We start from the raw sequence: 112,735 nt of genomic DNA, 5'->3' as shown, positions 1-112,735 counted from the left end.
TCACGTCACCCACGCCGCTGGTCACCAGCATCTGCTTGAAACCACCGCCGGCGCCGATGATCAGGATGATCGCGGCAGTGGGTGCCAGGCTGGCGTCGAGCAGCTTGAGGATCTGCTTGGAGTGGATGCCCTGGCGATGGCCAAAGGTGTACAGCGACAACAGCAAGGCCAGGAGCAAAGCACTGATCGGGTGGCCGATCATGTCCATCCAGTTGCGCACCGCATTGCCTTCGGCAAAGGCGATGTCAGCAAAGGTTTTGAGCAACATCAGGAACACCGGCAGCAGCACGGTAATCAGGGTGATGCTGAAGCTCGGCAGGTTTTTCGAGTCGGTCTCGCGGGCCAGTTGGTCCACCAACTCCTGGGACGGATTGCCCGGGATATGCTTGGCAATGAACGTACCGAAGATCGGCCCGGCAATGATGGCGGTCGGCAAGGCGACGATCAGACCGTAGAGAATGGTCTTGCCAATGTCTGCGCCAAACACACCAATGGCCAGCAACGGCCCCGGGTGCGGCGGCACCAGGCCGTGGACCGCCGACAGGCCGGCGAGCAGCGGGATGCCGATCTTGATCAGCGACACGCCAGTGCGGCGCGCGACGATAAACACCAGCGGGATCAGCAGCACAAAGCCAATCTCGAAGAACAGCGGAATGCCCACCAGGAAGGCGGCGAACATCATCGCCCACTGCACCTTGTCCTTGCCAAAGGCACGGATCAGGGTTTGTGCGATCTGATCGGCACCGCCGGATTCGGCCATCATCTTACCGAGCATCGTACCCAGCGCCAGGATAATCCCGACAAACCCGAGCACACCGCCGAAGCCGTCCTGGAACGCCTTGATGATCTTTTCCACGGGCATGCCCGAGGTCAGGCCGAGAAAGCCTGCGGCGATGATCAGCGCAATAAACGGGTGAACCTTGAACCGGGTGATCAACACGATCAACCCGATGATGGTGACTACTGCATCGAGCAGCAGGTAGGACTCGTGGGACATTCCAAACATGGGGTCTCTCCTGTTTGTTGTTGTTATTAAAGCGGGTGTTGAGTTTTGTGCCGTCGGACAGCGCTATCTTTCGGGCAAAAAATCATCGGGAAGGCTCAAAGCCATGGGTCAGCCACCAGGCATGGGTCTGCTCGGCCAAGGCCTCGATGCTGTCTTCACTGGCATTGAGGGCCAGGGTCAGCGGTTCGCCGATGGGCGATTCGAGGGTGGCGAACTGGCTGTCGATCAGGCTGGCCGGCATGAAATGGCCAGGGCGATGGGACACGCGGTCGGCGGCCACCTCACGGGTCAGTTCCAGGAAGACAAACCCCAGGCCCGGCGCGGCTTCGCGCAGGTGATCGCGGTATTTTTTCTTCAGCGCCGAACAGGTCAGCACGGGATGCTCGCCGGCCTTGAGCGCACGACGCAGCTCATCGCAGAGGATATCGAGCCAGCCGGCACGGTCGTCGTCGTTGAGAGGATGGCCAGCACTCATCTTTTCGATGTTGGCGGCCGGGTGAAAGCTGTCGCCTTCAATGGCGGTGGCGCCGTTCAACAGGCACAGGGCCTCGCTGACACTGGACTTGCCACAGCCGGAAACACCCATGATGACCAGGGCAGTAACAGGTTGACTCATGAAACACCTCAGGACGCAGACAGCGCTACCTTTGCACGCCTTAAGGCTAGTGCAAAAACAGGCTTTTCCCGCGCCTAATTGTCATTTTTATGGAGTGACGCGTGCATCCGCTCCAACCGTTTGAGCAAGGATCAGGCAACCCTGTGCGCAAGTATTTGCAGGCCTTTGGAGACAGCGCTACCTTAGTGCCTCGATTTTTGTTTGGCAAGCCGCCTGATGACCTCCAAGAACGATAAAAATACCCGCACGACGGGTCGCCCTACCTTGAACGAAGTTGCCCGCCTGGCGGGCGTCAGTCCGATCACGGCCTCCCGGGCCTTGCGCGGCATCAGCACCGTGGCCCCCGACCTGGTGGAAAAGGTGCAGAAAGCCGCCGCCGAGCTGAGCTACGTGGTCAACCCTGCCGCCCGCGCCCTGGCCTCTGCACAGAGCCAGTCGGTAGTGGTGCTGGTGCCCTCACTGTCCAACTTGCTGTTTATTGAAACCCTGGAAGCCATTCATCAGGTTTTGCGGCCCAAGGGCTTCGAAGTGTTGATCGGCAACACTCACTATTCCCGGGACGAAGAAGAAAACCTGTTGCGCAACTACATGGCCTATCAGCCGCGGGGCTTGCTGCTGACCGGCTTTGACCGCACCGAAAGCGCCCGGCGCCTGGTGGAGTCGAGCAATGTGCCGTGCGTGTACATGATGGATCTGGACCCGGCGGCCGGCCTCAATTGTGTCGGGTTCTCGCAGACCAGTGCCGGCGAAACTGCTGCCGCGCACCTGATCTCCCGGGGGCGCAAGCGCCTGGCCTATGTGGGTGCACAACTGGACCAGCGCACCTTGTTGCGCGGTGAAGGTTTCCGTCGCGGGCTGCAACAGGCTGGGCTGTATGACCCGGCGCTGGAGTTACTGACACCGCGCCCTTCTTCAGTCGGCCTGGGTGGCGAGTTGTTCCTGCAACTGCTGGCCAGTCATCCGGATGTGGACGCGATCTTCTTCGGCAACGACGACCTGGCCCATGGCGCCTTGCTCGAAGCCTTGCGCCATGGGATCAAGGTTCCGCAGCAAGTGGCGGTCCTGGGCTTCAACGACCTGCCCGCCTCCAGCTTCATGGTGCCGCGCCTGAGCAGCATCAGCACCCCGCGCGAAGCCATTGGCCGACGCGCGGCGGAACATTTGCTGACGGTGATGGCAGGCAACAAGATCGCCAGGCCGGTGGTGGATATGGGGTTTGAGTTGAAGGTGCGCGAGAGTACCTAGGCCGATCAACTGAAGGGATTCAAGCCCGCTCCCACACTTAACCCTATCGCTGTCCTTGCGCGTCCCTGCTAAATTGCCCAACTCACATTTTGCCAGGGAAGCACCATGGGACACGCGCTGAAGATCTTGGGTCGCACTTCGTCCATCAACGTACGAAAAGTCCTGTGGACCTGCCAGGAACTAGGCATCGCCTACGACCGGGAAGACTGGGGCATCGGCTTCACCCCCACCCAATCACCCGAGTTCCTGGCCTTGAACCCCAACGCCCAGGTGCCAGTAATCGTCGACGACAACGGCGTACTGTGGGAGTCCAACACCATCTGCCGCTATCTGGTGGGCCTGCACCGACGCCACGACCTGCTGCCAGCCGAGCCTTGGCCTCGGGCCAAAGTTGAGCAATGGATGGACTGGCAAGCCACCGAACTCAACCCATCCTGGGGCTATGCCTTCCACGCCCTGGTGCGCAAGAATCCGGACTTCCAGGACCCGCAGCGCATTGCCGCCGGCGTGCGCGGCTGGAACGACAAGATGGGATTGCTGGAGCAACGGTTGATCGACACCGGCGCCTATGTGGCCGGTGACGACTTCACACTCGCAGACATCCTGATTGGCCTGTCGGTACACCGCTGGCGGATGACGCCCATGGAGCGCCCTTCCTACCCGGCTGTCGATGCGTACTACGCGCGACTCAGCCAGCGCCCTGGTTTCAAGGCGTTTGCCCTCGACGGTCACAACTAAGGATTACCCGATGAAAGGATTCAACGTACTGCTCACCGGTGCCTGCGGCAGAATCGGCAAGACGTTTTTCGAAGCCTCGAAAGAGCGCTACCGCTTTACCCTCACCGACCGCGTCGAACCGGACTTCGCCCTCGGCGACCATCGTTTCGTACAGGCCGACTTGAGCGACAAAACGACCTTGGCAGCGTTGCTCGCCGGCATCGATGTGATCGTGCACCTGTCGGGCATCCCCCATGCCAGCGCCACCTTCGACGAACTGCTACCCAACAATATCCTCGCCACTACTTATCTGTTCGAAGCTGCCGTGGCTGCCAACGTAAAGCGCCTGGTCTTTGCCAGCAGTGCCCAGACCATCGAAGGCTACCCGGTGGACCGGCAAATCACCCCAGGCATGCCGGTGCTGCCGGCCAACCTGTATGGCGTGAGCAAATGCTACGGTGAAGCACTGTGCGGGTACTACGCGGCAAAAACCCCGCTCTCCACCATCGCCTTGCGTATTGGCGCCTTTGAGTTTGCGCAAACCCATGACCTGAACAACGCTCGCGACCTCAGCGCCTGGCTCAGCCCTCGGGATGCCGTCCAGTTGTTGCAGCGTTCGGTGGAAACCCCGGGGGTCAAGCACCTGGTCGCCCATGGCATTTCCAATAACCGCTTCAAGCGCCTGGATTTGAGCGAGACCACGCGGGTCCTGGGTTATGAACCGCAGGATGATGCCTTCCAAACATTCGATATTCCCATTACCTACTGAAGGCAATGTCCGCCGACGGCAACTATTGGCCGCCAGCCGCACATCGCTTGCCTCGACAAAGCCCTGACAACCAGTGATTGCGGGGCTTTAGCTCCCGGCACAGTAATTGCTAAACCCTGTGGACCGTTCAACACCACAGGTACCCGATCATGTTGGTCAATACCCAAGTCTCTTCCGTGATCCAACAGTCCAAGCGCCCCGATCTGGACCCGGCCAACGCCGCCGCCAGTGCGCTGTACAGCGGCGTCATGCAAAACGTGCAGAACGCCGCAGCCGCGACCCAGTTGCAGACCACGCAAAAGGCCACCGACACCACGGCCAGCAATGTGGATGCCGCTTTTGCCAAGACCCGCCTGCAACTGCAAGCAACGCCGCCGGCCAGCGCTACACCGAAAACCGAAGCCAATACCCAGGCGCGCGCCGACTTCAACGACTACATGAGCAAGACGCCGGCCGAGCGCATTCGCGATCAGATCCTCAAGGAAAAGGGCCTGACCGAAGAAGATGTGAAAGCGATGCCTATCGAACAGCAGAATGCCATTGCCCAGGAAGTCACTGATCGCCTGAAGATGCAGGCCGCGCAGCAGTATGCCGAGAAGACTGCCGACCCGCAGATCAAGGCCGTGAAAGACACCCTGGCGGCCATCTGACACAACACAACGCCCCTTGTAGGAGCGAGCTTGCTCGCGAAAAGCCTCAACGATAACGCGGGGTATCTGGTTCCCCGTGGCGGCCTCAGGTTTTTCGCGAGCAAGCTCGCTCCTACAAAGAGGCACTATTGCAGTTGTAGGGTGGAGTTGAACTGGCCAATGGCATCGACCACATGCCGCGAGCCTTCCTGGATCTCCAGGATCACCTGCCCCGCTTCATTGGCCAACTCCACTCCCAACCCGGTGCGGCTCAGGCTCGACTGCATGCTCGACACCGCACTCAACGACAAGTCGTGGTTCTTGCGCACCACCTCGACAATCTCCAGCGTCGCCTGGCTGGTGCGTGCCGCCAGGCTGCGTACCTCGTCCGCCACCACGGCAAAGCCCCGGCCATGCTCACCCGCACGCGCAGCTTCAATGGCCGCGTTCAGCGCCAGCAGGTTGGTTTGATCGGCAATCCCGCGAATGGTCTGGACGATGGTGCCGATGATGTCCGACTGCTTGCTCACCGCGTCGATGCTCACCGCCGCTTGATTGAGGTCGCGGGAAATTTCTTCGATGATCTGCACCGTCTGTTGCACCACCTCCGAGCCCTTGCGGGCACAGGCGTCGTTCTGCACCGAGGTGGCGTGGGCCGAATCGGCAGCAGTACGCAACGTGGTGACCTGGTCGGTGATATCACTGGCGAACTTCACCACTTTGTACAGACGCCCGCTGGCATCGAAGATAGGGTTGTAGGAGGCTTCCAGAAACAGCGTCTGACCATGCTTGTTGCGCCGCTCAAAACGATGGGAGTGGAATTCACCCCGGTTAAGTGACGCCCAGAACGCTTTGTAAGCCGGTGATTCCACCTCGGCGCGATGGCAGAACATGCTGTGGTGCTGGCCAACGATTTCGCCGAGGGAATACTGCACCGTCTTCAGGAAGTTCTGGTTGGCATTGAGGATCTGCCCCTGGGGCGTGAACTCGATGACCGCCATGGAGCGGCCAATGGCATCGATCAGGCTTTGGTTTTCATGTTCGTGGTGAACCCGTTCGGAAATATCCGACGCCACCTTGATCACGCTCTGCACCTGTTTATCCGGGCCATACACCGGCATGTAGCTGGCCTCCAGCCACACTTCCTGGCCACTTTTGGTCAAGCGCATGAACGTGCCACTGATGGACTCGCCCTGAGCCAGGTCCCGCCACAATTTGGCGTAGGCATCGCTACGGTAATAGGCCTCTTCACAGAAGATTCGGTGGTGTTTGCCACGTACTTCCTCGGCGCTATAGCCCATGGTCCTACAAAAGTTTTCGTTGGCATCCAGTACCACGCCGTCGCGATCGAACTCAATCATCGCCATGGAACGACTGATGGCCGCGAGCTTAGCCTGGGCCTGGGTCAGCGCGCAGGAAAAACGCTCGATCTCCAGCAGGTCGGATTTGTGGTGGAGGTTAAACATGATCGGATCACCTTCAGCGCTGTCTTTGAATGACGGTTAGTTCTTGGATTTGACCCAGTACAACTTTCCACAAAACAGGCAAACGCATCCGTCCAGAGACAGGACAAGTGTCAGGCGATAGATAAATGATGGCTAATCGGAGAGTCCATGAGGCAACACTCGTTTCAAGGCATCCTTTTCTTGATGACCCCGTCTGGGGCCCGCTTTAACCGACACACGTAAATCCATTTAACCTGAAGCTCCTTTTTCCCGGCGCTTTGACATACGCACTTATCCATTCACAGCTTGTATAGTGCTCATCAACCACTATGCAAACAGCCACCCAAAACGCTTCATATGGCAAGCGACATAAAGGGTTATGGGTGAGCATAGACAGGGCTTGGCGCTATGCAAGGCCATTAATCAGCCAGCATTGATAAACAGGTGTTGGAGGGGATGTGCAGGGGCAGGATGTATCGATGCCGCTGTAGGAGCGAGCTTGCTCGCGAAAAGCTTGAGAGCGCCGCGCTTTACCTGCAAACACGCGTTTTCGTTAGCGCTCTTCGCGAGCAAGCTCGCTCCTACAGTGAAGTCCTCAGTGACCAAACAGACCTGTCTCGGTCTTCTTGGCTTTTTTGTCCGCGCGTTTTTCATCGGCGGTCTTTGCCGGTTTTTTCTTCGCGGCTTTCTTTGAATCCATACCTTTGGCCATGATGCATGCTCCACTAACAGAGGAAGTAACAAGGGGTATAACACCTATTGCCCAACAGAAGGCGCTTTGCCCGACTTATAATCCCCGCCCCTTGATCACGCCTGTCAAACCACCATGCCCGAGTTGCACTTTGATCGACTGGCAGAGCCCCTGTGGCCGCTGCTGAACAAGTTCTACCGTAGCCACAACTCTTCGATGAAAGCCCTCAAGGGCGGCCAATTGTGGGTGGCGCGCAACAGCGAGATCGTCGCCGGGCTGTGCCTGAGCCCCGTGGTCGGCGGCCAGTGGTTGACTGGGCTGTTTGTCGATCCGGCCTTACGCGGGCAAGGGCTGGCGACGCGGCTGATCGCACACGCGATCGCACCCGCCGAAGGGACGGTGTGGCTGTTGTGCCACCCGGATCTGGAAGGGTTTTATACAGCCCAGGGCTTCAGCCAGCAGACCGTGTTGCCGCAGTCGCTGGCCGAGCGCCTGGTGCGCTATAAACGCAACAAACCGATGATTGCCATGGGCGTGTGCCGCCAGGGTTAATCGTCAGCGGCAGGGTCCATGTCCGGGAACATCACCTCGATAAACCCGAACTTGCTGAAATCAGTGATCCGCGACGGGTACAACCGACCGATCAGGTGGTCGCATTCATGCTGCACCACCCGCGCATGGAAACCGTCGGCAATCCGCACAATCGGCTCGCCCTTGGGGTCAAACCCCTCGTAGCGAATCTGCTGGTAACGATCCACCGCACCACGCAGCCCTGGCACCGACAGGCAGCCTTCATAGCCCTCCTCCAACACCGGACTCAGCGGGGTAATCAGCGGGTTGATCAGGATGGTCTGGGGCACCGCCGGGGCATCCGGGTAGCGCTCGCTGCTCTCGAAGCCGAAAATCACCAACTGCAGGTCGACACCGACCTGCGGCGCGGCCAGGCCGACACCGCCCACGTGTTCCATGGTCTGGAACATATCGTCGATCAGTTGCCACAACTCGGGGCTGTCGAACATTTCCGGTGGCACCGGTGGCGCGATGCGCAGCAGGCGCTCGTCGCCCATTTTCAGGATTTCACGAATCATCGGTCAGGTTTCATCAGTGGTGGGCTTGGGAAGCGAATGGTCCCGGCCGAGGCCCGAGACATGCTGTTTTTCATCGTGGTGGTGTTCGCCAAAGTCCTTTTCCCCCGGATCCTTGCCTTCGGCGGACATATGCTCGATCACCGCGTTCATCTCCGCCCCCAGCAGCAGGACGGCGGCAGAAATGTAAAAGTACAGCAGCAGGACGATAATCGCGCCGATGCTGCCATACATGGCGTTGTAGTCGGCGAAGGTCTTGACGTAATAGCCAAAGCCCAGCGATGCAACGATCCAGACCACTACCGCCAGCACCGAGCCTGGCGTGATAAAGCGAAATTTCTGCTTCACGTCCGGCATCACGTAGTACATCAAGGCCACGGCAAACATCAGCAGGATCACGATCAAGGGCCAGCGCAGGATAGTCCACAGGGTGACCACGAATTCCTGCATACCAATCTGCCCAGCCAGCCACTCCATCACTTGCGGCCCCAGGACCATCAGCGCGGCGGCGGCCAGCAACATCCCGGCGATGCCCACGGTGTAGAAAATCGACAGCGGGAAGCGTTTCCAGATCGGCCGGCCTTCCACCACATCGTAGGCGGCGTTCATTGCACTCATCATCAGGCGCACACCTGCTGAGGCGGTCCACAGCGCGATGACGATACCCACCGACAACAGCCCGCCCTTGGATTGTTGTAACTGGTCGATCACCGGGTTGACCTGCTCAAGAGCCTGGGGCGGCAACACCAGTTCCGATTGCAGGCGCAACCAACTGAAGAAATCCGGCAGATGCAGGAAACCGATCAGGGCAATCAGGAACAGCAGGAAGGGGAACAGCGAAAACAGCATCTGGTAGGCCAGTGCCGAAGCGTAGGTAGACATCTCGTCATCGACGAACTCTTTGACGGTGCGCATCAGCACGCGGTGCAGCGGCAGGCCTTTTAATACCGGAAAAATCATAGCGTCTCCTTTCGCCGCAAAAGGTTGAGGTCGTGGGCGACTCAGGGGCCGTTTTCTACATCAAGGTAGCCTATTTGGCGACCTTGAAACAATTTCGAAACGTTAGTCAGCAGATGTGACATAAAAACGGCCATCCGTGGATGACCGTTATGCTACGTGTTGGCCGTCGGGTTAATCAGGCTTTGTCGACCGTATTCTTTACCGCGTCCTTGACCTTGCCAACCGCTTGCTGGGCTTCGCCCTTCTTCTCTTGAATCTTGCCTTCGGCCTCAAGCTTGGTGTTGTCTGTGGCTTTGCCGATGCCTTGCTTGATATTGCCGATAGCTTCGTTCGCTAAACCTTTTGCCTTATCCGCTGTGCTGCCCATGGTATTTCTCCGTAAGAACAATCAAGGGTTTGGGTCATTACGTAAGGGTTGACCCTGGGCCTTTGCGCAGAGTTTCAATTATTTGCGTAAGGCATTTCATCACCCAATACAGGTTTGGCTTTATGTTTTGCGGCCAACCCCCGAGAATGCCCGGCAGATTCAGGCTCAATCGCTGAATAACAGATCCCGTAGGAAGGTTATGAAACTCAATAAATCACAGGCCATCGCCCGCAGAAACCTGGAACTGGGCGGTGCCGTGCTCGGTGTCAACAACTGCCATTTCACCGACCTGGACCGCAAGCGCAATATCTGGTGGTTCGACCTGCCAGTGGCGCGCATTGCCATCGGCCAATACGAGTGGATTCACTTGTTGATGCACAACGCCGAGACCGACCAGTTGCTGCACCTGAAAGTACCGACCGCGTTCCTGCGTGAAAAGCTTGAAGGGTTGGTGGTGCGCAATGCGGGCAAGCGCAAGCCGGAGATTACCCTGGAGCTGAGCGCGGACAAAGATTCGTTCCTCAAGGATGTGCGCCCGGCGGGTGCTGGCGTGAACTTCGCGCAGTTCGCCCTGTAAACATTTGGATTGCACTCCAATCAGCACCCAATAAAAAGCCCCGCATTTGCGGGGCTTTTTGTTTACTTCTTCAGGCCCAGCTTCTTCAGCTCTTCGTCACGCAGCTCACGACGCAGGATCTTGCCCACGTTGGTGGTCGGCAGCGCTTCGCGGAATTCAACAGCCTTTGGCACTTTGTAGCCGGTGACATTGGCGCGCATATGCTCCATCACCTGCTCCTTGGTCAGGGTTGCGCCCGGCTTGACCACGATGAACAGCTTGATGTGCTCGCCCGACTTCTCGTCCGGCACACCAATGGCCGCGCATTGCAGCACGCCTGGCAGGCCCGCCAGCACGTCTTCCAGCTCGTTGGGGTAGACGTTGAAGCCCGAGACCAGAATCATGTCCTTCTTGCGGTCGACGATGCGCATGTAGCCGTCTGGCTGGATGATCGCGATGTCACCGGTCTTCAACCAGCCTTCGCTGTCGAGGATCTCGGTCGTGGCATCTTCGCGCTGCCAGTAGCCTTTCATCACTTGCGGGCCCTTGACGCACAGCTCGCCGATTTCGCCCAGGGGCAACTCGACACCTTCGTCGGAGATGACTTTGCACAGGGTCGAGGGCACCGGAATGCCGATGGTGCCGATCTGGATATGCTGGATCGGGTTGACCGTGGCCACCGGGCTGGTTTCGGTCATGCCGTAACCTTCACAGATGTTGCAGCCGGTCACGGCCTTCCAACGCTCGGCCGCCGCCAGTTGCAGGGCCATGCCGCCCGACAGGGTGACCTTGAGCGCCGAGAAATCCAGCTTGCGGAAGCCTTCGTTGTTGCACAGGGCTACGAACAGGGTGTTCAGGCCGACAAAGCCGCTGAACTTCCACTTCGACAACTCCTTGACCATCGCCGGCAGGTCGCGCGGGTTGCTGATCAGGATGTTGTGGTTGCCGATCAGCATCATCGCCATGCAATGAAAGGTGAAGGCATAGATGTGGTAGAGCGGCAGCGGTGTGATCAGGATCTCGCAGCCTTCGTTGAGGTTGGAGCCCATCAGCGCCTTGCACTGCAGCATGTTGGCCACCAGGTTGCGATGGGTCAGCATCGCGCCCTTGGCCACGCCGGTGGTGCCGCCGGTGTATTGCAGCACGGCCACGTCTTCGCTGGCGGGGCTGACTTCATTGACCGGCTGGCCATGGCCCTTGGCCAGGACGTCGTTGAACTTGATCGCCTGGGGCAAGTGATAGGCCGGGACCATTTTTTTCACGTACTTGATGACGCTGTTGATCAGCAGACGCTTGAGCGGCGGCAACAGGTCAGCCACTTCGGTGACGATCACGTACTTGACGGCAGTCTTGGGTACGACTTTTTCTGCCAGGTGCGCCATGTTGGCCAGGCAGATCAGGGCTTTGGCCCCGGAGTCGTTGAACTGGTGTTCCATTTCCCGCGCGGTGTACAGCGGGTTGGTATTGACCACGATCAGGCCGGCACGGATAGCCCCGAACACGGCGACCGGGTATTGCAGGAGGTTGGGTAATTGCACGGCGATTCGATCACCGGGCTGCAAGTCGGTATGCTGTTGCAGGTACGCGGCAAAGGCACCGGACAATTCGTACAACTCACCGTAGGTGATTGTCTTGCCCAGGTTGCTGAAAGCCGGTTTGTCGGCGAAGCGCTGGCAGGACTGTTTCAGTACCGCCTGAATATTTTGATACTCGTCTGGATTGATGTCTGCAGCAATCCCGGCGGGGTACTTATCCTTCCAAAAGTCTTCGATCATGGAAGCCCACTCCTCAGCGACGCGAATTCATTCACCGCATTTGATGCGATTATTATTTGTGTGTGTTTTTTTAGGTGATTCTGGCTGTTTCAAGCAGGCCGAGAGGTCACAAAGCGCGCCGAGAGTAGCAGCTTTGCAAAGGGCCGCCTAGAGCCAAAAGAGGGCCCTACAGTCATAAACATGACTCAAGAATATGCAGTAGTCATTTTTAGAGCAAAAATTCTATACCCCCTGAAACAGCTCTATTTTGCGGGTGTACACCGTAAATGTGGGAGCGGGCTTGCTCGCGAATGCGGTGTGTCAGGCAATACATCTGGCACTGATACACCACTATCGCGAGTAAGCCCGCTCCCACAATTTTCAAGCGCATTTCAGGTCAGGCGATGTCGCGCAGCTCCCGGCGCAGGATCTTGCCTACCGGCGTCATCGGCAACGAGTCCCGCAACACAATGTGCTTGGGCACCTTGTAGCCGGTGAAGTTGGCCTTGCAGTAGGTCTTCAGTTCCTCAAGGCTGACGCCCTGGGCGCGCGCCACGACGAACAGCTTCACCGCTTCGCCAGTACGCTCGTCCGGCACGCCGATCACCGCGCAGCTGGCCACGCTCGGATGGGCCATCACCACGTCTTCGATCTCGTTGGGGTACACATTGAAGCCCGAGACGATGATCAAGTCCTTCTTGCGGTCGACAATGCGCACAAATCCATCCGGGTCGATCACCGCAATGTCGCCGGTCTTGAGCCAGCCTTCGGCGTCCAGGGTCTCGGCAGTGGCCGCCGGTTGCTGCCAATAGCCCTTCATGACCTGCGGGCCCTTGATACACAACTCGCCGCGCTCGCCCAACGGCAACTCCACGCCGGCGTCATCGATGACTTTCATCGCCGTACCCGGCACCGGAATACCCACCGTGCCCAGGCGTGATTTATCGCCGTACGGGTTGGTGCTGGCCACCGGCGACGTTTCCGTCAGGCCGTAGCCTTCGCCGATGGAACAACCGGTGATCTGCTTCCAGCGCTCGGCAGTGGCCTTGACCAGGGCTGTGCCGCCAGAGTTGGTGATTTTCAGGTGGGAGAAATCCAGGGTCTTGAAATCCGGGTGTTCCATCAGCGCGACAAACAGCGTGTTGAGCCCCAGCAGCCCGGTAAAACGCCACTTTTTCAACTCCTTGATAAAGCCGCCGATGTCCCGTGGGTTGGTGATCAGCACGTTGTGGTTGCCGGTGACCATCATGCACATGCAGTTCGCGGTGAAGGCATAGATGTGGTACAGCGGCAGCGGCGCGACCATCACCTCCTGCCCTTCCTTGACCAGCGGATGCCCGTCTTCGCGTAGCTGTGACATGCACGCCCGCACCTGCTGCATATTCGCCACCAGGTTGCCGTGGGTCAGCATCGCGCCCTTGGCCAGGCCAGTGGTGCCACCGGTGTATTGCAACACCGCGATGTCATCCAGGGTTACCGGATGGCGGGTCACGGCCAGGCCTGCGCCCATGCGCAAGGCACGCTTGAACGAAACCGCCCGGGGCAGGCTGTACGCTGGGACCATCTTCTTCACCTTGTCGACCACGGTGTTGATCAGCCAGCCTTTGGCAGCGGGCATGAAATCGCCCATTTTCGCTTCGATCAGGTATTCGATCTCGGTATCGGCCGTCACTTCCTGGACCCTGGAACCGAACAGGTTGAGGTAGACCAGGGCACGAATGCCCGCGTCCTTGAACTGATGACGCATTTCCCGCGGGGTGTACAAAGGGTTGGTGTTGACCACGACCAACCCGGCGCGCAAGGCGCCGAATACGGCAATCGGGTAATGCAGGACGTTGGGCATCTGCACCGCAATACGATCGCCCGGCTTGAGGTCGGTGTGGTGTTGCAGGTAGCCGGCGAACGCCGCGCTCTGGCGCGCAAGATCCGCGTAGGTCAGGGTGATCCCCATGTTGCTGAATGCCGGACGGTCGGCAAAGGCCTTGCAGGAACGCTCGAAGACTTCGATCACTGACTTGTACGCCGACAGGTCAAGCTCGTTGGGAACGCCTGCTGCGCGTTTGTCATTCCAGAAATCAGGTTGCATTATTCTTGTCCTCTACCTGAGTGTGCCCGACCGCATTCCAAATGCTGATGGGAAGCGGAGCTTCGGGGACGTTAGCAGTTATGGCCAAACAGGCAAATACACAAAAACGTGTCATTGATTGTATGAATCTTGCCCCTGAGGCCAGGGCTGATCAGACGCCACCCCACGGATGAGCTATACACTGCAACGACCCTGAGCAAAGGAAGCGCCATGAACCACACCACTTTCTGGCTGAGCGCGAACGATCGCAGCCGCCTGTACGTCAACCAGTGGCTACCGGACGAGCCACCCAAGGCGTTGATCATGCTGGCCCATGGCATGGCCGAGCACAGCGGCCGCTATGCACGCCTGGCCCAGGCCCTGTGTGATACCGGCTACGGCGTATATGCCCTGGACCTGCGCGGCCATGGCCGTACCGCCGATGAAGGCACCCTGGGGCTGTTTGCCGAGCGCGATGGCTGGAGCAAAGTGGTGGGCGACCTGGCCGCGCTCAACCAGCACATCGGCCAGCAGGCACCTGGCGTGCCGATCATTTTGCTCGGCCACAGCATGGGCAGTTACATCGCCCAGGCTTATCTGCTGCATCACAGCGCCAGCCTGCACGGGGCGATTCTCAGTGGCTCGAATTTCCAGCCGGTGGCCCTGTACCGCGCCGCCCGCCTGATCGCCCGGGCCGAGCGGCTGCGCCAGGGCCTGCGGGGGCGCAGTGCGCTGATCGAGTTCCTGTCGTTTGGCTCGTTCAACAAGGCCTTCAAACCCAACCGTACGGCATTCGACTGGCTGAGCCGCGACCCGGACGAAGTGGACAAGTACATCAACGACCCCCTGTGCGGCTTTCGTTGCACCAACCAACTGTGGGTCGACCTGCTCGGTGGCTTGCAGCAAATCAGCAAAGCGTCCAATCTCAAACAGATTGATCCGGGCCTGCCAATCCTGGTGATGGGTGGCGAATGTGATCCGGTCAGTGAGGGCAAGCGTCTCACCAGCCTGGCCAATGCCCTGCGCGATGCCGGCTGCCAGAACCTGCAGTTGAATATCTACCCGCAAGCGCGCCACGAACTCTTCAATGAAACCAACCGCGACGCGGTCACCGCCGATGTACTGGCGTGGATAGCCCAGGCCGTGAACCACCGCCGACCAGTGCGCTGCGAATGAACAGAAATATATTTTCGTTTAAAATCAACGAATTAAGATTATCGATTAGCCACAGGATGCACGATTAGATGACCCAGGTTACCAACACGCCTTACGAAGCCCTCGAAGTCGGCCAGAAAGCCACCTACAGCAAAACCGTGGAAGAGCGCGATATCCAACTGTTCGCAGCCATGTCCGGCGACCATAACCCGGTTCACCTGGATGCCGAATTCGCCAAAGCGACCATGTTCAAAGAGCGTATCGCCCATGGCATGTTCAGCGGCGCCTTGATCAGCGCGGCAGTCGCCTGTGAGCTGCCTGGGCCGGGCACCATCTATATCGGCCAGCAGATGAGCTTCCAGAAACCAGTGAAAATCGGCGACACTCTGACCGTACGTCTGGAAATTCTCGAAAAACTGCCCAAGTTCCGCGTGCGGATTGCCACCCAGGTGTTCAACCAGCGCGATGAGTTGGTGGTGGATGGCGAAGCGGAGATCCTGGCGCCACGCAAGCAACAGGTGGTGACCTTGACCGAGTTGCCGGCCATCAGCATCGGCTGATTAAACACCGCTATCTCAGGCCATGTGAAAAACAAATGTGGGAGCGGGCTTGCCCGCGATAGCGGTGGATCAGTCAATCAAGATGTCGACTGACACACCGTCATCGCGAGCAAGCCCACTCCCACATTTGGTTACTGCGGCGCGGCTCAGGACTGGGCGCGAGCCTGGTTACGCAGGGCTTTCACCTGGTCATGGTTGCGCTGCGCACCATGGTACTGACGCTCAACCAGGTCACGAATGCCTACCAGGTTGTGCTTGTTGATCTTCTCGATGGCTTCTTTGTAAGCCTTCAATGCGTGGTCTTCACCGCGCTCGGCCTCGTTAAGCACCGCTTCTTCATCCTTGCCAGTCACCAGCGACTTCACGTCGACCCAGCCACGGTGCAATGCACCGGCCACGCTGCCAGACTCTTGCGGGTCACCACCCAAGGCACGCACGGCCGCCTGCAGTTCGGCAGCCGCCGAGGCGCAGTCAGCTGAACGCTTGGTGAACAGCGCCTTGAGCTCTGGATGCTTGATATCTTCTGCGCAGGTCTTGAAGCCTTCCTGGCCGTCTTTACTGGTCTCGATCAGGTCATTGAGTACAGAGATCGATTCTTTGTTGATATCAGTCATTTTTCAATTCCTTCACGGGTTTAGAAATGTATTGAGGTCGCTGCAGCGCCCGTGCCAGGTCTTTAATAAAGATTTAATCTTTATTTTTCAGAAAGTTATAAATAACCCAAAAATCTGTATCCGCTTTATTTGCATGATCTGTCATTTGGCCTTCATGCAGATTGCCTGTATTTTCCAAGGCTTCTTCCTGAGTGTCTGAAGCCCGCATGAACCCTGAAAAACTCGAACTGCTGATCACCCGCGAAATGCCGTTCGGCAAATACAAGGGCCGGATCATTGCCGACCTGCCCGGCCCTTACCTGAACTGGTTTGCCCGTGAAGGTTTCCCCCACGGCGAGTTGGGCGGCCTGCTGGCATTGATGCAGGAAATCGACCACAACGGCCTGTCCGAACTGCTGGAACCGCTGCGCGCCAAACACGGAAAACCCGCCCCGCGCCACTAATCGAGCCCGACCATGCCCAACACCCGCGACGAAGCCTATTGGCAGGCCATTGCCCAGCGCTATGAGCTGGAGCCCGGCCCCATCAACCTGGAAAACGGTTACTTCGGGCGTATGAGCCGGGCCGTGCTGGCGCAGTATCAGGAGCACGTTGCGTTTATCAATCGCAGCAACTCTGTGCATGTACGCCAGCGCTTCGAGCAAGGGGAGAATGAGCAGATTCGCAGGCAACTGGCCGAACTCATCCACACGGATCCTGAAGCCGTTGCCTTCACCCGCAATGCCACCGAAGCCTTGCAATCGCTGATCCGCAACTACAACCGCCTGCAACCGGGTGATCAGGTGCTGATCAGCGACCTGGAGTACGATACAGTCAAAGGCGCCATGCGCTGGCTCGCCGGCTACCGGGGTGTAGAGGTGATCGAAGTGTCCCACGCCCACCCGGCCAGTTTCGACAGCCTGGTGCAGACCTATCGCGACACCTTCAGCCGCTACCCACGCCTGAAACTGATGGCGCTGACCTATGTCACCCACCGTACCGGCCTGGTGATGCCGGTCGAGGCCATCGCCCAGGCTGCACAGGAACATGGCGTCGATGTGATCCTCGATGGCGCCCATGCGCTTGGCCAGATCGACTTCGACCTGGCGCAGCTAGGCATTTCGTTCGCCGGTTTTAACCTGCACAAGTGGATCGGTGCGCCGCTGACCCTGGGCTTTCTCTATATTGCCCCGCAGCGTCTGGCGGATATTGATCCGGATATGGGCGAGTTTCATTACCCGGCCACCGACGTCCGTGCTCGCACGCCCTACAGCACACCGAACTTTCCGGCGCTGATGACCTTGCCGCTGGTGTTCGAAGAACATCGGGCCCTGGGTGGTGCGTCGGCCAAGGGCGCACGGGTCAAGTACCTGCGGGATCTGTGGGTCAGCCAGGTACGGCCAGTGCCGGGGGTCGAGGTGCTGACGTCGGATGATCCACGGCTGTATTGCGCGATTACGGCGTTCAAGTTCAGCGGGCGTGACCAGCAGGTGATGGCGGATCGATTGCTCGATGAGTACAACCTGTTTACCACCCTGCGCAGTGGGGCGGCGTTTGGTACCTGCATACGGGTGACGCCGGGGTTGGTGACCTCGGCGGCGGACATTGGCGTGCTGGTCAACGCGATTACCAAACTGAACACCGATTAAAATGTGGGAGCGGGCTTGCTCGCGAATGGGGTGTGTCATTCAACACATTCAGTGACTGTTACCGCGCATTCGCGAGCAAGCCCGCTCCCACAGTTCGATTGCCGTGATTTCAAGGTTTTCTACAGGCAAAAAAAAGCGGCGCACCGACCAAGTGCACCGCAAAAATGCCGTGAAGCACAGCAACAACGATTCGGTAAATCCAATCAGTCCAGCAGTGCCAGCGCCTGGGCGGTGACTTCCTGGATGCGGGCCCAGTCGCCGTTCTTGATCCACTCCGGATCAAGCATCCAGCTACCGCCCACGCACATCACGTTTTTCAACGCCATGTAGTGTTTGATGTTGGCCGGGCCAACGCCACCAGTCGGGCAGAATTTCACTTCGCCAAACGGGCCGCCCAGGGCCTTGATCGCCGCTACACCGCCGCTGACTTCCGCCGGGAACAGCTTGAAGCGGCGATAACCCAGGCCATAGCCTTCCATGATGCCGGAAGCATTGCTGATGCCGGGCAGCAGCGGGATCGGGCTGTCGACACTGGCTTGGAGCAGGTCGCGGGTAATGCCTGGGGTGACGATAAATTGCGAGCCCGCCGCTTCGGCAGCCGCCAGCATCGTGCGATCGAGCACCGTGCCCGCACCGGTGACCAACTCCGGGCGCTGCTCACGCAGGACCTGGATGGCCTTGAGACCGAACTGCGAACGCAGGGTCACTTCCAGCGCGGTCAGGCCACCTGCCGCGAGGGCATCGGCCAGGGGCAGAATGTCCTGTTCGCGGGCAATGGTGATCACCGGCAGGATCCGCGCCTTGGCACAGAGGCTGTCGATCAGGGCAACTTTATCCGCCATGGACACGGTCGGGTGAGGGCTTTTCATAGCGGCTGATCCTTGGCTCATGGGCACCAGTAAATCTCTAGAGTGGGTTGCAAAAACGCGCGAATCGGCATGCCGGCGACATCGTCACTGGCCAGCGCTTCGCTCAGGGTGTTGAGTTTCGAATCGCCGGAAATCGACAATACGGTGTAGTTGGCCGTGGCCAGCAGGGCGCGACTCATGGTCAGGCGCTGACGGGGCACGCTGGGCGCCAGCATCGGCCAGCAACGGCGGGTGCCATCCGGCTTCAGCGCTTCGGCCAGGTTCGGGCTGTTGGGGAACAGCGAGGCGGTATGCCCGTCATCGCCCATGCCCAGCACCAGCACATCGATCGCCGGCAGTTCAGCCAGCAGGCGATCGGCCTGTTCGGCAGCCGCGTCCAGGTTCGCGGCGGCACTGTAGAGGCTCAAAAACCGGGCCTTGGCCGCCGGGCCTTGCAGCAGATATTTCTTCAACAGGCCAGCGTTGCTGTCGGCATGCTCCACCGGCACCCAGCGCTCGTCGGCCAGGGTGATGGTGACCTTGGACCAGTCCAGGCCCTGTCGTGCCAGGTTCTGGAAAAACGCCACCGGGCTACGGCCACCGGACACCACCAGCGTCGCCTCGCCACGGGCACTGATGGCCGCGCGCAGTTGTTCGGCCACGTCATTGGCCAAACCTTCGGCCAGCAGTACCGGCGTGCGGTACTCATGGGGTGTTACGCCCTGCGGCAGTTTCAAATCAGATATCGCCATACCACGACCTCCCATCCCGCGTGATCAGTGCAATGGAGCTCATCGGCCCCCAGGAACCCGCCGCGTACGGCTTGGGTGCATCACCGGACTTCTTCCACCCGGCGATCAACTGGTCACACCATTTCCACGCGGCTTCGATTTCATCTTTACGGACAAACAGGTTCTGATTGCCGCGCATCACTTCCAACAGCAACCGCTCGTAGGCATCGGGAATCCGCGCGCTACGGTAGGTGTCGGAAAAATTCAGTTGCAGTGGCCCGCTGCGCAGTTGCATGCCTTTATCCAGGCCCTGCTCCTTGGTCATCACGCGCAAGGAAATGCCTTCGTCCGGCTGCAGGCGGATGATCAATTTGTTACTGATCTGCAGGCGCTGCTCGGGGGCGAAGATATAGTGGGACGGTTCCTTGAAGTGGATCACGATCTGCGACAGTTTTTGCGGCATACGCTTGCCGGTGCGCAGGTAGAACGGCACCCCGGCCCAACGCCAGTTGCGGATATCGGCACGCAAGGCAACAAACGTCTCGGTATCGCTCTGGGTATTGGAGTTCTCTTCTTCCAGGTAACCCGGCACCGGCTTGCCAGCGCTGTAGCCGGCGATGTACTGGCCGCGCACCACTTGGGTCGTCAGGCCTTCCGGGCTGATCGGCGCCAGGGCCTTGAGCACCTTGACCTTCTCGTCGCGGATGCTGTCGGCGGACAGGTCGGCCGGCGGGTCCATGGCGATCAGGCACAGCAGCTGCAGCAGGTGATTCTGGATCATGTCGCGCAGTTGCCCGGCCTTGTCGAAATAGCCCCAGCGCCCCTCGATACCGACCTGCTCGGCCACGGTGATTTCCACGTGGGAGATGTAGTTCTGGTTCCACTGGGTTTCAAACAGGCTGTTGGCAAAACGCAGGGCGATCAGGTTCTGGACGGTCTCTTTGCCCAGGTAGTGGTCGATGCGGTAGGTGCGGTTTTCCGGGAAAAACTGCGCGACGGCGTCGTTGACCTTGCGCGAGGACTCCAGGTCAGAGCCGATGGGTTTTTCCAGGACGACCCGGGTATTTTCCGCCAGACCGACCTTGGACAGGTTCTCGCAGATCGCGCCATACACCGCCGCCGGGGTGGCGAAGTAGGCAATCAGGCGTTGTTCGGTACCGGCCTTGTCTGCCAGGGCCACGTAGTCATCGGCCTTCATGAAGTCGACGTGTACATAGGACAGGCGCGCCAGGAAGCGCGCGGCCACGGCTTCGTCCAGCTCCTGGCCGACGTATTTGCGCAGTTCGTGCTCGATGTGGTCCAGGTGCTGCTGCTCGGAACCGGCCTCACGGGCCAGGCCCAGGATGCGCGTGTCGGCGTGCAGGAGCCCGGCGCCATCGAGTTGATAGAGGGCAGGAAATAACTTGCGCAGCGCCAGATCACCCAAGGCGCCAAACAGGGCAAAGGTGCAGGGTTCTACGGTTATCGAAGGCATGATGTTTGTTCTTTTATCAAGTTAAGCTACAAATACCTTTTTTCAAGGCATCACTCAAGGGAAAATGTAGTAATAACCACAACATTTTACCGAAATACGCATTGCGAGTGGTGGTGTTCAACTACCCTCAGTAGGATAGGCCACCGCCAAGGGTCGCTCTGCGACCCATTACAGGCCCTTATTTGCATCGTCGCCCGAAGGAAAGACTGAATGGACCGCGTGCGAAATCTTCTGGAACAGATCCGGAACCGCCTCGAAGAATTGAACAAGGCCGAGAAAAAAGTCGCCGAGGTCATCCTGCTCAATCCGCAGCAGGCGACCCGCTTCTCGATCGCTGCCCTCGCCCAAGCCGCCTCGGTCAGTGAACCGACGGTCAACCGCTTTTGCCGCTCGTTCGGTGTCAGTGGCTACCCTGAACTGAAATTGCAATTGGCGCAAAGCCTGGCCAGTGGCGCCGCCTATGTCAGCCGCGCCGTGGAAGCCGATGATAACCCCGAGGCCTACACCCAGAAGATCTTTGGCAGCGCCATCGCCTCCTTGGACAGCGCCTGCCAGGCCCTGGACCCAAACCTGATCAGCAAGGCCGTGGACCTGTTGATCCAGGCGCGGCAGATCCACTTTTTCGGCCTGGGCGCCTCGGCACCGGTGGCCATGGATGCCCTGCACAAGTTTTTCCGCTTCAACCTGTCGGTCACAGCCCATGCCGATGTGCTGATGCAGCGGATGATTGCCTCGGTGGCGCATACCGGCGAGCTGTTTGTGATCATTTCCTACACCGGCCGTACCCGCGAGCTGGTGGAAGTGGCGCGCATCGCCCGGGAAAACGGCGCCTCGGTGCTGGGCGTGACCGCAGAGAATTCGCCCCTGGCCAAGGCCAGTACGGTCAGCCTGAATATTCCGTTGCCGGAAGACACCGACATCTATATGCCGATGACCTCGCGGATCATTCAGTTGACGGTGCTGGATGTGCTGGCCACTGGCATGACCTTGCGCCGCGGCGTAGATTTCCAGCCGCATTTGCGCAAGATCAAGGAGAGCTTGAATGACAGCCGGTATCCGGTGGGGGATGAGTTCAACTAAAGCTGGAATCTCCTCCAGCAGGGCCGGCCCTATCGCGAGCAAGTCCGCCCCCACATTCGAATGTGTTCACAAATCAAAAATGTGGGAGCGGGTTTGCTCGCGAAGAGGGCATCAGCAGCACCACTAAACCCCAGCCCGGGCCTGCAAACTCAAATGCGCCCTCTCCCCCGGCGCCAGGCTGGCCCCGGCCATCGCCGACTCCACACACACAAACCCCGACGCCTCGTTAAAGCTCACCCCCAGCAGCGGCCGGCTGCCCGGATGCCAGACCACGGTGTTGGCACTGTCGCCGGTATCGATGCACAACTCGCGCTGCCACGCATGGTCCTTGATCTGCAGTTCGCCCTCATGCTGGAACACCCGCTGGCAGCCGCCATCGACGCGCAACTCACCTTCCTGCTGGCAGGCCTGACGGCTCAACTGGTCGTAACCCTGCGCCCCGTCTAGCCCAGACAGCGCTATCTCATCAACGTGACCAATACGCCAGTAAGCGTGCAAAGCGTGGCTCAATTGGCACGGCAGCTCATCCTGATGCTCGGTGCTCAGGCGCAGTTCCAGGCTTTCGCCCAGGTGCGCGTGCAGGTCGACCTGCCAGTCGCACAGTTGCAGTTGCCAGTGCAGGCGCACGCCGTCGTCATCGCTGCTGCTGTCGAGCAGTTTCCAGTCGATCAGGCGCGCCCAACCGTGGGACGGCCAGGCATTTTCGCTGGGATGACGGCCATACCACGGCCAGCACACCGGCACGCCACCACGAATCGCCCCGACTTGCGGCCACTTGGCCGCGCACCACAGCCAGGGTTTCTGGCCTGCGGGCTGGAAATGCAGCAACTGTGCGCCCTGGCGACTGAACACCGCCTGGCACAACGGGTGGTCGATCACCAACACGTCGCGCATCTGAAAGCGCTCCCAGGCAAACACCGGTTGCTCGCGCAGGGATTTGAAAAAGCGTTGCAGCGGTTGCTCATGCATGTGCCACAGTCCTGATAATCATGTCGCGCAAATGTGTACATACCTGTAGGAGCGAGCTGGCTCGCGAAGGTTTTCAACGATGACGCAGGCATCCAGAATGAACGTGGTGCCCTTGAATTTTTCGCGAGCAATCTCGCTCCTACAGCAAAAAAAAGCGGATAGCCATGGCTACCCGCAAATGCGCACAGAGAGAAGGAGCTTATCGCAACCGCGTTAGAACACCGACTGAATTTTCAGGCCGGCCACCAGCGCGTTATCGACTTTATCCACGCCGCCCGGTTGGACAACGTATTGCAGGTTGGGACGCACGGTCAGCCAGTTGGTGACGTGGAAGCCGTAGTTGATTTCGAAGTTGTACTCGGTTTCGCGCAGAGGCGAGAACCGCGCATTGTCGTAGTCACTCACACCGTTGGAAATGTTGCGCAGCTCGGCGTTTTTCTTCACATCTTCGTTGACGTGCAGACGTGCGGCGCCAATCCCTACGTCATCTTTTGGACGCGCGTCGAATGGGCCTTTGTACACCAGCATGATCGACTGGTAGTTATCGACGGTGTTGGTTTCTTTGTCGTGGAACGTGGCGTTGGCCGCGATATTCAGACCACGAGACGCGTCGCCGTTATGGGTGGTGAGTTGCTGTTGCGCAACGAACCAGTAGCCTTTCTTGCTGCTGCGGGTGCGGTAGTCAGCGCCAGTGGTGGCGGCATCGTTACCGTTGACGTCCTCACGCACATCAGGTGCATCCGCGGCGCTCTTGTAGTAACCCACACGGTATTCGCCCGGCAGGTTATTGACCTTCGGCGACCAGACCAACTCCACCGGGATCACGGTGCCTTTGGTGCCACTGCCGCTGAGTTTGAAGCCGTTGCCGTGCTCCAGCTGCGATGGGTTCTGGTTGTACGCACCGATCTGCGCATACAGCTCAGGGGTGATGTGGTACTTCACGCGGATAGCGGCCTGGCTGACCGGCCAGTTGTACCAGGTGTTGACGTAGTTACCGACCTGGGAGCCGCAGAACGACAGGTTCTGGAACTCGCACGGGAAGGTGTTGAAGTCTTCGCCTTCACCGAAGTAACCGAGCTTCACGTCCAGTTTTTTGTCGAACATCTGGTGCTGGATCCAGAACTGGGTCAGACGCACCATGTGGCCACGGCCATACACTTCTTGCGACGAACTCAAGGTGCCGGCACGCGGATCGCCAATACGGTCATTGGAGATGTTGCGGCCATTACGGCTGGTCATCTGGATCTTGGCCTGGGTGTTGTCCCAGCCCCAGAGTTTTTGCAGGTCCAGCGCGACCCCAAGTCCGAACTGGTCAGCGTAACGCCCGGTTTTGTCATCGTTGTAGCCGCCGCGCGCGTTGTAGCCTGCCTCCCCAACGTAGTCAGCCTTGATGTCGATACCTTGCTCGATCAGCTTGGTACGCTCACCGCCCCAATCGCCGGTCATCCACTTGGAGTCGGCACTGAAGGCATCGTCCGCCATCGCATTGGCAGACAAGACCAGGGCTGCTGCCGCTGACAGTTGGCAGATCAGCCGGGTGTTGTTGTGTTGCTTTTTCATCCCTACATCCTCGTCTTTATTGTTATTAACTGTTTTTATCTAACGCGGTTTACATCTATTTTTATCTGAAACATGCATCCCTGTAGGAGCGAGCTTGCTCGCGAAGATCGTTAACCCTGACGCGGGCATCTTGGATGAACGCGGCGCTCTCACGTTTTTCGCGAGCAAGCTCGCTCCTACAGTTATTGATCTTCAGCGGCCCTTGAATTGGGTGACGTTGTCGGCGTGTTGCAGCGGTTGCGAGGCGGCAGTGCCCAGGCGCTCGCCGGTCTTGGCGTCAAACAGCAGCACCTTGGCCGGATCGAACTGCAAGGTCAGGCTCTCGCCCACTTGCGGTGCCACATCCGGCGCCAGGCGGCAGCAGACCTTGGTGTCATTGAGCTGGACGAACACCAGGGTGTCCGGGCCGGTGGGCTCAGTGACCTGGACCTCGGCACGAATGCTCGGCAAACCATTGCCTTCACCGGCGGCCAAAACAATCTGTTCCGGGCGCAGGCCGAGGATCACGTCACGCTCTTCAAGACCCGCATCGCTCATGCCCAGCGGCAACTCGCAACGCGCCTGGCCGCTGTCGAGCAGGGCCAGCAGGCGGCCTTCCTTGCGCTGCAAACGCAGGGGAATGAAGTTCATCGGCGGCGAGCCAATGAAGCTGGCGACAAACAGGTTGGCCGGATCGTTGTAGATCTCTTTCGGCGTGCCGAATTGCTGGATGATGCCGTCCTTCATCACCGCCACTTTGTCGCCCAGGGTCATGGCTTCGATCTGGTCGTGGGTCACGTAGACCGTGGTGGTTTTCAGGCGCTGGTGCATCAGTTTCATTTCGGTGCGCATCTCGACGCGCAGCTTGGCATCGAGGTTGGACAGCGGTTCGTCGAACAAGTAGATCTTCGGCCGCCGCGCCAAGGCCCGGCCCATGGCCACCCGCTGCTGCTGGCCGCCCGAGAGCTGGCCTGGCTTGCGATTGAGCAGGTGCTCGATCTGCAGCAGCTTGGCCACCCGCGCCACTTCCTCATCGATGGCCGGCTGGCTCATCTTGCGGATTTTCAGGCCGAATTCGATGTTCTCGCGCACGCTCATGGTCGGGTACAGCGCGTAGGACTGGAACACCATGGCGATGTCCCGGTCCTTAGGGCTCATGCCGCTGACGTCCTGGTCACCGATCATGATCGCGCCGCCGCTGATGTTTTCCAGGCCGGCGATGCAGTTCATCAGGGTGGATTTACCGCAGCCCGAGGGCCCGACGAGGATCAGGAATTCGCCGTCCTTGATCGACAGTTCAATGTTCTTCAGAGTGTCCGGCAGGCCGGCACCATAGGTCTTGTTTACGTTGCGAAGTTCGAGCGTAGCCATGATTACCCCTTGACCGCGCCGGCCGTGAGACCGCGCACGAAATACTTGCCTGCGACCACATAGACCAGCAGGGTCGGCAGCCCGGCGATCATCGCCGCCGCCATATCAACGTTATATTCCTTGGCCCCGGTGCTGGTGTTGACCAGATTGTTCAGCGCCACCGTGATCGGCTGCGAATCACCACTGGAGAACACCACGCCAAACAGGAAGTCGTTCCAGATCTGGGTGAACTGCCAAATCAGGCAGACCATGATGATCGGGGTCGACATCGGCAGAATGATCCGACGGAAAATGGTGAAAAATCCTGCGCCATCCAGGCGTGCCGCCTTGACCAGCGCATCCGGAATGCTCACGTAGTAGTTACGGAAGAACAGCGTGGTGAACGCCAGGCCGTAGACCACATGCACAAACACCAGGCCGGTGGTGGTGCTGGCCAGGCCCATCTTGCCGAGGGTGAACGAGGCTGGCAGCAAGACGGTCTGGAACGGCAGGAAGCAGCCGAACAGCAACAGGCCGAAGAACAACTGCGAGCCACGGAAACGCCACATCGCCAGCACATAGCCGTTCAATGCACCGATGGTGGTGGAGATCAGTACTGCCGGGACGGTGATCAGGAACGAGTTCCAGAAGTAACCGTTCACCGTGGCCCAGGCCTTGACCCAGCCGATACCGGTAATCACCGTCGGCCAGCTCAGCAGGTTGCCGGTGCTGATGTCTTCCGGGGTCTTGAAACTGGTCAGCAGCATGACCACCAGCGGCACCAGGTACAGCACCACGGCCAGGATCAACACCGCATGGATCGCGACACGGCTGAAGCTGATGGAAGGTTTGGCGAGACTAGTCATGGCGCTTGGTCCTCAGCTCGGAGTACAGGTAAGGCACAATGATCGCGAGGATCGCACCGAGCATCAGGATCGCACTGGCCGATCCCATGCCCATCTGGCCACGACTGAAGGTGAAGGAGTACATGAACATCGCCGGCAGGTCGGACGAATAACCTGGGCCACCGGCCGTCATAGCAGCCACCAGGTCGAAGCTCTTGATCGCGATGTGCGCGAGGATCATCACCGCACTGAAGAACACCGGACGCAGGCTGGGTAGCACCACGCTCCAGTAGATGCGCGGCAGGCTCGCACCGTCGATCTGCGCGGCACGGATGATCGATTGGTCAACCCCACGCAAGCCGGCGAGGAACATTGCCATGATAAAGCCCGAGGCTTGCCATACCGCCGCAATCACCAGGCAATACACCACGCGGTCCGGGTCGATCAGCCAGTCCAGGCGAAAGCCTTCCCAGCCCCAGTCGCGCAGCAGTTTGTCCAGGCCCATGCCGGGGTTGAGCAGCCATTTCCAGGCGGTACCGGTGACGATCATCGAGAGCGCCATCGGGTACAGGTAAATAGTGCGAATGAAACCTTCGCGACGGATGCGCTGGTCGAGAAATACCGCCAGCAGCACGCCGATCACCAGGGTGATGCCGATAAACATGCCGCCAAACAGCGCCAGGTTTTTGCTCGCCACCCACCAGCGATCGTTGTCGAACAAACGCGCATATTGCGCCAGGCCTACCCATTTATAGGTCGGCAGGAACGTCGAGTTAGTGAACGACAGCACGAACGTCCACAGGATGTAGCCATAGAAGCCCACCAGAACGATGAACATGCTCGGCGCCAGCACCAGTTTAGGGAGCCAGCGCTGCAATGCATCGAACGGCGAGGCCTTGCTGAACACAGCAACAGAACTCATGGGAAAATCCAGGGCAAGGAATAAGGGACTAGTGGGGGCCGGCTTTAGGTGGGAGCTGGCTTGCCTGCGATGGCATCACCTGGGTGTCATTGATACACCGAGGCGCCTGCATCGCGGGCAAGCCCGCTCCCACACTCAAGCCCAGCCTTCCAAGGGTTACTTGGCAGACTTGACCGCTGCGCCAAGCTTCTTGGCAGTGTCGGCCGGGTCGGCTTTCGGGTCGTTGATGAAGTTGGTCACCACATCAAAGAACGCACCCTGTACCGCCAGAGTGGTCGCCATGTTGTGCGCCATGCTTGGCTGCAAGCCACCGGACTTGGCATCCGCCAGGAAGTCCTTGGCAGCGGTCTGGGCACAGGCGTCGAAACCGTACTTGCCCATATCTCTGAGCATGTCGTTGCGCACCGGGATCGAGCCTTTGTTGATGCTGAAGACCTTCTGGAAGTTCTCGCCCAGCACCACTTTGGCAATGTCCTGCTGACCGGCCGAGGTGCCGGCATCTTTCTGCTTGAACACCGCCAGGGAGTCGATGTTGTAGGTGAAGGCCTTTTCGGTGCCAGGGAAGGCTACGCACTCGTAATCCTTGCCGGCGACTTTGTTGGCCGCTGTCCACTCGCTCTTGGCCCAGTCACCCATGATCTGCATGCCGGCCTTGCCGTTGATGACCTTGGCGGCTTCCAGGTTCCAGTCCTGGCCCTTGCCGTCGGCATCCATATAGGTCGCGACTTTCTTCAGTTCAGTCAGCGACTTGACCATGTCCGGGCCGGTCAGGGCTGCGTTGTCGAGGTCGACCAGGGCTTTCTTGTAGCCATCGACACCCATGACCGACAGCACCACGGCTTCGAACACCGTGCTGTCCTGCCAAGGCTGGCCACCGTGGGCGAGCGGGATGAAGCCTGCGGCCTTGAGCTTGTCGCCGGCGGCGTAGAATTCTTCGAGGGTCGTAGGGTTTTTGGTGATGCCGGCTTTCTTGAAGACTTGCGGGTTGATCCACAGCCAGTTGACGCGGTGGATATTCACCGGCACGGCCACGTAATCGCCTTCGTATTTCACGGTATCGGAGACTTTTTTGTCGAGCAGGCCATCCCACTTCTCGGCCTTGGCCACGTCCTTGAGGACGTCGGTATCGAGCAGCCCGGTGGACGCCCATTCCTGGATGTCCGGGCCCTTGATCTGGGCAACGCCTGGCGGGTTGCCGGCGACCGCGCGGCTTTTCAGCACGGTCATGGCGGTGGCGCCGCCGCCACCTGCAACAGCCCCGTCTTTCCAGGTGAAGCCGTCTTTCTCAACTTGGGCCTTCAGGACATCCACCGCCGCCTTCTCACCGCCCGAGGTCCACCAATGCACAACTTCAACCGTCCCTTTCGAGTCGGCGGCAAAAGCACTGAGGGGAAACAACGAGGCAATGGAAATAGCAACGGCGAGGCGATTAATCGCGTTCATCTGAGTACCTTTTTCTTGTTGTTATGCATGCAAGTCTGGAGCTTGCGCTGCATAGGATTCTAAACAGGGTTTTTTGCCAGGCACGTAACAAAGGGACGGGCAAATGTCACCACTTGGTGACATAACGACCGGCCCCCAGCGCACTGGCCATGCTTGGCGATAACGGCAGCCCAGGCAGCAACACCGCCTGCCAGGCATGGTACAGGTCCGGCTTGCCGCCCCAGATCTTGCTGGCGGGCATGTTTTGCGGATCGAGTTCGTGATGCCAACTGCCATGGACACGGTCGATAAACCGGGTTTCACAGAACTCCCAGAACCGCCGGTACCAAACCTCGTAATGCCACTCGCCCGTGCGTTTGAGCAACGCCTGGGCAGCCGCGCTGGCTTCGGCGTGGGTCCAATGCAGGCGCTCGCGCACCACCGGGCGAGAGTGCCAGTCCAGGGTGTAGACCAGGCCCGGGGCACCGTCCACCGACCAGCCATGTTCGCAGGCGCTGGCGAACAGGCCTTTGGCAGCGTCCAGCAGCCAGCCGGGCGTGACCAGCCCCGCCTGCTGGCGCGCAGCTTCAAGGTGCAGCACCAGGCGCGCCCATTCGAACCCATGGCCGGGGGTGATGCCGTAGGGGCGAAAGCCATCGGCCGGGTTGTCTTCGTTGTAACGGTGCAGGGGCTGCCAGTAGCGGTCGAAATGTTCGATCACCATAAATTCATTGGCGCCAGCGTGCTGGTGGATCACTCGCTCAACGATGCGCAACGCCCGGCCCAGCCAGAGGTTATCGCCGGTCACGTCAGCCAGGGCAAGGAAGGTTTCGGTGGCGTGCATGTTGCTGTTGGCGCCGCGATAGGCTTCCTCGCCGCTCCAGTCCTGGGCGAAGGATTCGAGCATGGCGCCCTCCTCCTCGCACCAGAAATGCTGGTTGATGATGTGGATGGCATCCGCCAGCAAGGCTTGCGCTCCGGGAGCATCGGCCACCACCGCAGAACTGGCGGCCAGGGCGACAAAGGCGTGCAGGTAGGCGGCCTTGCCCGTATTGCCATCTGCTGCACCGGAAACGGCAAACCAGCCGCCATGCACGGCATCACGCAACGGGCCGCCGAGGCTGGCAACCCCGTGTTCCACAAGCTCGGCATACCCCGGCAGCCCCTGGGCGTGGGCCATGGCGAAGCTGTGGGTCATTCGGGCGGTGTTCATGGTTTCGGCACGGGCATCGATGGGCAGGCGGCCCTGGTCGTCAAGGTTGCCGAAGCCGTCAGGCAGCCGGGAAGCCTTGGCAAACGCCAGTAGGCGCTGGCCTTCGGCGGCAAGCCAGGCGTGATGGGCTGGTGCGTTCAGCCAACTGCTGGCAGGCAGTGGTTGGATGGTCATGGGTCGCCCTTTTTGTTTTTGTGGGATGACCGCAGTCTAAACAAGGGCCGAGAAGGGACATGTAACGAAAGGGATGGGAAATGTCACCGAACAGTGACATTTGTAGGCGCCGGCAAGCCGGCACCTACAATAATGAGGGGGTTATTGGCCCAGGGGCGTGAACTTGACCGGTGCGCTCATTTCCCGTTGCAGGTTCTGCATCTGGGTCTGCAAGGTGGTGATGTTGCGGGTGGTCTGGATGCGGAACACGTCAAACTCTTTATTCGACGGCCCTTCGGTGGCCGCACGATTGTCCAGTTCGCTCTTGATCACCAACAGGTCCTGTTCCAGGCGGGCAATGGCCGTGGCCGGATTACCCTGCTTCTTCAAGGCCGCCACATCCGTGGTCAGGTCCTTGACTTCGGCATTCAACTTGCCAGCTTCAACCTGTGCAGCCTTGAGGGCCGTCAGTTCGCTCGCCAGGGTTTGCACCTGGGCCTGCAACTGGGTATTGGCGGTGGTCAGTTCCGTGGTGCTGGCACTCATCTGCGCCAGGCGCTGGTCCAGGTCAGTGGCCTGGCCCGCCACGCCCAACTGCTGCTTGCCCTGTTCCAGCAATTGGCTTTCCAACTGCTTGATTTGCAGCTTCAGCGCTTCACTGCCGGTATTGACGCTGGCTTCGCTGGCCACCACCTTGCCGGAAATATCCTGCAAACGGCCAGCGGCCTCTTCGCTGATGCGTGCAAAGCTCTCCTGGGTCGCCACCAGTTGCTGCCCCATCAGGGAAATCTGCTGGAAGCTCCACCACGCCAGGCCTGCAAAGGCGAACAACAACGCGCCGACCAGGGCCCACAACGGCCCGGTACTGGCGCTCTTGACCTTGACCACTGGGGCCGGGCGCGAACGCATGGACGTGGCAGCAGTTGGCACAAAATCATCGTCGTCGCCAACGTCGGCACGCAGGCTCGGCACATTGTCGAAGTCGTCTTTAGTATCGTTACGCATGAATCAACCTTGAAATAACCCCACAAAAAAAACAAGCGGCGCGAGTATAAACCCCTGACTCGTCACCTTGGTCGAGCCGCAACCGAAAAATCGGTTCCCGGTGTTGCCGGTTCTACCTGGACCCCGGTTCCTGGACTTTCCACCAGTGACAAAACTCATCGAGGGCAGTCCACAGGCTGACCTTGGGCTGATAGTCGAGGTAGTGCCGCGCACGGCTGATATCGAGGCTGAAATCCTTGTTCATCACCTGCATCCCCAGGCGTGACAGGGAGGGCTCCGGGCGCCCCGGCCACATCGCGCAAAAGGCTTCATTGAGCGCCGCGACGCTGTAGGACAAACCGTAGGAGCGGTAACGGGTGACCTGGGGCATTTCCATCTGACGCATCACATAGTTGACCACGTCCCACACCGGCACCGGCGCACCATTACTGATGTTGTAGGCTTTGCCCAGCGCCGAACCCGTGGCCAGCAGGCTGCTGAGCAGGGCCTCGTTGAGGTTGTGCACGCTGGTGAAGTCGACCTTGTTCAGGCCGTCGCCGACGATGGCCAGGCGGTTCTTGCGCTGCATTTTCAACAGGCGCGGGAAGATGCTCATATCACCGGCACCGGTGACAAAGCGCGGGCGCAGGGCCAGCACTTCAAGACCGAATTCCTGGGCGCCAAAGACTTTTTGCTCGGCCAGGTACTTGGTGGCCGCATAGGGGTGTTTGAAGCGCTTGGGCACTTGCTCTTCAGTCAGCCCCAGGTGATCGCGGCCATCAAAATAGATCGATGGCGACGACAGGTGCACCAGGCGCCCGACCCGTTGTTTCAGGCAGGCTTCGACCACGTTTTCAGTGACCTGCACATTGCCCTGATAGAAATCCTGATAACGCCCCCACACTCCCACGGCGCCGGCACAATGGACCACAGCCTCGACATCGCGGCACAGGTCGCGTACCAGATCCGCATCATTCAAATCACCCTGGATAAACTCGGCGCCGCGCCGTACCAGGTGCTCGACACCTTCGGCCCGTCGCCCGTTGACCCGCACGTCCAGGCCCTGCTCCAAGGCAAAACGCGCAAAACGTCCGCCAATGAAGCCGCTTGCGCCGGTGACCAGAATTTTCATGTGTTACTCCGTGCTCTTTCATTTTTCATCGCCGTTGCGTTGACGCCGACAGTCACTCCAACGGCACCAACAATTGACCAGTCGCCCGTGCCAGATGCTCGGTCAACAAGCCAAGCAATTGCCCACCACTGCGCCAATGATGCCAGTACAACGGCACATCGATGGGTTTATCTGGCAGTAGCTCCACCAGCACGCCTCGCTGCAACTGGTCACGCACCTGCAACTCCGGCACCAGCCCCCAGCCCAGGCCGGCCTCGGTCAGGCGGATAAAGCCTTCGGAGGACGGGCATAAATGGTGCTCGAAACCGCCGTCCACGCCCAGCGATGCCAGGTAGCGATGTTGCAAAAAATCATCCGGGCCAAACACCAGCGCCGGGGTGCGTGCCAATTGCTCCGCTCGCACTCCGCCGGGAAAGTGCCGGGCGATAAACGCCGGGCTGGCCAGCGCCCGATAGCGCATGGCTCCCAACAGCAGGCTGCGGGCACCGGCCACCGGGCGCTCGCTGGCGCAGACGCAGGCCGCCACTTCGCCGGCGCGCATGCGTTTAAGGCCGACGGTCTGGTCCTCCACCACCAGGTCCAGCAACACATGCTGCTCGGCGCAAAAGTCGCCCACCGCCTGGGCCCACCAGGTCGCCAGGCTGTCGGCGTTGAGGGCTATGCGCAGGCGCTCGGGCATACCCTCTTCATCCAGCGCCGGCACCTGGCTTTGCAGGTCGCGCTCCAGCAGGCGCACCTGCTGCACATGGTTGAGCAGGCGCCGGCCGATTTCCGTGGGCGTTGGCGGGCTCGCCCGCACCAGTACCGGCTGGCCGATGCGCGCTTCAAGCAATTTGATGCGCTGGGAGATCGCCGATTGCGACACCCCGAGTACCTGGGCGCCGCGCTCGAAACCGGCCTGTTCCACCACCGCCGCCAGGGCAGAAAGCAATTTATAGTCGAACATCAGTTTTCCTAATGAGCGATGAGCAATATTTGTTTTTCTTATACAGCGCCAGACCGGAGAATGACCAGCATCCCGTGTCTATCTTCTTTCAAGGATCTCCCAATGGCTGGCGAAACCGCCCTGGCAACCCTGCTGCGCAGCATGAGCCCACAACTCAACGCGGGCGACTATGTGTTCTGCACCCTGGCCGACAACCGCCTGCCCGACTGCGAGGTGATCGGCAGCTTTCGCGAACAGGAAGGGTTGACGGTGATTGTCGAGCGCCAACAGGCCGAGCAGGCCGGCCTCGCCTTCGAGTACGTGGCGGCGTGGATTACCTTGAATGTGCATTCGGCCCTGGAAGCCGTCGGCTTGACCGCCGCCTTCGCCAGCGCCCTGGGGCGTGCCGGGATCAGTTGCAATGTGATCGCCGGCTTTTACCACGATCACCTGTTTGTCGGCCGCGACGATGCCGAGCGGGCGATGGCTGTGTTGCAACAACTGGCAGCGAACGCGGAGTAAACCCTATGTGGCAAAGCTATGTGAACGGCCTGCTGGTCGCCTTGGGGCTGATCATGGCCATCGGTACACAAAACGCGTTTGTATTGGCGCAGAGCCTGCGTCGCGAGCATCACCTGCCGGTGGCAGCCTTGTGCGTGGTATGTGATGCACTGCTGGTGGCCGCCGGGGTGTTTGGCCTGGCGACGGTCCTGGCGCATAACCCGTTGTTGCTGGCCGTTGCACGCTGGGGCGGTGCGGCGTTCCTGCTGTGGTACGGCGCCCTGGCCCTGCGCCGCGCCTGTTCTAAACAAAGCCTGGGCCAAGGCGAAGGCCACAAGGTGCGCTCATTACGCGCGGTGATGCTCAGTGCCCTGGCCGTGACCTTGCTCAACCCGCACGTGTACCTGGACACCGTTTTGCTGATCGGCTCCCTCGGCGCCCAGCAAACCGAACCGGGCGCCTATGTGGCAGGCGCCGCCAGCGCTTCGTTCCTGTGGTTTTCCGCCCTGGCCCTCGGCGCCGCATGGCTGGCCCCGTGGTTGGCGCGCCCGGCAACCTGGCGCCTGCTGGACCTGCTGGTGGCGGTGATGATGTTCAGCGTGGCCTATCAATTGATCAGCACCTGAGGATTATTCCAAAACGCTCTGGAACCTCTATTCCACACAGTTGTTGCGTGGTTTTGCCGCACCCCCGGTGCTATGATCCAGACCCTGCGCCGCAAAGAGTACAAACTCCCCGGCGCTTGTTTGGCCGCCCGTGATCGGCCTTGCGCTCACCGCAACTGACCTGATTAGGAGAATTATCATGGCTTTCGAATTGCCGCCGCTGCCGTACGCACACGATGCCCTGCAGCCGCACATCTCCAAGGAAACCCTGGAGTTCCACCACGACAAGCACCACAACACCTATGTCGTGAACCTGAACAACCTGGTGCCTGGCACCGAGTTCGAAGGCAAAACCCTGGAAGAGATCGTCAAGTCCTCTTCGGGTGGCATCTTCAACAACGCCGCCCAGGTCTGGAACCACACCTTCTACTGGAACTGCCTGGCGCCAAACGCCGGCGGCCAACCCACTGGCGCACTGGCCGAGGCGATCAACACCGCGTTCGGTTCGTTCGACAAGTTCAAGGAAGAGTTCACCAAGACATCCGTCGGCACCTTCGGTTCCGGTTGGGGCTGGCTGGTGAAAAAGGCTGACGGCTCCCTGGCCCTGGCCAGCACCATCGGCGCCGGCAACCCGCTGACCAGCGGCGACACCCCGCTGCTGACCTGCGACGTCTGGGAACACGCCTACTACATTGACTACCGCAACGTGCGTCCAAAGTATGTGGAAGCGTTCTGGAACCTGGTCAACTGGAAGTTCGTTGCCGAGCAGTTCGAAGGCAAGACCTTCACTGCGTAAGTGACACTGACAGTACAAAAAGCCCGGCGATTGCCGGGCTTTTTTGTAGGCGCTAAAGACGGAAAAGTGGAACTCAATGACGGGAAGTTGCCACCTATGCAGTGAGAGGAATATCCCTCTCATACCATTCTGGAGAACTTACAATCATGGGCGGAATAGGCGAAGCAGTAGGCGGTATGATCGGTGGAGCAATGAAAGGGATCATGGATGCGATGGGTGGCGGGTCCAAGAGCCAGGGCCAAGGCCAGGGTGAAGATCAACCGGACCTGTCTGCAATGCTGGCGCAGGCTGGAGACAATAACCCCGCGAAAATCGGCGGTGAATAAGTAACGCCACGCGCCTCCCCACGCTCCTTCCCAGAGGCCTGGAACACGCGCCCTACGGTGCAACAAGCCAAGCGGCGTAAGAGGAGGCGGATGTAACACGCCTCCTGTTCTACCAAAGGTTCAGCGCAATAACCGCCGTAACCCCTTCCATGCGGCGCCCACCTCTATGTAGCGCCTGTCAAAAGCTCTCCTGCCAAAGTCCAAAGCACCTTGCGCTTCAATGTTCCTTTGACTGCCACCACGGGATTGCCAATACTCATGGCATATTGAGGCTACCCGCAAGGAACAAGGAATGACCCTTTGAAGCTGGAACTCAAAAACAGCTTGTCAGTGAAGTTGCTCCGGGTGGTGCTGTTGTCGGCACTGATAGTGGGCGTTGCACTGAGCGTGGCGCAGATCGTCTTTGATGCCTACAAGACGCGCCAGGCTGTGGCAGGCGATGCCCAGCGCATCCTCGACATGTTTCGCGATCCCTCGACCCAGGCCGTCTACAGCCTGGACCGTGAGATGGGCATGCAGGTGATAGAAGGCCTGTTCCAGGATGATGCGGTGCGCATGGCCTCCATTGGCCATCCCAACGAGCCCATGCTCGCCGAAAAGAGCCGGGACCTGCAGCACTCCCCCAGCCGCTGGCTGACGGACGTGATTCTTGGCCAGGAACGCACCTTCAGCATCCCACTGGTGGGGCGCGGGCCTTACAGTGAGTATTACGGTGACCTGAGCATCACCCTCGACACCGCCACCTATGGCCAGGGTTTTATCGTCAATTCGGTGATCATCTTCATCTCCGGGGTGCTACGCGCCCTGGCCATGGGGCTGGTGCTGTACCTGGTCTATCACTGGCTGCTGACCAAGCCACTGTCGCGGATCATCGGCCACCTGAGCTCGATCAACCCCGACCGGCCCAGCGAGCACAAGATCCCGCAGCTCAAGGGCCACGAAAAGAATGAACTGGGGCTGTGGATCAACACCGCCAACCAGTTGCTGGCGTCGATCGAGCGCAATACCCACCTGCGTCACGAGGCGGAAAACAGCCTGCAACGCATGGCCCAGTACGACTTTCTCACCGGCCTGCCCAACCGCCAGAAACTGCAAGAACAGTTGGACAAGATCCTGATCGACGCCGGGCGCCGGCAACGCCGGGTCGCCGTGTTATGCGTGGGGCTGGATGACTTCAAGAGCGTCAACGAGCAGTACACCTACCAGGCCGGCGACCAATTGCTGCTAGCCCTGGCCGACCGCCTGCGGGCCCACAGTGGTCGGCTCGGCGCCCTCGCCCGCCTGGGTGGCGACCAGTTTGCCCTGGTGCAGGCCGATATCGAGCAACCCTACGAAGCCGCCGAACTGGCACAAAGCATCCTCGATGACCTGGAAGCCGAATTCGCCCTCGATCACGAACAGATCCGCCTGCGCGCCACCATCGGTATCACCTTGTTCCCCGAGGACGGTGACAGCACCGAAAAGCTGCTGCAAAAGGCCGAGCAGACCATGACCCTGGCCAAGAGCCGCTCGCGCAATCGCTACCAGTTCTATATCGCCAGTGTCGACAGCGAGATGCGTCGCCGCCGCGAACTGGAGAAAGACTTGCGCGAGGCCTTGGGCCGCGACCAGTTTCACTTGGTGTACCAACCGCAGATCAGCTATGTCGATCATCGCGTGGTCGGCGTCGAGGCGCTGATTCGCTGGCAGCACCCGGAACACGGCCTGGTGCCACCCGACCTGTTTATCCCACTGGCGGAACAGAACGGCACTATCATTGCCATTGGCGAATGGGTGCTGGACCAGGCCTGCCGGCAACTGCGCGAATGGCATGACCTGGGGTTCACCGAGCTGCGCATGGCGGTCAACCTGTCCACGGTGCAACTGCACCACGCCGAGCTGCCACGGGTGGTCAATAATCTGCTGCAGATCTATCGCCTGCCCCCGCGCAGCCTGGAGCTGGAAGTCACCGAAACCGGCCTGATGGACGACATCAGCACCGCCGCCCAACACTTGCTGAGCCTGCGCCGCTCCGGTGCGCTGATTGCCATCGACGACTTCGGCACCGGCTATTCCTCCCTCAGTTACCTGAAAAGCCTGCCCCTGGACAAAATCAAGATCGACAAGAGCTTCGTCCAGGACCTGCTGGATGACGACGACGATGCCACCATCGTGCGGGCGATCATCCAACTGGGCAAAAGCCTGGGCATGCAGGTCATCGCCGAAGGCGTGGAAACTCCCGAGCAGGAAGCCTACGTCATCAACGAAGGCTGCCACGAAGGCCAGGGCTATCACTACAGCAAGCCCCTGCCGGCCCGGGAATTGGTGGCCTACCTCAAGCAAGCCGAGCGCAATAACGCCGCTATCCTGTAAAGCCATGATGGCCACCCGAGGCACCGCCTTGGGTGGCTGGCAGTGGAATGTTAATTTTTTACTGCGTTAACTCTTTACAGAAAATGCAAATCTTTCGCATTATGTCGCAGTTTTGCGCGCCGCACTGCGCCCCCGATCAACTCCCGAAGCAGGATGTTCGCCATGATTCGTATGCCCCTGGCCACCGCCAGTCTGCTGGCCATCGCCATTTCTCTCGCCGGTTGCGGCGAGGGTAAAGACAAGGCCGCCGCTCCTCAGGCGCCTACGCCTGCTGCCAGCACTACCGCTCCAGCGGCTGCCGCTACCGCCGGCCAGGTTGACGAGGCTGCCGCCAAGGCGGTCGTCGCGCACTACGCAGACATCGTGTTCGCGGTGTACAGCGACTCCGAATCCACTGCAAAAACCCTGCAGACCGCGATCGACACCTTCCTCGCCAACCCCAACGACGAGACCCTGAAGGCCGCCCGCACCGCCTGGATCGCCGCGCGCGTTCCGTACCTGCAGAGCGAAGTGTTCCGTTTCGGCAACACCATCATTGATGATTGGGAAGGTCAGGTGAACGCCTGGCCGCTGGACGAAGGCTTGATCGACTATGTCGACAAATCCTACGAACACGCCCTCGGCAACCCGGGCGCCACCGCCAACATCATTGCCAACACCGAGATCCAGGTCGGCGAAGACAAGATCGACGTCAAGGAAATCACCCCGGAGAAACTCGCCAGCCTCAATGAACTGGGCGGCTCCGAAGCCAACGTCGCCACCGGCTACCACGCCATCGAATTCCTACTGTGGGGCCAGGACCTGAACGGCACCGGCCCTGGCGCCGGCAACCGTCCTGCGTCGGACTACCTGCAAGGCGACGGCGCCACCGGCGGTCATAACGAGCGTCGCCGCACTTACCTGCGCGCCGTGACCCAACTGCTGGTCAGCGACCTCGAAGAAATGGTCGGCAACTGGAAGCCCAACGTCGAAGACAACTACCGCGCCACCCTGGAAGCAGAACCTGGCACCGACGGCCTGCGCAAGATGCTGTTCGGCATGGGCAGCCTGTCCCTGGGTGAACTGGCGGGCGAGCGCATGAAGGTGTCCCTGGAGGCCAATTCGCCGGAAGACGAGCACGACTGCTTCAGCGACAACACCCACAACTCGCAGTTCTACGATGCCAAGGGCATCCGTAACGTTTACCTGGGCGAATACACCCGCACCGATGGCACCAAGCTGACCGGCGCCAGCCTGTCGTCGCTGGTGGCTAAGGTTGACCCGGCCGCCGATGAAGCCCTCAAGGCTGACCTGGCGGCTACCGAAGCGAAGATCCAGGTCATGGTTGACCACGCCAACAAGGGTGAGCACTACGACCAGTTGATCGCCGCCGGCAATACCGCAGGCAACCAGATCGTGCGCGACGCCATCGCCGCCCTGGTCAAGCAGACCGGCTCCATCGAACAGGCTGCCGGCAAGCTGGGGATCGGCGACCTGAACCCGGACAACGCTGATCACGAGTTCTGATCCGCGCTGTTTGAATGAGGCGACCTTCGGGTCGCCTTTTTTATGCCTGGCTATTACCACAAGCCTGCTCCCACATTAAGCCCAGTCCTACATGGGATCGGCGCAGGCTTTGCAGCCCCCGGTTTACAAGCCCTGCACCGTAGGTAGAATGGCGCCTCCAACTGTCACCCGAGCGCAATTCATGGCAATGCCGACCCTGCGGATCATTGGTTTCATCATCGGCATCTTCCTGATTACCCTCGCGGTCGCCATGGTCGTGCCCATGGCCACCCTGGTGTTTTTCGAGCGCACCAGCGACCTGCCGTCCTTTCTCTGGGCCAGCATGATCACCTTTATCGCAGGCCTGGCCCTGGTGATTCCCGGGCGCCCGGAGCAGGTCCAACTACGCCCCCGGGACATGTACCTGCTGACCGTCAGCAGTTGGGTGGTGGTATGTATCTTTGCCGCGCTGCCGTTTTTGCTGACCCAGCACATCAGCTATACCGACTCGTTCTTTGAAAGCATGTCTGGCATCACCGCCACTGGCGCCACCGTGCTCAGTGGCCTGGACACCATGTCGCCGGGGATCCTGATGTGGCGCTCGATGCTGCACTGGCTCGGCGGCATCGGTTTTATCGGCATGGCGGTAGCGATCCTGCCGCTGCTGCGCATCGGTGGCATGCGCCTGTTCCAGACCGAATCCTCGGACCGCTCCGAAAAAGTCATGCCCCGCTCGCATATGGTGGCGCGGCTGATCGTGGCGGCCTATGTCGGTATCACCATCCTCGGCAGCCTGGGGTTCTGGTGGGCCGGCATGGGCCTGTTCGACGCGATCAACCACGCGATGTCGGCCATTTCCACGGGCGGCTTCTCCACCTCCGATGAGTCCCTGGCCCACTGGAAACAACCGGCGGTGCACTGGGTGGCGGTGGTGGTGATGATCCTGGGCAGCCTGCCGTTTGCCTTGTATGTCGCCACGTTGCGCGGCAACCGCAAGGCACTGATCAGGGACCAACAGGTGCAGGGCCTGCTCGCAATGCTACTGGTGACCTGGATCGTGCTCGGCACCTGGTACTGGTGGACCACCGACCTGCATTGGCTGGACGCCTTGCGCCATGTGGCGCTGAACGTCACGTCCGTGGTCACCACCACCGGCTTCGCCCTCGGCGACTACAGCCTGTGGGGCAATTTCTCACTGATGCTGTTCTTCTACCTGGGTTTTGTCGGCGGTTGCTCGGGCTCCACTGCGGGCGGGATCAAGATCTTCCGCTTCCAGGTCGCCTATATCCTGCTCAAGGCCAACTTGAATCAGTTAATTCACCCACGGGCGGTGATCAAGCAGAAATACAACGGCCATCGCCTGGACGAAGAGATCGTGCGGTCGATCCTGACGTTCTCGTTCTTCTTTGCCATTACCATCTGCATGATCGCCCTGGCCCTGTCCCTGCTGGGCGTGGACTGGATGACCGCCTTGACCGGCGCCGCCAGTACCGTATCCGGCGTGGGCCCGGGGCTGGGCGAGACCATCGGCCCGGCCGGTAACTTCGCCACCCTGCCGGATGCCGCCAAGTGGATCCTGTCCCTGGGCATGCTGCTGGGTCGGTTGGAGATCATCACGGTGTTTGTGCTGTGTATTCCGGCGTTCTGGCGGCACTGACACTCGCCGACGTCTCCAGCAACCGCGCCCGGTACTCGCCGGGCGTGGCATCGAACCAGCGACGAAAGGCGCGGAAGAAGTTGCTCGGGTCGGCAAACCCCAGCAAATAGGCAATTTCCAGCAGGGTCATGCTCGGCTGCGCCAAATACTGTTCAGCCAGTTCGCGACGGGTGTCGTCGAGCAAGGCCTGGAAGCTGGTGCCCTCCTCCTGCAAGCGTCGCTGCAGCGTGCGCTGGGACAGGTGCAACGTCTGCGCCACCACCTCACGCTTGGGTTCGCCCTGGGGCAACAGCCGGCACAATACCTGGCGGGCCTTGTGGGTCACCCGGCTCTCGGAAAACCGCGCCAGGTATTCCCCGGCAAACCGATCATGTAGCAGCGCCATCGCCTCATTGGCCGTGGGCAACGGCGCTTCCATATCCGCTCGCTCGAAAATCAGCGCGTCATACGGCGCGTTGAACACCAATGGCGCATGAAAGGCCTGCTTATAGGGTTCCAGATCCACTGGCTGATCGCCCTGCACCAACACCTTGCGCGGCTGCAACGTGCGCCCGGTCAGCCAGCCACATAACGCCAGGGCACATGCCAGCGAAGCCTCGGCGCTTTGCCGGGTGGGTGGCAGGTGATCGCCGTGTACCGTGAGGATCAACGCATAGCCTTCGGGCAACAGGCGAAAGCTCAAGTCAGCGCTTTCGGCAATGATCCGCTGGTAGCGCACCAGCCGGGCGAACCCTTCGGCCAGGGTGCTGCTGGACATCAAGGCATAACCCGCCACATGAAACGATGCCGGGCGCACCACCTTGCCCATATTCAGGCCGATGGCCGGATTGCCCGACACCTCCACCGCCCGTTGCCAGAGCCGGGTCATGGAGTCCTGGGGGAAACGCGCATCGGGGTCATCCAGGGCGCTGTAATCCAGGCCCAGCTGTTTGAACAGGCTGCGGCAATCCAGGCCTTCGAGCTCCAGCGCCTTGACTATCCCCATCGCCCAACTTGCAGAAGTCGTTCGTTCGTTCATGGCGTTTTCTTGCACGCGTTCTATGAAGGGACGGCTAAAACGGCAGCCAGGAACCCAAGGATACTAAAGTGGCGTCTATTGTCACTGGCCCTTGCCAGTGATGACTCTAGACTCAAATAAGCTCCCCGCCGAACATCCGTCGGGTACAACAAAAACCAGAGGGCCGGCTACCGTGGAAAATATCAGACAATTCAATAGCTTCGCCGAGTTCTACCCGTATTACCTGAGCGAGCACGGCAACAGTACCTGCCGGCGCCTGCATTTTATCGGCACCAGCCTGGTGATTTTTATTCTCGCTTTCGCCATCGGCAAGGGCGCCTGGTGGCTGCTGTGGGTACTGCCGGTGGCCGGCTACAGCTTTGCCTGGGTCGGGCACTTCTTCTTTGAGAAGAACCGTCCGGCAACTTTCCAGCATCCGTTCTACAGCCTGCTGGGGGATTTCGTCATGTACCGCGACATGATTCTGGGCAAGGTACCGTTCTAACTCCCCCAAAAACAATAAGAGACGCGCCGATGAACCAGCAGGCCCGCTTCACTCATATGCAGGACGGCACCCAGGAAGACTGGGCAATCATCGCCGCCGATTTCAGTGCCTACGCCCGACAACTGCCCGGGCGCATCCTGGCGCACCTGCGGCTTTTGGAGGGCGACTTCGGCGGTTTCCCGGTGGACCGCCTGACCCATTCCCTGCAAACCGCCAGCCGCGCCTGGCACGATGGCCGCGACGAAGAATATGTGGTCTGCGCACTGCTCCATGACATTGGTGACACCCTGGGCTCCTACAATCACCCGGACATTGCCGCCGCGATCCTCAAACCGTTCGTCAGCCCACAGAACCTGTGGATGGTGGAAAAGCACGGGATTTTCCAGGGGTACTATTTCTTTCATCACCTGGGCATGGATCGCCATCTGCGCGAACAATTTGGCGAACACCCGCAGTATGAGCAAACCATCGAGTTCTGCGCCCTGTATGACGCAGCTGCCTTCGACCCGGCCTACGACACCCTGCCCCTGAGCTTTTTCGAACCGATGCTGGCCCGGGTCTTTGCCCAGCCCAGGAACTCGATCTACAAGGCCGCCATGGCGCGCCAGGCCAGCGTGTGACCTCTTGTCACTTGTGTGTTGCAGAGGAAGGTTGGTGGATTTGGCGAGATAAAAGTCTTTTTGTCATTTGCAGTGCTGTATCCTGCCCAGGCTTTGTAAAAAGCGTGGCACATCTGCAATCCCACAACAGACCTTGCGAGGAGCGACGACGATGCACGAGATTCCCAATCTCCCCTTCCCAAGCCTGCACGAGACCGAGCAGCCAACCCCACAACAGGCCGGCAGCGATAAACAAGCGCCAGCACAAGCAGCACCGGTCGACAGCGATAGCGAAGACTGACCGCAGCACCCAGACCGTGTGGAAAGCGTGACATTGCGCGCTTTCCACACCGCCTGAATCAAGAGACACGCAACATGCCTGACACCCCCAAGCATTCCCCCGATGAAGCGATACTCGGCGCCGCCCTGCAAATGGTCGATGTATGGAGCCGCCTCAGCCCGGAAAAACAGGCGCTGCTGCTCAAGCGCTTTGGCACCCAGGAAAACGCCCTGGCAGCCCTGGTGACCACCCGGATGCTCAACCCCGAAACATAACGGCTACAGAGTTTGTGCGGGGTTGTGTTTTGCCTCCCTGCGCAGCGCAAAGCACCGGTATCATAAGCAGCCTATCTTTTCCTGCCGCGACGGTGGATCTTTCCCATGCCAGATACCCAGCGCCCCATGGCGGTCACGCTGCAAGTCGTCTCCATCGTGCTGTTCACCTTTATCGGCTACCTGAATATCGGCATTCCCCTGGCCGTACTGCCGGGCTATGTCCACAGCGACCTGGGCTTTGGCGCCGTGATCGCGGGCCTGGTGATCAGCGTGCAGTACCTGGCCACCCTGTTGAGCCGCCCGTATGCCGGACGCATCATCGATAACCGTGGCAGCAAGCGTGCAGTGATGTACGGCCTGGCCGGCTGCGGCTTGAGCGGGGTATTCATGCTGGTATCCGCCGCATTGACCCATCTGCCGGCCTTGAGCCTGACCAGCCTGTTGATTGGCCGTCTGGTCCTGGGCAGTGCCGAAAGCCTGGTGGGCTCGGGCTCCATTGGCTGGGGCATCGGCCGGGTCGGCGCGGCGAATACCGCCAAGGTCATCTCCTGGAACGGTATCGCCAGCTACGGTGCCCTGGCGATTGGCGCACCGCTGGGGGTGCTGCTGGTCAGCCGGCTTGGGCTGTGGAGCATGGGCGCCAGCATCATTGTACTGGCGGTGCTGGGCCTGCTGCTGGCCTGGCCGAAAGTCGCGGCGCCCATCGTGGTGGGCGAACGCCTGCCCTTCATGCATGTGCTGGGCCGCGTACTGCCCCACGGCTGCGGGTTGGCCCTGGGCTCCATCGGCTTTGGCACCATCGCCACATTTATCACCCTGTATTACGCGACCCAGAACTGGGACAACGCCGTGCTGTGCCTGAGCCTGTTCGGCGCCAGCTTTATCGGCGCGCGCTTGCTGTTTGGTAATTTGATCAACCGGATTGGTGGCTTTCGCGTGGCAATTGCCTGCCTGTCGGTGGAAACCCTCGGCCTGCTGCTGTTGTGGCTGGCACCGAATGCCGAGCTGGCCCTGGCGGGCGCGGCCTTGAGCGGTTTCGGGTTTTCCCTGGTGTTTCCGGCGCTGGGGGTCGAAGCGGTCAACCTGGTACCCGCCTCCAGCCGTGGCGCGGCGGTGGGTGCCTACTCGCTGTTTATCGACTTGTCCCTAGGCATCACCGGGCCACTGGCCGGGGCGATTGCGGCGGGTTTCGGCTTTGCCTCGATCTTTTTGTTTGCCGCGCTGGCCGCCTTCGCCGGGCTGCTGTTGAGCCTGTACCTGTATCGCCAGGCCCCCAAATACCGCGACGAACGTAACGCCGGCTAAAAATCCACCTTGCCGCGCCCGGCCTTGATGCTGCCGCGCTTGGTCTTGGATTCCAGGCGACGCTTTTTCGAGCCCAGGGTGGGTTTGGTCGGGCGGCGTTTTTTCTCGACCTTGGTCGCGCTGAGGATCAACTCCACCAGGCGCTCCAGGGCATCGGCACGATTCTGTTCTTGGGTCCGGTATTGCTGGGCCTTGAGGATCAGCACGCCTTCGCTGGTGATACGGCTGTCGCGCAGCGCCAGCAGCCGCTCCTTGTAGAACGGCGGCAGCGACGAGGCCGGAATATCGAAGCGCAGATGCACCGCGCTGGAGACCTTATTGACGTTCTGCCCGCCAGCGCCCTGGGCGCGGATGGCCGTCAACTCGATTTCGGCATCGGGCAGGTGCACGTTATTGGAGATCACCAGCATGGAAAGCAGGTCCGTTGACACCTGCAGGAGCCGGCTTACCGGCTCCTGCAGGGTGGGCTAGTTGTTGAGCGAGGATACCGCACTCAGGTTTTCCCGAGCCTTGCGCTTGTTCTTGAAAAAATAGCAGACCCACATGAACGCCAGCCATACCGGGATCGCATACACCGACTTCTGAATCCCCGGCGTCATCAGCATGATCGCCAGGATAAACACCACGAACGCCAGGCACACATAGTTGCCGTAGGGATACCACAGCGCCTTGAACAAGGGCACCTGGCCCGTGCGGTTCATGTGCTGGCGGAACTTGAAGTGCGAGAAGCTGATCATCGCCCAGTTGATCACCAGCGTGGCCACCACCAGGGACATCAGCAGTTGCAGCGCGTGTTGCGGCATCCAGTAGTTCATCAGCACCGCCACCAGGGTGACTGCTGCCGAGGCCAGGATCGAGCGCACAGGTACGCCGCGCTTGTCGATCTTCGCCAATGCCGCCGGCGCATCGCCCTGCTCGGCCATGCCCAGCAGCATGCGGCTGTTGCAGTAAGTACCGCTGTTGTACACCGACAGCGCCGCCGTCAACACCACAAAGTTGAGGATATGCGCGGCGGTGTTGCTGCCCAGCATCGAGAACACCTGCACGAACGGGCTACCGCTGTAGGCATCGCCGGACGCGTTGAGTGTCGCCAGGAGGCTGTCCCACGGGGTCAGCGACAACAGCACCACCAGGGCGCCGATGTAGAAAATCAGGATGCGGTAGATCACCTGATTGATCGCCTTGGGAATCACAGTGCGTGGCTGGTCTGCTTCAGCGGCGGTGAAACCGAGCATCTCCAGGCCACCGAAGGAGAACATGATGATCGCCATGGCCATCACCAGCCCACCGACGCCATGGGGGAAGAACCCGCCGTGTTCCCACAGGTTGCTCACCGAAGCCTGTGGCCCGCCGCTGCCGCTGCCCAGCAGATAGCTGCCCAGGGCGATCATGCCGACAATCGCCACCACCTTGATAATCGCAAACCAGAACTCAGCCTCGCCAAACACTTTGACGTTGGCCAGGTTGATCACATTGATCAGCACGAAAAATGCCGCCGCCGAGACCCAGGTCGGAATCTCCGGCCACCAGTAATGCACGTATTTGCCGACAGCCGTAAGCTCCGACATGCCCACCAGGATATAGAGGATCCAGCAGTTCCAGCCCGACAGGAAACCGGCGAAACCGCCCCAGTACTTGTGGGCAAAATGGCTGAAGGATCCGGCCACCGGCTCTTCGACGATCATTTCGCCCAGTTGGCGCATGATCATGAAGGCGATAAAGCCGCAGATGGCATAGCCCAGGATCATCGACGGGCCGGCTGACTTCAGCACCCCCGCCGAGCCCAGGAACAGGCCGGTACCGATCGCGCCACCGAGGGCGATCAATTGAATATGACGATTTTTCAGGCCGCGCTTCAGTTCACCTGAAGGCGAGTTGGTTGCACTCATGAAAAGGGTCTCACGCAAGGTTTGATGATGTTGATTGCACGATGCTGCTTTGAAACCTGCTCAAGCAGCGCCGATCAAACCCCAGCGCAGGCACCAGGAGTTCAGCGTCTTTCTTACGGTCATGCGTCACCTGTTTGTTTTTATCTGTGACGAAATCGAACCCGTCCGGCTTATGGCCAGGCGGAGTTAATAAGGCGGGTCAGCCTTGAGGTTGGCCTTTTGCGTGGGTACGCAAGGGGGGTCACAGTAAAACGCGGCGCATTGTACACCGCTCGATTGGTTAGGGAGCCTTGCCGGGGAGATTGCTGACCGATCGGAAAGTTTTCTTTACAGATAAAAACCCACGAGACCAAGACAGGCATAGGCTCAGGCCCTTCGTAAAATAATTGTTACAGCGCGGAAGACATTCATGACGACCGGGCTTGCCATCATCTGTAGGAGCGAGCTTGCTCGCGAGAAACACCCAGGCACCGCATTCATTCTGGATAACCACGACAGCTCTGATTTTTTCGCGAGCAAGCTCGCTCCTACACAAAATCCGGCGCAAAAAAAAACGCCAACCCGAAGGTTGGCGCTTTTTCTTACAGCTTGCCGCAGCCCTTAAGGCTTCTTGCGACCAAAGCCCGGACGCTGCCCGGAACCTGCCGGCGCACCACGGCGCTTGCCCGACGGCTCGTCAGCCACCAGTTTGAGCCCTGGACGCTTTTTCGGCGCTGGCTTGGCTGGGCGCTTGGCGCCTTCGGCTGGACGATCGGTCTGCGGCGCCCCACGGCCTGCATCGCCACGGTTGCTGCGACCGCCCGTTGGCGCTTCGCCACGGCCGGCTGGACGCGGAGTACGCGGCGCACGCTCGCCATCCTGGCGAGCCGGAGCCGATGGACGACGATCGCCCTCGATCTGCGGCTGACGGGAAATGCGACCGCCAGTAGCCGGTGCATCCAGGGCCGGGCGCAAGGTCCGGGCAACGCGTTCGGTGCGTGCCACTGGGCGCGACGATTTACGCTGCATACGCTCCAGCTTGTCCTTGCTCTTGGCATTCATCTGCGGCATGGCCACAGGCGTCAGGCCCACTTCGGCACTGAGGATGTCGACTTCGTACTGGCTCATTTCGCGCCAGCGACCCATCGGCAGGTCAGAGTTGAGGAACACCGGGCCGAAACGCACGCGCTTCAGACGGCTGACCACCAGACCCTGGGATTCCCACAGGCGACGTACTTCACGGTTACGCCCTTCCATCACCACGCAGTGGTACCAGTGGTTGAAACCTTCGCCACCAGGCGCCTGCTTGATGTCGGTGAACTTGGCCGGGCCGTCTTCCAGCACGACGCCGGCCTTGAGGCGCTCGATCATCTCGTCATCGACTTCACCACGTACACGCACGGCGTATTCACGGTCCATCTCGTAGGACGGGTGCATCAGGCGGTTGGCCAGTTCACCGTCGGTGGTAAACATCAGCAAGCCGGTGGTGTTGATGTCCAGGCGGCCGATATTGATCCAACGGCCTTCTTTAGGCTTGGGCATCTTGTCGAACACGGTTGGACGGCCTTCCGGGTCGTCACGGGTGCAGATCTCGCCGTCGGGTTTGTTGTACATGATCACGCGGCGCACTGATTCGGCGGCCTCTTCACGCTTGATGACCTTGCCATCAATGGTGATCGCGTCATGCAGGTCGACGCGCTGGCCAAGGGTGGCCTCGACGCCGTTGACCTTGATGCGCTTCTGGGTGATCCAGGCTTCCACGTCGCGGCGCGAGCCGACGCCGATACGGGCGAGGACTTTTTGCAGTTTCTCGCCTGCTGGGCCGATTTCCTGGCTGTCGTTCTGGTCTTGGTCTTTCATCTTAAGCACCTCCCGGTGTGTCGATTCAGGCGTGGCCTGAAGAGTATTCAAATCTGGGTCTTGGGCGAACGCATCGCCAAAGGGTCGCGAATCATACGCTCATGGCGCGCATTGCGCATCAGAGACTAGCCGATATGTGCCCAGTCATTTGCTTTTCCGCCGACCGGTGGCGCCGAGGGCAATCAGCCGTAGCTGGGATTCGGCCAATACCGCGCGCTTGTCGACTTTGTCGAGCTTCTTCCAGGCCCGGATCTCGCGCTTGCTGCGCCCGCAGCCGACGCAGATATCGTCGCTGAATTTACAGATTTTGATGCAGGGGTCTTTGGTGGAGCTCATCACTACCTCACTGCACAGGGCTTTTCTGTGGGAGCTGGCTTGCCTGCGATAGCATCAGCATGGTCTGCCTGAAGTACCGAGTTGCCTGTATCGCAGGCAAGCCAGCTCCTACAAGGGTGGGACAGGTCAGTCTTCGAATTCGCGACGTTCGTTTTCGATGGCTTCGGCCAGTGCCCGGGCTTCGGCCTCTTCATCGCTCAACTCGGGCTGTTCCAGGGCGGCGACGGCTGCCAGCAGTTTTTCGCGGGCGGCCGCAACGCCGAGGATGTCTTCCTCAGGCTCAGGCTCGACCTCAGGCGCCGTTTCAACGTTCACCGGCGTCTCAGGCTCTGCTGCCCCATCGCGCAGCAAGTCATCAAAGTCGGTCTTGATCCCCTGCTCCATATCATCCAGCTCCAACAGTAGCGTATGGAAACTGGTCTCGTCCTTCGGCTCTTGCGGCTCGGCGCTGGCATCAGCCAGTTCCTGCAAGCCAGCCGGCACCGGCGCGTCGTCGAAGTCGAGCACCGGCTCAGCCTCGATCTCGCGCAGTTCGGCCAGCGGCGGCAGGTCGTCGAGGTTCTTCAGGTTGAAATGATCGAGAAACACCTTGGTGGTGGCAAACATCGCCGGTTTGCCGGGCACGTCGCGGTAGCCGACGATGCGGATCCACTCGCGCTCCAACAGCGTCTTGACGATATGGCTGTTGACCGCCACGCCGCGCACGTCTTCGATCTCGCCACGGGTGATGGGTTGGCGGTAGGCAATCAGCGCCATGGTCTCCAGCATCGCCCGGGAGTAACGCTGCGGGCGCTCTTCCCACAGTCGCCCGACCCACGGCGAAAACTTTTCGCGGATTTGCAGGCGGTAGCCCGAGGCGACCTCGCGCAATTCAAAGGCACGGCCTTCGCAGGATTTGCGCAGGATTTCCAGGGCCTTCTTGAACACCGGCGGTTCCGGGCGCTCAGCCTCTTCAAACAGTTCGAACAGGCGTTCCAACGATTGCGGCTTGCCCGAGGCCAAGAGGAAGGCTTCCAACAAAGGCGCCAGTTCGCGGGGTTCAGTCAGATTCATCGATTCAGCTCGTTATTCGGCTCGCGCCCGCACGTGGATAGCCGCAAAAGGCTCATTCTGTACCAACTCGACCAAGGACTCCTTGACCAGTTCAAGGATCGCCATAAAGGTCACCACCACCCCCAGGCGCCCTTCTTCGGCGGTGAACAGCTCGACAAACGGCACAAAACCGCCGCCCTTGAGGCGTTCCAGCACATCACTCATGCGCTCGCGTGTGGACAAGGCTTCGCGGCTGACCTGGTGGCTTTCAAACATATCGCCACGGCGCAGCACCTCGGCCATGGACATCAGCAGCTCTTCCAGACTCACATCCGGTAACAACTTGCGCGCCCGGGCTTCCGGGGCATCGAGCTTGGGCACCACCACGTCACGACCGACACGGCTCAAGCCGTCAATGCCTTCGGCGGCGGCCTTGAAGCGCTCGTATTCCTGCAGGCGGCGGATCAGTTCGGCACGCGGGTCGTCTTCTTCTGCTTCGATCGTCTCCGAACGCGGCAGCAGCATGCGCGACTTGATCTCCGCCAACATCGCGGCCATCACCAGATACTCGGCAGCCAGTTCCAGACGCACCGACTGCATCAACTCGACATACCCCATGTACTGGCGAGTGATTTCCGCCACCGGGATATCGAGGATATTGATGTTTTGTTTGCGGATCAGGTACAGCAGCAAGTCCAGCGGGCCTTCGAAGGCTTCAAGGAACACTTCCAGAGCATCCGGCGGGATGTACAAATCCAGGGGCATTTCCATGACCGCCTGGCCATAGACCATGGCAAATGGCAGTTCTTGCTGGGCGCCGGCCTGGCTGTCGACGGTTTCCACAGACGACATTCAGGCCTCGACCATAAACGGTGTGGGGTCGCCACAACCGACGCGCACCACCTCAGGCTCGCCGTCGGCCAGGTTGATCACGGTAGACGCCTTGTTGCCGCCATAGCCGCCGTCGATGATCAGGTCGACGTGTTTTTCCAGGAGTTGGCGCATTTCGTAGGGGTCGTACAGCGGCTCGGATTCACCGGGCATAATCAGCGAAACACTCATCAATGGCTCACCCAGTTCCGCCAGCAGTGCCAGGGCAATCGGGTGTTCCGGCACACGCAGGCCGATGGTGCGCTTCTTGGGGTGCAGCAGCAGGCGCGGCACCTCGCGGGTGGCATTGAGGATAAAGGTGTAGGGGCCCGGCGTATGGGCCTTGAGCAGGCGGAAAGTGCCCGTATCGACCTTGGCGAACAGCCCCAGTTGCGACAGATCGCTGCAAATCAGCGCGAAGTTGTGGTTCTTGTCGAGCTCGCGCAGGCGTCTTACGCGCTCCACGGCATTTTTGTCACCGATCTGACAACCGATCGCATAGGAGGAATCCGTTGGGTAGATCACCACACCACCGGCGCGAATGATCTCCACAGCCTGTTTGATCAGCCGCGCTTGCGGGTTTTCCGGGTGAATCTGGAAAAATTGACTCACGTTTTCTACCTGTTCAGACGGTGGCGGTAATGGGGTCATGCTTGAATCGCCCCCACAGGAGCGGCAAGTCTTCCGGGACCGGGCGGTATTCGCCAATCTCCGACCAGCCGCCTGGGCCATGGAAATCACTGCCGGCACTGACCAGCAGACCAAACTCACGGGCAAGAATCGCCAGGCTGCCAACCTGTTCGGCGGGTTGATGCCCATTGACCACTTCGATGGCGTGGCCACCCGCTTGAATATAGTCGCCTATCAGCTTGCGGCGTTTACTGCGGGTGAAATCGTAGTGCCAGGGATGTGCCAGGCTGACCCAGGCTCCTGAAGCGCGCAGGGTGGCCACGGTGTCTTCGAGAGTCGGCCAGTGCAGCTTGACGTCCCCCAGCTTGCCGGCGCCCAGCCATTTGCGAAACGCTTCGGCGCGATCCTTGACGAAACCTTCGCGCACCATCCAGTCGGCAAAATGCGGGCGGGCCGGGGCGTTGCCGCTGTCGCCCAGTTCCTGCTGGATCGCACGGGCGCCTTCAAGGGCGTTGGGCATGCCCTTGAGCGCCAGTTTGCGGCTTATTTCTTCGGACCGCAGCCAGCGGCCATCGTGCAACCGGGCGATGGCCTCCACCAGCGGCGGGGCCGTGACGTCGAACCCATAGCCCAACACATGAATGGTCGCACCACCCCAGGTGCAGGACAATTCGACGCCATTGACCAGCTGCATCCCCAGCGCTGTGGCGGCACTACGGGCCTCATCCAGGCCTTCAAGGGTGTCGTGGTCGGTCAACGACAAGACTCGCACGCCTTTTTCAAACGCACGCGCAACCAGTACCGCGGGCGCCAGGGCGCCGTCGGAGGCCGTGCTGTGGCAGTGCAAATCAACATTCACGGAAGTGTGTAACCTCAAGTCAGCTGGCGCTTTCGCTACCAAGGATGTTTGTTATTATGCCGCCACATCCAGCTTCTGGCTCTTACTGTGAAACAATTCATCGACTTCATCCCGCTGTTGCTGTTCTTCATCGTTTTCAAAACTGATCCACGGGTCATCGATATCGGCGGCCATGAGCTGTCGTTCGGCGGCATCTACAGCGCCACGGCGGTACTGATCATCAGTTCCCTGGTGGTCTACGGCGCGATCTTCATCTCCCAGCGCAAGCTGGAAAAAAGCCAATGGCTGACCCTCATCGCCTGCCTGGTCTTCGGCGGCCTGACCCTGGCCTTCCACAGCGAAACCTTCCTTAAATGGAAAGCCCCGGTGGTCAACTGGCTGTTCGCCCTGGCCTTTATCGGCAGCCATTTCATTGGCGACCGCCTGCTGATCAAGCGGATCATGGGCCACGCCTTGAGCTTGCCGGAGCCGATCTGGACCCGCCTGAACATCGCCTGGATCCTGTTTTTCCTGTTCTGCGGCGCGGCCAACCTGTTCGTGGCCTTTACCTTCCAGAGCTACTGGGTCGACTTCAAGGTGTTTGGCAGCCTGGGCATGACCGTGGTGTTCCTGGTTGCCCAGGGCATCTACCTGTCGCGCCACCTGCATGACACCGACCCTACCACGCCAAAAACCGAGGACTGACATGCTCTACGCCATCATTGCCACCGACGTCGCCAACTCCCTGGAAAAACGCCTGGCCGCGCGCCCGGCACACGTGGAACGCCTCAAGGCGCTGCAAGCCGAAGGGCGCATCGTGCTCGCCGGTCCGCACCCGGCGGTCGACAGCAATGATCCGGGCGACGCTGGTTTCACGGGCAGCCTGATCGTCGCCGAGTTCGCCTCCCTGGCCGACGCCCAGGCCTGGGCCAAGGCCGACCCGTATGTGGCGGCCGGCGTGTATGCCGATGTCGTGATCAAGCCGTTCAAACAAGTCCTGCCTTGATCGATGTAGCGCTGAACCTATTGGGTTCGGCGTACTCCTAATCGCTCATTATTCTCGGTAACCTGCCGACAACGTTCTGAATATTCGTGTGGAATCAGGAGTTCCGATGCGCTTAAGTCAGTTGTGTCTGTTGGCAGTGTTAACGATCGGGGCTACGGCCCATGCTGAAGAAACCTCGAACACCGGCAGTTCAACGCCCCTGTCCTTGAGTGCCGGCAGCCAGGTCACCGAGTTGCAGCAACGCTTGAAAGAAAGCGAACGCCTGCGCGAAGAACTGAACAAACAATTGCAAACTGCCGATGCCACCCGCGAGAGTGCGCAGTTGAGCCGGCTGCGCCAGGACAATCAACGCCTGGCCCAGCAACTCAAGGAAGCGCAAGGCGGTGCCCTGCCACGCTGGCTTACCGATCAGCAGCAGTGGTTCGTGATTGGCGCAGGAGTTGCGCTGGTTGCCCTGCTGTGCGGTATCTTCGCCAGTGGCGGGCATCGGCGCCGTCGACAATGGCTAAATTGAGTGAGTCATGAGCGAGCTGTTACTGATAGATGATGACCAGGAGCTCTGTGAGCTGCTGACCAGTTGGTTGAGCCAGGAAGGGTTCCAGGTACGCGCTTGCCATGACGGCGTGAGCGCACGCCAGGCCCTGGCCGAGGCCGCTCCGGCGGCCGTGGTGCTGGACGTGATGCTGCCCGATGGCAGCGGCCTGGAGTTGCTCAAGCAACTGCGCGCCGACCACCCGGAATTGCCGGTGCTGATGCTCTCGGCCCGGGGCGAGCCCCTGGACCGGATCCTCGGCCTGGAACTGGGCGCCGATGATTACCTGGCCAAGCCATGCGATCCACGCGAACTGACCGCCCGCTTGCGCGCAGTCCTGCGCCGCAGTCACCCGACTGCGGTGTCGAGCCAACTGGAACTGGGCGACCTGTGCTTCAGCCCGGTACGGGGTGTCGTCACCATCGACCATCAGGAACTGACCCTCACCCTGTCCGAAAGCCGTCTGTTGGAAGCCTTGCTGCGCCAGCCAGGCGAGCCGCTGGACAAGCAGGAACTGGCGCAGATTGCCCTGGGCCGCAAGCTGACCCTGTATGACCGCAGCCTGGACATGCACGTCAGCAACCTGCGCAAGAAAATCGGCCCGCATGCCGACGGCCGCCCGCGGATCGTCGCACTGCGCAGCCGTGGCTACTACTACAGTCTTTAAGAGCAGCGACAAGTGAAAAGCTCTTAGCTTGCCGCTTGTAGCTCGTAACTTGTAGCTGCCCCTTCCTTACTTAAACTTTACCCTGCGCTGACGGCGGCTGACCTTGATCTTTGTAATCTACTCACATCCGGACTCACCGGAACCGAGACAAGGAGAAACACCATGCGCAAGACCCTTATCGCTTTGATGTTCGCTGCCGCCCTGCCTACCGTCGCCATGGCCATGCCAGAAGGCCAAGGCCCGATGGGCGGTCCAGAAGGCCATATGATGGGCGGCCCGGGCCACGGCGGTGAACACGGCATGCGCGGCAAAGGCGGCCCTTTCAGCCAACTGGACCTGACCCGCGAACAGCGCCAGCAGATCGGCAAATTGATGGGCGAGCAACGCGAAGGTCGCCAGCAACTGGTCAAGAAATACCTGGATAAACTGCCGGCCGCCGAGCAGAAAGCCATGAACGACGAGATGGCCGCCGCCAAACAGAAAACCCAGGCCGACATCCGCGCCCTGCTCAAGCCCGACCAGCAGAAGAAGTTCGACGAAATGGCGAAGAAACGCGCCGAGCGCAAGGCCGAATGGCAGCAGTTCCAGGCCTGGAAAGCGCAACAACCGCAAAAAGCGCAATAATGCGTTAGCTACCTCCCAGCCCAGTGGCCCGCGCCACTGGGCTTTTCCTGTTTGAGGGTTTCCTGTGCGTTCACTCTTCTGGCGCATCCTTGCCAGTTTCTGGCTGGCCATCGCCCTGGTTGCCGGGCTGTCGATCCTGCTTGGGCATATGCTCAACCAGGACGCCTGGATTCTCAGCCGTCACCCAGGCCTCAATAACCTGGCCGAAGAATGGACCCGGGTCTATGAAACCCAAGGCGAGGACGCCGCCCAGGACTTGCTGCAACAACGCAGGCGCCAGTACCACGTCGATGTACAGGTGCTCAACGAAAGCGGTGACCCGGTGGTGCGCGGCACCTTCCCGCGCCGCTCCGCTGCCTTCGAAGCCCGCCAACATGACAGCCATGACAGCCGCCTGCCCTGGCGGCGCCTGACGGCCGAGTACACCAGTGAACGAACCGGCGACACCTACCTGCTGATCTACCGCATCGCCTTGCCGGAACTGGACGCCTGGCACCGCAGCAGCCTGCTCTGGCCCTTTAGTGCGCTGGCGATCGCGCTGGTGGTACTGACCCTGTTCAGCCTGCTGGTGACCCTGTCGATCACCCGCCCCCTCAGCCGCCTGCGCGGCGCGGTCCACGATCTGGGCCAGACCACGTACCAGCAAAACAGCCTGGCGCGCCTGGCCAACCGGCGCGATGAATTTGGGGTGCTGGCCACCGACTTCAACCGCATGGGCGCGCGTCTGCAAAGCCTGATCGGCAGCCAGCGCCAATTGCTGCGCGATGTATCCCACGAACTGCGCTCGCCCCTGGCGCGCCTGCGGATCGCCCTGGCCCTGGCCGAACGGGCCACCCCTGAGGCGCGGGAAAAACTCTGGCCGCGCCTGACCCTCGAATGCGATCGCCTGGAGGCCTTGATCAGCGAGATTCTGGTGCTGGCCCGCGTCGATGCCGACAACGCCAGCCCTGAAGACGTTGACCTCAACCCGCTGCTCAATACCCTGCAAAAAGATGCCCAGCTCAGCGCACCGGAACAACTCGTGCAGTTGCATGCCGACCCCGCGCTGACACTCAAAGGCTGGCCGCACATGCTCGAACGTGCGCTGGACAACCTGTTGCGCAATGCCCAGCGCTTCAACCCGCCTACCCAGCCGATTGAAATACAGGCCCGCAGCATAGCCGAACAGATTGTGATCAGTGTGCGCGACCATGGCCCCGGCGCCGATGCCGAACACTTGAAGCAATTGGGCGAGCCGTTTTACCGCGCCCCCGGGCAAACGGCCCCCGGCCATGGCCTGGGCCTGGCGATTGCGCGGCGGGCCGCCGAACGTCACGGCGGTAGCCTGACCCTGGCCAACCACCCCGACGGCGGATTCATCGCCACTCTGGAATTGCCACTGACGCCAGGGGTTGCAGCACTCCCCTGAAGATCTTCTATGATGGCCCTTCTTGTAAGGAGGGCCGTTGATGACTGATCTGCTCACATCCATCGAGGTTGCACTCGATCTGCCACCCACCGCGCTGACCATCACCGAGGCCGGCGCCCTGCCTTCAACCTTCGCCGTCACTGAACTGGCCTGTGCCAGTATCGGTGCAGCAGGCCAGGCCGTCGCCCGGCTGCTGGAGCAACAGACCGGACGCCTACCCACTGTCAGCGTGGACCGGCGCCTGGCCTCATTCTGGTTCTCCAGCTCACTGCGTCCGCTCGGTTGGAGCGTACCGCCGCTATGGGACCCGATTGCCGGCGACTACGCCTGCGCCGACGGCTGGATTCGCCTGCACACCAACGCCCCCCATCATCGCGCGGCCGCCGAACGCGTGCTGGGCCACGTCGCGGATCGAGCGGCGATGGCGCTCAAGGTAGCCCCCTGGAACGCGGCCAAGCTGGAACACGCGATTGTCGATGAAGGTGGTTGCGCCGCGCAGATGCGCGCATGGCCGGACTGGCAGGCCCACCCCCAGGGGTTGGCGGTCAACCAGGAGCCCCTGGTTGCACGCCAGCACTTCGAGGCAGCCAGCAACATCCCCTGGCGCGGCAGCGTGGCGCGCCCGTTAGCGGGGATCAAGGTGCTGGACCTGACCCGCGTGCTGGCCGGCCCCGTGGCCAGTCGCTTTCTCGCCGGCCTTGGCGCCAACGTATTGCGTATCGACGCCCCCACCTGGAACGAACCCGGGGTCGTGCCGGAAATGACCCTGGGCAAGCGCTGCGCGCGCCTTGACCTTAAGACCTCCAACGACCGGCAATTATTTGAGCACTTGCTCAAGGATGCCGACATTCTGTTCCACGGCTACCGGGCCGATGCCCTGGAGCAGTTGGGTTACAACACCGCCACACTGCAGCAGATTGCCCCCGGCCTGATCGACGTCAGCCTGAACGCCTACGGCTGGAGCGGCCCATGGCGCAATCGCCGAGGCTTCGACAGCCTGGTGCAGATGAGCAGCGGGATTGCCCACGCCGGCATGCAGTGGAAACAGGCGAACAAACCCGTGCCGCTGCCAGTGCAGGCGCTGGATCATGCAACCGGCTACCTGATGGCCGCCAGTGCCATACAGGCGTTGGCCGAACGCCTGCGCAGTGGGCGTGGCGGTTCGTCACGTCTGTCGCTGGCGCGCACGGCGAAGCTGTTGGTCGAGTCGGGAAACCGTGTGGAACAACCCGCGTTGCGTGAAGAAGATCCGAGCGATCAAGGCCTGGTGGTGGAACAGACGGCCTGGGGCCCGGCTCATCGGCTGCTGGCGCCGCTGACAATTACGGGGACACCGCTGCAGTGGGATTTGCCGGCAGGGGAACTGGGCGCGCATCGGGCCCAGTGGTGACCTTGCAATTGTCATCGCGGGCTTGCCCGCGATGAGGCCCTCACCCGCACAATCATTCAACCGTCATGCTCACAAGGTCAGCACGCCACTGTACAACCCATACGCCGCCAGGCTCGCCCCGGCGATCACACAGCTGAAAATGCCTTTTTCCAACAAGGTAAACAGGGGCTGGCCCTGCTCGCGCTTGGCCTGGGCAAACAGGATCACCCCCGGCGCATACAACAGCGCCGACAGCAGCAGGTATTTCAGGCCACCGGCATACAGCAGCCACACCGCATAACCCAGTGCAATCACCCCAATCAGCAGGTCCTTGAGGCGCGCGCGGTGGGCATTTTCATAGGTTTCACCACGCCCGCACAGCAGCACGGCATAGGCCGCCGACCACAAATACGGCACCAGGATCATCGACGACGCCAGGTAGATCAGCGTGGTGTAGGTACTGGCGGAAAACAGGGTGATCACCAGGAAAATCTGGATCATCACATTGGTCAACCACAGGGCATTGACCGGCACACGGTTGGCATTTTCCTTTTTCAGGAAGGCCGGCATGGTCTTGTCGTGGGCGGTGGCGTAGAGAATTTCGGCACACAACAACGCCCATGACAGCAACGCACCGAGCAACGACACGGCCAGGCCGATGCTGATCAACATCGCGCCCCAGGGGCCGACAATATGCTCCAGCACGCCCGCCAGGGACGGGTTCTGCAAGTTGGCCAACTCCGGCTGGCTCATAATCCCCAGGGACAACACGTTGACCAGCACCAGCAGCGCCAGCACCCCGATAAAACCGATCACCGTGGCGCGCCCCACATCCGAGCGTTTTTCCGCCCGGGCCGAGTACACGCTGGCACCTTCGATACCGATAAACACAAACACGGTGACCAACATCATGTTGCGCACCTGATCCATCACCCCACCGAACTCCGGGTTGCCCAGGCCCCAGATATCGCGGGTGAAAATATCCGCCTTGAACGCCACGGCAGCGATGACGATAAACATTAGCAGCGGCACGATCTTCGCCACGGTGGTGACCTGATTGATAAACGCCGCCTCCTTGATGCCGCGCAGCACCAGGAAATGCACAGCCCACAGCAGCAACGATGCGCAGCCAATGGCCACCGGCGTATTGCCCTGGCCAAACACTGGGAAAAAATAGCCGAGGGTGCTGAACAGCAACACGAAATAGCCGACGTTGCCCATCCAGGCACTGATCCAGTAACCCCAGGCCGAAGAAAACCCCATGTAGTCGCCAAACCCGGCCTTGGCATAGGCGTACACCCCTGAATCCAGGTTGGGTTTACGGTTGGCCAACGTCTGGAACACAAAGGCCAGGGTCAGCATGCCGATGGCGGTGATGCCCCAACCGATCAGGATCGCTCCCACCTCTGCCCGTGCGGCAATGTTTTGCGGCAACGAGAAAATCCCGCCGCCAATCATCGAGCCCACCACCAGCGCAATCAGGGCGCCGAGTCGAAGCTTTTGTGCCGGTTGCGACATAGAAACCCCTGCAAATCAAACCGTCATTGAGCCAACAACTGTGCACTCGGATAATTTATCTAACGTATTCAGCGTTTATTAGCTATAGCGAATAAAGCGGATCGCCTCATAACTTAATGGCATGTCAGTTAATAGAGTTTAGGCCTATTTAGAATTTAAATATGACTTGTCTTCCCATCACATGGCGTATTTGGCAAAGCCTATTGAAAAAGTTTGCACATCTGGGAATACGGGCTAGCGTCAACCCTTCATGCCCTACATAAAAATGATTAACCGTAACGGATAGAGGCTCTGGAACGCACTTATCCGAACAATTATACGCCTGTAACAACTCAACCATAAGTCATTAATTCGCAATGGAATGTGCCAATGAAGTGATCTGAGTCAGCTGTTTGAATAGCGCACAGTTTTATTCTGTGGTCTCTCTTCTCCTGCATTGGAGTCACGCAATGTCTGAATCTCCCGGAAAACTTCGATTAGGCGCCCTTGTTGCTCTTGTTGTGGGCTCAATGATTGGCGGCGGGATCTTCTCGTTGCCGCAAAACATGGCCGCCAGCGCCGATGTCGGTGCGGTATTGATTGGTTGGGTTATTACTGCCGTGGGGATGTTGACCCTGGCCTTTGTATTCCAGACCCTGGCCAACCGCAAACCTGACCTGGACGGCGGTGTCTACGCCTACGCCAAGGCCGGTTTTGGCGACTACATGGGTTTCTCGTCGGCCTGGGGCTACTGGATCAGCGCCTGGCTGGGCAACGTCGGTTACTTCGTGCTGCTGTTCAGCACCCTCGGTTACTTCTTCCCCATCTTCGGCGAAGGCAACACCCCGGCGGCGGTGATTGGCGCGTCGGTGCTGTTGTGGGCCGTGCATTTCCTGGTCCTGCGCGGGATCAAGGAAGCAGCGTTCATCAACCTGGTGACCACGGTCGCCAAGGTCGTGCCGCTGGTGCTGTTTGTGTTGATCGCACTGTTCGCGTTCAAGCTGGACATTTTCACCGCTGATATCTGGGGCGTGAAAAACCCCGACCTGGGCAGCGTGATGAACCAGGTGCGCAATATGATGCTGGTCACCGTCTGGGTGTTCATCGGCATCGAAGGCGCGAGCATCTTCTCGTCCCGTGCCGAAAAACGTTCGGACGTGGGCAAGGCCACTGTCATCGGCTTTATCACCGTGCTGCTGTTCCTGATGCTGGTGAACGTGCTGTCCCTGGGCATCATGACTCAACCGGAACTGGCCAAGCTGCAGAACCCATCGATGGCCGCAGTGCTGGAACATGTGGTCGGCCACTGGGGCGCGGTACTGATCAGCGTCGGCTTGATCATCTCGCTGCTGGGGGCGCTGCTGTCATGGGTGCTGCTGTGCGCCGAGATCATGTTCGCCGCCGCCAAAGACCACACCATGCCGGAGTTCCTGCGTAAGGAAAACGCCAACCATGTGCCGGTCAACGCCCTGTGGCTGACCAATGCCATGGTGCAGATCTTCCTGGTGATCACGCTGTTTTCCGCCAGTACCTACCTGTCGCTGATCTACCTCGCCACCTCGATGATCCTGGTGCCGTACCTGTGGTCGGCGGCCTACGCGCTGTTGCTGGCGGTACGCGGCGAGACCTACGAGGCGGCCCTGGCCGAGCGCAAGAAAGACCTGTTCATCGGCGCCATCGCCCTGATCTACGCGGTCTGGCTGCTGTATGCCGGTGGCACCAAGTACCTGCTGTTGTCCGCCCTGCTCTACGCCCCTGGCGCGATCCTGTTCGCCAAGGCCAAGCGTGAACTGGGCAAACCGATTTTCACCAACGTCGAGAAGCTGATTTTCGCCGCAGTGGTCATTGGCGCCCTGGTGGCGGCCTATGGGCTCTACGACGGCTTCCTGACCCTGTAACACCCTCACTGTTTATGTTCACTGGAGGATCTGTAATGACCACGGAAAAAGTTAAGTACGGCGTACATTCCGAAGCCGGCAAACTGCGCAAAGTCATGGTGTGTTCCCCAGGTTTGGCCCACCAGCGGCTGACCCCCAATAACTGCGACGAGCTGTTGTTCGATGACGTGCTCTGGGTTGCCCAGGCCAAGCGGGACCATTTCGACTTCGTCACCAAGATGCGTGAGCGGGACATCGATGTGCTGGAAATGCACAACCTGCTGACTGACATTGTCGCCATCCCCGAAGCGCTGGACTGGATCCTGGAGCGCAAGATCACCGCCAACACCGTTGGTCTGGGCCTGGTCGATGAAGTCGGCTCGTGGCTGCGCAGCCTGGAGCCACGCAAGATCGCCGAGTTCCTGATCGGTGGCGTATCGGCCGATGACCTGCCAAGCAGCTTCGGTGGCAAGACCATCGAGATGTTCCGCGACTTCCTCGGCCACTCAAGCTTCATCCTGCCGCCGCTGCCCAACACCCAGTTCACCCGTGACACCACGTGCTGGATCTACGGCGGCGTGACGCTCAACCCGATGTACTGGCCGGCGCGACGTCAGGAAACCCTGCTGACCACCGCCATCTATAAATTCCACCCTGAGTTCACCAACGCCGATTTCCAGATCTGGTACGGCGACCCTGACCTGGAACACGGGGCTTCCACGCTGGAAGGCGGCGACGTGATGCCGATTGGCAACGGTGTGGTCTTGATCGGCATGGGCGAACGCACGTCCCACCAGGCCATCGGCCAACTGGCGCGCAACCTGTTCAAGAACAAGGCGGTGGAACGGGTGATCGTTGCCGGCCTGCCGAAATCCCGCGCGGCGATGCACCTGGACACCGTGTTCAGTTTCTGCGACCGCGACCTGGTAACCATCTTCCCTGAAGTGGTCAACCAGATCGTTGCCTTCACTTTGCGCCCTGACGAAAGCAAGCCCCACGGCATCGATATCCAACGCGAGAAAACCAACTTCCTCGACACCGTGGCCGCCGCCCTTGGCCTCAAGGCCCTGCGTGTAGTGGAAACCGGCGGCAACAGCTTCGCCGCCGAACGCGAGCAGTGGGACGACGGCAACAACGTGGTGGCCGTGGAGCCTGCCGTGGTGATCGGCTACGACCGCAACACCTACACCAACACCCTGCTGCGCAAGGCCGGCGTGGAAGTGATCACCATCAGCGCCGGTGAGCTCGGCCGCGGCCGTGGCGGTGGCCACTGCATGACCTGCCCGATCATCCGCGACCCTATCGACTACTAAACGACCATCTACCCGGCGGCGCTTACCGAGTGCCGACCGGGCCGATTACCGAATCCAAGGAGAATCATCATGGCGTTCAACATCCACAACCGTAACCTGCTGAGCCTGGAACACCACACCCCGCGCGAACTGCGCTACCTGCTGGACCTGTCCCGCGACCTCAAGCGCGCCAAGTACACCGGCACCGAGCAGCAGCACCTCAAAGGCAACAACATCGCGCTGATCTTCGAGAAAACCTCGACCCGCACCCGATGTGCCTTCGAAGTGGCGGCCTATGACCAGGGCGCCAACGTCACCTACATCGACCCGAACTCGTCGCAGATCGGCCACAAAGAAAGCATGAAGGACACCGCCCGCGTACTCGGGCGCATGTACGACGCCATCGAGTACCGTGGCTTCAAGCAGGAAATCGTCGAAGAACTGGCAAAGTTCGCCGGCGTGCCCGTGTTCAACGGCCTGACCGACGAATACCACCCAACCCAGATGATCGCCGACGTGCTGACCATGCGTGAACACGCCGACAAGCCGATCCACGACATCAGCTACGCCTACCTGGGCGACGCGCGCAACAACATGGGCAACTCGCTGCTGCTGGTCGGTGCCAAGCTGGGCATGGACGTGCGCATCTGCGCGCCAAAAGCCCTGTGGCCACACGATGACCTGGTGGGTCGCTGCAAAAAATACGCAGAAGAAAGCGGCGCACGCATCACCCTCACCGAAGACCCGAAAGCGGCGGTCAAGGGCGTGGACTTCATCCACACCGACGTTTGGGTGTCCATGGGCGAGCCAGTAGAAGCCTGGGCCGAGCGCATCGAGCAACTGCTGCCATACCAGGTCAACAGCGAACTGATGAAAGCCACCGGCAACCCACGCACCAAGTTCATGCACTGCCTGCCGGCGTTCCATAACAGCGATACCAAGATCGGCAAGCAGATTGCCGAGCAGTATCCGCACCTGGCCAACGGCATCGAAGTGACCGACGACGTGTTCGAGTCCCCGGCCTGCATCGCCTTCGAGCAAGCGGAAAACCGCATGCACACCATCAAGGCGATCCTGGTGTCGACGTTGGCTGATTTGTAATCCAACGCAGCTCCCACTGACTCAGTGGGAGCGAGCTTTATGTGGGAGCTGGCTTGCCTGCGATGGCATCACCTCAATATGTCTGGCAGACCGAGGTGACTGCATCGCGGGCAAGCCCGGCTCCTACATAAAGCCGGCTCCCACACTTGGTCCAGTGTTCACAAGGCAGAATTCTAGAAGGATTGCATTATGCGTATCGTCGTTGCACTGGGCGGTAACGCCCTGCTCCGCCGTGGTGAACCCATGACTGCGGACAACCAACGCGCCAATATCCGGATCGCCACCGAACAGATTGCCAAGATCCATCCGGGCAACGAGTTGGTGATCGCTCACGGCAATGGCCCGCAAGTCGGCCTGCTGTCGCTGCAAGCCGCCGCCTACACCCAGGTTTCACCGTATCCGCTGGACGTGCTGGGCGCCGAAACCGAAGGCATGATCGGCTATATCATCGAACAGGAACTGGGCAACCTGCTGGACTTTGAGGTGCCGTTCGCCACGCTGCTGACCCAGGTGGAAGTGGACGCCAAGGACCCGGCTTTCCAGAACCCGACCAAGCCGATCGGCCCGGTCTACTCCAAGGCCGAAGCGGAAAAACTGGCGGCCGAAAAAGGCTGGGCGATTGCTCCCGACGGCGACAAATACCGCCGGGTGGTGGCCAGCCCGCGTCCCAAACGCATCTTTGAGATTCGCCCGATTAAGTGGCTGCTGGAAAAAAGCAGCATCGTGATTTGCGCCGGTGGCGGCGGGATCCCGACCATGTATGGCGAAGATGGCAAGCTCAAGGGCATTGAGGCGGTGATCGATAAAGACCTGTGCTCGTCGCTGCTGGCCTCGCAACTGGAAGCCGACTTGCTGGTGATCGCCACTGACGTGAATGCAGCGTTTATCGACTTTGGCAAGCCAACGCAAAAAGCCATTGGCCAGGCGCACCCGGACGAAATGGAAAAACTCGGCTTCGCCGCCGGCTCCATGGGTCCCAAGGTCCAGGCCGCCTGTGAGTTCGCCCGCCAGACTGGCAAAACCGCAGTGATCGGTTCACTCTCGGACATCGAAGCGATTGTCCAGGGCACCGCCGGCACCCGTATCAGCACGGCAAAGCCTGGTATCACCTACTTATAACGACACACCGGGCGGCGCTTGCTGCCGCCCTTCTCCAATGCCTTGTAAAGGAGAGACGCCTATGGCCATTTTTGAACCCGGTCACTTGCATATCGAACGCCATGCGCTGAACAAAGACGATGTCAGCTACGACCTGTGCCTCGACTACGAGGTCGTCACGGATGCACGCGAAGGGAAAGGCATGCAGTTCACGCTGCATGGCAACATTCAGGGTAAAGACATGAAGGAAACGTTCTTCCTGCCCAAGGATCAGGCTTACAACTTTGCCAGCAACGTGACCAAGATTGCCGAAAAGTACGGAATCCCCAAGACACACAGCAGCATCGGCTCGCAACACAAGCATTACGATCTGATGTTCGCGGATGTCAGGCAGCAGTTGGGCATGAAATCGGGTGACCCGGTCAAACCCGAACACCTGGAATAACCCCGGCCCCAGCAACGCCACACACCCAATGTGGGAGCGGCGGTGCGACGATTCGACTTGCTCGCGAATGCAGAGTGTCAGTCACTGAATATGTAGCTGATACACCACATTCGCGAGCAAGCCCGCTCCCACATTTTGATCAGTGTCATCTGTCAGATTTCACCTCGGCCCTGCTCCAAGGCATACTGGCCGCCTCTCGCTCCCCAGAACTGTCAGCAGCCCCATGCGTATCCACGTCAGCTTCATCGACCGCGTCGGCATTACCCAGGAAGTCCTGGCCTTGCTCGGCGGGCGCAATCTCAACCTGGATGCGGTGGAGATGGTGCCGCCCAACGTCTATATCGACGCCCCGACCCTCAGCGCCGAAGTACTGGAAGAATTGCGCGACGCGTTGTTCAGCGTCCACGGCGTGCAAGCGGTGACGGTGGTCGACATCCTTCCAGGCCAACGCCGCCACCTGCAACTCGACGCCCTGCTGGCGGCCATGACCGATCCGGTGCTGGCCCTGGACAGCGCCGGCAAGGTGTTGCTGGCCAACCCGGCACTGATTACCCTCTATGGTCGCGAACCCGCAGGGGAAAGCATCGCCGAACTATTTGACAGCCCAACGCTGCTGGACTCCCTGCTCGAACACGGCTTTCGCCTGCCCCTGCGGGAGATCAGCGTCAACGGCCAGACCCTGCTGCTGGACGCCACGCCGATTACCGATGCTGGCGCGCTGTTGACCTTGTATCAACCCAACCGCATCGGCGAACGGTTGTCGGCGCTGCACCATGACCATGCCGAAGGTTTCGATGCATTGCTGGGCGAATCCCCGGCGATCCGCACCCTCAAGACCCGTGCATTACGGGTGGCGGCCCTCGATGCCCCGCTGTTGATCCAGGGCGAGACCGGCACCGGCAAGGAACTGGTGGCCCGCGCGTGCCATGCCATCAGTGCGCGCCACAGCTCACCCTTCCTGGCGCTGAACTGTGCGGCCCTGCCGGAAAACCTCGCCGAGAGCGAGTTGTTCGGCTACGCCCCCGGCGCCTTTACCGGCGCCCAGCGCGGCGGCAAGCCGGGATTGATGGAGCTGGCCAACCAGGGCACCGTGTTCCTCGATGAGATTGGCGAGATGTCGCCGTACCTGCAGGCCAAGCTGCTGCGCTTTCTCAACGACGGCAGCTTTCGCCGGGTCGGAGGCGACCGTGAGATCAAGGTCAACGTACGCATCCTCAGTGCTACCCACCGCGACCTGGAGAAAATGGTCAGCGAAGGCACCTTCCGTGAAGACCTGTTCTACCGCCTCAACGTGCTGAATGTCGAAGTCCCACCCCTGCGCGAGCGCGACCAGGACATCCTGCTGCTGGCCCGCTACTTCATGCAGCAGGCCTGCGCGCAGATCCAGCGCCCGGTCTGTCGCCTGGCACCGGGCACCTACCCGGCGCTGCTGGGCAACCGCTGGCCGGGTAACGTGCGCCAGTTGCAGAACGTGATCTTCCGCGCCGCCGCCATTTGCGAAAGCAACCTGGTGGACATTGGCGACCTGGATATCGCCGGCACCTCGGTCGCCCGCCAGAGCGACGGAGAAGTCGATAGCCTGGAGCAGGCGGTGGAGGATTTTGAGCGTTCGTTGCTGGAAAAACTGTATGCCAGCTACCCATCGACGCGACAACTGGCCAGCCGCTTGCAGACCTCCCATACCGCCATCGCCCATCGGCTACGCAAGTACGGGATTCCCGGTAAAAATTGAGCATGATGCTTACCAGAATACCCGCCGCCCGCGCTGTACCATTACGCCCCTGGTGCTGAAAAACAGGCGCTGGGCCATGGCCGGGCTGATCCGCGAATAGTAGATCGCGATCACATCGGCGTCAGTCTTTTCACCAAGGCTGCGATAACTCATAAAACGCTGTTCGGGCCGCTTCAGATGGCCAGCGCTGTAGCCTGCATTGGGTGTCGTCCGTGCCCGATAATGAAAATGCGCATACGCCAAAACCTTGCCCTGCCTGTCCTTGATCACATACTCCTGTAGAAAATCATCCAGCCGCTTGAGCTGCACACGGTCTTTTACCAGCACAATTTCAACTTCATTCTGCTGCTTGAGATAGGCAATGCCTTCTTCGTCAGGGGGCAGGTGCTTGACCATCTCGATACGTATCAGCCGCCCCTGCTCCACAAGGCGGCTGGAGGCCTGAGCCAGCTCATCGAGCAAAGGAATGGAAACAACTGCTGACGTGCCCTTGTCTTTTTCCGGCTCGCGGGCCAGCGCCTTGCGGATTTTCTGTGCAACGCCTTTCATGGCCTCGGCCTGGCGTGCCAGGCGGGCCTCGACGCTGTCGGGCATGCTGGAGATGTGGGTCTCATTGCGGGCCTGCTCAACCACCAGCGGCTCTCTGTCAAGCAGCCTGCGTGCATCGCCCTTGAGCTTTTCCAGCGAGCGTACCGGTCGCGACACAGACGCAGCCGCTTCGGTAACCGGCTCAAAGTCATCTGAGCTTGGGCTGCGACGAAAGCTCGCCTGTACGCTCTTATCGATTGGACTGAGGATATCAACGATCTCATCCTCCGATTCAGGCGTGCGGGCCCTTACTTGCCCGAGTTGGTAGCGCTTTTTGCGATCGAGGAACAAACGCTTGTCGGCGCTGGGTACCGACACAGGTTGGGCCGCAGGGCGCGCCTCCTGTTCGCGAAGCAGCATCGACAAGGACTGTTCTGCTTCCCGGCCCAACTCTTTGAGCAGATGCCCCAATTGTTCGATAACACGCTTGTCAACCAACTCCACGGCCATATCGCCGTATTCCCGAATCCCTGCCTGGGACCTTCGATACTCCCTGGCAATCGCTTCATACCCAGTGATTCGCTGCTCCATACTCAACAAGTCGGGCTCGCGCAGGGTTTTCTGCGACTGGATCGATTGGATCGCCTCACCGAACAACTCATGGAGCTGATCGAAATCCTCATACTCTCCAGAGGATGGCAACCGACGCAACATCGCGCCATACAACGCCTTTAACTGCATGGACTTCCAGTCCAGAGGCGTGCCCGTCTCTGGCGCGGCCATTAACAGGGCATGCGGCTCATACCCGGGCACGCCCATCAATCGCTCATGGGCATTCTGCTCCAGAGTGCTCAAGTCGATCAGTTGAGCGTTGTACTCTGCGATCGTCAGCGCGGATTGAACAACAATACGATGAGCTGCCTGGGCAATCGCTTCGTCGCCGCCATCCATTTGTGCCTCCAACTCGCTCAAACGCTCATCGGAAAGAATCACCCCCGCACGGGTGTTGATCACCACGGTCATCTGGTCGCGCAAGTTCTCAACGATGGCCTCCAACTGCTTCATCTTCTCTCGCTCGAAGCCACTCACCGGTTTGTGGGTGTTTTTTGCAGTCAACGCATTAATCCTGTCGAGTTGCAGCCGGTATTCCTCTTCCAGCACCCTCAAATAGTCGGTGCTGCTGTCATGCCGTTGTTGATCCGTGAACGCATCAGAGTCCGAAGCATGCACCTCTCTGTAGCGTTTCTGGGCCGCCCGCACCCGTTCCAAAACTTCATCCAGCCGAGCCGTTGCGCCACTGTAGTCACGCTCCAGTCGCAGGTTTTCATTCTGGATGCGTATACGCCGTTCTGCCGCCGTGACTTTTTTGGGCTGCCCACCGAGCAATTGCAGGCCCAGGTCAACTTTCCAGACACCTTTCGAGTCCTGCCTGAGCCATGGGCCTGAACGTTCGTTGTGACTGAAGTCGACGATCCGCCAGCGACCGCCAACGGGCTTGACGCCATACAGCTTGCTGTCTATCAGCGTGTAGTCCTGATGGTTGCCATGCACCACCACTCGACCGCGTATGGGGCTGTCTGTCGAGATCACCGTAGGGTTTGCCGGCCATGTTTCCCCTGGCCCCGGCGCCCATTGGAAGGTTTCGAGCTGTGCTCGCTGGGTCGAATTGGGCCTGAGCCGTGAAGTGGCCCAAGAGAAGTCCATGGCCGTGATATCTGCCATTGAACGCTGCCAGGCAAATGCTGCCACGGGTTGATGAATATGAGGCCCGCCTGTGAACGCCACACGCCCACCCCTGCCCCCTGTGATCGGCCAGGTCTCGCGCAAACGCAAACGCTCATCCAGGGGAACGACATGGCTCAATAGCAGGCCAGCCGAACTGCCGATCAGCTCGATCAGCTCGATCAGCGCACTGGCAGAGTCCTCCTGGCTGGCCCCGGGCGGCAACGCCAGCAGCGTGCGAAAACTGTCAAACATCTGAGACAGCCAGCCTGCCACCGCTACCGGCCCCCTGAGCATCGGCAGCAGGACGTTGAATACTTGCCAGAGATCATTCTTGAACAAGCTCCAGCGCAGTGCCTCGTTGGAGACCGCCTGCTTCTTGGCAAGCTGCCACAGGCTGGTCGCGCTTTCATCGAATACTGCCTCAAGAAACACCCCCGGCACCTGCTCATCACTGAGCAGCGCCGCACCGGAGACAGGCAGTGTGCTGTACTCATCCCCTTGCAGGAAACGCTGGACATGGGGGTGCAAAAAACCACCCCGGGCAAACACTGCCTGGTCGTTTTCGCTCATGCGCTCAAGCACGACGGCCTGTAAATCGCTGCCCATACGGGCCACCTCATCGAGCAAGGCCTGGCGACTGGCAAACTGCTGAAGCATCGCCTCGTGCTGATCCGGCCGATAAAGAATATGCGGCAGGTCACTGTTATCACGTGGGCCGATGACAAACAGATTGCGGGCTTTATGGGCAACGCCACCGGCATGGGTCAAAAACGCCAGAGGCCGGGCGACAATCACCTGAGTATCAAGCCGCCCCTCGTCCTGCAGTATCGCTTGCACGACTGACACCCCAGACTGGGTGAAACCATTGCGTTGACGAAGGCTGTTCTCCAGCGCATGCAGAGGCAGTTGGATCGCCATCTGATCGACAAACAGCCGCCGCCGCCGCGCAGACTCTACCGGGTCCGACAGCAACAGACGGTTGAGAAGCGCCGGGTAATGCTTGCCGACATCGACGGTTTCAATCAATTGCTTGAGATAAGCCGGCTTGATCCACCAATCAGGCACATACCCCGGCTGCGCCTGGTTGCTGATTTGCACGCGGGCATAGGCAGAGGCGAAGGGGTTTTCCAGCGCCCACTCGGTCAAGGTCCTGGTGGCGCGCTGCGTCCAGCCGACGGTGCCACCTTGAGTGCGCTCGAATGTCAGCAGGTAATCGTCCGGATTGATGATCACCTCCTGCGGGTGATCCAGGCGCATCTGGCGTTGCAGCGCCTTGCGGGCGTACACATCAATCGGTTCAAGCCCGTCCAGAAACGAAGCCCCCGCGGTGCATTGCTGCAGGTGCGCCAGGCGCGCAAGCCATTGACCATAGGCTTGGCGATCAGCGCCGCCGGCAGTCTGCAACCAGATCGGCAATTGCTCTTCATGGGGTTGCTGGACGTAATCGGGGTTAAACCAGGCCAGGGGCGAGGTCAGTTTGATCAATAGCCTTTCATAGCTGCCAACAGTGGCCAACACAGACCAGTCGATCCGCCTCACGCTTCTGAGTTGTCGTTCCAATAAACTCTGGGCCAGGGCATCGAATACGTCGGTATGGGGTTCCTTGAGCACCCAACTGAGCGGTAGGCCTGGGGTGTATGTGCTCATGTAACGAGGCAACAGGCTGCCCAACTGGTCCAGCGTGTCGAGTTTGAGCAGCGCCATCACCGGCAGGTAGACCAGGCTTACCAGGCCCTCATTGAGCTGGCGCTGCAAGACCAGCAGCGGGAGCCATTCACCCGGCAGCCCTGCCTGTGCGGCATATACCTGATAAATCCGCAGTGGGTTCGGTGCGCCCAGTGCCTGCCGATCCTCCTGGTAAGCCCAGAGCACCTGCACATCGCTCCCCTCGCCAAGCAACATCTTGCGCTCCTGCAAACTGAGCGGCGGATTTTGTCGAGCCGTGAGCAGGCAGGCACGCAATTGCTTGCTCACGGCCTCCCAGCGACTGTGCGAGGCTTGTCCCTCGATCCGGGCATTCCAGTACGCCACCAGCCGCACGCAAAAACCCTCCAGCAGCTGCGGGGCAAGGGCGTTAAGCATGCGTTCTACATCTTCGACAGAAATAGCTGCGCCCACCGGTTGGAAACCCTCTGCGGGCAGTTGGCGCAGCAGTTGATGATGACCTGATGTGTAGTTCAGCAAGGTGGCGCTCATGCACCGCGCGATCAATGCGTCACTTAAGGTCGTAAGCTGTCCGTAAGCCACACTGCCGGTTTTCGTTCGCTGTATGACCCCAATCCAACTGTTGTCGGCCTGCAGACTAGAACCTGCAAACGTGTCGGTTATCCACTCCTGGATCATGGACTGCGCCACCTGAGTCAACGTCAGACGTTGCGCAAACACTTTGGAAAGGTAATTGCGGGAGGCTTGTGCCTGCGAAATCTCCCGAAGTGTTCCTGTTGGATTACTCATGTAAAGCGTCCTGATCGATAGAAACCGACAGGGTGAGCCGCCTTCTGGTGCCTTGTGCGGTAGATAGATCACCTGCCAGGGCATCTCTAGCCATGGCCACTCGTACTGAAATCGCTACAGTGGAATGATTTCAATACGGGCGCAGTGAGCCTTCACCATGCAAGGCTTTGATCCACATAGGCTTTTTTTGCGCCACCAAAGCGTATCGATTTCGCTACAACGGATAACGGCAACCCTCCGACCATAAACGCCAACCAATTGATTTTAAACGATAAAAATTATTGGCCGCATTCTTGCTATGGCTTTACCCATCCAGCTCGGCAGACACGAGCATTCAATCCCGTCCACCAGACGATTCTGGCCCTGAGGAGTTTCCATGAGCGAATTGCGTTTTACTGAAGATCACGAATGGCTGCGCGCCGAAGCCGACGGTAGCGTCACCGTGGGTATCACCGCATTCGCGCAAAACGCGCTGGGTGATGTGGTTTTCGTACAACTGCCTGAGCTGCAGGCCTACGACAAGGGCGCTGAAGCGTCCACCGTGGAGTCGGTAAAAGCTGCCAGTGGCGTGTACATGCCGTTGGACGGTGACGTCCTGGAAGTGAACCCCGCGCTGGAAGACAGCCCGGAGCTGGTCAACGAAGACCCGATGGGCGCAGGCTGGTTCTTCCGCTTTAAACCGGCTGACGCTGACGCAGTGGCTAAGCTGTTGGATCAGGATGCGTACGACCGCCTGATCAAAGCCAACGCTGAAGCTTGAGGAGCGCGCCATGACTGTTAATTTGAGCACCGCCAACGAATTTATCGCCCGTCACATCGGCCCGCGCCAGGACGATGAGCAGCAGATGCTCGCGACCCTGGGCTTCGATTCCCTCGAAGCCTTGAGCGCCAGCGTGATCCCGGAAAGCATCAAGGGCACTGCGGTACTGGGCCTGAGCGACGGCTTGAGCGAAGCGGATGCCCTGGCCAAGATCAAGGCCATCGCCGGCAAGAATCAACTGTTCAAGACCTATATCGGCCAGGGCTACTACAACTGCCACACGCCATCGCCGATCCTGCGCAACCTCCTGGAAAACCCGGCCTGGTACACCGCCTACACCCCGTACCAGCCAGAAATCTCCCAGGGCCGCCTGGAAGCGCTGCTCAATTTCCAGACCCTGATCAGCGACCTCACCGGCCTGCCAATCGCCAACGCATCCTTGCTCGACGAAGCCACCGCCGCCGCCGAAGCCATGACCTTCTGCAAGCGCCTGAGCAAGAACAAGAGCAGCAATGCTTTCTTCGCCTCGATCCACAGCCACCCGCAAACCCTCGACGTGCTGCGCACCCGTGCCGAGCCACTGGGTATCGATGTGGTGGTGGGCGATGAACGCAAACTGACCGACGTCAGCCCGTTCTTTGGCGCCCTGCTGCAATACCCGGCCAGCAACGGTGATGTCTTTGACTACCGCGAACTGACCGAGCGCTTCCATGCCGCCAATGCCCTGGTGGCCGTGGCCGCCGACCTGCTGGCCCTGACCCTGCTGACCCCACCGGGTGAGTTCGGTGCCGACGTGGCCATTGGCAGTGCCCAACGCTTCGGCGTACCGCTGGGCTTTGGTGGCCCGCATGCGGCGTACTTCTCCACCAAGGATGCGTTCAAGCGCGATATGCCGGGCCGTCTGGTCGGTGTATCGGTGGACCGTTTCGGCAAGCCGGCCCTGCGCCTGGCCATGCAGACCCGCGAGCAGCATATCCGCCGCGAGAAGGCCACCAGCAACATCTGCACCGCCCAAGTGCTGCTGGCCAACATCGCCAGCATGTACGCCGTGTACCACGGCCCTAAAGGCTTGACCCAGATCGCCCAGCGCGTGCACCAGTTGACCGCGATCCTGGCCAACGGCCTGACTACCTTGGGTCTTAAGGTCGAGCAGGAAAACTTCTTCGACACCCTCACCCTCAACACCGGCGCCAACACCGTAGCCCTGCACGACAAGGCCCGCGCCGTGCGCATTAACCTGCGTGTTGTGGATACCGATCGCCTGGGCCTGTCGGTGGACGAAACCACTACCCAAGCCGACATTGAAACCCTGTGGAGCGTGTTTGCCAGCGGTAAAGCCCTGCCGGACTTCGCCGCCCTAGCCGCCAGCGTCGACAGCACCCTGCCCGCCGCACTGCTGCGCCAGTCGCCAATCCTCAGCCACCCGGTGTTCAACCGTTATCACTCGGAAACCGAGCTGATGCGCTACCTGCGCAAGCTGGCCGACAAGGACCTGGCACTGGATCGCACCATGATCCCGCTGGGCTCGTGCACCATGAAGCTCAACGCCGCCAGCGAAATGATCCCGGTGACCTGGGCCGAGTTCGGCGCCCTGCACCCGTTCGCCCCGGCGGAACAAAGCGCCGGCTACCTGCAACTGACCAGCGAGCTGGAAGCCATGCTCTGCGCGGCCACCGGCTACGACGCGATCTCCCTGCAACCGAACGCCGGTTCCCAGGGTGAGTACGCAGGCCTCCTGGCGATACGTGCCTATCACCAGAGCCGTGGCGAAGAACGTCGCGACATCTGCCTGATCCCATCGTCGGCCCACGGTACCAACCCGGCCACCGCCAACATGGCCGGCATGCGCGTGGTCGTCACCGCGTGCGATGCCCGTGGCAACGTGGACATCGAAGACCTGCGGGCCAAGGCCATCGAGCACCGCGAACACCTCGCCGCGCTGATGATCACTTACCCATCGACCCACGGCGTGTTCGAGGAAGGCATCCGCGAAATCTGCGGGATCATCCACGACAACGGCGGCCAGGTGTACATCGACGGCGCCAACATGAACGCCATGGTCGGCCTGTGCGCACCGGGCAAGTTCGGCGGCGACGTGTCCCACCTGAACCTGCACAAGACCTTCTGCATCCCCCACGGTGGTGGTGGCCCGGGTGTTGGCCCGATTGGCGTCAAGTCGCACCTCACGCCGTTCCTGCCCGGCCATGCGGCCATGGAGCGCAAGGAAGGCGCGGTGTGCGCGGCGCCATTCGGCAGCGCGAGCATTTTGCCGATCACCTGGATGTACATCAGCATGATGGGCGGCGCGGGCCTCAAGCGCGCGTCGCAGTTGGCGATCCTCAATGCCAACTACATTTCCCGTCGCCTGGAAGAGCACTACCCCGTGCTGTACACCGGCAGCAACGGCCTGGTGGCACACGAATGCATCCTCGACCTGCGCCCGCTCAAGGACAGCAGCGGCATTAGCGTGGATGACGTGGCCAAGCGCCTGATCGACTTTGGGTTCCATGCGCCGACCATGTCGTTCCCGGTCGCCGGCACCTTGATGATCGAGCCGACCGAAAGCGAATCCAAGGAGGAACTGGACCGTTTCTGCGACGCCATGATCGCGATCCGTGAAGAAATACGCGCAGTGGAAAACGGCACGTTGGACAAGGACGACAACCCACTGAAGAACGCACCGCACACGGCAGCTGAAATCGTCGGCGAATGGAGCCACCCGTACAGCCGCGAACAGGCGGTGTACCCAGTAGCGTCGTTGATCGAAGGCAAGTACTGGCCGCCGGTTGGCCGGGTCGACAACGTGTTTGGCGATCGCAACCTGGTGTGCGCGTGCCCGTCGATCGAGAGCTACGCATAACCTGAGGAGGTACTCGATCAAAAAATGTGGGAGCGGGCTTGCTCGCGAATGCGGTGGTTCAGTCACCTAATGTATCAACTGACAGACCGCTTTCGCGAGCAAGCCCGCTCCCACAGTTTCACCGAGTACACCTGACACATAATAAGAAACCGGAGAACAACCATGTCTTTAAGCGTGTTCGACCTGTTCAAGATTGGCATCGGTCCCTCAAGCTCTCACACCGTTGGCCCGATGCGTGCCGCAGCCCGATTCGCCGAGGGCCTCAAGCGTGACGACCTGCTGCACACCACCACCTGCGTCAAGGTGGAGCTCTACGGCTCACTCGGCGCCACCGGCAAAGGCCACGGCAGCGACAAGGCTGTGTTGCTGGGCCTGGAGGGCGAACACCCGGACACCGTCGACACCGAAACCGTGCCCACGCGCCTGCAACAGATTCGCGCGGATGCACGTTTGAACCTGCTCGGAGAACACAGCATTGCGTTCAACGAGAAAGAACATCTGGCGATGATTCGCAAACCCCTGGCCTTTCACCCCAACGGTATGATCTTCCGCGCCTTTGACGCCGCCGGCCTGCAGATTCGCAGCCGCGAGTACTACTCGGTGGGCGGCGGCTTTGTGGTGGATGAAGATGCCGCCGGGGCTGACCGGATTGTCGAAGACGCCACGCCCCTGACTTTCCCGTTCAAAAGTGCCAAGGACTTGCTCGGGCATTGCGCTACCTACGGCCTGTCCATCAGCCAGGTGATGCTGACCAACGAAAGCGCCTGGCGCCCGGAAGCCGAGACCCGCAGCGGCCTGCTGAAGATCTGGCAGGTGATGCAAGATTGCGTAGGTGCAGGCTGTCGCAACGAAGGGATTTTGCCGGGGGGCTTGAAGGTCAAGCGCCGCGCTGCTGCGCTGCATCGCCAACTGTGCAAGAACCCGGAATCCGCCCTGCGCGATCCTCTATCGGTGCTGGACTGGGTCAACCTGTATGCCCTGGCGGTCAATGAAGAAAACGCCAACGGCGGGCGCGTAGTCACGGCACCTACCAATGGTGCAGCCGGGATCGTCCCGGCAGTGCTGCACTACTACATGCGTTTTATCCCCGGGGCCAATGAAGACGGCGTGGTGCGTTTCCTACTCACCGCCGCGGCCATCGGCATCCTCTACAAAGAAAATGCCTCGATCTCCGGGGCTGAGGTCGGTTGCCAGGGTGAAGTCGGCGTGGCCTGCTCCATGGCCGCCGGAGCCTTGTGCGAAGTGCTGGGCGGTACGGTTTCCCAGGTGGAGAACGCCGCCGAGATCGGCATGGAACATAACCTCGGCCTGACCTGCGACCCGATTGGCGGCTTGGTGCAGGTGCCCTGCATCGAGCGCAACGCCATGGGCTCGGTGAAGGCAATCAATGCGGTGCGCATGGCCTTGCGCGGCGATGGACAGCACTTCGTGTCCCTCGACAAGGTGATCCGCACCATGCGCCAGACCGGCGCCGACATGAAAAGCAAATACAAGGAAACCGCCCGTGGCGGTTTGGCCGTCAACATTATCGAGTGCTGACGCTTATAACGCGCCAGCACGTTTTTCAGGAGCTGAATATGTCCACCGAAACCCTGTTGAAAACCCCGCTGCATGCCCTGCACCTCGAACTGGGTGCGCGCATGGTGCCGTTCGCCGGCTATGACATGCCGGTGCAATACCCGCTGGGCGTGATGAAGGAACACCTGCACACCCGTGACCAGGCCGGGTTGTTCGATGTGTCGCACATGGGCCAGATCCGCCTGACCGGGGCCAATGCCGCCAAGGCCCTGGAAACCCTGGTGCCGGTGGATATCATCGACCTGCCCGTGGGCATGCAGCGCTACGCCATGTTCACCAACGAACAGGGCGGCATCCTCGATGACTTGATGGTTGCCAACCTGGGTAACGACGAACTGTTCCTGGTGGTCAACGCCGCCTGCAAGGATCAGGACCTGGCCCACCTGCGCCAGCATATCGGCGAGCTATGCCAGATCGAACCGCTGTTTGAGGAACGTGCCCTGCTGGCCCTGCAAGGCCCGGCAGCGGTGAAGGTCTTGGCGCGCCTGGCCCCGGAAGTCATCAAGATGACCTTTATGCAGTTCGCGCCCCTGCGCCTGCTGGGGGTGGAATGCTATGTCAGCCGTTCCGGCTATACCGGCGAAGACGGTTTCGAAATCTCGGTGCCCGCGGCCAGTGCCGAAAGCCTGGCCCGCAGCCTGCTGGCCGAAACCGAAGTCGAAGCCATTGGCCTGGGCGCCCGCGACTCCCTGCGCCTGGAAGCCGGCCTGTGCCTCTATGGCCACGATATGAACACCGAGACCACACCGATTGAGGCCAGTCTGTTGTGGGCCATTTCCAAGGTCCGCCGCGCTGATGGCGCGCGTGCCGGCGGTTTCCCGGGCGCCGATCGGATCTTCACCCAGCAGCAGACCGGTGTCAGCCGCAAGCGCGTTGGTCTGCTGCCACAGGAACGCACGCCGGTACGCGAAGGTGCAGAGATTGTCGATGAGCACGACACCGTGATCGGCACCGTCTGCAGCGGTGGCTTTGGCCCAAGCCTTGGCGGCCCGCTCGCCATGGGCTACCTCGACATGGCCTTTACCGCGCTGGATAGCGAAGTCTCTGCGTTGGTGCGTGGGAAAAAGGTGCCACTTCGTGTAAGTAAAATGCCATTCGTGCCACAACGTTACTATCGTGGCTGATTGATTGTTCCTATAAGTAACGCGGTTGTGTTCACTTGCACTAATGTGTAACACAACCGCCATAAAACAGTGCACTGACGATAGTCAATGTTATGTCGATTAACCTATAACAAGTGACTCACACTATCGAATAAGACACTTCGGCAATAGTGACCGAATTGTCATCATGACCAGTAAATACAGGGCTTTTAGAGGGCTTGTTTTTTCTGCCTTAGTTGTCGTAGAGTTTGCCCACTGTGTTTGCATGGGTCGCTTTGAACCTGGACCTGGGCAGTAGCCAAAGTTAGCTACAACCCGTTCGATGTCTCTTACTTTCCTGCAACCCAGCCCAGTACTCTTTCGTGTGAAAGGGACTGTCATCAATTTTTAGCGTCAAAGGAAAGAAGAAAATGGCTGAACGTCAGAGCGGTACCGTCAAGTGGTTTAACGACGAGAAAGGTTTTGGTTTTATCACCCCTGAAAGCGGTCCGGATCTGTTCGTGCACTTCCGCGCTATTCAGGGCAACGGCTTCAAGACCCTGAAAGAAGGCCAGAAAGTGACCTTCCTCGCAGTGCAAGGCCAGAAAGGCATGCAGGCTGACGAAGTACAAGCAGAAGGCTGATCCCTACTGCGACAAAAAGCCCCTGATGCTGACATCAGGGGCTTTTTTGTATGCGTTTGACCGTAAAATGGCTTTTTTCCTCCAGAGAGCCGAGCCATGTCGAAACACCTGCTGAGCCCCCAAGGCGAATTCCCCGCCGTTGGCCTGGGCCGTCGTCTGGCAGCGATGTTCTATGACTTCCTGTTGTGTACCGCCCTGTTGATCGTCACCGCCTTGCTCTACAAGCTGGTGTGGATCGCCTTTGTGGGGGAGGCGAAGATGCGCACGCTCTCGGAGTCCGGGGCCCTGGACGGTGATCCGTTGTTGTCGACGATTCTGTTTTTTGTGCTGTTTGGCTTCTTCGCCAAGTTCTGGACCCATTCCGGGCAGACCCTGGGCATGCAGGTATGGGGCGTGCGCGTGCAGAACACGGATGGCTCACGTATCAGCCTGTGGCAGGCGCTGTTGCGTTTTGTGGTGTCGATTGCGTCGTGGTTGTGTGCGGGGCTGGGGTTTATCTGGTCGCTGGTGGACAAGAAAAAACGCGCCTGGCATGACATCTATTCGGACACGCAATTGGTGCGGATCCCGAAGAAAAAGAAATAGCGCCCAAACGATGCAAATCAAATGTGGGAGCTGGCTTGCCTGCGATGCAGGCGCCTCGGTGTATCAGTCAGACCGAGGTGATGCTATCGCAGGCAAGCCAGCTCCTACAGTTTGATCGTGGCAGGCATGGATCAGGCGTTGCCGGCCAACTTCAGACGGGCCGCCTGGGTAAAGTCCAGCATGCGCTTGAGCGGGCGTACCGCATGGGGAATCAGCGAAGGCTCGACGAAGATCTCGTTGCTGCCTTCACGCAGGCATTGCAGCGTGCGCTCCAGGGTATTCATCGCCATCCACGGGCAGTGCGCGCAACTGCGGCATGCCGCGCCGTTACCGGCGGTTGGCGCCTCGACAAAGACCTTGTCCGGGCACAGCTGCTGCATCTTGTAGAAAATGCCGCGGTCAGTGGCGACGATGAACGTCTTGTTCGGCAAACGCTGCGCCGCCGCAATCAACTGGCTGGTGGAGCCCACGGCATCGGCCAACTCGATCACCGAGGTCGGTGATTCCGGGTGCACCAGGATCGCTGCATCCGGGTACAACGCCTTCATGTCTTCCAATTGCTTGGACTTGAACTCTTCGTGGACGATGCAGGCACCGTCCCACAGCAGCATGTCGGCACCGGTCTGACGCTGGATATAGGTACCCAGGTGCTTGTCCGGGCCCCAGATGATGGTTTCGCCGTTATCCATCAGGCTTTCGACGATTTCCAGGGCGCAACTGGAAGTCACCACCCAATCCGCGCGCGCTTTGACCGCCGCCGAAGTGTTGGCGTAGACCACCACGGTGCGCTCCGGATGCTGGTCGCAGAACGCCGAAAACTCTTCCACCGGGCAACCCAGGTCCAGGGAGCACGTGGCTTCCAGGGTTGGCATCAGGATACGTTTTTCGGGGGTGAGGATTTTCGCCGTCTCGCCCATGAAGCGCACACCGGCGACCAGCACGGTCTTGGCCGGGTGTGCGGCGCCGAAGCGGGCCATTTCCAGGGAGTCGGAAACACAGCCACCGGTTTCTTCGGCCAGGGCCTGAATCACCGGGTCGCAGTAGAAATGCGCCACCAGCACCGCATCTTGAGCCTTGAGCTCGGCAGCGATGGCAGAACGTAAGCTTGCCTCTTCCTCGGCACTGAGCACCTTGGGTTGCTTGGCATCGAGGTGGGCTTGGACCAGAAGGCGTTCGGAAATTTGCGTCATGTTCGCAAGACCTGCAGGCGCAGTTGCGCGAAAGTCGAGTATACCACCGGCTCTGGAGCCCTTCGGGCGCCGCCGGACGAAGTGATTGTGTTCATCAAGCACGGGTGAAGCTGCGCAAGGCTACAGAATATCGATTGGATTCAAAAGCCTAAAATGGCGCAGGGACATTACCCATTTCCCTGGCCAGGTCCAACCAGGCCCGCGCGGCTGGCGGCAAGTGAGCATTACGCCGCCAGGTCAGGGCAATATGCCAGTCAGTCTGGGGCTCATCCAACGCAATCAACGCAATGCCGGGATGCAGGTGCTTGTAAGCCAGCATGCGCGGCAGGAAGGCGACACCCAGGCCCGCGCCAACCAGGTCGACGATAAAGTCGATCTGGGCGCTGCGCACGGAAACCTTCGGCGAGACGCCCCGACGCTCGCAGGCGCAAAGAATGATGCGGTTCAGGGCAAACCCGGCCTCGAACAGTATGAAGGGTGAGTCGGACAAGTCGGAAAAATCCACACTCTTGCGTCCCGCCAATGGATGGCTGCTGGGCAGGACAACCATCAACGGCTCGACCCGCACGTCCTGATACTCAAACTCGCCCTCCACCGGCACCAGCAGGGCAGCCACGTCCACCTCCCCCGCTTGCAGGCACTCGCCCAGCTTCTTGCTGCCATGCTCGATCAGCTCGATCTCGATCTGTGGGTAACGCTGGCGATACACCGCAAACATCGCGGCAAATAACTCACCACTGCCCACCGGCGGCAAGCCGATGCGCAACACGCCACGCTTGAGCCCCAGCAGGTCATTGATCTCGGCCACCAAGTCGTTGCGCTCGGCGAGCAACACCAGGGCGCGGCGGTAGGCAATCTCACCGGCGGCTGTCAGTTCGCTCTTATGGCCGATACGGCTGAACAACGGCGTGCCCAACTCCTCCTCCAGCGTCTTGACCGCTTTGCTGACACTCGATTGCGTGAGCGAAACCATCTCGGCCGCTTGTGAGAAACTGCCTTGGCGCACCACTTCGACAAAGGCTCGCAGCGTTCGCAGGTTCATGACTATTCCATTTTCGACTTGAATGAAGTTGTAAAAGTTGTTTTTACCATGAAAAGCCTTTGGCTATCCTCCACCCACCGTTTTCTTTATTCCGGGGCCTCACTGTTCATGATCATTTCGTCCGCATCGGATTACCGCGAAGCCGCACGCCGCAAACTGCCGCGCTTCCTGTTCGACTACATTGACGGTGGCGCGTACGCCGAGCACACCCTCAAGGCCAACAGTTCGGACCTGGCAGACATCAGCCTGCGCCAGCGTGTGCTGCGTAACGTCGAGAGCCTGAGCCTGGAAACCACCTTGTTCGACCAACCGCTGGCGATGCCGGTGGTCATGAGTCCGGTGGGCCTGACCGGCATGTTTGCCCGACGCGGGGAAGTCCAGGTGGCCAACGCCGCGACCAATAAAGGTGTGCCTTTTTGCCTGTCGACCGTTTCCGTTTGCCCGATCGAGGAAGTAGCGTCGCAGACCGCGCAATCGATCTGGTTTCAACTCTATGTGTTGAAAGACCGCGGCTTCATGAAAAACGCCCTGGAGCGCGCGCAAGCCGCCGGAGTGAAAACCCTGGTCTTCACCGTCGACATGCCAACCCCCGGCGCCCGCTACCGTGATGCCCACTCCGGGATGTCCGGCCCGTACGCCGCCCAGCGACGCATGTTGCAGGCCGTGACCAAGCCGGCCTGGGCGTTTGATGTGGGGCTGATGGGCCGCCCTCATGACTTGGGCAACATCTCCAAATACCTGGGCAAACCGACCCACCTTGAAGATTACATCGGCTGGCTGGCCACCAACTTCGACCCCTCCATCAGTTGGAAAGACCTGGAGTGGATCCGTGAGTTCTGGAAGGGCCCAATGATCATCAAGGGCATCCTCGACCCACAGGACGCCAAGGATGCCGTGAGCTTCGGCGCTGACGGCATCGTCGTGTCCAACCACGGCGGCCGCCAGCTTGATGGCGTGCTGTCCACCGCCAAGGCACTGCCTGAGATCGCCCAGGCGGTTGGCAGTGACCTCACGGTGCTGGTGGACTCGGGGGTTCGTTCCGGGCTGGACGTGGTACGCATGCTCGCCCTCGGCGCCCGTGGCGTGTTACTGGGGCGCGCGCCCGCCTACGCCCTGGCCGCTGATGGGCAGCGTGGCGTGGAAAACCTGCTGGATATCTTTGCTAAGGAAATGCGCGTGGCCATGACCCTCACCGGGGTTACCTCGATTGCGCAGATCGATGAGTCGATCCTGGTGCGCGGGCAGATCTGACCCTGTGCATCAGGCTTCGCTGATCTTGCTGACACTGGTGATCTGCCCATTCCAGACCATCTCGTAATGAGAGGCCTGGACAATCGACGACACCGGCCTAGGTGTCAGCAACGCCCAGCAGTGGTTGCCCTCTGCACGCACTGACAGATAACGAAGGCCCGGGCAGCCGGCCTTCTTCAGTGCGCTGCCCAAACGATGGGAGTCGTTGTAGTCGTCGGGATCGTAGATCGGGTCGCTGATCGGCACCGACGTCGCATCCTTCATCGAATCACCGGCAAAGGTGCACGACAGCCCGCGAAAGACAAAACGCTCATAGTTCAGGCCATGGACCCCGGACCAATACTGGTTCTGGTGATGACGCACCTCTGCCAGTGCCGTTTCTATCGTCGCAGCCAGGTACAGGACGCCAAAATCACCAGCGCTGAAACGCGACCCGGCAGGATTGACGTGGGTGAACGGCGCAATTGCGTAGGAACATCCCACAATCCCGAACGGGATTTCCCTACGGGGTATCAGCTCGATCCGGCCGACCTCATTGCCCAATCGCGGGTTGGTCAGGGCCTGGATCTGATAGAGCGCCTCAAACTCGTCGGCATCCGCCACATCGTCAAACAATGCAATCGGCGGGAATTTTGAATTGACCAGGCGATAGGCCTGCAACTGGCCCCCCGGCAACTCACCCAGCTGGTTCAGCGTCACCATTGCGCGCCACGCAGCACATCGATGCGGCGGAAGGTTTCGTACAGCGAAATCATATCGCCCTGAGCCATGATCTCCAGGGGCGAGCGCCCGTTGAAAAAGCTGTTGTCGTTGGCCATTGCGGGGAAGCCATACACGTTCTCGGGGTTATCGAACACCATGCGCAGCGTGGCGTGGATATTGAGCACGAAGCTGATGCGCTGCATCTGATCGAAGTCCAGGCTGACGGACCATGCGGCATCACGCTGCCGGGCGCGGGTGTAGGTACTGCGCGAGATACGCAGGATGCGGCAGGCCTGGTCGCTGCTGGCCTGCCACTTTTCCAGGATGCCCACGGCCGCCCGTAGTCCGGCGACACATTGTTCCCGAGTGAAGGGTTGCGCTTGGAGGGCTAGGCTCATAGTTGCCACCTCATAATGAATCTATAGACTCAAATATAGACAAAGAAGATCTATAGATCAAACATAGGCAGAATCAACCGTCAGTCGTTACAACCAAACACTCCAGCGCCACGGTTTTTGTTATTTCGAATCGCACTTTAGCGCTTGATGGGTGAGAATGGTTCCCGTCTACATTTCCCCAGTCTATTTGTGTACGAGCCCCAAGAAATGGAATTCAACACGTCTTCTTCGTCCCGCTGGCTTCTGGCATTGTTCGGTGCAAGCCTACTTTCACTGTCCGGCTGCCAGAGTCACACGCCCGAACAGGCAGCGGCCTTGGCGGCAGCACAAATGCAACAAAAGGATGAAAAATTCGTCACCACTTTCCAAATGATACTGCGCAGCTATGCCCTAGCTGCCAATGAGCAAGAACTGACAGGCGTGATGAATATGATCATGACCGTCGACGCGCAGAACCATGTAGTGGATTGCTCGACCAAACGCGGAACCCTGCTACCCAACCAAGACCTGAACAACCTGCGCCAGGCCAAGCTGGGCAAACTGGTGACTGACCTGTGTTGGACCACCCTGTTTCCCGAGGTCTCACCCAAGGTCTTCGCCGATGCCAAGGACACTCAGGTGATTGTCGCGCCCATGGTATTCACCCCTCTGCTCGGCATGTCGGAGGAGGAGCAACAAAAGCATACGGCCCGCATCGATTTCTATAAGCAGATCCGCTTCTTCCGTGAGCAACTGTTTGCCGGACATGCCATCGACAGTATCGGCGTAGCCAGCTTCCACTTCATCGCCGATGCACAAGGCAAAGTCAGTGAGTGCATGGTCAACCTGAATCAAAGCCCGTATCGGCTACAAGGCTTCAAGGTGGATAGCGCGCTGCAGCAACGCCTCGTCACGCAGTGCAAACTGCTGGACCTGCGACAGATGCCGGGGTTTGACAGCCACCCTCAGGGCCTGCCGACAGGCTATGTGTTTGTGGACTACAGCCCATGGATGAATGGGTATCACGCCAAGGCTGAGCAACAATAGAACTCAGAGGCTTGCAGAGGGCTCAGCCGAGGAAACTGAGCCAGGGGCCTGAATCGATGAACGCCTGGTTTGTCTTGGCACAAGGCAAAAAAAAACCCGGAAATCCTCACTTGCGTGGGCCTTCCGGATTTTCTAAACCGCCAAAAATGGTGGGTCGTGTGGGATTCGAACCTACGACCAATTGGTTAAAAGCCAACTGCTCTACCAACTGAGCTAACGACCCGCTGTGTGGTGGCGCGTATAATACTGATTTCTAAGGATTATTCAACACCTTATTTTAAATAAATCAGAAATAACGCGTTGGGTCAGTAATTCCGGCCGCTTGGAAGCCTTCTGCACGCAGGCGGCAGCTGTCACATTTCCTACAAGCACGACCGTCATTGTCTGCCTGGTAGCAGGACACAGTCAGCGAGTAATCGACACCAAGCCTTACACCCGCCTTGACGATATCGGCCTTGCTCAGGTTTTGCAGGGGCGCCTGGATACGGAAGCCACGCCCTTCTACGCCGGCCTTGGTCGCCAGGTTGGCCATGCGCTCGAACGACTCGACGAACTCTGGGCGACAGTCCGGGTAGCCGGAGTAGTCCACGGCGTTGACGCCGATAAAGATGTCGCGGGCGTCGAGCACCTCTGCCCAGCCCAGGGCCAGCGAGAGGAACACAGTGTTACGGGCCGGCACATAAGTGACCGGGATGCCCTCAGTCGGCGCCTCAGGCACGTCGATGGTGCTGTCGGTCAAGGCCGAGCCGCCAATGCCATTGAGGTTCAGACCGATCACCTTGTGCTCCACCACACCGAGGTCGCGGGCAACACGGGCGGCGGCGTCCAGCTCGGCATGGGAGCGCTGGCCGTAATCGAAGCTCATGGTGTAGCAGCTGTAACCCTCGGCGCGGGCCATGGCGACCACGGTGGCGGAGTCGAGGCCGCCAGACAGCAGGATTACGGCACGTTTTTGATCTGTGGTTTGTTCAGTCATTTCAGCGTCCTGGCTCGTCGTTCCAAAGGTATTTATGCAACTGCAATTGCAGGCGCACCGGCAGGTTGTCGGCGACCACCCAATCAGCGAGGTCGCGAGCGTTCAAGTCATGGTGGCTGGGGGAAAACAGCACCTCGCCGGCGCGCCGGTCCAGGCCGTATTGGATCAGCTTGGAGTTGGCCCAGTCATAGTCGTCCCGCGAGCAAATGACAAACTTGACCTGATCGTTGGCGGTCAGCAGGTCGATGTTTTCATAACGGTTGCGATGCGCTTCCTTGGAGTCCGGGGTCTTCAGGTCAACCACTCGACTGACGCGAGGGTCGACCGCTGAAATGTCCAGGGCACCACTGGTTTCCAGTGACACCTCGTAACCGGCATCACACAGCTGCTTGAGCAAAGGAATGGCATTGGGCTGGGCCAGGGGCTCGCCACCCGTCACACAGACGTAGCGCGGCCGAAAGCCTGCAACCTGCTCCAGGATGTCGTCGAGGGTGCGGATGGTGCCGCCACTGAAGGCGTAGGCGCTGTCACAGTACTGGCAGCGCAACGGGCAGCCGGTGAGGCGCACAAATACTGTGGGCAGGCCGGCAGTGCGCGTTTCACCCTGTAACGAGTAAAAAACTTCGGTGATGCGTAATGTGTCTTGCATAGTCGCCACGGGCGTAACAGCTAAACAGGCTGTCCGCCTCCGTCAGGCACTTCATGGGATCCCGGCAAAGCGTGAACCCCAAGAAGCGTATTTCATAAAAGGGCGTGGATTCTAACGAAAAAACCCGCGACAGGCGCGGGTTTCTTCCAAGCGGGACAGCAGTGCTTACAAACGCTGCAAATCGCGCTGGGCCAACTGGGCGGCAGATGTACCCGGATATTGGGCCACTACCTGCTGCAGAATGCCTTTGACCTTGTCGGTATGACCCAGGCGGCGCTCTACATCAGCCAGCTTGTACAGCGAATCAGGCACTTTGGCATGCTTGGGGTAAAGTTGGCTGACCTTGGCAAATGCCTGGCCTGCACCTTGCACATCACCCTTGGCCAGGTTGACCTCACCCAGCCAGTACTGGGCATTCCCAGCGTACTGGCTGTTTGGATAACGACCCAGGAAAGCGGTGAACGCCTTGCTGGCCTTGTCGAAATCCTTGGCCTTGATCAGGTCGAAGGCTGCATCGTAATACAGCTTTTCCTTCGCCGGATCACCCGGTTCGCTGCTCGCTGCCGGAGCCGCGGCTGCACCACCGGCGGCGCTTGCAGCGCCACCGGCAGAAGAATTATCAGGAGTAGCGGCAGGTGTAACACCGGCTCCTATACGTCGGTCAAGATCCTGGTAACGCTCCAGGCCTTCTTGCTTGAGCTGACGCACCTCATTCTGCAGAACTTCAATGGTGCCTTGTTGCTGCGCCAATTGATCCTGCATGCGTTGCAGTTGGTTGAACAGTTCGCCCTGTGCCGAAGGAGCGGCCGTGGCCGCTCCTCCCGCATAGGCGCCGTTCGTGCCATAACCTGCAGGTGGATAGCTGCTCCCACTATTGTTATAGCCAGAGTTGCTATCTTCCACGGGAACCGCAGCCCACACCACAAGCGGTGCGAGGCTGAGAGCCAATACGGTTACAACACGACGGCACGTTCGCATGACGAATTACTTACGCAGTTCGACGCGACGGTTTTGAGCCCAGGATTGCTCGTCGTTGCCGGTAGCAACTGGACGCTCTTCACCGTAGGAAACCAGTTCCAGCTGAGCTGGGGAAACGCCTTGCAGTACCAGGTAGCGCTGAACGGCTTTCGCACGACGCTCGCCCAGTGCCATGTTGTACTCACGAGTACCACGTTCGTCGGTGTTGCCTTCCAGTACAACGCGAGCGCCGTTACCTTTCAGGTCTTTCGCGTGAACGTCCAGAGCGCGCATGGCTTCTGGCTTCAGGTCCGAACTGTCGTATTCGAAGTAGAAAGTGGTGATCGCGCGCAGAGCAGCTTCTTCGCTCAGGGAGCCGTCAACTGCACCAGTGTTGGCGCCGTAACCAGCGTTTGGATCAACAGCTGCGCCTTCACCGGCATTGTCGCCGCCTTTAGACGAGCAACCAACGGCTACGGACAGAGCCAGAGCCAGAGCAGCAAACTTACCAAACTTCAGCATTTCCATCGTGAAACTCCTAATGAACCCCAGTGTGTTAAGTACTTCTTTTTGTAGCGCCGCGTCAGTTCAGGTAAGGGGACCAGGACGGTTCTCTGACTTCGCCTTGTGCGGTAGGAAGCGGGAGCCTTACGCGTCCATTAATGGACACGAGCATCAAGACTCCCCGGCCCTGCTGGCGGGTGGCGTAGATTACCATGGTGCCGTTGGGCGCAACAGTAGGCGACTCATCAAGAGTGCTATCTGTGAGGATTTTTACGCTTCCGCGCTGCAAATCCTGGGCCGCCACCTTGAAATTAGTGAAACCATCCTGGCGATGGATCATTACCAGGGTCTTTTCATCGGCCGAAAGCTTCGGATTGGCGTTGTAGTTGCCGATAAAGGTCACACGTTCTGCACCACCACCGCCAACACTGCTCTTATAGATCTGCGGTTTGCCGCCACGGTCTGACGTGAAGTAGATGGTCGAACCATCCTTGCCCCAGAACGGTTCGGTGTTGATGCCAGGGCCGGAAGTGACACGGGTGATCTGGCGCGAACCGAGGTTCATCACGTAGATATCCGGGTTACCGTCCTTGGACAGTACAAATGCCAGGCGATTGCCATCCGGCGACCAGGCAGGCGCACCGTTCAGGCCTTCGAAGTTGGTGATCTGCTCACGGCGACCGGTATCGATGTGCTGAACGAAGATGCGCGGGCGCTTCTGCTCAAACGACACGTAGGCGATACGCTTGCCATCGGGCGCAAAACGCGGCGACAGGATCGGCTCGCGCGACTGCAACAGGGTCACTGCACGAGCACCGTCGTAGTCCGAACGTTGCAGGGTGTAGCGCGTGTTGTTCACCGAGAAACGCTCAGCCGTCACGTACAGCATGCGGGTAGAGAACGCACCTTTGATACCCACCAGTTTTTCGAACGACTGGTCGGCGATGTAGTGCGCCATGTCTCGCAGTTGGTCGACGCTGCCCGACACGCTGCCGGTCAGCACTTGCTGCTCGGTGGCCACGTTGAACAGGGCGTATTGCACCTGCAGGCGACCGCCCGCTGGCACGATGCTGCCTACCATCAGGTACTGGGCGCCGAGGGCTTTCCAGTCACGGTAGATCACTTCGCTGCCGGTGGTCGGCTGGCTGATCATGTTCTGTTTCGGGATTGGCGCGTAGTAACCCGAGTTGCGCAGGTCATTACCGATGATTTCCGCCATATCGTCCGGCAGCACGCTGCCGCCCTGCCAGCCAAACGGTACTACTGCAATCGGGGTGGCCCGATCGCTACCGCTGGTTACCAGGATGTTCTTTTCATCCGCCGCCGCTATCCCTGCCATGCAGCAAATAACGACAAGCATTCCTCGAAGAAGGTTTCTCACAAGGCTAGATCCTCAGGTGTGAATGTCATCTTGAATGAACGATAGGGAGCGAAGTCGCTTGGTTTCATTCCCTGCATCTCGGTCAACCGGCCAATGTTCTTGACCGCTGCAACCGCTGAACTGTCGAACGAACCGTCGCCACTGGACTTGGCCACACTGACCGAAGTCACCGTACCGTCCGGCAACATGCCGATCTGCAGTACCACTGTCATGCCTTTGCGTGCCGAAGGTGGACGAGTCCAGCCTTCTGCTGCGCGCGCGCGAATCAGATCGTCGAAACTGCCCGCGACTTCGTCACCACGTTCATCGGCCAGGGCCTGCTGACGTTGCGGCGTGTCGGAAAGCAAATCTGCCAGGGCCTGGGCCTTTTTCTCTTCGGCGGATTTGCGCGCTGCTTCCTGGGCCTTTTTCTTCGAGGCATCGGCGGCAGCTTTCTTCTTCGCGTCGTCGGCGACTTTTTTCTTCGCCTCGTCTGCTTCGGATTTTTTCTTGGCGTCTTCGGCGGCTTTCTTCTTCGCGTCTTCGACTATCTTTTTCTTGGCTTCTTCAGCGGCCTTTTTCTTGGCCTCTTCTTCAGCTGCTTTCTTGGCTTCTTCTTCAGACTTCTTCTTGGCTATATCAGCCAATTGTTTCTCTTCGGCTTTTTTCGCTTCGGCAGCTTTCTCGGCTTTCTTGGCTTCATCAGCCTTTTTCGCCTCGTCAGCCTTCTTGGTTTCGTCAGCCTTTTTCGATTCCTCGGCCTTTTGAGCCGCCTCTTCTTTCTTTTGTTCCGCAGCAGCCTTCACCGCTTCCTGCTCGACCTTCTTCTGTTCCATCTGTTCGACTTCAGTCTGGCGCGCAGCCGACTTCTGGGCCTCACCCGCAATCTTCTGATTGGTCTGGGTGGTGGCCTGACTTTTCGATTTCAGCTGATACAGGGTCGCCTGCACGATCGGCTTGGCTGGCGGCAGCTCAGGGGTCATGGCAAAGCTGACAAACAGCATGCCAAACACCAGAACGTGCAGGGCAATTGCCCAGACGCTAGGCCAGAAGTAGCTTTCCGAGGCGGACGGCTCTCGCTGTTGCTGCATCAGGGCGCCTCGGTAATCAAGCCAACATTACCGACCCCGGCCTTCTGCAGCCCGCCCATGGCACCCATGACGGATCCGTAATCGACAACCTTGTCGCCACGAATGAACACCTGGGTGTGCTTGCCGCCTTCGTTGCCGGCGCGGATGATCTTGGTCACGGCGTCAGTCATCTGCGGCAAGGTCATGGCCTTGTCCTGTTGCTTCTGGGTGTCGACTTCGCTGCCAAGGTTCCAGTAGTAGGTCTTGTCAGCCTTGATCGAAATGGTCAGGACCTGGGTGTTGTTGTCCTGCGGCAAGGCTTCGCTGGAAACCTTGGGCAGATCAACCTTCACACCCTGATTGAGCATCGGCGCGGTCACCATGAAGATCACCAGCAGCACCAACATCACGTCGATGTAAGGCACTACGTTCATCTCGGCGACCGGCTTGCGCTTTTTGCGAGCTCGAGCGATTAAAGCCATTGGGAATTACCTGCTTATTCTTCGCTGGTGTGCACTTTACGGTGCAGGATCGCCTGGAATTCATCGGCGAAGGTGTAGTAACGGCCGATCAAGGTCTCGCTGGTTGCAGCGAAACGGTTGTAGGCAATTACTGCGGGGATTGCAGCGAACAGGCCGATGGCAGTGGCGATCAGCGCTTCGGCGATACCCGGGGCCACGGTGGCCAGGGTCGCTTGCTGGGCCGTTGCCAGGCCACGGAAGGAGTTCATGATGCCCCAGACGGTACCGAACAAGCCGATATACGGGCTGACCGAACCGACGGTGGCGAGGAACGGCAGGCTCTGTTCGAGCTTTTCTTCCTCACGGGAGATCGCTACGCGCATCGCACGGGCCACACCTTCCATGACCGCTTCCGGGTCAACGCCGGACTGCTGGCGCAGGCGGGAGAACTCCTTGAAGCCGGCGCGGAAGATCTGCTCGACGCCCGAATCCGGGTCCGGGTTGCTGCCTGCCTGGCGATATAGTTTGGACAGGTCGATACCCGACCAGAAGCGCTCTTCGAAGCTCTCCAGGGCACGTCGACCGGCGCGCAGCAGGTTGCTGCGCTGAAAAATCATGACCCATGAGGTAACCGATGCGGCTACCAGGGTCAGCATCACCAGTTGAACCACGACACTGGCATTGCTGACCAGGCTCCACATGGAGGAATGGTCGACGACGGTAGGTTCCACGCTAAATCTCCTGCTCTGATTGTTTACCGGCGCCGCTCACGCCGGCAAAGGCCGCACGTAAAGCTTCGGGAATGGCCCGGGGTTTCAAACTATTGGTGCGCACACACGCCACCAGGAACTGCCCCTCACAGAGCAGCGTTGCATCCGTTGCCCGCCTGACCTGCTGTTTAAAGCGCAGGCTGACACGGTTCAATTCGATTACTTCTGCGCTGACCAGCAATTCATCGTCCAGTCGCGCCGGCGCGTGGTAACGGGCCTCGCTGGAATGCACGACAAATAACAGGTCCTCCCCTGCAAGCTGGGATTGGGCAAAGCCCAGCTCCCGCAGCCGCTCGGTTCGAGCCCGCTCCATGAATTTCAGGTAGTTGACGTAATACACGATGCCGCCCGCATCGGTGTCCTCGTAATAAACGCGACAGCGATGTGCGAACGACTGATCCCCGTTTTGCGCGCGCATACTCTAGTGCTTACTCCTCAGGTTGCCAATCCGGCCAGGCAACTGTTTTTCATTCTCTGCAACATTTCTAACGAAAGAATGACGACGCCAGCCACTAGGACAGCACAAACGTCGAATAAATCGACTCGCCATGCCTTTTTAATCGTCCACTGCATCGAGGAATTCGTCTACCACAGGCATCTCCCCCAATCGTGACGGAATGTTTAACCCGAAGTGCAAATACGCATGGCGCGTGACCACACGGCCCCTCGGTGTACGCATGATGTAACCCTGTTGAATCAGGTACGGCTCCAGCACATCCTCGATGGTATGACGCTCTTCACTGATGGCAGCAGCCAGGCTGTCCACGCCCACCGGCCCACCATCGAACTTCTCGATCATGGTCAGCAGCAGGCGCCGGTCTTGATGGTCGAAACCATGTTCATCGACATCCAGCAGGTTCAGTGCCAGGTCGGCCACGGCCTTGGTGATATGGCCCTTGGCGCGTACTTGCGCAAAGTCACGCACCCGCCGCAGCAAGCGGTTGGCAATACGTGGCGTGCCACGAGCCCGGCGGGCAATCTCATAGGCACCTTCCGGGTCCAGCGGCAAACCGAGAATCCCGGCCGAACGGCTGACAATCGTCGCCAGATCCACAGTGCTGTAGAACTCTAGACGTTGAACAATGCCGAAACGGTCTCGTAACGGGTTAGTCAGCATCCCAGCGCGCGTAGTAGCGCCCACCAGGGTAAACGGCGGCAGGTCGAGCTTGATCGAGCGCGCAGCCGGCCCTTCGCCAATCATGATATCCAGCTGGAAGTCTTCCATGGCCGGGTACAGCACTTCTTCGACGATGGGCGATAACCGGTGGATTTCGTCGATGAACAGCACATCATGAGGCTCAAGATTGGTCAGCAGTGCCGCCAAATCCCCCGGGCGCTCCAATACAGGACCAGACGTAGACTTGATCGACACCCCCATTTCCTGGGCGATGATCATGGCCAGGGTGGTCTTGCCCAGGCCCGGTGGACCAAAGATCAGCGTGTGATCCAGGGACTCGCTGCGCCCGCGTGCAGCCTGGATGAACAACTCCATCTGCTCGCGCACGGTCGGCTGGCCAATATAGTCGGCAAGGCTGACGGGGCGGATGGCCCGGTCCTGGACTTCTTCACGGTCACGAGGACCGGTGGCGGCAATCAGACGATCAGCTTCAATCACTAAATCATTCCCTTCAGGGCTCGGCGGATCATGTCTTCGGCACTCAGGTTCTTGTCCTTGATGGCTGACACTGCCTTGCTGGCTTCCTGGGGCTTGTAGCCCAGGGAGATCAGCGCATTGACGGCGTCGCTTTCAGCACTGGCAACCTGGGCCGCCGGCATATCCGGCTGGTTTGGCACCAGGGCAAACATGCTCGGCACCACTTCCCAGGCTTTAAAGCGGTCCTTGAGTTCCACCAGCAGGCGCTCGGCGGTTTTCTTGCCCACACCCGGCACCTTGGTCAATGCGGAGGTGTCCTGGGCGGAAACGGCACGTACCAATTCATCCACTTCCAGGCTCGACATCAATGCCAGGGCCAATTTCGGGCCGACACCATTAAGGCGGATCAGCTCGCGAAAGAAGTCGCGATCGCGCTTGCCGATGAAACCATAGAGTAGTTGCGCGTCTTCGCGCACCACCAGATGGGTGTGCAGGGTTATCGGCTCACCGACCGACGGTAGGCGGTACAGGGTGGTCATGGGCACTTCCAGCTCATACCCCAGCCCATTTACATCCAGAATCAGGTGCGGCGGCTGTTTCTCAGCCAGGGTGCCGCGCAAGCGTCCAATCACGGTTCAGATCCTTAAAGCTTGAGGTCAGATCGAGGCCTGACCGGAAATAACGATTGCGCTGATGCTATCAGAGACGCAGGCGCCCGCCACGACTGCGTGCCGTGCCAAGGCCATGGGGCAACAGGCTGGAACGGGTGTGCGCATGGCAAATGGCGATAGCCAGGGCGTCAGAGGCGTCGATCTGTGGCTTTGAGGTGAGCTTGAGCATATGCATGACCATCATCTGCACCTGCTCCTTATTGGCCGCACCGGTGCCGACCACGGCCTGCTTGACCTGGGTTGCGGTGTATTCGGCTATTTCCATGCCCTCCTCCGCGCCGGCAACAATTGCAGCGCCTCGGGCCTGGCCCAGCTTCAGGGCCGAGTCGGCATTTTTGGCCATGAAGACCTTTTCAATGCCCATGGTCACCGGCCCGTAGGTCTGGATCACTTCACGCACGCCGCGATAGACGATCTGCAAGCGCTCGGCCAACTCGCCAGCACCGGTACGGATACACCCCGAGGCAACGTAGATGCAGCCACGCGGAGTGTGCTGCACCACGCCAAAGCCGGTGATGCGCGAACCGGGGTCGATACCTAGGATTAAAGTCATAACGCCTGCAGGTTTATGGGTACATATAGATCCAATGTGGGAGCTGGCTTGCCCGCGATAGCGGTGTTTCAGTCAGAAATTCTGTATCTGATAAACCGCTATCGCAGGCAAGCCAGCTCCCACATTAGATTTTCATCGCGCTTAAGTTAGCTGTTCGGCGACGGATTCCGGGATGTCGGCGTTGGAGTAGACGTTCTGCACATCATCCAGGTCTTCAAGCATATCCAGCATCTTCAGCACTTTCTGCGCACCATCCAGGTCCAGCTCGGCGCTGGTGGTCGGCAGCATGACGATTTCCGCATCGGTGCCTTTGAAGTCTGCGGCTTCCAAGGCGTTACGCACCGCATAGAAGCCGGCGAACGAGGTGAATACGTCGATGGAACCGTCTTCGTTGGTCACCACGTCGTCGGCATCCGCCTCCATCGCGGCTTCCATCAGCGCGTCTTCATCCGTACCCGGCGCAAAGGTAATCTGCCCCTTGCGCTCGAACAGATAGGCCACCGAACCATCCGTGCCCAGGTTGCCGCCGCACTTGCTGAACGCATGGCGTACAGCCGCCGCGGTGCGGTTGCGGTTGTCGGTCATGCATTCGACCATCACCGCGACGCCGCCCGGGCCGTAGCCTTCGTAGGTCAGCTCGACCATGTCGTCGGTATCGGCCGCACCGGCACCACGGGCCACGGCGCGGTCGATGATGTCGCGGCTCATGTTGGCGCCCAGGGCCTTGTCCAGCGCCAGGCGCAGGCGTGGGTTGGAGCCTGGATCACCGCCGCCCTGGCGGGCAGCGACGGTCAGTTCGCGAATCCACTTGGTGAAGATCTTGCCTTTCTTGGCATCCTGACGCTCTTTGCGGTGCTTGATGTTCGCCCACTTGGAATGGCCAGCCATAACACAACTCCGAAATTCTCTAGAAACCTTTCAATCCCGCCCCAGGCGAGACTTCCCTCTTTTAAACGCAAAGGCGCATCCGAAGATGCGCCTTTTTGACTGCGTACAACCTTATCGCGCTTTCACGCCGCAGCCTTACTCAGCCTTCGGCGCCTCGCGCAGACGGATGTGCAGCTCGCGCAGTGCCTTGGCATCCACCACACCTGGAGCCTGGGTCATGACGTCCGCAGCACTCTGGGTTTTCGGGAAGGCAATCACTTCACGGATCGACTGCGCTCCGGTCATCAGCATCACCAGGCGGTCAAGGCCGAAGGCCAGGCCACCGTGGGGTGGAGCGCCATATTTCAGGGCGTCGAGCAGGAAGCCGAACTTCTCTTCCTGTTCCGCTTCGTTGATACCCAACAGGCGGAAGACCGACTGTTGCATTTCTTTGCGGTGGATACGGATCGAACCGCCCCCCAGCTCAGTGCCGTTGAGCACCATGTCGTAGGCGCGGGACAGAGCGCCAGCCGGATTGGCTTCCAGCTCTTGCGGTGTGCACTTGGGCGCGGTGAACGGGTGGTGCAAGGCGCTGAAGCTACCGTCGTCGTTCTCTTCGAACATCGGGAAGTCGACGACCCACATCGGTGCCCACTCACACGTCAGCAGTTTCAAGTCGTGACCGAGCTTGATGCGCAATGCACCCAAGGCTTCACTGACGATCTTGGCCTTGTCGGCACCGAAGAACACGATATCGCCGTCAACTGCACCCACGCGATCGAGGATCACATTGAGCTTGTCCTCAGGGATGTTCTTGACGATCGGCGATTGCAGACCATCAACGCCATTCGCGCGCTCGTTGACCTTGATGTAAGCCAGGCCCTTGGCGCCGTAGATGCCGACGAACTTGGTGTAGTCGTCGATCTGCTTGCGCGGCATGCTCGCCCCGCCTGGCACACGCAGTGCGGCGATGCGGCATTTCGGGTCGTTGGCCGGGCCGCTGAACACCTTGAAGTCGACTTCCGTGAGCTGGTCGGCAACGTCGACCAGTTCCAGCGGGTTACGCAGGTCTGGCTTGTCGGAACCGTAGCGGCGCATGGCCTCTTCGAAGGTCATGTGCGGGAACTCGCCGAACTCCAGGCCCAGCACTTCCTTGAACAGGTTGCGGATCATTTCTTCGGTCAGGCCCATGATCTCTTTTTCATCGAGGAAGCTGGTCTCGATGTCGATCTGGGTGAATTCCGGCTGGCGATCGGCGCGCAGGTCTTCGTCACGGAAGCACTTGGCGATCTGATAGTAACGGTCAAAACCGGCGACCATCAGCAGTTGCTTGAACAGCTGCGGCGATTGCGGCAGGGCAAAGAAGCTACCGGCGTGGGTACGGCTTGGCACCAGGTAGTCACGCGCACCTTCCGGGGTGGCCCGGGTCAGGATCGGCGTTTCTACGTCGAGGAAGCCGTTCTCGTCGAGGAAACGACGGATGCTGGTGGTCATGCGCGAACGCAGACGCAGCTTCTCGGCCATTTCCGGGCGACGCAGGTCGAGGAAGCGATAACGCAGGCGGGTTTCTTCGCCAACGTCGGAGAACTCGTTGAGTGGGAACGGCGGGGTTTCCGACTCGTTCAGCACTTCCAGCTCGTAGCCCAGGACTTCGATCATGCCCGACGCCATGTTGGCGTTGGTGGCACCGGCCGGACGCAGGCGAACCTTGCCGGTGATTTTCACCACGTACTCGCTGCGCACGCGATCGGCGGCGGCGAAGCTCTCGGCACGATCCGGGTCGAATACCACTTGGGCCAGACCGTCACGATCACGGATATCGAGGAAAATCACCCCGCCATGGTCGCGACGACGGTGAACCCATCCGCAAAGGGTAATTTCCTGACCTTCCAGGGTCTCGTTCAGTTGGCCGCAATAGTGGCTGCGCATCATGGTAGTGGTTTCACTTCTCGTAATTCGAAATTCGGTGGAGTGCCTGCTCGATCACCGCACCTTGTAAGTCAGGCCACGGATAATGCAGGAGCTCGCGCGTAGAGTTCAACTCAGTCTGCTTTGTCGCCGCCGGCCAGGTTCTTCTTCGAGCCGGTCTTGAAGTCGGTCTCGTACCAGCCGCTACCGCTCAGGCGAAAGCCCGGCATGGACAACATCTTTTTCAGCTCGGGTGCCCGGCAAGCAGGGCAATCGACCAACGGCGCGTCGCTGATCTTTTGAATGGCTTCCAACTGATGACCACAGGAAGCGCATTGATAATCGTACATGGGCATGGGATGTCTCGGCGATCACGTCACTGCTGCGCTGCGCCCCGTACCAGCCGGTATGCGCAGCAAAGGGCGAGATTATATCCGTTAAATCGAGGCTGTGCAGCCGTGGCAACGTACAGCGCACTCTATAGAGACACCCGCGCCCCTCCAATCAAGGGCACCCGGCTACACAAGGCCGGCCTGATGTGCCGTTGCCGCCTGCCCTTTCAACGCATGAACCACACACACCACCCTGACCAGACCGCTGAAATTCTTCACCCCGCCATAACGCAAATGCACTTCGCGATCCACGTAAGACAGCAGTGCACTGACCGAACACGTATTGATCCTGGCTATTTCACCCAGAATGTTCCAATAGACTTCTTCAAGCCGCAGGCATGTCGAAAAACCATTCAACCGGACCGAACGCGACAATGGCCGCGCCAACGCCATATCGAATCCTTTGACGAAGGGATCGATCTTTATCTTGTAGAAGCCGGAAGTTTCCAGCGCACCTTTACCCATACTACGCGACATACACTTGACACTCCCTTGCCAAACGGCTCTTGAACAAACGGCTGTTATTGGCCGTTGGGCCTATAAAACAGCAAGCAGGCAAGTGCAGCCAGAAGACAGAGAGTCACTGTTCGTAGGACAAGCCAACGTATGTAACCGGAAGGAATCAGGTGAAGCCAGTGACGCCTGCCTGGCGTCACCGGCTCACGACATTTACTTGCCTTCGAGCAGTGAGCGCAGCATCCAGGCAGTTTTTTCGTGAATTTGCATGCGCTGGGTCAGCAAGTCCGCCGTCGGCTCATCACTGACTTTATCGAGCAACGGGAAGATTCCGCGTGCCGTGCGGGTAACAGCTTCCTGCCCATCGACAAGTTGCTTGATCATGTTTTCAGCACTGGGTACGCCTTCCTCTTCCTTGATAGAAGACAGACGGGCATAGATAGAGTAAGCACCCGGGGCAGGAAAACCCAGGGCTCGAATACGTTCGGCAATGGAGTCAACTGCCAGCGCCAGTTCGTTATATTGCTCTTCAAACATCAAGTGCAATGTACGAAACTGCGGCCCCGTGACGTTCCAATGAAAGTTATGGGTTTTCAGATAAAGTACATAGGTATCTGAAAGCAGTCGTGAAAGTCCGTCAACAATGGATTTACGATCTTCTTCGCTGATACCGATATCGATTGCCATGTTTATTCCCTTCAATTGATGAAAATTCATTGATCAGGTGCTTACCCACTCTAGCAAGAGTGCTCGCCTTGCGCAGCCCTGGCGCCACAGGCGGCCTGCGGCAAATCGCCCCTTGGCAGCGCGCGCGACAAGGCCTGGCGCGGCGAAAAACACCCGCACCTGTCTAGGACAAGGGTTTAGCGCAGAAATGCCATGATCTTCGCAACGCCTTGAAACGCTTGATTTGAGAAGGCACAGGCTTTGCTGTTAAATAGGCAGCGTGTCGCCACCGCTATTTCCTGCGGCAAGCGGCATAGGCTGAATACCCGCGCACGTGCCCAACGCCTCCCATTGTTCAGAAGCGAACCGTGCCAATCAGCTCTTCCTTGTGATCCGTCTTAACGTGAGTTAATCAAAATGTTGAAAATCGTCCACCTGCTAACGGGCGCTGCAGCTTTGCTGCTGTCCTTTATCCCGAGCCTGCAACCAGAAAGCCTGCCGTACCTGCAACAACACGACGCGCTGTACCTGGCTCTGTTCGGCCTTCTCAACCTGACGCTGGCGCCAGTCATTCCTTACTGGAACAAAGGCACACGCCATCAACTGCAAAACCTGGTCAGCGCATTGCTGGTGCTGACTGTCGTCGTACAAACCCTCACCCTCCTGGCCCCCATGCCTGAAGTCGGCGGCCATCCGGCCATCCTGCTCAGCCTGGTGATTGCCCTGGTCGCTATTGTTCTTCACCTGGCTATCAGCTTCTACCGCTCGTCTGCTCCGGCCACCTCGCAAAACTACGACATGACCAACCGGGATACCGGGACCGTCAAGTGGTTCAATACCTCCAAAGGCTTCGGCTTTATTTCCCGGGACTCGGGCGACGATATCTTCGTCCACTTCCGGGCCATTCGCGGCGAAGGCCATCGCGTCCTGGTAGAAGGCCAGCGCGTGGAATTCTCCGTCATGAACCGTGACAAAGGCCTGCAAGCTGAAGACGTGATCGCGGCCCTGCCGCGTCGCTGACCCCAGATCAGGTGCAAAAAAAACCGCGATGCAGTTGATACTGCATCGCGGTTTTTTATTGCCAGGCGCTTTACAGCACACTCAATAATGAGGCGGTGGTGCTTCTTCCTCGGAGGATTCGAACTGCCCACCCATCTCTTCCTGACGCTTGAGCAAGGCTGTCATCTGCAATTGCAGGCGCTCTACCGCCCGCTGCTGGGCGACCAGAATGTCATTTAATGTCTCGATGGTGTCGTCCTGGAAAGCCAGGCGGCTCTCAAGGTCCGTCACACGATCTTGCAAGTCCATGGTTCAGTCCTGGGTAAAAATGAAGTCGGGCGGCAACAGTTCGCGCAGGCGGGTACGAATCACCGCGACCTGATCGTCGGTATAAGGCAACGCCGGGTGCTTGCCCCAGACCGGAGCAGGCCAGGCCACATCGTCGCGCTTGCGCACAATCACGTGCACGTGCAACTGGCTGACCACGTTGCCCAGGGCGCCAATGTTCATTTTATCGGCGCCGAACCCGTCATTGAGCAACTGCGCCAACGTGGTGGTTTCGCGCCACAACCGGGACTGGTCATCCGCATCAAGCTGGAACACTTCGCTGATGCCGGCAATGCGCGGCACCAGGATAAGCCAGAGGTAGTTAGAGTCGTTGGACAGCAGCAGCCGGCACAGGGGGAAATCCCCGATAGGCAAAGTGTCGTTTTGCAGACGTGGATCCAAGGCGAACACCGCAGTCACTCCGTTCGGCTAGTCAGTTTCAGGCGCCCAGCATACCTGCGAATGGCGGCTGCTTCACGGGGCAATCGGCGCGACACCAACAGGCAATCACACCGCCGGGCGCGAACGCACCAAAATGGGTCTTTTATGCCCCACACCGGGCAAGGGCTATCCGCCAATTACTCACTCCGAAGGGTGAACCGGTAACATTTCTGACAGGAACACACTTTTACTCGTTCGAAATCCCGCACAACCCGAGCCATGAATTCCAAAAAAAACTACGCAAAAGCCCCGTGGTTATGCGGTTTTCACAGACTCACCACATTTTTCACGAAAAAATGACATTCGCCTGGCAGTTTGTGCACGCTTGTTGCATTCACTCCCATAACGTCGACAACGACACCTGCCAGGAAGGCAGTGTTTCACGATAAAAAGAACAGTGAGTCAATACAAAAAAAGGAAGTTTTAAAACTTTGAACAGGGGTACTTCCCACCCTTGTCCAGGGTATTAAAAACAGTATTGAAGTTGTCAGTCTGGTGACAAACAGACTGTAGATTTGCGACACGGATCTAGCAATTTACGACAGCCTCGTAAAGAAGCTGAAAGGATAGATGTGTACGTATCGCCAATTATTGCCAGCGTGCTATAAGTTTGCGCTGTCACAAAAAAGAAAGAGCCTCCCAGACAAAAATACAGGTGGGACGGCAGTACTCTTCCTAAAACCAAAGGAGCAAATCACGATGCGCGTGATGAAGTGGAGCATGATCGCCCTCGCTGTTTCAGCAGGCACCTCGCAGTTCGCAATGGCGTCCTCTCAGGACGAGTCCAAGGGACTTATCGAAGACAGCACTTTCGGCGTCAACACTCGCGCCCTGTACTTCAGCCGGGACTTCCGCAACGAACCACTGGAAGGCTACGAGACCGTCAACGGCAAACGTAAAAGTCGCGCCGAAGAAACCGGCCTGGGCTTCAACGCCCTGTTTGAGTCGGGCTACACCCAGGGCACCGTTGGTGTTGGTTTTGACGTGATCGGCCTGCTGGGCGTCAAGCTCGACAGTGGCAAAGGCCGTGCGGGGACCGGCCTGTTTCCTCAGGGTTCGGATGGTCGCTCCCAGGACCAGTACTCCAAGGGCGGCGGTGCCATCAAGTTCCGTATCTCCGATACCGTCTTGAAAGTCGGCGACCAGTACACCACTGCGCCTGTATTCGCTTCCGATGACAGCCGCCTGCTGCCTGAACTACCACAAGGCATCTCGCTGACCAGCAACGAGATCAAGGGCCTGAAACTAGAAGGCGGTCACTTCACGTCGAGCGTTTCACAAAGCCAGACTTACCATGACAGCCTGGGCCTGACGAAAACCGACTTTGCAGGTGGCGTCTACTCCTTCACCCCAGAGCTGACCGCTAGCCTCTACTACGCAAAAACAGAAGACTTCTTCCGTAAGATCTACAACAACATCAACTGGACCCACGCGTTGAGCGAGGATCAATCCTTTGCTCTCGACTTCAACATCTACGACACCAAGAGCGATGGCGAAGGCAAGCAACGTGCCTACAAGGACGGCAGCACCAAGCTCGACAACCGCGCCTTCAGCTTGCAGGGTGCCTACACTATCGGTGCGCACACCTTCACCCTGGCCGCACAAAAGGTTACCGGTGACGGTGATTATGGCTACGGCGTAGACGGCGGCGGCACAGTATTCCTGGCCAACTCCATCGCCCGTTCCGACTTCAACGCCGAAGGCGAGAAGTCGTACCAGGCGCGTTACGACATCAACATGGCCACCTTCGGCATTCCAGGCCTGAGCTTCATGGCTCGTTATGTCACAGGTAGCGGCGCCAATACCGCCACCACCAACAACGGTAAAGAATGGGAACGCGACCTGGAAGCCAAGTACGTCATCCAGGAAGGTCCGGCCAAAGACTTGAGCCTGCGCTTGCGTCAAGCCACCTACCGTTCCGGTGATGGTGTGTACTACGGCTCGCCGTCGATCGACGAACTGCGTCTGATCGCGCAATACCCGCTGAACATCCTGTAATCCGCCGTTAGATTGCAACGATGATCTAGGGCTTCGGCCCTTATATGAAAAAGCCGCTCACTGTTAACCAGTGCGCGGCTTTTTTATTACGCTTTTATTACTGCAAATCCGATAACTAGCAAGCTAGCTATCGAGTTCAATGGCTTGATAAAACTTGACCATTAAGCCAAGTTCGATCCTTACCTCGTTATTACTTGGCAGGCGCTTCCTGCATCACGCGAATAACGCGCTGCGGGAATGGAATATCAATCCCGGCCGCCTTCAACCGATCCCGCGCCAGTTCATTGAACATGAACAGCACGTCCCAATAATCCGCAGTCTTGGTCCATACACGCAGGGAAACCGTGATCGAACTGTCACCCAAGGTCGAAATCACTGCGACAGGCTCTGGGTCCGCCAAAACCCGTGGGTCCTTGGCCAGCTCCAACAACACTTCACGGGCTTTTTGCAGGTCGGCTTCATAATCCACACCCACGTCAAACACCACCTTGCGGGTCGGCTGGCGGTTGGTGTTGGTAATAATGCCGTTGGACAAGATGCCGTTAGGCACGATGACCGTCTTGTTGTCACCGGTACGGATCACCGTGTGGAAGATCTGGATGCTGTCGACAGTCCCCGAGGTCCCCTGGGCTTCGATCCAGTCACCGATACGGAACGGACGGAACAGCAGGATCAGCACGCCACCGGCAAAGTTGGCCAGGCTGCCTTGCAACGCCAGGCCAATGGCCAGGGTTGCAGCACCAATCGCCGCGACAAACGAGGTGGTTTCGACACCGATCATCGAGGCCACGCTGACGATCAGCATCACCTTGAGCACGATGTTCGCAAGGCTGGTCACAAAGCCCTGCAACGCCAGGTCGGCATTGCGCAGGGCCAGCAGGCGCCCTACCTTGTGGGTCAGTTTGTTGATCAGCCACCAGCCTATGGCCAGGGTCAGCACCGCCAGCAATACCCGGCTGCCGTATTCCATGATCATCGGGACCCAGGCTTGGGAAGCCTTGATCAATTGATCCATTTCAGCATTCAAGTCCATCTAGATTCTCCTGTTTACCACTGCCTATAAAGGTCGCCACAGCAATTGAGCCCCGGAGGGCTCAATCGTTTCTGCAAGTTCTGGGGCCTGGGACGTCGAAAAGCCCCACGGGTTCCCCAAAACCGGGTCAATCGCGGAAGTTATTGAACTGCAGCGGCATATCGAAGGTCTTGGCGCGCAGGGCGGCAATCGCGTCCTGCAAGTCGTCGCGCTTCTTGCCGGTGATACGCACCTGCTCGCCCTGGATCGCCGCCTGGACCTTGAGCTTGGCGTCCTTGACGTGAGCGACGATTTTCTTCGCCAGCTCTTTGTCGATGCCTTCCTTGAGCACGGCTTCCTGCTTCATCAACTTGCCCGAAGCGTAGGCATCCTTGACTTCAAGGCACTGCGCATCGATCTTGCGCTTGACCAGGGCCAGCTTGAGGATCTCGATCATCGCTTCCAACTGGAAATCGGCTTCAGCGGTCAGGTTGACCGTCAGCTCTTTTTCCTTGAACTCGAAGCTGCCCTTGCCTTTCAAGTCATAACGACGGTCCAGCTCCTTGACGGCGTTCTCGACGGCGTTGGTGACTTCGTGCTTGTCCAGTTCAGATACCACGTCGAACGACGGCATGTAGTTTCTCCAGTAAAAAGGGGCACGGCTCAGTAAAGATGGAGCGCACCCGGCTTGCGGGTAAAATTCCCGGGCATTATAACGGCTCACCCAACGGCTTATGGAGCAAAATTGATGTCCACCACTTGGCATGTCCTCGGTGCTGGCAGTCTTGGCACCTTGTGGGCCACACGCCTGGCGCGTGCAGGCCTGCCGGTGCAACTGATCCTGCGTGACAAGGAGCGCTTGGCCCGCTATCAGGCATCGCCGGGGCTGACCCTGGTCGAGCAGGGCCTGGCCCGCACGTATCCGGTCATGGCACAAACCTCCGACAGCCCCGAGCCCATTGATCGCCTGCTGGTCGCGTGTAAGGCCTACGACGCGCCTGACGCCGTCGCACAGCTGGCCCGACGCCTGACACCCAACGCCGAGGTGATCCTGCTGCAGAACGGCCTGGGCAGCCAGGATGCGGTCGCCACGCAATTACCCCAGGCACGCTGCATCTTTGCCTCCAGCACCGAGGGCGCATTTCGCGAAAGCGATTGGCGCGTGGTATTCGCCGGTCACGGTTTTACCTGGCTGGGTGACGCCAGCCACCCCACTGCGCCGCTGTGGCTAGACGATTTAGACGCTGCGGGCATTCCCCACCAGTGGAGCACCGACATCCTCACCCGCCTCTGGCGAAAACTGGCACTCAACTGTGCGATCAACCCACTGACCGTGCTCTATCAATGCCGTAATGGTGGGCTGCAGGAGCATCAATGCGAGGTAGCGACCTTGTGTGCCGAGCTCGCCGAGCTGCTGGAGTGCTGCGGCCAGCCCGCAGCGGCGCAGGATCTACAGGCTGAAGTGGAGCGGGTGATCCAGGCGACGGCGGCCAACTTCTCGTCGATGTACCAGGATGTGGCCAACGGCCGACGGACCGAGATCAGCTATCTGCTCGGCCATGCCTGCCAGGCGGCCTTGCGCCATCGCCTGAGCCTGCCGCACCTGCAACAACTGCATGTGCGCCTGGCCGGCTACCTGGACGCACGCGGATTGCCCAGCGACTGAGGCACGCGCTACCCTGCCAACTTGATCCTTGCCTGCGAACAACCTGATGCCACTGCGCCAGCGTCTCGAAAATCTCCCCGTAGGGCAGAAACTGCTGGCGGCCCTGCTGGTACTGCTGACCACCGTGCTACTGGTGGCCAACCTGACCTTTATCAGCGCCGCCTACTGGATCTCCCAGGAAAGCATGGCCCCGCAAGCCTTGCAGGCGATTGGCCGACTGGTCTCCAACCCGGCACTCGCCGCGCAAGCCCTGGACTCTCCCGCCAAGGCCGATGCCCTGCTCAATGAGCTGACCAGCTATTCGCCACTGCGGGCGGCGGCCCTGTATGACGGTGAAGGCAGTCGCCTGGCGCAGTTGCAACAAGGCGATCGCCTGCAACTGCCAGCGCACTATCGCGATATCGAAGCCTGGCGCGTTACTGAGTTTCGCAGCAATCAAGTCATCACCCTGCCCCGCCCCGGCCTGCCCTCGGGGCATTTGCTGCTGGTGGCCAGCAGCGAGCTGCCAGTCGCCTTTTATACGGGCACCCTGACTGCCAGCCTGGGCATCCTGATTTTCAGCGTATTGCTGTGGATGATCATCGCCCGGCAGATCAAGCGCCTGATTACCCGGCCCATCCATGAGCTGGAAGAATTGTCGCGCCAAGTGACTCGCGAAGAGAACTACGCCCTGCGGGCCGGTCGCGGCAACCATGACGAAATCGGCAGCCTGGCTGAAGCGTTCAATACCATGCTGTCGCGCATTGAAGCCCGGGAGCAGCAACTCAAGCGCGCGCGGGATGACTCCCAGGCCGCCTATGATCAGGCCCAGGGCCTGGCCGAAGAGACGCGGCATACCAACCGCAAGCTGGAACTGGAAGTCCAGGTGCGCAGCAAGATCGAGAAAAAACTCACCGGTTTCCAGAACTATCTCAACAGTATCATCGACTCCATGCCCTCCGCCCTGATCGCACTGGACGAGCAGCTCTACGTCACGCAATGGAACCAGGAAGCCAGCGCCCTGTCCGGTACGCGCCTGGGTGAAGCCCTGAACCAGCCGATCTTCCTCGCCTTCGAACCCCTCAAGCCCTACCTGCCCCAGCTCAAGGCCACGGTGGAGCAGCACACGGTAGAACGCATCGAGCGCGTCACCTGGATCAAGGACGACGAACCCAAGCACTACGCCCTGACCTTTTACCCGCTGATGGGCGGCGCCGGGCGCGGGGTGGTGATCCGTATCGACGACATTACCCAGCGCCTGTCACTTGAAGAAATGATGGTGCAGTCGGAGAAAATGCTCTCTGTTGGCGGACTGGCCGCCGGCATGGCTCACGAAATCAACAACCCGCTGGGAGCGATCCTGCACAACGTGCAGAACATTCGTCGGCGATTGTCGCCGGATTTGCCGAAAAACCTGGAGCACGCCGAACAACTGGGTGTCGAACTGGATACGGTCAACCGCTACCTGCAAAGCCGCGAAGTCCCGCAACTGCTCGACGGCATCCAGCAAGCCGGCGCCCGCGCGGCGAAAATCGTCACCCATATGCTTAGCTTCAGCCGCCGTAGCAACCGCCAGATGGCGCCTTGCGACCTGCCAGCCCTGATCGACCAGGCCGTGGAGATCGCCGGTAACGATTTCGACCTGGCCATCGGCTTCGACTTCAAGGGCCAGGCGATCATTCGCCAGTTCGACCCGCTGCTGGGCCCGGTGCCGGGCACCGCCAACGAGCTGGAACAGGTGTTGCTCAACCTGCTGAAAAACGCCGCCCAGGCCATCCACCTGCGCGAAGACGACAGCGAGCCTGGACGCATCACCCTGCGCACCCGGCTCAACCCGCCCTGGGCCGAGATCCAGGTGGAGGACAATGGCATCGGCATGAGCGAGAACGTGCGCAAACGCACCTTCGAGCCCTTCTTCACCACCAAGGAAATCGGCCAGGGCACAGGGTTGGGTTTGTCGGTCTCATATTTCATCATCACCAACAATCACAAGGGCCAGATGGAGGTTCACTCCACCCTGGGCCAAGGCACCTGTTTCACCTTGCGCCTGCCGCTGGCTGGCAGCCAGCTTGCCCCCCACGAACTGACTCAACTGGAGCACTGACCATGGGCTTTCGCCTGTCGAAAATTTATACCCGTACCGGCGACAAGGGTGAAACCGGCCTGGGCGACGGGCGCCGCGTGCCCAAGGATCATCCTCGGGTGGAAGCGATCGGCGAAGTGGACAGCCTCAACAGCCAACTGGGCTTGCTGTTGGCCGGCCTTGAAGAACAGAGCGGGCAACATCCAGCGCTCAAGGATGTGATTGAGGTCCTGACTCCGTGCCAGCATCGACTGTTTGACCTGGGCGGAGAGCTGGCGATGCCGGTCTACAAGGCGCTGAATGCGGGCGAGGTGGATCGGCTGGAAGCGGCGATTGATCGCTGGAATGAAGAAGTCGGGCCGCTGGAGAACTTCATCCTGCCCGGCGGTTCAGCGCTGATTGCCCAGGCCCATGTATGCCGCAGCCTGGCCCGCAGCGCCGAGCGGCGGTGCCAGCAATTGAATGCGCTGGAGCCGTTGGAGGGGGTGGGGCTGGCCTATATCAATCGGCTGTCGGACTTGCTGTTTGTGGCGGCCAGGGTGATTGCCAGGCGCCAGGGCGTTGCCGAGATTTTGTGGCAGGCAGCGGCGAAGCCGCACTGAGATTCTGCTGGGATTTGTATTGCCTGACAGGGCCTCATCGCGGGCAAGCCCGCTCCTACATTTGAATGTGGTCACAGATCAAAATGTGGGAGCGGGCTTGCTCGCGATGAGGCCATCACTGGCAACTCAAACCTCAGGCCAGAACGCCCGAATTCCCGCAACACCTTGCGCCCCGTTCTGCCAGGCCTTCTCCCGCTCGGCAGGCCCAACCCCACCCAGCAGATACACAGGCTTGCTGAACCCACTGATCAACTGCGCCGCCTGCTCCCAACCCAACGGCTCGGCATCAGGGTGTGTCTGGGTCGGCTGCACCGGTGACAGGGTGACAAAGTCCACGTCCATCAGCTCTGCCAATGCCAACTCCTCGGCGTTGTGGCAAGACGCAGCCAACCAACGATCCTTGGGCAACGGCCGGCCTTTGCTGGCGTACTTGCGCAGTTGCGCCGACGTCATGTGCCAGCCGGCAGAAGGAAAGTCGCCCAACCACTCAAACGGCCCCTTGATCATCAGTTGCGCCTTGCCGGCACACAAACCCACGGCATCCACCGCCAGGTCACGATACTTGGGGTCGTAACCGTTGGGCGCACGCAGTTGGACCAACTTGATGCCACCGGCAATGGCCTTCTGGATACCGCGCAACAACACCGGGGTTTCCAGTTCACCAGGGGTGATCAGGTAGTCGGCGGGCAAACGGGCTGCGGCAACAATAGGCACATTGGCTGCCGGAAATTCGTAGTTGAGCAAGTCCCGTGGTGCCACCCATTCAAGGGGCTGGCCTTCGGCGCCATGGGGCTCGCCGGTAAACCCCGAGACCTCCCAGACATCCAGCAACACCTGCTTGTCCGGGTAATCATGTTGCACCTTGATCAACGGGCGGGCCGTGGTGACCTGGATGCCCAGCTCTTCCTGCAGCTCTCGGCCCAGTGCCGTGACAACCGATTCATCGGCCTCCACCTTGCCGCCAGGAAACTCCCAGAGGCCGCCCTGGTGCTGGGTGTCTGCGCGACGCGCCAGCAAAATCCGGCCATCGGTACCGCGAATGACTGCGGCTGCTACATGAACTCGTTTCACGGTATTACGTCCTCTAAGCCTACGCCTGGCGGGGCATTGCCAATGCCCCGGACAGGTATCAAGTACGGTATTCGGCGTTGATCTTCACGTATTCGTGGGACAGGTCGGTGGTCCAGATGGTTTCGCTGCACTCACCGCGCCCCAGTTCGATACGGATGGTGATTTCCTCCTGCTGCATCACCGCCGAGCCTTGGGCTTCGGTGTAGGTCTCGGCGCGCGCACCACGGCTGGCGATGCACACATCACCGAGGAACACGTCGATCTTGCTCACGTCCAGGTTCGGCACGCCGGCGCGACCCACCGCTGCGAGGATGCGGCCCCAGTTCGGGTCGGACGCAAACAGCGCGGTCTTGATCAGTGGCGAGTGGGCCACGGTGTAGCCGACATCCAGGCATTCCTGGTGATTACCGCCGCCATTGACTTGCACGGTGACGAACTTGGTCGCACCTTCGCCGTCACGCACGATGGCCTGGGCCACTTCCATGCACACTTCAAACACCGCCTGCTTCAACGCCGCGAACAGCGGGCCGTTGGAGGAGGTGATTTCCGGCAGGTTGGCTTTACCGGTGGCAATCAACATGCAGCAGTCATTGGTCGAAGTATCGCCGTCGATGGTGATGCGGTTGAATGACTTGTTGGCGCCATCGAGCATCAGGTTTTGCAGCACATCGCGGGAGACTTTGGCGTCGGTGGCGATGTAGCCAAGCATGGTTGCCATGTTCGGGCGGATCATGCCCGCGCCTTTGCTGATACCGGTCACGGTGACGGTCACGCCGTCATGTTCGAACTGGCGGCTGGCGCCCTTGGGCAAGGTGTCGGTGGTCATGATCCCGGTGGCCGCGGCCGCCCAGTTATCCACGGACAAGTCGTCCAGCGCCGCTTGCAGGGCACCTTCGATTTTTTCCACGGGCAACGGCTCGCCGATCACCCCGGTGGAATACGGCAGCACCTGGCTGGCGTCCACCCCGGTCAACTCCGCCAGCTTGGCGCAAGTGCGCGCGGCAGCGGCCAGGCCAGGTTCGCCGGTACCGGCGTTGGCATTGCCGGTGTTGGTCAGCAGGTAGCGCACCGGGCCTTCGACACGTTGCTTGGCGAGGATCACAGGGGCTGCGCAAAACGCATTCAGGGTGAACACGCCTGCGATGGTCGAGCCTTCGGCACAACGCATCACCACCACATCCTTGCGCCCGGGGCGCTTGATGCCGGCCGAAGCGATACCGAGTTCAAAACCGGCAACCGGGTGCAACGTGGGCAAAGGACCAAGACCAACAGCCATGAATGCGCTCCTTAACGATGTGATGTCTGCACCGTCGTCGTCGACGGTGAATAAATGGCAAAACGCCGCGACGGCTGATGCCGGTCGCGGCGCGGGGTATTGCAGCGTCAGGCAAAAATCTTAGTTGATTTCGCCATGGCAGTGTTTGAACTTCTTGCCCGAACCGCACCAGCATGGCTCGTTGCGGCCCAGCTTCTGCTCGTTGCGCACGGGAGCCTGGGCCAGGGCCACATCGACCTCTTCACCCAGCACTTCCGGCGACTCAAGGCCCGGTGCTTCGTCATGCTGGAACTGCATGCGCGCCGCCAGGGCTTCGGCTTCCTGGCGCAGGCGGGCTTCTTCTTCAATCGGGTCTTCGCGACGCACCTGAACGTGAGACAGCACACGAATCGAATCGCGCTTGATCGAATCCAGCAACTCGGAGAACAACGTGAACGACTCGCGCTTGTACTCCTGCTTCGGATTCTTCTGGGCGTAGCCACGCAGGTGGATACCGTGGCGCAGGTGGTCCATGGTCGACAGGTGGTCTTTCCACAGGTCATCCAGCACGCGCAAGACGATTTGTTTCTCGAAGGTGCGCAGCGCTTCGGCACTGGCTTGCTCTTCTTTCTCGTTGTACGCGGCCAGCAGTTCGGCCATCAGTTTTTCGCGCAGGGTTTCTTCGTACAGGTGGTCGTCTTCGTCGAGCCATTGCTGGACCGGCAGATCGACCCCGAAATCACTCTTCAGCGCAGCTTCCAGGCCAGCAACATCCCACTGTTCAGGCAGGGATTGTGGCGGGATATGCGCGCTGACGGTGGCGTTGAGCACGTCCTGGCGGAAGTCGGCAATGGTTTCGCCAATGTTGTCGGCGGCCAGCAACGTGTTACGCATGTGATAGATCACTTTACGCTGTTCGTTGTTGACGTCATCGAACTCCAGCAGTTGCTTACGAATGTCGAAGTTGCGGCCTTCGACCTTGCGCTGGGCCTTTTCGATGGCGTTGGTCACCATGCGGTGCTCGATCGCCTCACCGGACTGCATGCCCAGAGCCTTCATGAAGTTCTTCACCCGGTCAGAGGCGAAGATACGCATCAGGCTGTCTTCCAGGGACAGGTAGAAACGGCTGGAACCGGCATCACCCTGGCGACCGGCACGACCACGCAACTGGTTGTCGATACGGCGCGATTCGTGACGCTCGGACGCGATCACCTGCAAGCCACCGGATTCCAGCACGGCCTGGTGGCGCTTCTGCCAGTCAGCCTTGATCTGGGCGATCTGCTCAGGTGTCGGATTGTCCAGGGAAGCCACTTCCACTTCCCAGTTGCCGCCCAACAGAATGTCTGTACCACGACCGGCCATGTTGGTAGCGATGGTCAGTGCGCCTGGGCGACCAGCCTGGGCAATGATCTCGGCTTCCTTTTCGTGGAACTTGGCGTTGAGGACCTTGTGCTCGATGCCTTCCTTGTTGAGCAGGTTGGACATGTGCTCGGAAGTTTCGATGGTTGCAGTACCCACCAGGACCGGACGGCCGTGGGTCATGCACTCCTTGATGTCGGCAACGATTGCAGCGTACTTCTCCTCGGCGGTCAGAAACACCAGGTCGTTGAAGTCTTTACGCGCCAGCGGCTTGTTCGGCGGGATAACCATCACCGACAGACCGTAGATCTGATGGAACTCGAACGCTTCGGTGTCAGCGGTACCGGTCATGCCGGACAGCTTGTTGTACAGGCGGAAGTAGTTCTGGAAGGTGGTCGAGGCCAACGTCTGGCTCTCGGCCTGGATGTTGAGCACTTCCTTGGCTTCGATGGCCTGGTGCAGGCCTTCGGACAAACGACGACCGGGCATGGTACGGCCGGTGTGTTCGTCGACCAGCACGACCTGGCCGTCCTGGACGATGTATTCGACGTTGCGATGGAACAGCTTGTGGGCGCGCAGACCGGCATACACGTGGGTCAACAGGCCCAGGTTGTGTGCCGAGTACAGGCTTTCGCCTTCGGCCAGCAGGCCGATCTGGGTCAACATCTCTTCGACGAACTGGTGACCGGCTTCGTTGAGCTCGACCTGGCGGGTCTTCTCGTCGATGGAGTAATGACCTTCTTTGGTCACCACGCCTTCCACTTCCTCGATATGTTGCTCAAGGCGCGGGATCAGCTTGTTGATCTCGGTGTACAGGCGCGAGCTGTCCTCGGCCTGACCAGAGATGATCAGCGGGGTACGGGCTTCGTCGATCAGGATGGAGTCGACTTCGTCGATCACGGCAAAGTTGAGTTCGCGCTGGAATTTTTCTTCCATGCTGAACGCCATGTTGTCGCGCAGGTAGTCGAAACCGAATTCGTTGTTGGTGCCGTAGGTGATGTCGCAAGCGTAGGCGGCACGTTTCTCTTCCGGCGGCTGGAACGGCGTCAC

Annotated in this window: 110 protein-coding genes, 1 tRNA gene and 2 pseudogenes (2 of these 113 cut by a window edge); 51 read left to right on the top strand and 62 right to left on the bottom strand. The window is 59.7% G+C overall.

Features of this window, described 5'->3' with window-relative positions:
• Positions 1-1,006, bottom strand: the 5' portion of a protein-coding gene (locus BFQ03_RS22230) for a GntP family permease (protein ID WP_065944032.1). It extends 347 nt beyond the left edge of the window; the window shows 1,006 of its 1,353 coding nt (coding positions 1-1,006); its start codon is at positions 1,004-1,006; its stop codon lies beyond the left edge, outside the window.
• Between the two features lie 82 nt (positions 1,007-1,088).
• A complete protein-coding gene (locus BFQ03_RS22225) occupies positions 1,089-1,622 on the bottom strand; it encodes a gluconokinase (protein WP_032862578.1) in 534 nt (177 codons plus the stop codon).
• Between the two features lie 213 nt (positions 1,623-1,835).
• On the opposite strand from BFQ03_RS22225, the gene BFQ03_RS22220 reads away from it, so the two are divergent.
• The 5 genes and pseudogenes from BFQ03_RS22220 to BFQ03_RS30820 form a co-directional block, all read left to right on the top strand.
• Positions 1,836-2,867, top strand: a complete 1,032-nt coding sequence (locus BFQ03_RS22220) for an HTH-type transcriptional regulator GntR (protein ID WP_162237656.1) — start codon at positions 1,836-1,838, stop codon at positions 2,865-2,867.
• Between the two features lie 105 nt (positions 2,868-2,972).
• The gene (locus BFQ03_RS22215; protein ID WP_032862577.1) at positions 2,973-3,605 is read left to right on the top strand and encodes a glutathione S-transferase family protein; all 633 of its coding nucleotides are present in this window, start codon (positions 2,973-2,975) and stop codon (positions 3,603-3,605) included.
• Positions 3,606-3,615: 10 nt separating this feature from the next.
• Entirely contained in the window at positions 3,616-4,353 is a 738-nt protein-coding gene (locus tag BFQ03_RS22210; protein WP_032862576.1) for an NAD-dependent epimerase/dehydratase family protein, read from the top strand.
• Between the two features lie 149 nt (positions 4,354-4,502).
• Entirely contained in the window at positions 4,503-5,003 is a 501-nt protein-coding gene (locus BFQ03_RS22205; RefSeq protein WP_065944031.1) for a hypothetical protein, read from the top strand.
• Between the two features lie 30 nt (positions 5,004-5,033).
• Positions 5,034-5,120 (top strand): annotated as a pseudogene (locus tag BFQ03_RS30820) (outer membrane lipoprotein carrier protein LolA); the annotation flags it as partial.
• An 8-nt stretch (positions 5,121-5,128) separates the two neighbouring features.
• On the opposite strand, the gene BFQ03_RS22200 reads toward BFQ03_RS30820, so the two are convergent.
• The gene (locus BFQ03_RS22200; protein ID WP_065944030.1) at positions 5,129-6,448 is read right to left on the bottom strand and encodes a methyl-accepting chemotaxis protein; all 1,320 of its coding nucleotides are present in this window, start codon (positions 6,446-6,448) and stop codon (positions 5,129-5,131) included.
• An 805-nt stretch (positions 6,449-7,253) separates the two neighbouring features.
• Between BFQ03_RS22200 and BFQ03_RS22195 the strand changes: the two genes are divergently transcribed.
• The gene (locus BFQ03_RS22195) at positions 7,254-7,670 is read left to right on the top strand and encodes a GNAT family N-acetyltransferase (protein ID WP_032862573.1); all 417 of its coding nucleotides are present in this window, start codon (positions 7,254-7,256) and stop codon (positions 7,668-7,670) included.
• Here BFQ03_RS22195 and def read toward each other — a convergent pair.
• From def to BFQ03_RS22180, 3 genes are all read right to left on the bottom strand, one after another.
• A complete protein-coding gene (gene def, locus BFQ03_RS22190; RefSeq protein ID WP_032862572.1) occupies positions 7,667-8,206 on the bottom strand; it encodes a peptide deformylase in 540 nt (179 codons plus the stop codon). The genes BFQ03_RS22195 and def overlap by 4 nt on opposite strands.
• Positions 8,207-8,209: 3 nt before the next feature.
• On the bottom strand, positions 8,210-9,163 hold the full coding sequence (locus tag BFQ03_RS22185) for a YihY/virulence factor BrkB family protein (RefSeq protein WP_032862571.1): 954 nt from the start codon (positions 9,161-9,163) through the stop codon (positions 8,210-8,212).
• 175 nt (positions 9,164-9,338) lie between these two features.
• A complete protein-coding gene (locus BFQ03_RS22180; protein ID WP_032862570.1) occupies positions 9,339-9,530 on the bottom strand; it encodes a CsbD family protein in 192 nt (63 codons plus the stop codon).
• Between the two features lie 199 nt (positions 9,531-9,729).
• On the opposite strand from BFQ03_RS22180, the gene BFQ03_RS22175 reads away from it, so the two are divergent.
• Complete coding sequence (locus BFQ03_RS22175; protein ID WP_065944029.1) at positions 9,730-10,107, top strand: hypothetical protein; 378 nt, start codon at positions 9,730-9,732, stop codon at positions 10,105-10,107.
• Positions 10,108-10,169: 62 nt separating this feature from the next.
• Here BFQ03_RS22175 and fadD1 read toward each other — a convergent pair whose 3' ends face one another.
• Together fadD1 and fadD2 are read right to left on the bottom strand one after the other, a co-directional pair.
• Positions 10,170-11,861 carry a long-chain-fatty-acid--CoA ligase FadD1 gene (fadD1, locus tag BFQ03_RS22170; protein WP_032862568.1) on the bottom strand — a complete coding sequence of 564 codons (1,692 nt, stop codon included), beginning with the start codon at positions 11,859-11,861 and terminating at the stop codon, positions 10,170-10,172.
• Positions 11,862-12,237: 376 nt separating this feature from the next.
• Positions 12,238-13,926 (bottom strand): long-chain-fatty-acid--CoA ligase FadD2, encoded by a 1,689-nt coding sequence (fadD2, locus tag BFQ03_RS22165; RefSeq protein WP_065944028.1) that lies wholly within the window; start codon positions 13,924-13,926, stop codon positions 12,238-12,240.
• 210 nt (positions 13,927-14,136) lie between these two features.
• Between fadD2 and BFQ03_RS22160 the strand changes: the two genes are divergently transcribed.
• Together BFQ03_RS22160 and BFQ03_RS22155 are read left to right on the top strand one after the other, a co-directional pair.
• Positions 14,137-15,081 (top strand): alpha/beta hydrolase, encoded by a 945-nt coding sequence (locus tag BFQ03_RS22160; protein WP_065944027.1) that lies wholly within the window; start codon positions 14,137-14,139, stop codon positions 15,079-15,081.
• 68 nt (positions 15,082-15,149) lie between these two features.
• Entirely contained in the window at positions 15,150-15,620 is a 471-nt protein-coding gene (locus BFQ03_RS22155; protein WP_032862565.1) for a MaoC family dehydratase, read from the top strand.
• Between the two features lie 146 nt (positions 15,621-15,766).
• On the opposite strand, the gene BFQ03_RS22150 is transcribed toward BFQ03_RS22155, so the two are convergent.
• Positions 15,767-16,234 carry a ferritin-like domain-containing protein gene (locus tag BFQ03_RS22150; protein WP_065944026.1) on the bottom strand — a complete coding sequence of 156 codons (468 nt, stop codon included), beginning with the start codon at positions 16,232-16,234 and terminating at the stop codon, positions 15,767-15,769.
• Between the two features lie 206 nt (positions 16,235-16,440).
• Here BFQ03_RS22150 and BFQ03_RS22145 point away from each other — a divergent pair, with 206 nt between their 5' ends.
• Both BFQ03_RS22145 and BFQ03_RS22140 read left to right on the top strand, forming a co-directional pair.
• Positions 16,441-16,677: a DUF3820 family protein gene (locus BFQ03_RS22145; protein WP_003213031.1), complete on the top strand. Its 237-nt coding sequence runs from the start codon at positions 16,441-16,443 to the stop codon at positions 16,675-16,677.
• A gap of 12 nt (positions 16,678-16,689) precedes the next feature.
• Positions 16,690-17,862 carry an aminotransferase class V-fold PLP-dependent enzyme gene (locus tag BFQ03_RS22140; protein ID WP_065944025.1) on the top strand — a complete coding sequence of 391 codons (1,173 nt, stop codon included), beginning with the start codon at positions 16,690-16,692 and terminating at the stop codon, positions 17,860-17,862.
• Positions 17,863-18,065: 203 nt separating this feature from the next.
• Here BFQ03_RS22140 and BFQ03_RS22135 read toward each other — a convergent pair whose 3' ends face one another.
• The 3 genes from BFQ03_RS22135 to zwf are packed head-to-tail and all read right to left on the bottom strand — an operon-like array spanning position 18,066 to position 20,915.
• Positions 18,066-18,731: a bifunctional 4-hydroxy-2-oxoglutarate aldolase/2-dehydro-3-deoxy-phosphogluconate aldolase gene (locus tag BFQ03_RS22135; protein WP_065944024.1), complete on the bottom strand. Its 666-nt coding sequence runs from the start codon at positions 18,729-18,731 to the stop codon at positions 18,066-18,068.
• Between the two features lie 17 nt (positions 18,732-18,748).
• The gene (gene pgl / locus BFQ03_RS22130) at positions 18,749-19,462 is read right to left on the bottom strand and encodes a 6-phosphogluconolactonase (protein WP_065944023.1); all 714 of its coding nucleotides are present in this window, start codon (positions 19,460-19,462) and stop codon (positions 18,749-18,751) included.
• The gene (gene zwf, locus BFQ03_RS22125; RefSeq protein WP_032862560.1) at positions 19,449-20,915 is read right to left on the bottom strand and encodes a glucose-6-phosphate dehydrogenase; all 1,467 of its coding nucleotides are present in this window, start codon (positions 20,913-20,915) and stop codon (positions 19,449-19,451) included. Before zwf ends, pgl begins: the two co-directional genes overlap by 14 nt.
• A gap of 219 nt (positions 20,916-21,134) precedes the next feature.
• Here zwf and BFQ03_RS22120 point away from each other — a divergent pair, with 219 nt between their 5' ends.
• Complete coding sequence (locus BFQ03_RS22120; protein WP_169851198.1) at positions 21,135-21,995, top strand: MurR/RpiR family transcriptional regulator; 861 nt, start codon at positions 21,135-21,137, stop codon at positions 21,993-21,995.
• Between the two features lie 123 nt (positions 21,996-22,118).
• Here BFQ03_RS22120 and BFQ03_RS22115 read toward each other — a convergent pair whose 3' ends face one another.
• Both BFQ03_RS22115 and BFQ03_RS22110 read right to left on the bottom strand, forming a co-directional pair.
• Positions 22,119-22,964: a D-hexose-6-phosphate mutarotase gene (locus BFQ03_RS22115; protein WP_065944022.1), complete on the bottom strand. Its 846-nt coding sequence runs from the start codon at positions 22,962-22,964 to the stop codon at positions 22,119-22,121.
• A 213-nt stretch (positions 22,965-23,177) separates the two neighbouring features.
• Positions 23,178-24,524 (bottom strand): carbohydrate porin, encoded by a 1,347-nt coding sequence (locus BFQ03_RS22110; protein WP_032862557.1) that lies wholly within the window; start codon positions 24,522-24,524, stop codon positions 23,178-23,180.
• Positions 24,525-24,600: 76 nt separating this feature from the next.
• Here BFQ03_RS22110 and BFQ03_RS30815 point away from each other — a divergent pair.
• Positions 24,601-24,708, top strand: a pseudogene (locus BFQ03_RS30815) (outer membrane lipoprotein carrier protein LolA); the annotation flags it as partial.
• Positions 24,709-24,716: 8 nt separating this feature from the next.
• On the opposite strand, the gene BFQ03_RS22105 reads toward BFQ03_RS30815, so the two are convergent.
• From BFQ03_RS22105 to BFQ03_RS22070, 8 genes are all read right to left on the bottom strand, one after another.
• Positions 24,717-25,874, bottom strand: a complete 1,158-nt coding sequence (locus tag BFQ03_RS22105) for an ABC transporter ATP-binding protein (RefSeq protein ID WP_032862556.1) — start codon at positions 25,872-25,874, stop codon at positions 24,717-24,719.
• A gap of 2 nt (positions 25,875-25,876) precedes the next feature.
• On the bottom strand, positions 25,877-26,719 hold the full coding sequence (locus tag BFQ03_RS22100; protein ID WP_029296393.1) for a carbohydrate ABC transporter permease: 843 nt from the start codon (positions 26,717-26,719) through the stop codon (positions 25,877-25,879).
• Positions 26,712-27,620, bottom strand: a complete 909-nt coding sequence (locus BFQ03_RS22095) for a carbohydrate ABC transporter permease (protein WP_029296391.1) — start codon at positions 27,618-27,620, stop codon at positions 26,712-26,714. The genes BFQ03_RS22100 and BFQ03_RS22095 overlap by 8 nt, the downstream gene beginning before the upstream one ends.
• A 156-nt stretch (positions 27,621-27,776) precedes the next feature.
• Entirely contained in the window at positions 27,777-29,063 is a 1,287-nt protein-coding gene (locus BFQ03_RS22090) for an ABC transporter substrate-binding protein (protein ID WP_065944021.1), read from the bottom strand.
• A 106-nt stretch (positions 29,064-29,169) separates the two neighbouring features.
• On the bottom strand, positions 29,170-30,429 hold the full coding sequence (locus BFQ03_RS22085; RefSeq protein WP_065944020.1) for a D-mannose isomerase: 1,260 nt from the start codon (positions 30,427-30,429) through the stop codon (positions 29,170-29,172).
• 141 nt (positions 30,430-30,570) lie between these two features.
• On the bottom strand, positions 30,571-31,413 hold the full coding sequence (locus BFQ03_RS22080; RefSeq protein ID WP_065944019.1) for an ATPase: 843 nt from the start codon (positions 31,411-31,413) through the stop codon (positions 30,571-30,573).
• 112 nt (positions 31,414-31,525) lie between these two features.
• Positions 31,526-32,524 (bottom strand): NAD-dependent epimerase/dehydratase family protein, encoded by a 999-nt coding sequence (locus tag BFQ03_RS22075; protein WP_032862552.1) that lies wholly within the window; start codon positions 32,522-32,524, stop codon positions 31,526-31,528.
• A gap of 52 nt (positions 32,525-32,576) precedes the next feature.
• A complete protein-coding gene (locus tag BFQ03_RS22070; protein ID WP_032862551.1) occupies positions 32,577-33,470 on the bottom strand; it encodes a LysR family transcriptional regulator ArgP in 894 nt (297 codons plus the stop codon).
• 102 nt (positions 33,471-33,572) lie between these two features.
• Between BFQ03_RS22070 and BFQ03_RS22065 the strand changes: the two genes are divergently transcribed.
• From BFQ03_RS22065 to BFQ03_RS22035, 7 genes are all read left to right on the top strand, one after another.
• Entirely contained in the window at positions 33,573-33,971 is a 399-nt protein-coding gene (locus BFQ03_RS22065; RefSeq protein ID WP_032862550.1) for an ACT domain-containing protein, read from the top strand.
• Positions 33,972-33,976: 5 nt separating this feature from the next.
• On the top strand, positions 33,977-34,576 hold the full coding sequence (locus tag BFQ03_RS22060) for a LysE/ArgO family amino acid transporter (RefSeq protein ID WP_032862549.1): 600 nt from the start codon (positions 33,977-33,979) through the stop codon (positions 34,574-34,576).
• Positions 34,577-34,754: 178 nt separating this feature from the next.
• Positions 34,755-35,351 carry a superoxide dismutase gene (locus tag BFQ03_RS22055; protein WP_032862548.1) on the top strand — a complete coding sequence of 199 codons (597 nt, stop codon included), beginning with the start codon at positions 34,755-34,757 and terminating at the stop codon, positions 35,349-35,351.
• Between the two features lie 146 nt (positions 35,352-35,497).
• A complete protein-coding gene (locus tag BFQ03_RS22050; protein ID WP_065944018.1) occupies positions 35,498-35,677 on the top strand; it encodes a hypothetical protein in 180 nt (59 codons plus the stop codon).
• Between the two features lie 300 nt (positions 35,678-35,977).
• On the top strand, positions 35,978-38,029 hold the full coding sequence (locus tag BFQ03_RS22045; protein ID WP_032862546.1) for a putative bifunctional diguanylate cyclase/phosphodiesterase: 2,052 nt from the start codon (positions 35,978-35,980) through the stop codon (positions 38,027-38,029).
• Between the two features lie 162 nt (positions 38,030-38,191).
• Positions 38,192-39,535, top strand: coding sequence for an imelysin family protein (locus tag BFQ03_RS22040; RefSeq protein ID WP_065944017.1), 1,344 nt, complete (start codon positions 38,192-38,194; stop codon positions 39,533-39,535).
• Positions 39,536-39,716: 181 nt separating this feature from the next.
• Positions 39,717-41,171 (top strand): TrkH family potassium uptake protein, encoded by a 1,455-nt coding sequence (locus BFQ03_RS22035; protein ID WP_032862544.1) that lies wholly within the window; start codon positions 39,717-39,719, stop codon positions 41,169-41,171.
• Here BFQ03_RS22035 and BFQ03_RS22030 read toward each other — a convergent pair.
• Complete coding sequence (locus tag BFQ03_RS22030) at positions 41,128-42,189, bottom strand: AraC family transcriptional regulator (RefSeq protein ID WP_082445657.1); 1,062 nt, start codon at positions 42,187-42,189, stop codon at positions 41,128-41,130. The genes BFQ03_RS22035 and BFQ03_RS22030 overlap by 44 nt on opposite strands.
• Before the next feature lie 172 nt (positions 42,190-42,361).
• Between BFQ03_RS22030 and BFQ03_RS22025 the strand changes: the two genes are divergently transcribed.
• The 5 genes from BFQ03_RS22025 to BFQ03_RS22010 all read left to right on the top strand — a co-directional run bounded on the left by BFQ03_RS22025 (position 42,362) and on the right by BFQ03_RS22010 (position 45,132).
• Positions 42,362-42,673, top strand: a complete 312-nt coding sequence (locus BFQ03_RS22025; protein WP_032862542.1) for an Mpo1-like protein — start codon at positions 42,362-42,364, stop codon at positions 42,671-42,673.
• A 29-nt stretch (positions 42,674-42,702) separates the two neighbouring features.
• A complete protein-coding gene (locus BFQ03_RS22020) occupies positions 42,703-43,293 on the top strand; it encodes an HD domain-containing protein (RefSeq protein ID WP_032862541.1) in 591 nt (196 codons plus the stop codon).
• Positions 43,294-43,444: 151 nt separating this feature from the next.
• Positions 43,445-43,573 (top strand): hypothetical protein, encoded by a 129-nt coding sequence (locus tag BFQ03_RS31020; RefSeq protein ID WP_262975313.1) that lies wholly within the window; start codon positions 43,445-43,447, stop codon positions 43,571-43,573.
• 74 nt (positions 43,574-43,647) lie between these two features.
• Positions 43,648-43,827 (top strand): hypothetical protein, encoded by a 180-nt coding sequence (locus BFQ03_RS22015; protein WP_032862540.1) that lies wholly within the window; start codon positions 43,648-43,650, stop codon positions 43,825-43,827.
• 105 nt (positions 43,828-43,932) lie between these two features.
• Positions 43,933-45,132 carry an MFS transporter gene (locus BFQ03_RS22010; protein ID WP_032862539.1) on the top strand — a complete coding sequence of 400 codons (1,200 nt, stop codon included), beginning with the start codon at positions 43,933-43,935 and terminating at the stop codon, positions 45,130-45,132.
• Here BFQ03_RS22010 and arfB read toward each other — a convergent pair.
• From arfB to BFQ03_RS21970, 8 genes are all read right to left on the bottom strand, one after another.
• Complete coding sequence (arfB, locus tag BFQ03_RS22005; RefSeq protein WP_032862538.1) at positions 45,129-45,542, bottom strand: alternative ribosome rescue aminoacyl-tRNA hydrolase ArfB; 414 nt, start codon at positions 45,540-45,542, stop codon at positions 45,129-45,131. The genes BFQ03_RS22010 and arfB overlap by 4 nt on opposite strands.
• A gap of 57 nt (positions 45,543-45,599) precedes the next feature.
• Positions 45,600-47,021 carry an amino acid permease gene (locus BFQ03_RS22000; protein ID WP_065944016.1) on the bottom strand — a complete coding sequence of 474 codons (1,422 nt, stop codon included), beginning with the start codon at positions 47,019-47,021 and terminating at the stop codon, positions 45,600-45,602.
• Positions 47,022-47,621: 600 nt separating this feature from the next.
• Positions 47,622-48,860: a 23S rRNA pseudouridine(2605) synthase RluB gene (rluB, locus tag BFQ03_RS21995; protein WP_029296351.1), complete on the bottom strand. Its 1,239-nt coding sequence runs from the start codon at positions 48,858-48,860 to the stop codon at positions 47,622-47,624.
• A 144-nt stretch (positions 48,861-49,004) separates the two neighbouring features.
• Positions 49,005-49,196 (bottom strand): DUF1289 domain-containing protein, encoded by a 192-nt coding sequence (locus BFQ03_RS21990; RefSeq protein ID WP_065944015.1) that lies wholly within the window; start codon positions 49,194-49,196, stop codon positions 49,005-49,007.
• Between the two features lie 126 nt (positions 49,197-49,322).
• On the bottom strand, positions 49,323-50,249 hold the full coding sequence (scpB, locus tag BFQ03_RS21985; RefSeq protein ID WP_032862535.1) for an SMC-Scp complex subunit ScpB: 927 nt from the start codon (positions 50,247-50,249) through the stop codon (positions 49,323-49,325).
• Between the two features lie 12 nt (positions 50,250-50,261).
• A complete protein-coding gene (locus BFQ03_RS21980) occupies positions 50,262-50,960 on the bottom strand; it encodes a segregation and condensation protein A (RefSeq protein ID WP_169851199.1) in 699 nt (232 codons plus the stop codon).
• Between the two features lie 120 nt (positions 50,961-51,080).
• Positions 51,081-51,710 carry an L-threonylcarbamoyladenylate synthase gene (locus BFQ03_RS21975; protein ID WP_032862533.1) on the bottom strand — a complete coding sequence of 210 codons (630 nt, stop codon included), beginning with the start codon at positions 51,708-51,710 and terminating at the stop codon, positions 51,081-51,083.
• Between the two features lie 13 nt (positions 51,711-51,723).
• The gene (locus BFQ03_RS21970; RefSeq protein WP_032862532.1) at positions 51,724-52,587 is read right to left on the bottom strand and encodes a PHP domain-containing protein; all 864 of its coding nucleotides are present in this window, start codon (positions 52,585-52,587) and stop codon (positions 51,724-51,726) included.
• Between the two features lie 87 nt (positions 52,588-52,674).
• Between BFQ03_RS21970 and BFQ03_RS21965 the strand changes: the two genes are divergently transcribed.
• The 7 genes from BFQ03_RS21965 (at position 52,675) to BFQ03_RS21935 (ending at position 58,193) form a co-directional block, all read left to right on the top strand.
• Positions 52,675-53,271 carry a septation protein A gene (locus tag BFQ03_RS21965; protein WP_032862531.1) on the top strand — a complete coding sequence of 199 codons (597 nt, stop codon included), beginning with the start codon at positions 52,675-52,677 and terminating at the stop codon, positions 53,269-53,271.
• Position 53,272: 1 nt separating this feature from the next.
• The gene (locus tag BFQ03_RS21960; RefSeq protein WP_065944014.1) at positions 53,273-53,572 is read left to right on the top strand and encodes a YciI family protein; all 300 of its coding nucleotides are present in this window, start codon (positions 53,273-53,275) and stop codon (positions 53,570-53,572) included.
• Between the two features lie 106 nt (positions 53,573-53,678).
• Positions 53,679-54,086, top strand: a complete 408-nt coding sequence (locus BFQ03_RS21955; RefSeq protein ID WP_032862529.1) for an SH3 domain-containing protein — start codon at positions 53,679-53,681, stop codon at positions 54,084-54,086.
• Positions 54,087-54,093: 7 nt separating this feature from the next.
• Entirely contained in the window at positions 54,094-54,771 is a 678-nt protein-coding gene (locus BFQ03_RS21950; RefSeq protein WP_032862528.1) for a response regulator transcription factor, read from the top strand.
• A 162-nt stretch (positions 54,772-54,933) separates the two neighbouring features.
• Positions 54,934-55,395 carry an LTXXQ domain protein gene (locus BFQ03_RS21945; protein WP_032862527.1) on the top strand — a complete coding sequence of 154 codons (462 nt, stop codon included), beginning with the start codon at positions 54,934-54,936 and terminating at the stop codon, positions 55,393-55,395.
• 64 nt (positions 55,396-55,459) lie between these two features.
• Entirely contained in the window at positions 55,460-56,803 is a 1,344-nt protein-coding gene (locus BFQ03_RS21940; protein WP_065944013.1) for a sensor histidine kinase, read from the top strand.
• A gap of 40 nt (positions 56,804-56,843) precedes the next feature.
• The gene (locus tag BFQ03_RS21935) at positions 56,844-58,193 is read left to right on the top strand and encodes a CoA transferase (RefSeq protein ID WP_065944012.1); all 1,350 of its coding nucleotides are present in this window, start codon (positions 56,844-56,846) and stop codon (positions 58,191-58,193) included.
• A gap of 69 nt (positions 58,194-58,262) precedes the next feature.
• On the opposite strand, the gene arcD (BFQ03_RS21930) is transcribed toward BFQ03_RS21935, so the two are convergent.
• Entirely contained in the window at positions 58,263-59,690 is a 1,428-nt protein-coding gene (gene arcD / locus BFQ03_RS21930) for an arginine-ornithine antiporter (RefSeq protein ID WP_065944011.1), read from the bottom strand.
• A gap of 449 nt (positions 59,691-60,139) precedes the next feature.
• On the opposite strand from arcD (BFQ03_RS21930), the gene arcD (BFQ03_RS21925) reads away from it, so the two are divergent.
• From arcD (BFQ03_RS21925) to BFQ03_RS21900, 6 genes are all read left to right on the top strand, one after another.
• On the top strand, positions 60,140-61,567 hold the full coding sequence (arcD, locus tag BFQ03_RS21925; RefSeq protein WP_029296320.1) for an arginine-ornithine antiporter: 1,428 nt from the start codon (positions 60,140-60,142) through the stop codon (positions 61,565-61,567).
• A 35-nt stretch (positions 61,568-61,602) separates the two neighbouring features.
• Positions 61,603-62,859, top strand: a complete 1,257-nt coding sequence (gene arcA, locus BFQ03_RS21920; RefSeq protein ID WP_065944010.1) for an arginine deiminase — start codon at positions 61,603-61,605, stop codon at positions 62,857-62,859.
• Positions 62,860-62,928: 69 nt separating this feature from the next.
• The gene (locus tag BFQ03_RS21915) at positions 62,929-63,939 is read left to right on the top strand and encodes an ornithine carbamoyltransferase (RefSeq protein ID WP_065944009.1); all 1,011 of its coding nucleotides are present in this window, start codon (positions 62,929-62,931) and stop codon (positions 63,937-63,939) included.
• Between the two features lie 189 nt (positions 63,940-64,128).
• Positions 64,129-65,058, top strand: coding sequence for a carbamate kinase (gene arcC, locus BFQ03_RS21910; protein WP_032862521.1), 930 nt, complete (start codon positions 64,129-64,131; stop codon positions 65,056-65,058).
• A 61-nt stretch (positions 65,059-65,119) separates the two neighbouring features.
• Entirely contained in the window at positions 65,120-65,482 is a 363-nt protein-coding gene (locus BFQ03_RS21905; RefSeq protein WP_032862520.1) for a DUF5064 family protein, read from the top strand.
• 223 nt (positions 65,483-65,705) lie between these two features.
• On the top strand, positions 65,706-67,214 hold the full coding sequence (locus BFQ03_RS21900) for a sigma-54-dependent transcriptional regulator (RefSeq protein WP_032862519.1): 1,509 nt from the start codon (positions 65,706-65,708) through the stop codon (positions 67,212-67,214).
• Between the two features lie 9 nt (positions 67,215-67,223).
• Here BFQ03_RS21900 and BFQ03_RS21895 read toward each other — a convergent pair whose 3' ends face one another.
• Complete coding sequence (locus BFQ03_RS21895) at positions 67,224-71,663, bottom strand: dermonecrotic toxin domain-containing protein (protein ID WP_065944008.1); 4,440 nt, start codon at positions 71,661-71,663, stop codon at positions 67,224-67,226.
• Positions 71,664-72,297: 634 nt separating this feature from the next.
• On the opposite strand from BFQ03_RS21895, the gene gcvH reads away from it, so the two are divergent.
• The 6 genes from gcvH to BFQ03_RS21865 all read left to right on the top strand — a co-directional run bounded on the left by gcvH (position 72,298) and on the right by BFQ03_RS21865 (position 79,430).
• Positions 72,298-72,681 (top strand): glycine cleavage system protein GcvH, encoded by a 384-nt coding sequence (gcvH, locus tag BFQ03_RS21890; protein WP_065944007.1) that lies wholly within the window; start codon positions 72,298-72,300, stop codon positions 72,679-72,681.
• Positions 72,682-72,691: 10 nt separating this feature from the next.
• The gene (gene gcvP, locus BFQ03_RS21885) at positions 72,692-75,541 is read left to right on the top strand and encodes an aminomethyl-transferring glycine dehydrogenase (protein ID WP_032862516.1); all 2,850 of its coding nucleotides are present in this window, start codon (positions 72,692-72,694) and stop codon (positions 75,539-75,541) included.
• A gap of 162 nt (positions 75,542-75,703) precedes the next feature.
• Complete coding sequence (locus BFQ03_RS21880; protein WP_032862515.1) at positions 75,704-77,080, top strand: L-serine ammonia-lyase; 1,377 nt, start codon at positions 75,704-75,706, stop codon at positions 77,078-77,080.
• 38 nt (positions 77,081-77,118) lie between these two features.
• Positions 77,119-78,243 carry a glycine cleavage system aminomethyltransferase GcvT gene (gcvT, locus tag BFQ03_RS21875; protein WP_032862514.1) on the top strand — a complete coding sequence of 375 codons (1,125 nt, stop codon included), beginning with the start codon at positions 77,119-77,121 and terminating at the stop codon, positions 78,241-78,243.
• A gap of 389 nt (positions 78,244-78,632) precedes the next feature.
• Positions 78,633-78,845, top strand: coding sequence for a cold-shock protein (locus BFQ03_RS21870; protein WP_032862513.1), 213 nt, complete (start codon positions 78,633-78,635; stop codon positions 78,843-78,845).
• Between the two features lie 96 nt (positions 78,846-78,941).
• Complete coding sequence (locus BFQ03_RS21865; RefSeq protein ID WP_032862512.1) at positions 78,942-79,430, top strand: RDD family protein; 489 nt, start codon at positions 78,942-78,944, stop codon at positions 79,428-79,430.
• A 131-nt stretch (positions 79,431-79,561) separates the two neighbouring features.
• Here BFQ03_RS21865 and nadA read toward each other — a convergent pair whose 3' ends face one another.
• Together nadA and BFQ03_RS21855 are read right to left on the bottom strand one after the other, a co-directional pair.
• Positions 79,562-80,620: a quinolinate synthase NadA gene (gene nadA / locus BFQ03_RS21860; RefSeq protein WP_065944006.1), complete on the bottom strand. Its 1,059-nt coding sequence runs from the start codon at positions 80,618-80,620 to the stop codon at positions 79,562-79,564.
• A gap of 148 nt (positions 80,621-80,768) precedes the next feature.
• On the bottom strand, positions 80,769-81,662 hold the full coding sequence (locus BFQ03_RS21855) for a LysR family transcriptional regulator (RefSeq protein ID WP_032862510.1): 894 nt from the start codon (positions 81,660-81,662) through the stop codon (positions 80,769-80,771).
• Positions 81,663-81,770: 108 nt separating this feature from the next.
• Here BFQ03_RS21855 and lldD point away from each other — a divergent pair, with 108 nt between their 5' ends.
• Positions 81,771-82,913, top strand: a complete 1,143-nt coding sequence (gene lldD, locus BFQ03_RS21850; RefSeq protein ID WP_032862625.1) for an FMN-dependent L-lactate dehydrogenase LldD — start codon at positions 81,771-81,773, stop codon at positions 82,911-82,913.
• 9 nt (positions 82,914-82,922) lie between these two features.
• Here lldD and BFQ03_RS21845 read toward each other — a convergent pair whose 3' ends face one another.
• Both BFQ03_RS21845 and BFQ03_RS21840 read right to left on the bottom strand, forming a co-directional pair.
• Positions 82,923-83,615 (bottom strand): RES family NAD+ phosphorylase, encoded by a 693-nt coding sequence (locus tag BFQ03_RS21845; RefSeq protein WP_032862509.1) that lies wholly within the window; start codon positions 83,613-83,615, stop codon positions 82,923-82,925.
• Positions 83,609-84,013 (bottom strand): antitoxin Xre-like helix-turn-helix domain-containing protein, encoded by a 405-nt coding sequence (locus tag BFQ03_RS21840; RefSeq protein ID WP_032862508.1) that lies wholly within the window; start codon positions 84,011-84,013, stop codon positions 83,609-83,611. Before BFQ03_RS21840 ends, BFQ03_RS21845 begins: the two co-directional genes overlap by 7 nt.
• 147 nt (positions 84,014-84,160) lie before the next feature.
• On the opposite strand from BFQ03_RS21840, the gene BFQ03_RS21835 reads away from it, so the two are divergent.
• Positions 84,161-85,039 (top strand): hypothetical protein, encoded by an 879-nt coding sequence (locus BFQ03_RS21835; RefSeq protein ID WP_139115725.1) that lies wholly within the window; start codon positions 84,161-84,163, stop codon positions 85,037-85,039.
• A gap of 147 nt (positions 85,040-85,186) precedes the next feature.
• Here the strand turns inward: BFQ03_RS21835 and BFQ03_RS21830 are convergent.
• The 18 genes from BFQ03_RS21830 to BFQ03_RS21745 all read right to left on the bottom strand — a co-directional run bounded on the left by BFQ03_RS21830 (position 85,187) and on the right by BFQ03_RS21745 (position 98,914).
• Positions 85,187-85,262 (bottom strand) — tRNA-Lys (locus BFQ03_RS21830).
• A gap of 63 nt (positions 85,263-85,325) precedes the next feature.
• The gene (gene queC, locus BFQ03_RS21825) at positions 85,326-86,015 is read right to left on the bottom strand and encodes a 7-cyano-7-deazaguanine synthase QueC (RefSeq protein ID WP_032862506.1); all 690 of its coding nucleotides are present in this window, start codon (positions 86,013-86,015) and stop codon (positions 85,326-85,328) included.
• A 1-nt stretch (position 86,016) separates the two neighbouring features.
• On the bottom strand, positions 86,017-86,664 hold the full coding sequence (gene queE, locus BFQ03_RS21820; RefSeq protein ID WP_032862505.1) for a 7-carboxy-7-deazaguanine synthase QueE: 648 nt from the start codon (positions 86,662-86,664) through the stop codon (positions 86,017-86,019).
• Between the two features lie 165 nt (positions 86,665-86,829).
• Positions 86,830-87,642, bottom strand: coding sequence for a tol-pal system protein YbgF (ybgF, locus tag BFQ03_RS21815; RefSeq protein WP_032862503.1), 813 nt, complete (start codon positions 87,640-87,642; stop codon positions 86,830-86,832).
• Positions 87,643-87,648: 6 nt separating this feature from the next.
• Positions 87,649-88,149: a peptidoglycan-associated lipoprotein Pal gene (gene pal / locus BFQ03_RS21810; RefSeq protein WP_029300299.1), complete on the bottom strand. Its 501-nt coding sequence runs from the start codon at positions 88,147-88,149 to the stop codon at positions 87,649-87,651.
• 55 nt (positions 88,150-88,204) lie between these two features.
• A complete protein-coding gene (gene tolB / locus BFQ03_RS21805) occupies positions 88,205-89,485 on the bottom strand; it encodes a Tol-Pal system beta propeller repeat protein TolB (RefSeq protein WP_174553290.1) in 1,281 nt (426 codons plus the stop codon).
• 17 nt (positions 89,486-89,502) lie between these two features.
• On the bottom strand, positions 89,503-90,576 hold the full coding sequence (gene tolA / locus BFQ03_RS21800) for a cell envelope integrity protein TolA (protein ID WP_032862500.1): 1,074 nt from the start codon (positions 90,574-90,576) through the stop codon (positions 89,503-89,505).
• A complete protein-coding gene (tolR, locus tag BFQ03_RS21795) occupies positions 90,576-91,028 on the bottom strand; it encodes a protein TolR (protein WP_161635741.1) in 453 nt (150 codons plus the stop codon). The genes tolA and tolR overlap by 1 nt, the downstream gene beginning before the upstream one ends.
• A gap of 23 nt (positions 91,029-91,051) precedes the next feature.
• Positions 91,052-91,747 (bottom strand): protein TolQ, encoded by a 696-nt coding sequence (gene tolQ, locus BFQ03_RS21790; RefSeq protein WP_029300305.1) that lies wholly within the window; start codon positions 91,745-91,747, stop codon positions 91,052-91,054.
• Position 91,748: 1 nt separating this feature from the next.
• Positions 91,749-92,204 (bottom strand): tol-pal system-associated acyl-CoA thioesterase, encoded by a 456-nt coding sequence (gene ybgC, locus BFQ03_RS21785; protein WP_029300306.1) that lies wholly within the window; start codon positions 92,202-92,204, stop codon positions 91,749-91,751.
• 138 nt (positions 92,205-92,342) lie between these two features.
• A complete protein-coding gene (ruvB, locus tag BFQ03_RS21780; RefSeq protein ID WP_032862495.1) occupies positions 92,343-93,401 on the bottom strand; it encodes a Holliday junction branch migration DNA helicase RuvB in 1,059 nt (352 codons plus the stop codon).
• A complete protein-coding gene (gene ruvA / locus BFQ03_RS21775) occupies positions 93,401-94,012 on the bottom strand; it encodes a Holliday junction branch migration protein RuvA (protein WP_003193868.1) in 612 nt (203 codons plus the stop codon). Before ruvA ends, ruvB begins: the two co-directional genes overlap by 1 nt.
• A 67-nt stretch (positions 94,013-94,079) precedes the next feature.
• Positions 94,080-94,604 (bottom strand): crossover junction endodeoxyribonuclease RuvC, encoded by a 525-nt coding sequence (gene ruvC, locus BFQ03_RS21770; RefSeq protein WP_032862494.1) that lies wholly within the window; start codon positions 94,602-94,604, stop codon positions 94,080-94,082.
• 141 nt (positions 94,605-94,745) lie between these two features.
• Positions 94,746-95,492, bottom strand: a complete 747-nt coding sequence (locus BFQ03_RS21765) for a YebC/PmpR family DNA-binding transcriptional regulator (RefSeq protein ID WP_032862493.1) — start codon at positions 95,490-95,492, stop codon at positions 94,746-94,748.
• A gap of 135 nt (positions 95,493-95,627) precedes the next feature.
• The gene (aspS, locus tag BFQ03_RS21760) at positions 95,628-97,403 is read right to left on the bottom strand and encodes an aspartate--tRNA ligase (RefSeq protein WP_032862492.1); all 1,776 of its coding nucleotides are present in this window, start codon (positions 97,401-97,403) and stop codon (positions 95,628-95,630) included.
• A gap of 110 nt (positions 97,404-97,513) precedes the next feature.
• The gene (locus BFQ03_RS21755) at positions 97,514-97,735 is read right to left on the bottom strand and encodes an FmdB family zinc ribbon protein (protein ID WP_032862490.1); all 222 of its coding nucleotides are present in this window, start codon (positions 97,733-97,735) and stop codon (positions 97,514-97,516) included.
• Between the two features lie 162 nt (positions 97,736-97,897).
• Positions 97,898-98,248, bottom strand: a complete 351-nt coding sequence (locus tag BFQ03_RS21750) for a ribbon-helix-helix domain-containing protein (RefSeq protein ID WP_032862489.1) — start codon at positions 98,246-98,248, stop codon at positions 97,898-97,900.
• Between the two features lie 192 nt (positions 98,249-98,440).
• Positions 98,441-98,914 (bottom strand): Dps family protein, encoded by a 474-nt coding sequence (locus BFQ03_RS21745; RefSeq protein ID WP_029300319.1) that lies wholly within the window; start codon positions 98,912-98,914, stop codon positions 98,441-98,443.
• A gap of 396 nt (positions 98,915-99,310) precedes the next feature.
• Here BFQ03_RS21745 and BFQ03_RS31015 point away from each other — a divergent pair, with 396 nt between their 5' ends.
• A complete protein-coding gene (locus tag BFQ03_RS31015) occupies positions 99,311-99,913 on the top strand; it encodes a cold-shock protein (protein WP_032862487.1) in 603 nt (200 codons plus the stop codon).
• Positions 99,914-99,994: 81 nt separating this feature from the next.
• On the opposite strand, the gene BFQ03_RS21735 is transcribed toward BFQ03_RS31015, so the two are convergent.
• The gene (locus BFQ03_RS21735) at positions 99,995-100,201 is read right to left on the bottom strand and encodes a SlyX family protein (protein WP_010169958.1); all 207 of its coding nucleotides are present in this window, start codon (positions 100,199-100,201) and stop codon (positions 99,995-99,997) included.
• A gap of 3 nt (positions 100,202-100,204) precedes the next feature.
• Positions 100,205-100,630, bottom strand: a complete 426-nt coding sequence (locus tag BFQ03_RS21730; RefSeq protein WP_032862485.1) for an HIT domain-containing protein — start codon at positions 100,628-100,630, stop codon at positions 100,205-100,207.
• A 729-nt stretch (positions 100,631-101,359) separates the two neighbouring features.
• Between BFQ03_RS21730 and BFQ03_RS21725 the strand changes: the two genes are divergently transcribed.
• Positions 101,360-102,658: an OprD family porin gene (locus tag BFQ03_RS21725; RefSeq protein WP_032862484.1), complete on the top strand. Its 1,299-nt coding sequence runs from the start codon at positions 101,360-101,362 to the stop codon at positions 102,656-102,658.
• A gap of 190 nt (positions 102,659-102,848) precedes the next feature.
• Here the strand turns inward: BFQ03_RS21725 and BFQ03_RS21720 are convergent, their stop codons facing one another.
• Complete coding sequence (locus BFQ03_RS21720; protein WP_032862483.1) at positions 102,849-103,691, bottom strand: mechanosensitive ion channel family protein; 843 nt, start codon at positions 103,689-103,691, stop codon at positions 102,849-102,851.
• A gap of 127 nt (positions 103,692-103,818) precedes the next feature.
• Positions 103,819-104,304 (bottom strand): YajQ family cyclic di-GMP-binding protein, encoded by a 486-nt coding sequence (locus tag BFQ03_RS21715; protein WP_065944004.1) that lies wholly within the window; start codon positions 104,302-104,304, stop codon positions 103,819-103,821.
• A 114-nt stretch (positions 104,305-104,418) separates the two neighbouring features.
• On the opposite strand from BFQ03_RS21715, the gene BFQ03_RS21710 reads away from it, so the two are divergent.
• Genes BFQ03_RS21710 through BFQ03_RS21700 form a run of 3 tightly spaced genes read left to right on the top strand, consistent with a single transcriptional unit; the run spans position 104,419 to position 108,000 of the window.
• Positions 104,419-105,336, top strand: coding sequence for a putative 2-dehydropantoate 2-reductase (locus BFQ03_RS21710; protein WP_032862481.1), 918 nt, complete (start codon positions 104,419-104,421; stop codon positions 105,334-105,336).
• Between the two features lie 46 nt (positions 105,337-105,382).
• Positions 105,383-107,419 (top strand): sensor histidine kinase, encoded by a 2,037-nt coding sequence (locus BFQ03_RS21705; protein ID WP_065944047.1) that lies wholly within the window; start codon positions 105,383-105,385, stop codon positions 107,417-107,419.
• Between the two features lie 2 nt (positions 107,420-107,421).
• The gene (locus BFQ03_RS21700; RefSeq protein ID WP_032862480.1) at positions 107,422-108,000 is read left to right on the top strand and encodes a cob(I)yrinic acid a,c-diamide adenosyltransferase; all 579 of its coding nucleotides are present in this window, start codon (positions 107,422-107,424) and stop codon (positions 107,998-108,000) included.
• A gap of 126 nt (positions 108,001-108,126) precedes the next feature.
• Here BFQ03_RS21700 and BFQ03_RS21695 read toward each other — a convergent pair whose 3' ends face one another.
• The 3 genes from BFQ03_RS21695 to secA all read right to left on the bottom strand — a co-directional run.
• Complete coding sequence (locus tag BFQ03_RS21695) at positions 108,127-109,071, bottom strand: Nudix family hydrolase (protein WP_065944003.1); 945 nt, start codon at positions 109,069-109,071, stop codon at positions 108,127-108,129.
• 58 nt (positions 109,072-109,129) lie between these two features.
• Complete coding sequence (gene argJ, locus BFQ03_RS21690) at positions 109,130-110,347, bottom strand: bifunctional glutamate N-acetyltransferase/amino-acid acetyltransferase ArgJ (RefSeq protein WP_032862477.1); 1,218 nt, start codon at positions 110,345-110,347, stop codon at positions 109,130-109,132.
• A gap of 120 nt (positions 110,348-110,467) precedes the next feature.
• A protein-coding gene (gene secA / locus BFQ03_RS21685; RefSeq protein ID WP_032862476.1) for a preprotein translocase subunit SecA crosses the window boundary here: on the bottom strand, positions 110,468-112,735 show its 3' portion. It continues 468 nt past the right edge of the window; 2,268 of the gene's 2,736 nt are visible here — the last part of the coding sequence; the start codon falls outside the window, past its right edge — the gene reads right to left on this strand; the stop codon is at positions 110,468-110,470.

This window comes from Pseudomonas sp. 25 R 14, assembly GCF_900004755.1.
Taxonomy (GTDB): Bacteria; Pseudomonadota; Gammaproteobacteria; order Pseudomonadales; family Pseudomonadaceae; genus Aquipseudomonas; species Aquipseudomonas brenneri.
This window is presented reverse-complemented; position numbering and strand designations above follow the sequence as displayed.

Excerpts from the sequence above, each read along its gene's own strand:
- BFQ03_RS22225 (WP_032862578.1), bottom strand. The coding sequence starts at position 1,622 with ATGAGTCAACCTGTTACTGCCCTGGTCATCATGGGTGTTTCCGGCTGT.
- BFQ03_RS22215 (WP_032862577.1), top strand. The coding sequence starts at position 2,973 with ATGGGACACGCGCTGAAGATCTTGGGTCGCACTTCGTCCATCAACGTA.
- BFQ03_RS22210 (WP_032862576.1), top strand. The coding sequence starts at position 3,616 with ATGAAAGGATTCAACGTACTGCTCACCGGTGCCTGCGGCAGAATCGGC.
- BFQ03_RS22205 (WP_065944031.1), top strand. The coding sequence starts at position 4,503 with ATGTTGGTCAATACCCAAGTCTCTTCCGTGATCCAACAGTCCAAGCGC.
- BFQ03_RS22200 (WP_065944030.1), bottom strand. The coding sequence starts at position 6,448 with ATGTTTAACCTCCACCACAAATCCGACCTGCTGGAGATCGAGCGTTTT.
- BFQ03_RS22195 (WP_032862573.1), top strand. The coding sequence starts at position 7,254 with ATGCCCGAGTTGCACTTTGATCGACTGGCAGAGCCCCTGTGGCCGCTG.
- def (WP_032862572.1), bottom strand. The coding sequence starts at position 8,206 with ATGATTCGTGAAATCCTGAAAATGGGCGACGAGCGCCTGCTGCGCATC.
- BFQ03_RS22185 (WP_032862571.1), bottom strand. The coding sequence starts at position 9,163 with ATGATTTTTCCGGTATTAAAAGGCCTGCCGCTGCACCGCGTGCTGATG.
- BFQ03_RS22180 (WP_032862570.1), bottom strand. The coding sequence starts at position 9,530 with ATGGGCAGCACAGCGGATAAGGCAAAAGGTTTAGCGAACGAAGCTATC.
- BFQ03_RS22175 (WP_065944029.1), top strand. The coding sequence starts at position 9,730 with ATGAAACTCAATAAATCACAGGCCATCGCCCGCAGAAACCTGGAACTG.
- fadD1 (WP_032862568.1), bottom strand. The coding sequence starts at position 11,861 with ATGATCGAAGACTTTTGGAAGGATAAGTACCCCGCCGGGATTGCTGCA.
- fadD2 (WP_065944028.1), bottom strand. The coding sequence starts at position 13,926 with ATGCAACCTGATTTCTGGAATGACAAACGCGCAGCAGGCGTTCCCAAC.
- BFQ03_RS22160 (WP_065944027.1), top strand. The coding sequence starts at position 14,137 with ATGAACCACACCACTTTCTGGCTGAGCGCGAACGATCGCAGCCGCCTG.
- BFQ03_RS22155 (WP_032862565.1), top strand. The coding sequence starts at position 15,150 with ATGACCCAGGTTACCAACACGCCTTACGAAGCCCTCGAAGTCGGCCAG.
- BFQ03_RS22150 (WP_065944026.1), bottom strand. The coding sequence starts at position 16,234 with ATGACTGATATCAACAAAGAATCGATCTCTGTACTCAATGACCTGATC.
- BFQ03_RS22145 (WP_003213031.1), top strand. The coding sequence starts at position 16,441 with ATGAACCCTGAAAAACTCGAACTGCTGATCACCCGCGAAATGCCGTTC.
- BFQ03_RS22140 (WP_065944025.1), top strand. The coding sequence starts at position 16,690 with ATGCCCAACACCCGCGACGAAGCCTATTGGCAGGCCATTGCCCAGCGC.
- BFQ03_RS22135 (WP_065944024.1), bottom strand. The coding sequence starts at position 18,731 with ATGAAAAGCCCTCACCCGACCGTGTCCATGGCGGATAAAGTTGCCCTG.
- pgl (WP_065944023.1), bottom strand. The coding sequence starts at position 19,462 with ATGGCGATATCTGATTTGAAACTGCCGCAGGGCGTAACACCCCATGAG.
- zwf (WP_032862560.1), bottom strand. The coding sequence starts at position 20,915 with ATGCCTTCGATAACCGTAGAACCCTGCACCTTTGCCCTGTTTGGCGCC.
- BFQ03_RS22115 (WP_065944022.1), bottom strand. The coding sequence starts at position 22,964 with ATGCATGAGCAACCGCTGCAACGCTTTTTCAAATCCCTGCGCGAGCAA.
- BFQ03_RS22110 (WP_032862557.1), bottom strand. The coding sequence starts at position 24,524 with ATGAAAAAGCAACACAACAACACCCGGCTGATCTGCCAACTGTCAGCG.
- BFQ03_RS22105 (WP_032862556.1), bottom strand. The coding sequence starts at position 25,874 with ATGGCTACGCTCGAACTTCGCAACGTAAACAAGACCTATGGTGCCGGC.
- BFQ03_RS22100 (WP_029296393.1), bottom strand. The coding sequence starts at position 26,719 with ATGACTAGTCTCGCCAAACCTTCCATCAGCTTCAGCCGTGTCGCGATC.
- BFQ03_RS22095 (WP_029296391.1), bottom strand. The coding sequence starts at position 27,620 with ATGAGTTCTGTTGCTGTGTTCAGCAAGGCCTCGCCGTTCGATGCATTG.
- BFQ03_RS22090 (WP_065944021.1), bottom strand. The coding sequence starts at position 29,063 with ATGAACGCGATTAATCGCCTCGCCGTTGCTATTTCCATTGCCTCGTTG.
- BFQ03_RS22085 (WP_065944020.1), bottom strand. The coding sequence starts at position 30,429 with ATGACCATCCAACCACTGCCTGCCAGCAGTTGGCTGAACGCACCAGCC.
- BFQ03_RS22080 (WP_065944019.1), bottom strand. The coding sequence starts at position 31,413 with ATGCGTAACGATACTAAAGACGACTTCGACAATGTGCCGAGCCTGCGT.
- BFQ03_RS22075 (WP_032862552.1), bottom strand. The coding sequence starts at position 32,524 with ATGAAAATTCTGGTCACCGGCGCAAGCGGCTTCATTGGCGGACGTTTT.
- BFQ03_RS22070 (WP_032862551.1), bottom strand. The coding sequence starts at position 33,470 with ATGTTCGACTATAAATTGCTTTCTGCCCTGGCGGCGGTGGTGGAACAG.
- BFQ03_RS22065 (WP_032862550.1), top strand. The coding sequence starts at position 33,573 with ATGGCTGGCGAAACCGCCCTGGCAACCCTGCTGCGCAGCATGAGCCCA.
- BFQ03_RS22060 (WP_032862549.1), top strand. The coding sequence starts at position 33,977 with ATGTGGCAAAGCTATGTGAACGGCCTGCTGGTCGCCTTGGGGCTGATC.
- BFQ03_RS22055 (WP_032862548.1), top strand. The coding sequence starts at position 34,755 with ATGGCTTTCGAATTGCCGCCGCTGCCGTACGCACACGATGCCCTGCAG.
- BFQ03_RS22050 (WP_065944018.1), top strand. The coding sequence starts at position 35,498 with ATGGGCGGAATAGGCGAAGCAGTAGGCGGTATGATCGGTGGAGCAATG.
- BFQ03_RS22040 (WP_065944017.1), top strand. The coding sequence starts at position 38,192 with ATGATTCGTATGCCCCTGGCCACCGCCAGTCTGCTGGCCATCGCCATT.
- BFQ03_RS22035 (WP_032862544.1), top strand. The coding sequence starts at position 39,717 with ATGGCAATGCCGACCCTGCGGATCATTGGTTTCATCATCGGCATCTTC.
- BFQ03_RS22030 (WP_082445657.1), bottom strand. The coding sequence starts at position 42,189 with ATGAACGAACGAACGACTTCTGCAAGTTGGGCGATGGGGATAGTCAAG.
- BFQ03_RS22020 (WP_032862541.1), top strand. The coding sequence starts at position 42,703 with ATGAACCAGCAGGCCCGCTTCACTCATATGCAGGACGGCACCCAGGAA.
- BFQ03_RS31020 (WP_262975313.1), top strand. The coding sequence starts at position 43,445 with ATGCACGAGATTCCCAATCTCCCCTTCCCAAGCCTGCACGAGACCGAG.
- BFQ03_RS22015 (WP_032862540.1), top strand. The coding sequence starts at position 43,648 with ATGCCTGACACCCCCAAGCATTCCCCCGATGAAGCGATACTCGGCGCC.
- BFQ03_RS22010 (WP_032862539.1), top strand. The coding sequence starts at position 43,933 with ATGCCAGATACCCAGCGCCCCATGGCGGTCACGCTGCAAGTCGTCTCC.
- arfB (WP_032862538.1), bottom strand. The coding sequence starts at position 45,542 with ATGCTGGTGATCTCCAATAACGTGCACCTGCCCGATGCCGAAATCGAG.
- BFQ03_RS22000 (WP_065944016.1), bottom strand. The coding sequence starts at position 47,021 with ATGAGTGCAACCAACTCGCCTTCAGGTGAACTGAAGCGCGGCCTGAAA.
- rluB (WP_029296351.1), bottom strand. The coding sequence starts at position 48,860 with ATGAAAGACCAAGACCAGAACGACAGCCAGGAAATCGGCCCAGCAGGC.
- BFQ03_RS21990 (WP_065944015.1), bottom strand. The coding sequence starts at position 49,196 with ATGAGCTCCACCAAAGACCCCTGCATCAAAATCTGTAAATTCAGCGAC.
- scpB (WP_032862535.1), bottom strand. The coding sequence starts at position 50,249 with ATGAATCTGACTGAACCCCGCGAACTGGCGCCTTTGTTGGAAGCCTTC.
- BFQ03_RS21960 (WP_065944014.1), top strand. The coding sequence starts at position 53,273 with ATGCTCTACGCCATCATTGCCACCGACGTCGCCAACTCCCTGGAAAAA.
- BFQ03_RS21955 (WP_032862529.1), top strand. The coding sequence starts at position 53,679 with ATGCGCTTAAGTCAGTTGTGTCTGTTGGCAGTGTTAACGATCGGGGCT.
- BFQ03_RS21950 (WP_032862528.1), top strand. The coding sequence starts at position 54,094 with ATGAGCGAGCTGTTACTGATAGATGATGACCAGGAGCTCTGTGAGCTG.
- BFQ03_RS21945 (WP_032862527.1), top strand. The coding sequence starts at position 54,934 with ATGCGCAAGACCCTTATCGCTTTGATGTTCGCTGCCGCCCTGCCTACC.
- BFQ03_RS21935 (WP_065944012.1), top strand. The coding sequence starts at position 56,844 with ATGACTGATCTGCTCACATCCATCGAGGTTGCACTCGATCTGCCACCC.
- arcD (WP_065944011.1), bottom strand. The coding sequence starts at position 59,690 with ATGTCGCAACCGGCACAAAAGCTTCGACTCGGCGCCCTGATTGCGCTG.
- arcD (WP_029296320.1), top strand. The coding sequence starts at position 60,140 with ATGTCTGAATCTCCCGGAAAACTTCGATTAGGCGCCCTTGTTGCTCTT.
- arcA (WP_065944010.1), top strand. The coding sequence starts at position 61,603 with ATGACCACGGAAAAAGTTAAGTACGGCGTACATTCCGAAGCCGGCAAA.
- BFQ03_RS21915 (WP_065944009.1), top strand. The coding sequence starts at position 62,929 with ATGGCGTTCAACATCCACAACCGTAACCTGCTGAGCCTGGAACACCAC.
- arcC (WP_032862521.1), top strand. The coding sequence starts at position 64,129 with ATGCGTATCGTCGTTGCACTGGGCGGTAACGCCCTGCTCCGCCGTGGT.
- BFQ03_RS21905 (WP_032862520.1), top strand. The coding sequence starts at position 65,120 with ATGGCCATTTTTGAACCCGGTCACTTGCATATCGAACGCCATGCGCTG.
- BFQ03_RS21900 (WP_032862519.1), top strand. The coding sequence starts at position 65,706 with ATGCGTATCCACGTCAGCTTCATCGACCGCGTCGGCATTACCCAGGAA.
- BFQ03_RS21895 (WP_065944008.1), bottom strand. The coding sequence starts at position 71,663 with ATGAGCGCCACCTTGCTGAACTACACATCAGGTCATCATCAACTGCTG.
- gcvH (WP_065944007.1), top strand. The coding sequence starts at position 72,298 with ATGAGCGAATTGCGTTTTACTGAAGATCACGAATGGCTGCGCGCCGAA.
- gcvP (WP_032862516.1), top strand. The coding sequence starts at position 72,692 with ATGACTGTTAATTTGAGCACCGCCAACGAATTTATCGCCCGTCACATC.
- BFQ03_RS21880 (WP_032862515.1), top strand. The coding sequence starts at position 75,704 with ATGTCTTTAAGCGTGTTCGACCTGTTCAAGATTGGCATCGGTCCCTCA.
- gcvT (WP_032862514.1), top strand. The coding sequence starts at position 77,119 with ATGTCCACCGAAACCCTGTTGAAAACCCCGCTGCATGCCCTGCACCTC.
- BFQ03_RS21870 (WP_032862513.1), top strand. The coding sequence starts at position 78,633 with ATGGCTGAACGTCAGAGCGGTACCGTCAAGTGGTTTAACGACGAGAAA.
- BFQ03_RS21865 (WP_032862512.1), top strand. The coding sequence starts at position 78,942 with ATGTCGAAACACCTGCTGAGCCCCCAAGGCGAATTCCCCGCCGTTGGC.
- nadA (WP_065944006.1), bottom strand. The coding sequence starts at position 80,620 with ATGACGCAAATTTCCGAACGCCTTCTGGTCCAAGCCCACCTCGATGCC.
- BFQ03_RS21855 (WP_032862510.1), bottom strand. The coding sequence starts at position 81,662 with ATGAACCTGCGAACGCTGCGAGCCTTTGTCGAAGTGGTGCGCCAAGGC.
- lldD (WP_032862625.1), top strand. The coding sequence starts at position 81,771 with ATGATCATTTCGTCCGCATCGGATTACCGCGAAGCCGCACGCCGCAAA.
- BFQ03_RS21845 (WP_032862509.1), bottom strand. The coding sequence starts at position 83,615 with ATGGTGACGCTGAACCAGCTGGGTGAGTTGCCGGGGGGCCAGTTGCAG.
- BFQ03_RS21840 (WP_032862508.1), bottom strand. The coding sequence starts at position 84,013 with ATGAGCCTAGCCCTCCAAGCGCAACCCTTCACTCGGGAACAATGTGTC.
- BFQ03_RS21835 (WP_139115725.1), top strand. The coding sequence starts at position 84,161 with ATGGGTGAGAATGGTTCCCGTCTACATTTCCCCAGTCTATTTGTGTAC.
- queC (WP_032862506.1), bottom strand. The coding sequence starts at position 86,015 with ATGACTGAACAAACCACAGATCAAAAACGTGCCGTAATCCTGCTGTCT.
- queE (WP_032862505.1), bottom strand. The coding sequence starts at position 86,664 with ATGCAAGACACATTACGCATCACCGAAGTTTTTTACTCGTTACAGGGT.
- ybgF (WP_032862503.1), bottom strand. The coding sequence starts at position 87,642 with ATGCGAACGTGCCGTCGTGTTGTAACCGTATTGGCTCTCAGCCTCGCA.
- pal (WP_029300299.1), bottom strand. The coding sequence starts at position 88,149 with ATGGAAATGCTGAAGTTTGGTAAGTTTGCTGCTCTGGCTCTGGCTCTG.
- tolB (WP_174553290.1), bottom strand. The coding sequence starts at position 89,485 with ATGCTTGTCGTTATTTGCTGCATGGCAGGGATAGCGGCGGCGGATGAA.
- tolA (WP_032862500.1), bottom strand. The coding sequence starts at position 90,576 with ATGCAGCAACAGCGAGAGCCGTCCGCCTCGGAAAGCTACTTCTGGCCT.
- ybgC (WP_029300306.1), bottom strand. The coding sequence starts at position 92,204 with ATGCGCGCGCAAAACGGGGATCAGTCGTTCGCACATCGCTGTCGCGTT.
- ruvC (WP_032862494.1), bottom strand. The coding sequence starts at position 94,604 with ATGACTTTAATCCTAGGTATCGACCCCGGTTCGCGCATCACCGGCTTT.
- BFQ03_RS21765 (WP_032862493.1), bottom strand. The coding sequence starts at position 95,492 with ATGGCTGGCCATTCCAAGTGGGCGAACATCAAGCACCGCAAAGAGCGT.
- aspS (WP_032862492.1), bottom strand. The coding sequence starts at position 97,403 with ATGATGCGCAGCCACTATTGCGGCCAACTGAACGAGACCCTGGAAGGT.
- BFQ03_RS21755 (WP_032862490.1), bottom strand. The coding sequence starts at position 97,735 with ATGCCCATGTACGATTATCAATGCGCTTCCTGTGGTCATCAGTTGGAA.
- BFQ03_RS21750 (WP_032862489.1), bottom strand. The coding sequence starts at position 98,248 with ATGTCGCGTAGTATGGGTAAAGGTGCGCTGGAAACTTCCGGCTTCTAC.
- BFQ03_RS21745 (WP_029300319.1), bottom strand. The coding sequence starts at position 98,914 with ATGGCAATCGATATCGGTATCAGCGAAGAAGATCGTAAATCCATTGTT.
- BFQ03_RS31015 (WP_032862487.1), top strand. The coding sequence starts at position 99,311 with ATGTTGAAAATCGTCCACCTGCTAACGGGCGCTGCAGCTTTGCTGCTG.
- BFQ03_RS21735 (WP_010169958.1), bottom strand. The coding sequence starts at position 100,201 with ATGGACTTGCAAGATCGTGTGACGGACCTTGAGAGCCGCCTGGCTTTC.
- BFQ03_RS21725 (WP_032862484.1), top strand. The coding sequence starts at position 101,360 with ATGCGCGTGATGAAGTGGAGCATGATCGCCCTCGCTGTTTCAGCAGGC.
- BFQ03_RS21720 (WP_032862483.1), bottom strand. The coding sequence starts at position 103,691 with ATGGACTTGAATGCTGAAATGGATCAATTGATCAAGGCTTCCCAAGCC.
- BFQ03_RS21715 (WP_065944004.1), bottom strand. The coding sequence starts at position 104,304 with ATGCCGTCGTTCGACGTGGTATCTGAACTGGACAAGCACGAAGTCACC.
- BFQ03_RS21710 (WP_032862481.1), top strand. The coding sequence starts at position 104,419 with ATGTCCACCACTTGGCATGTCCTCGGTGCTGGCAGTCTTGGCACCTTG.
- BFQ03_RS21705 (WP_065944047.1), top strand. The coding sequence starts at position 105,383 with ATGCCACTGCGCCAGCGTCTCGAAAATCTCCCCGTAGGGCAGAAACTG.
- BFQ03_RS21700 (WP_032862480.1), top strand. The coding sequence starts at position 107,422 with ATGGGCTTTCGCCTGTCGAAAATTTATACCCGTACCGGCGACAAGGGT.
- argJ (WP_032862477.1), bottom strand. The coding sequence starts at position 110,347 with ATGGCTGTTGGTCTTGGTCCTTTGCCCACGTTGCACCCGGTTGCCGGT.